84 protein-coding genes and 1 other RNA gene (1 of these 85 running past the window's edge) are annotated in these 97133 nt (G+C 42.2%); 35 read left to right on the forward strand and 50 right to left on the reverse strand.

The genetic code is table 11. From position 1 onward, the window contains the following. Window positions 1–3296, reverse strand: the 5' portion of a protein-coding gene (locus tag P1X15_RS12515; RefSeq protein WP_277338464.1) for a sensor histidine kinase. 37 nt of this gene lie to the left of the window's left edge; the window shows 3296 of its 3333 coding nt (coding positions 1–3296); it begins with the start codon at window positions 3294–3296; its stop codon lies beyond the left edge, outside the window. 88 nt (window positions 3297–3384) lie between these two features. Beyond that, window positions 3385–4026, reverse strand: a complete 642-nt coding sequence (locus P1X15_RS12520) for a response regulator transcription factor (RefSeq protein WP_277338465.1) — start codon at window positions 4024–4026, stop codon at window positions 3385–3387. Between the two features lie 184 nt (window positions 4027–4210). Between P1X15_RS12520 and P1X15_RS12525 the strand changes: the two genes are divergently transcribed. From P1X15_RS12525 to P1X15_RS12535, 3 genes are all read left to right on the forward strand, one after another. After that, a complete protein-coding gene (locus P1X15_RS12525) occupies window positions 4211–5638 on the forward strand; it encodes a hypothetical protein (protein WP_277338466.1) in 1428 nt (475 codons plus the stop codon). Between the two features lie 156 nt (window positions 5639–5794). Continuing rightward, the gene (locus P1X15_RS12530; RefSeq protein WP_277338467.1) at window positions 5795–7165 is read left to right on the forward strand and encodes a TrpB-like pyridoxal phosphate-dependent enzyme; all 1371 of its coding nucleotides are present in this window, start codon (window positions 5795–5797) and stop codon (window positions 7163–7165) included. A gap of 395 nt (window positions 7166–7560) precedes the next feature. Continuing rightward, on the forward strand, window positions 7561–8853 hold the full coding sequence (locus P1X15_RS12535; RefSeq protein ID WP_277338468.1) for an ATP-binding protein: 1293 nt from the start codon (window positions 7561–7563) through the stop codon (window positions 8851–8853). 59 nt (window positions 8854–8912) lie between these two features. On the opposite strand, the gene P1X15_RS12540 is transcribed toward P1X15_RS12535, so the two are convergent. Beyond that, entirely contained in the window at window positions 8913–12317 is a 3405-nt protein-coding gene (locus P1X15_RS12540) for a PVC-type heme-binding CxxCH protein (protein ID WP_277338469.1), read from the reverse strand. Window positions 12318–12424: 107 nt separating this feature from the next. After that, entirely contained in the window at window positions 12425–12910 is a 486-nt protein-coding gene (locus P1X15_RS12545; RefSeq protein ID WP_277338470.1) for a cytidine deaminase, read from the reverse strand. Window positions 12911–13377: 467 nt separating this feature from the next. On the opposite strand from P1X15_RS12545, the gene P1X15_RS12550 reads away from it, so the two are divergent. From P1X15_RS12550 to P1X15_RS12560, 3 genes are all read left to right on the forward strand, one after another. Beyond that, window positions 13378–15309 carry a heparinase II/III family protein gene (locus tag P1X15_RS12550; RefSeq protein ID WP_277338471.1) on the forward strand — a complete coding sequence of 644 codons (1932 nt, stop codon included), beginning with the start codon at window positions 13378–13380 and terminating at the stop codon, window positions 15307–15309. 83 nt (window positions 15310–15392) lie between these two features. Beyond that, the gene (locus P1X15_RS12555) at window positions 15393–15647 is read left to right on the forward strand and encodes a type II toxin-antitoxin system Phd/YefM family antitoxin (RefSeq protein WP_277338472.1); all 255 of its coding nucleotides are present in this window, start codon (window positions 15393–15395) and stop codon (window positions 15645–15647) included. After that, the gene (locus P1X15_RS12560) at window positions 15644–16042 is read left to right on the forward strand and encodes a type II toxin-antitoxin system VapC family toxin (RefSeq protein ID WP_277338473.1); all 399 of its coding nucleotides are present in this window, start codon (window positions 15644–15646) and stop codon (window positions 16040–16042) included. The genes P1X15_RS12555 and P1X15_RS12560 overlap by 4 nt, the downstream gene beginning before the upstream one ends. 72 nt (window positions 16043–16114) lie before the next feature. On the opposite strand, the gene hemL is transcribed toward P1X15_RS12560, so the two are convergent. The 3 genes from hemL to P1X15_RS12575 all read right to left on the reverse strand — a co-directional run bounded on the left by hemL (window position 16115) and on the right by P1X15_RS12575 (window position 21252). Continuing rightward, window positions 16115–17404, reverse strand: a complete 1290-nt coding sequence (hemL, locus tag P1X15_RS12565) for a glutamate-1-semialdehyde 2,1-aminomutase (protein ID WP_277338544.1) — start codon at window positions 17402–17404, stop codon at window positions 16115–16117. 136 nt (window positions 17405–17540) lie between these two features. Continuing rightward, on the reverse strand, window positions 17541–19223 hold the full coding sequence (locus P1X15_RS12570; protein WP_277338474.1) for an ABC transporter substrate-binding protein: 1683 nt from the start codon (window positions 19221–19223) through the stop codon (window positions 17541–17543). Window positions 19224–19503: 280 nt separating this feature from the next. Further along, the gene (locus P1X15_RS12575) at window positions 19504–21252 is read right to left on the reverse strand and encodes a phospho-sugar mutase (RefSeq protein ID WP_277338475.1); all 1749 of its coding nucleotides are present in this window, start codon (window positions 21250–21252) and stop codon (window positions 19504–19506) included. Between the two features lie 413 nt (window positions 21253–21665). Here P1X15_RS12575 and P1X15_RS12580 point away from each other — a divergent pair, with 413 nt between their 5' ends. Further along, the gene (locus tag P1X15_RS12580) at window positions 21666–22511 is read left to right on the forward strand and encodes a cupin-like domain-containing protein (protein WP_277338476.1); all 846 of its coding nucleotides are present in this window, start codon (window positions 21666–21668) and stop codon (window positions 22509–22511) included. A 66-nt stretch (window positions 22512–22577) separates the two neighbouring features. On the opposite strand, the gene P1X15_RS12585 is transcribed toward P1X15_RS12580, so the two are convergent. The 3 genes from P1X15_RS12585 to P1X15_RS12595 all read right to left on the reverse strand — a co-directional run bounded on the left by P1X15_RS12585 (window position 22578) and on the right by P1X15_RS12595 (window position 24564). Continuing rightward, entirely contained in the window at window positions 22578–23030 is a 453-nt protein-coding gene (locus P1X15_RS12585) for a GyrI-like domain-containing protein (RefSeq protein ID WP_277338477.1), read from the reverse strand. 68 nt (window positions 23031–23098) lie between these two features. Continuing rightward, on the reverse strand, window positions 23099–23530 hold the full coding sequence (locus P1X15_RS12590; protein WP_277338478.1) for a VOC family protein: 432 nt from the start codon (window positions 23528–23530) through the stop codon (window positions 23099–23101). A gap of 83 nt (window positions 23531–23613) precedes the next feature. Continuing rightward, a complete protein-coding gene (locus P1X15_RS12595; protein ID WP_277338479.1) occupies window positions 23614–24564 on the reverse strand; it encodes a YafY family protein in 951 nt (316 codons plus the stop codon). An 86-nt stretch (window positions 24565–24650) separates the two neighbouring features. Here P1X15_RS12595 and P1X15_RS12600 point away from each other — a divergent pair, with 86 nt between their 5' ends. The 3 genes from P1X15_RS12600 to P1X15_RS12610 all read left to right on the forward strand — a co-directional run bounded on the left by P1X15_RS12600 (window position 24651) and on the right by P1X15_RS12610 (window position 27246). Continuing rightward, window positions 24651–25109 (forward strand): hypothetical protein, encoded by a 459-nt coding sequence (locus P1X15_RS12600; protein ID WP_277338480.1) that lies wholly within the window; start codon window positions 24651–24653, stop codon window positions 25107–25109. 201 nt (window positions 25110–25310) lie between these two features. Next, complete coding sequence (locus P1X15_RS12605; RefSeq protein WP_277338481.1) at window positions 25311–26666, forward strand: M28 family metallopeptidase; 1356 nt, start codon at window positions 25311–25313, stop codon at window positions 26664–26666. A gap of 31 nt (window positions 26667–26697) precedes the next feature. After that, on the forward strand, window positions 26698–27246 hold the full coding sequence (locus P1X15_RS12610) for a DUF2911 domain-containing protein (protein WP_277338482.1): 549 nt from the start codon (window positions 26698–26700) through the stop codon (window positions 27244–27246). Between the two features lie 41 nt (window positions 27247–27287). Here P1X15_RS12610 and P1X15_RS12615 read toward each other — a convergent pair whose 3' ends face one another. From P1X15_RS12615 to P1X15_RS12625, 3 genes are all read right to left on the reverse strand, one after another. After that, window positions 27288–28220 carry an SGNH/GDSL hydrolase family protein gene (locus P1X15_RS12615; protein ID WP_277338483.1) on the reverse strand — a complete coding sequence of 311 codons (933 nt, stop codon included), beginning with the start codon at window positions 28218–28220 and terminating at the stop codon, window positions 27288–27290. 95 nt (window positions 28221–28315) lie between these two features. Next, window positions 28316–28498, reverse strand: coding sequence for a hypothetical protein (locus P1X15_RS12620; RefSeq protein ID WP_028668688.1), 183 nt, complete (start codon window positions 28496–28498; stop codon window positions 28316–28318). A gap of 24 nt (window positions 28499–28522) precedes the next feature. Beyond that, window positions 28523–29029, reverse strand: a complete 507-nt coding sequence (locus P1X15_RS12625) for a histidine phosphatase family protein (RefSeq protein WP_277338484.1) — start codon at window positions 29027–29029, stop codon at window positions 28523–28525. A gap of 56 nt (window positions 29030–29085) precedes the next feature. Here P1X15_RS12625 and P1X15_RS12630 point away from each other — a divergent pair, with 56 nt between their 5' ends. Both P1X15_RS12630 and P1X15_RS12635 read left to right on the forward strand, forming a co-directional pair. Then, window positions 29086–30795, forward strand: coding sequence for a hypothetical protein (locus P1X15_RS12630; RefSeq protein ID WP_277338485.1), 1710 nt, complete (start codon window positions 29086–29088; stop codon window positions 30793–30795). 64 nt (window positions 30796–30859) lie between these two features. After that, window positions 30860–32455, forward strand: a complete 1596-nt coding sequence (locus P1X15_RS12635) for a peptide chain release factor 3 (RefSeq protein WP_277338486.1) — start codon at window positions 30860–30862, stop codon at window positions 32453–32455. A 203-nt stretch (window positions 32456–32658) separates the two neighbouring features. Here the strand turns inward: P1X15_RS12635 and pgmB are convergent, their stop codons facing one another. The 4 genes from pgmB to murC form a co-directional block, all read right to left on the reverse strand. Beyond that, window positions 32659–33309, reverse strand: a complete 651-nt coding sequence (gene pgmB / locus P1X15_RS12640; RefSeq protein ID WP_277338487.1) for a beta-phosphoglucomutase — start codon at window positions 33307–33309, stop codon at window positions 32659–32661. 54 nt (window positions 33310–33363) lie between these two features. Further along, entirely contained in the window at window positions 33364–34218 is an 855-nt protein-coding gene (locus P1X15_RS12645) for a TIGR01459 family HAD-type hydrolase (protein WP_277338488.1), read from the reverse strand. Between the two features lie 30 nt (window positions 34219–34248). Beyond that, the gene (locus tag P1X15_RS12650) at window positions 34249–35289 is read right to left on the reverse strand and encodes a hypothetical protein (protein ID WP_277338489.1); all 1041 of its coding nucleotides are present in this window, start codon (window positions 35287–35289) and stop codon (window positions 34249–34251) included. 120 nt (window positions 35290–35409) lie between these two features. Continuing rightward, entirely contained in the window at window positions 35410–36774 is a 1365-nt protein-coding gene (gene murC, locus P1X15_RS12655; RefSeq protein ID WP_277338490.1) for a UDP-N-acetylmuramate--L-alanine ligase, read from the reverse strand. 146 nt (window positions 36775–36920) lie between these two features. Here murC and tsaB point away from each other — a divergent pair, with 146 nt between their 5' ends. The 3 genes from tsaB to ssrA all read left to right on the forward strand — a co-directional run bounded on the left by tsaB (window position 36921) and on the right by ssrA (window position 39275). Further along, window positions 36921–37604: a tRNA (adenosine(37)-N6)-threonylcarbamoyltransferase complex dimerization subunit type 1 TsaB gene (tsaB, locus tag P1X15_RS12660; protein WP_277338491.1), complete on the forward strand. Its 684-nt coding sequence runs from the start codon at window positions 36921–36923 to the stop codon at window positions 37602–37604. Between the two features lie 62 nt (window positions 37605–37666). Further along, entirely contained in the window at window positions 37667–38776 is a 1110-nt protein-coding gene (locus P1X15_RS12665; RefSeq protein ID WP_277338492.1) for a PQQ-binding-like beta-propeller repeat protein, read from the forward strand. Between the two features lie 124 nt (window positions 38777–38900). Next, window positions 38901–39275: a transfer-messenger RNA gene (ssrA, locus tag P1X15_RS12670) on the forward strand. A gap of 467 nt (window positions 39276–39742) precedes the next feature. Here the strand turns inward: ssrA and P1X15_RS12675 are convergent. The 10 genes from P1X15_RS12675 to P1X15_RS12720 all read right to left on the reverse strand — a co-directional run bounded on the left by P1X15_RS12675 (window position 39743) and on the right by P1X15_RS12720 (window position 51687). After that, window positions 39743–39961: a hypothetical protein gene (locus P1X15_RS12675; protein WP_277338493.1), complete on the reverse strand. Its 219-nt coding sequence runs from the start codon at window positions 39959–39961 to the stop codon at window positions 39743–39745. Window positions 39962–40841: 880 nt separating this feature from the next. Continuing rightward, complete coding sequence (gene pth / locus P1X15_RS12680; RefSeq protein WP_277338494.1) at window positions 40842–41402, reverse strand: aminoacyl-tRNA hydrolase; 561 nt, start codon at window positions 41400–41402, stop codon at window positions 40842–40844. Window positions 41403–41481: 79 nt separating this feature from the next. After that, window positions 41482–42276: a LytTR family DNA-binding domain-containing protein gene (locus tag P1X15_RS12685; protein ID WP_277338495.1), complete on the reverse strand. Its 795-nt coding sequence runs from the start codon at window positions 42274–42276 to the stop codon at window positions 41482–41484. Between the two features lie 2 nt (window positions 42277–42278). After that, complete coding sequence (locus tag P1X15_RS12690) at window positions 42279–43325, reverse strand: sensor histidine kinase (RefSeq protein ID WP_277338496.1); 1047 nt, start codon at window positions 43323–43325, stop codon at window positions 42279–42281. A gap of 329 nt (window positions 43326–43654) precedes the next feature. Then, window positions 43655–44197, reverse strand: coding sequence for an ATP-dependent protease subunit HslV (gene hslV / locus P1X15_RS12695; RefSeq protein WP_028668671.1), 543 nt, complete (start codon window positions 44195–44197; stop codon window positions 43655–43657). A gap of 131 nt (window positions 44198–44328) precedes the next feature. Beyond that, window positions 44329–45960 (reverse strand): pyruvate dehydrogenase complex dihydrolipoamide acetyltransferase, encoded by a 1632-nt coding sequence (locus tag P1X15_RS12700; RefSeq protein WP_277338497.1) that lies wholly within the window; start codon window positions 45958–45960, stop codon window positions 44329–44331. A gap of 107 nt (window positions 45961–46067) precedes the next feature. After that, on the reverse strand, window positions 46068–47855 hold the full coding sequence (gene lepA, locus P1X15_RS12705) for a translation elongation factor 4 (protein WP_277338498.1): 1788 nt from the start codon (window positions 47853–47855) through the stop codon (window positions 46068–46070). Window positions 47856–48065: 210 nt separating this feature from the next. Next, window positions 48066–49028, reverse strand: coding sequence for an aldo/keto reductase (locus P1X15_RS12710; protein ID WP_277338499.1), 963 nt, complete (start codon window positions 49026–49028; stop codon window positions 48066–48068). A gap of 7 nt (window positions 49029–49035) precedes the next feature. Beyond that, the gene (locus P1X15_RS12715; RefSeq protein ID WP_277338500.1) at window positions 49036–51270 is read right to left on the reverse strand and encodes a DUF5916 domain-containing protein; all 2235 of its coding nucleotides are present in this window, start codon (window positions 51268–51270) and stop codon (window positions 49036–49038) included. An 81-nt stretch (window positions 51271–51351) separates the two neighbouring features. Then, on the reverse strand, window positions 51352–51687 hold the full coding sequence (locus P1X15_RS12720) for a hypothetical protein (protein WP_277338501.1): 336 nt from the start codon (window positions 51685–51687) through the stop codon (window positions 51352–51354). A gap of 147 nt (window positions 51688–51834) precedes the next feature. Here P1X15_RS12720 and ade point away from each other — a divergent pair, with 147 nt between their 5' ends. From ade to P1X15_RS12740, 4 genes are all read left to right on the forward strand, one after another. Continuing rightward, window positions 51835–53481 (forward strand): adenine deaminase, encoded by a 1647-nt coding sequence (ade, locus tag P1X15_RS12725; RefSeq protein ID WP_277338545.1) that lies wholly within the window; start codon window positions 51835–51837, stop codon window positions 53479–53481. A gap of 96 nt (window positions 53482–53577) precedes the next feature. Continuing rightward, entirely contained in the window at window positions 53578–54159 is a 582-nt protein-coding gene (locus P1X15_RS12730; RefSeq protein WP_028668663.1) for an RNA polymerase sigma factor, read from the forward strand. A gap of 91 nt (window positions 54160–54250) precedes the next feature. Beyond that, window positions 54251–55513 (forward strand): replication-associated recombination protein A, encoded by a 1263-nt coding sequence (locus tag P1X15_RS12735; RefSeq protein ID WP_277338502.1) that lies wholly within the window; start codon window positions 54251–54253, stop codon window positions 55511–55513. Continuing rightward, complete coding sequence (locus P1X15_RS12740) at window positions 55498–56451, forward strand: endonuclease/exonuclease/phosphatase family protein (protein WP_277338503.1); 954 nt, start codon at window positions 55498–55500, stop codon at window positions 56449–56451. Before P1X15_RS12735 ends, P1X15_RS12740 begins: the two co-directional genes overlap by 16 nt. A gap of 7 nt (window positions 56452–56458) precedes the next feature. Here P1X15_RS12740 and P1X15_RS12745 read toward each other — a convergent pair whose 3' ends face one another. Continuing rightward, window positions 56459–57214 carry an enoyl-CoA hydratase/isomerase family protein gene (locus tag P1X15_RS12745; protein WP_277338504.1) on the reverse strand — a complete coding sequence of 252 codons (756 nt, stop codon included), beginning with the start codon at window positions 57212–57214 and terminating at the stop codon, window positions 56459–56461. Continuing rightward, window positions 57214–58758 carry a DUF5723 family protein gene (locus P1X15_RS12750; RefSeq protein ID WP_277338505.1) on the reverse strand — a complete coding sequence of 515 codons (1545 nt, stop codon included), beginning with the start codon at window positions 58756–58758 and terminating at the stop codon, window positions 57214–57216. Before P1X15_RS12750 ends, P1X15_RS12745 begins: the two co-directional genes overlap by 1 nt. Window positions 58759–58960: 202 nt before the next feature. On the opposite strand from P1X15_RS12750, the gene P1X15_RS12755 reads away from it, so the two are divergent. The 6 genes from P1X15_RS12755 (at window position 58961) to P1X15_RS12780 (ending at window position 65566) form a co-directional block, all read left to right on the forward strand. Then, entirely contained in the window at window positions 58961–60391 is a 1431-nt protein-coding gene (locus P1X15_RS12755) for a circularly permuted type 2 ATP-grasp protein (protein ID WP_277338546.1), read from the forward strand. 413 nt (window positions 60392–60804) lie between these two features. After that, window positions 60805–61641, forward strand: coding sequence for a glycoside hydrolase family 16 protein (locus P1X15_RS12760; protein WP_277338506.1), 837 nt, complete (start codon window positions 60805–60807; stop codon window positions 61639–61641). A gap of 170 nt (window positions 61642–61811) precedes the next feature. Continuing rightward, on the forward strand, window positions 61812–62651 hold the full coding sequence (locus P1X15_RS12765; RefSeq protein WP_277338507.1) for an SMP-30/gluconolactonase/LRE family protein: 840 nt from the start codon (window positions 61812–61814) through the stop codon (window positions 62649–62651). 16 nt (window positions 62652–62667) lie between these two features. Then, window positions 62668–64242, forward strand: a complete 1575-nt coding sequence (locus P1X15_RS12770) for an arylsulfatase (RefSeq protein WP_277338508.1) — start codon at window positions 62668–62670, stop codon at window positions 64240–64242. Between the two features lie 48 nt (window positions 64243–64290). Continuing rightward, entirely contained in the window at window positions 64291–65115 is an 825-nt protein-coding gene (locus P1X15_RS12775; protein WP_277338509.1) for a ZIP family metal transporter, read from the forward strand. Window positions 65116–65245: 130 nt separating this feature from the next. Next, the gene (locus P1X15_RS12780; RefSeq protein WP_277338510.1) at window positions 65246–65566 is read left to right on the forward strand and encodes a hypothetical protein; all 321 of its coding nucleotides are present in this window, start codon (window positions 65246–65248) and stop codon (window positions 65564–65566) included. Window positions 65567–65752: 186 nt separating this feature from the next. On the opposite strand, the gene P1X15_RS12785 is transcribed toward P1X15_RS12780, so the two are convergent. Next, window positions 65753–65944 carry a cold-shock protein gene (locus tag P1X15_RS12785; protein ID WP_277338511.1) on the reverse strand — a complete coding sequence of 64 codons (192 nt, stop codon included), beginning with the start codon at window positions 65942–65944 and terminating at the stop codon, window positions 65753–65755. Window positions 65945–66179: 235 nt separating this feature from the next. On the opposite strand from P1X15_RS12785, the gene P1X15_RS12790 reads away from it, so the two are divergent. After that, window positions 66180–68639, forward strand: a complete 2460-nt coding sequence (locus P1X15_RS12790) for an alpha/beta hydrolase-fold protein (protein WP_277338512.1) — start codon at window positions 66180–66182, stop codon at window positions 68637–68639. An 86-nt stretch (window positions 68640–68725) separates the two neighbouring features. Here the strand turns inward: P1X15_RS12790 and P1X15_RS12795 are convergent, their stop codons facing one another. The 17 genes from P1X15_RS12795 to P1X15_RS12875 all read right to left on the reverse strand — a co-directional run bounded on the left by P1X15_RS12795 (window position 68726) and on the right by P1X15_RS12875 (window position 84400). Further along, on the reverse strand, window positions 68726–69079 hold the full coding sequence (locus P1X15_RS12795; protein WP_277338513.1) for a heavy-metal-associated domain-containing protein: 354 nt from the start codon (window positions 69077–69079) through the stop codon (window positions 68726–68728). A 153-nt stretch (window positions 69080–69232) separates the two neighbouring features. Then, on the reverse strand, window positions 69233–71479 hold the full coding sequence (locus P1X15_RS12800; RefSeq protein ID WP_277338514.1) for a TonB-dependent receptor: 2247 nt from the start codon (window positions 71477–71479) through the stop codon (window positions 69233–69235). A gap of 12 nt (window positions 71480–71491) precedes the next feature. After that, window positions 71492–72277 (reverse strand): heavy-metal-associated domain-containing protein, encoded by a 786-nt coding sequence (locus P1X15_RS12805; RefSeq protein WP_277338515.1) that lies wholly within the window; start codon window positions 72275–72277, stop codon window positions 71492–71494. Window positions 72278–72352: 75 nt separating this feature from the next. Then, window positions 72353–72934: an AraC family transcriptional regulator gene (locus P1X15_RS12810; protein ID WP_277338516.1), complete on the reverse strand. Its 582-nt coding sequence runs from the start codon at window positions 72932–72934 to the stop codon at window positions 72353–72355. A gap of 81 nt (window positions 72935–73015) precedes the next feature. Continuing rightward, window positions 73016–73459, reverse strand: coding sequence for an HYC_CC_PP family protein (locus tag P1X15_RS12815; protein ID WP_277338517.1), 444 nt, complete (start codon window positions 73457–73459; stop codon window positions 73016–73018). Window positions 73460–73563: 104 nt separating this feature from the next. After that, complete coding sequence (gene rplT, locus P1X15_RS12820; protein WP_028668645.1) at window positions 73564–73908, reverse strand: 50S ribosomal protein L20; 345 nt, start codon at window positions 73906–73908, stop codon at window positions 73564–73566. Window positions 73909–74061: 153 nt separating this feature from the next. Further along, a complete protein-coding gene (gene rpmI, locus P1X15_RS12825; protein ID WP_028668644.1) occupies window positions 74062–74256 on the reverse strand; it encodes a 50S ribosomal protein L35 in 195 nt (64 codons plus the stop codon). A 112-nt stretch (window positions 74257–74368) separates the two neighbouring features. Further along, window positions 74369–74902: a DUF6702 family protein gene (locus tag P1X15_RS12830; RefSeq protein WP_277338518.1), complete on the reverse strand. Its 534-nt coding sequence runs from the start codon at window positions 74900–74902 to the stop codon at window positions 74369–74371. A gap of 12 nt (window positions 74903–74914) precedes the next feature. Continuing rightward, window positions 74915–76225, reverse strand: a complete 1311-nt coding sequence (gene rseP / locus P1X15_RS12835) for an RIP metalloprotease RseP (RefSeq protein WP_277338519.1) — start codon at window positions 76223–76225, stop codon at window positions 74915–74917. 43 nt (window positions 76226–76268) lie between these two features. Further along, on the reverse strand, window positions 76269–76859 hold the full coding sequence (locus P1X15_RS12840; protein WP_277338520.1) for a Uma2 family endonuclease: 591 nt from the start codon (window positions 76857–76859) through the stop codon (window positions 76269–76271). A gap of 5 nt (window positions 76860–76864) precedes the next feature. Beyond that, window positions 76865–77446 (reverse strand): Uma2 family endonuclease, encoded by a 582-nt coding sequence (locus tag P1X15_RS12845; protein WP_277338521.1) that lies wholly within the window; start codon window positions 77444–77446, stop codon window positions 76865–76867. A gap of 4 nt (window positions 77447–77450) precedes the next feature. After that, window positions 77451–78620 (reverse strand): 1-deoxy-D-xylulose-5-phosphate reductoisomerase, encoded by a 1170-nt coding sequence (locus P1X15_RS12850; RefSeq protein ID WP_277338522.1) that lies wholly within the window; start codon window positions 78618–78620, stop codon window positions 77451–77453. Between the two features lie 257 nt (window positions 78621–78877). Beyond that, window positions 78878–81211 (reverse strand): TonB-dependent siderophore receptor, encoded by a 2334-nt coding sequence (locus P1X15_RS12855; protein ID WP_277338523.1) that lies wholly within the window; start codon window positions 81209–81211, stop codon window positions 78878–78880. Beyond that, a complete protein-coding gene (locus tag P1X15_RS12860; RefSeq protein WP_277338524.1) occupies window positions 81208–82065 on the reverse strand; it encodes a DUF4249 domain-containing protein in 858 nt (285 codons plus the stop codon). The genes P1X15_RS12855 and P1X15_RS12860 overlap by 4 nt, the downstream gene beginning before the upstream one ends. Further along, window positions 82065–82574 carry a hypothetical protein gene (locus P1X15_RS12865; RefSeq protein WP_277338525.1) on the reverse strand — a complete coding sequence of 170 codons (510 nt, stop codon included), beginning with the start codon at window positions 82572–82574 and terminating at the stop codon, window positions 82065–82067. Before P1X15_RS12865 ends, P1X15_RS12860 begins: the two co-directional genes overlap by 1 nt. Window positions 82575–82657: 83 nt before the next feature. Next, window positions 82658–83644 (reverse strand): hypothetical protein, encoded by a 987-nt coding sequence (locus P1X15_RS12870; RefSeq protein WP_277338526.1) that lies wholly within the window; start codon window positions 83642–83644, stop codon window positions 82658–82660. 168 nt (window positions 83645–83812) lie between these two features. Then, the gene (locus P1X15_RS12875; protein WP_277338527.1) at window positions 83813–84400 is read right to left on the reverse strand and encodes a Crp/Fnr family transcriptional regulator; all 588 of its coding nucleotides are present in this window, start codon (window positions 84398–84400) and stop codon (window positions 83813–83815) included. Window positions 84401–85144: 744 nt separating this feature from the next. Here P1X15_RS12875 and P1X15_RS12880 point away from each other — a divergent pair. After that, window positions 85145–85405, forward strand: a complete 261-nt coding sequence (locus tag P1X15_RS12880; RefSeq protein ID WP_277338528.1) for a helix-turn-helix domain-containing protein — start codon at window positions 85145–85147, stop codon at window positions 85403–85405. Between the two features lie 40 nt (window positions 85406–85445). Further along, window positions 85446–86366 (forward strand): sugar phosphate isomerase/epimerase, encoded by a 921-nt coding sequence (locus P1X15_RS12885; protein ID WP_277338529.1) that lies wholly within the window; start codon window positions 85446–85448, stop codon window positions 86364–86366. Here the strand turns inward: P1X15_RS12885 and P1X15_RS12890 are convergent. Further along, complete coding sequence (locus P1X15_RS12890) at window positions 86363–86917, reverse strand: GNAT family N-acetyltransferase (RefSeq protein WP_277338530.1); 555 nt, start codon at window positions 86915–86917, stop codon at window positions 86363–86365. The two genes, P1X15_RS12885 and P1X15_RS12890, sit on opposite strands and share 4 nt — an antisense overlap. A 274-nt stretch (window positions 86918–87191) precedes the next feature. On the opposite strand from P1X15_RS12890, the gene P1X15_RS12895 reads away from it, so the two are divergent. The 4 genes from P1X15_RS12895 to P1X15_RS12910 all read left to right on the forward strand — a co-directional run bounded on the left by P1X15_RS12895 (window position 87192) and on the right by P1X15_RS12910 (window position 94607). Continuing rightward, the gene (locus tag P1X15_RS12895) at window positions 87192–89144 is read left to right on the forward strand and encodes a caspase family protein (RefSeq protein WP_277338531.1); all 1953 of its coding nucleotides are present in this window, start codon (window positions 87192–87194) and stop codon (window positions 89142–89144) included. 318 nt (window positions 89145–89462) lie between these two features. Continuing rightward, window positions 89463–92342: a tetratricopeptide repeat protein gene (locus P1X15_RS12900; RefSeq protein WP_277338532.1), complete on the forward strand. Its 2880-nt coding sequence runs from the start codon at window positions 89463–89465 to the stop codon at window positions 92340–92342. A 1-nt stretch (window position 92343) separates the two neighbouring features. Then, window positions 92344–93645, forward strand: a complete 1302-nt coding sequence (locus tag P1X15_RS12905) for a CHASE2 domain-containing protein (RefSeq protein WP_277338533.1) — start codon at window positions 92344–92346, stop codon at window positions 93643–93645. Next, entirely contained in the window at window positions 93642–94607 is a 966-nt protein-coding gene (locus tag P1X15_RS12910; protein WP_277338534.1) for a M48 family metallopeptidase, read from the forward strand. The genes P1X15_RS12905 and P1X15_RS12910 overlap by 4 nt, the downstream gene beginning before the upstream one ends. 13 nt (window positions 94608–94620) lie before the next feature. On the opposite strand, the gene P1X15_RS12915 is transcribed toward P1X15_RS12910, so the two are convergent. Then, entirely contained in the window at window positions 94621–94848 is a 228-nt protein-coding gene (locus tag P1X15_RS12915; RefSeq protein ID WP_277338535.1) for a hypothetical protein, read from the reverse strand. Then, entirely contained in the window at window positions 94845–95261 is a 417-nt protein-coding gene (locus tag P1X15_RS12920) for an alpha/beta hydrolase (protein WP_277338536.1), read from the reverse strand. The genes P1X15_RS12915 and P1X15_RS12920 overlap by 4 nt, the downstream gene beginning before the upstream one ends. A 111-nt stretch (window positions 95262–95372) precedes the next feature. On the opposite strand from P1X15_RS12920, the gene P1X15_RS12925 reads away from it, so the two are divergent. From P1X15_RS12925 to P1X15_RS12935, 3 genes are all read left to right on the forward strand, one after another. Further along, window positions 95373–95792, forward strand: a complete 420-nt coding sequence (locus P1X15_RS12925) for a hypothetical protein (RefSeq protein ID WP_277338537.1) — start codon at window positions 95373–95375, stop codon at window positions 95790–95792. Window positions 95793–95898: 106 nt separating this feature from the next. Then, window positions 95899–96639, forward strand: coding sequence for a hypothetical protein (locus P1X15_RS12930; RefSeq protein WP_277338538.1), 741 nt, complete (start codon window positions 95899–95901; stop codon window positions 96637–96639). Between the two features lie 73 nt (window positions 96640–96712). Continuing rightward, the gene (locus P1X15_RS12935; protein ID WP_277338539.1) at window positions 96713–97009 is read left to right on the forward strand and encodes a hypothetical protein; all 297 of its coding nucleotides are present in this window, start codon (window positions 96713–96715) and stop codon (window positions 97007–97009) included. Window positions 97010–97133 lie beyond the last annotated feature (124 nt).

Here is a 97133-nt window from a genome sequence, read left to right on the forward strand (position 1 = left end):
TAGTGGGTCTTTAGCTTACCGCCAATCTGAGAAGCCCGCATTTGCATGTTGGCTAAGCCAAGGCCATCCGATACCGCAGTGGATACCACCAGAGCACCGTTGTCATGAATATGCAAGAGGAGTTGTTTTTGCTCCTCCACAAAACGAATCTCGACATGAGTGGCGCTAGAGTGTTTGCAGATATTGGTGATGGCTTCTTTAAAAATAAGGTAAATATTTTGGCGTTTTTGAGGGTCGATAAATTTCCTTGTGTCTTCTATTTCTATGGAGAAATGATGTCCAATTTGTTTTCTATTGAGGTTTTTTTCGGCAAAAGCCCGCATTCGGTCAATGAGGTTTTCGTATTTGTCTTTGCGAGAGTCAATCGCCCATACTGTGTCGCGCATGCGTTCCATAGCGTCGTGGCTCATGTTGCTTATTTCGTTGAGTGATTCTTTTTGAGATTCATTGGCCGAAAAAGCCATCATTTGAGATTGCATCGCCAATCCCGACAAGATAGAGCCTACATCATCGTGGAGGTCGCTAGAGATTTTGACCCGAATGGCTTCCATTGCCTTAATTTGGCCAATACGTTGTGCCACTCGATACTGAATAAAAAGATACACAATCCCTCCAATAATCAACGAATAAAGCAAATAACACCACCAAGTTTTCCACCAAGGTGGGCGGATTGTGAATGAATATGACAATTCTTTGCTCCATATTCCTTCTTCGTTCATGGCTTTGACTTTAAACGTATAGTGACCTGGTGATAAGTTGCCGTAAGTAGCTTCTGAGCGTTGAGTGATGGCACTTGGGCTGCTTTCTAGCCCTTGTAGCTGATACTGATAACTGAGGGCTTGAGGCGAATTTGTATTGATACTTGCAAACTCAAAAGTGAGAAAATTGTTGTTGAAAGCCAAACTCAAGTCTTCAGGTAACATTTGCCATTGCGACAATTGTTTGAAATGAAAATCATGAACAGTGAATCCATTTTTTAATACGAAAGAGGTGTCTTTTTTCCACGGAATTTTTTCATTATAAAGTTTTATATTGGTGAGGAGCACGGTGTGGACTTCGCGATTGAGCACATCTTGAGGAGGATGATAAATCGTTAGGCGATCCATTTTGGGCATCCATAAGTCACCGTTTGTAGTTTCAAGAAGATAATACCGACCTTCCGCAAAACCCGTGTTTCCATTTTCGGAGGTATATTTTTTGAAAAATGGAATAACGGGGACTTCGGGAGTGGCGGCGATTTTTTCCAATTCTTTTTTTGACAACTTATTCAACCCTGTTCGGCTGGCAATCCAAAGATTTCCAGCTTTGTCTTCACGGAGGCCAAATACGGTGTTGTGACTCAGGCCATCCGATTCGGTAAAATGCCTTAGTGTATGGTGGCGTAAATCCAAGCGCGTAATTCCACCACCTAGCGTGCCAAACCACAAATCGCCTCGTTGGTCTTCTATCATACTTTCAAAAATACCGAAATTCATGCCTTCTTTTTCGGTAAAATTTGTAAACGTACGACCGTCTTTGTCCAATCTGGATACACCCCCAAACGTGCAAAACCACATATTTTCAGCTTTGTCCTGAAAAATCTGAACGACTTGGTCGTGGCAAAGCCCTTGTTGTACCCTAAAATGAGTTCTGGTTTGGGTATCTGCGTTGATCCTAAAAACGCCCCCCTCTTCACGCGAGCTGTACCATACATTGCCCGCCTTATCTTCAAAAATACAAACAATAAAACTGCCACTTTCAGTGAAGTGGGTAAAGGTTTTGTGGTCGGCATTGAGCCGCACCATGTGGTTATATAAGGAGCCTACCCAAATATTGCCTTTTTTATCTTCCAACAAACTAATGGCACTATCATGGCTAAGACCTTCTTTGGGGGTATAGTTGGTAATTGTTTTTTGATTGAAGTCGAAGTGAGCTAGCCCTCCGCCTGCTTCGGATCCCACCCAAATGTTGTGATACTGGTCTTCAATGATACTTCTGACGGTGTTGTTCACCAATCCATCTTGTTGCGTAAGGGTGCTAAATCGACGGCTGTATTTGACCACGCCTTTGTAGCTTCCAAACCACAGGTTGCCGGCGGGGTCTTCTACAATAGAAGAAACTTCATCGTCTGCCAATCCTTCTTTGGTGGTGATATGGGTGATGGTACGGCCTGTTTTATCCAAACTAAATACGCCGCCGGGTAAGGCTCCAAACCATATAGTTCCCTGTCGATCTTCTAGCACATTGCTGATCCAACCGTTGGTGAGCCCTATGGTATGGTGAAAATTTTTGCCGTCAAACTTGGTTACGCCACTCCAAGTGGCCAGCCAAAGATTCCCGACTCGATCTCTTATAAGATGCATGATAGAATTATCGCTCAGTCCTTGTTTTTTGGTGTAATGAGAGAAACTTTTTCCGTCATATTTAATCAGCCCTTCTGATTCTGTTCCAAACCAAATATTGCCAGCGCGGTCTTCGGTTATGCTGAAAACTTTTACCGCCAATCCTTGTTTTTTGGTAAAGTGAGTGAAAGTTTTGCCCGATTTATCTAATTTAGACACTCCGTTGCTTTGAGTAGAAAACCAGATATTGCCTTGGCTATCCTCAAAAATCCCCAAGATATGATTGTCACTTAGACCTTCTCTTGTGGTGTAGTTGGTGAAGGTCTGCCCGTCGAACTTTGAAATGCCCTCCCGACATCCAAACCACATATTTCCGAGATGGTCTTCGATGATACATTCTATGAAATTGTCAATCAAGCCTTGGCGGGTTGTGTAGTTTTCGAAGGTTTTGCCGTTGTATTTGGAGATGCCATTAAAGGTTCCGAACCAAATATTGCCGGTCTTATCGCGGCACATGGTATGAATTTGGGTTTCGACCAAGCCCTGAAATAGTCCATAAAGATTAAAATTATAAGGATTGTAATCTTTGGCGTAAGCAGGTTGTGCCAGTGCTACCTGAGGAAGAAGAGCAACCACACTCTTAGGAGTAGCCGAAACTACTTTCAGCAAAAGGAATGAGTCTTTTCCTGGCGTTTTGGTAATAGGTATTTCAGCTGCTACTACAGTGGTACGGGCAGGTTGGTTACGATTTTTGATGGGCAATACGGCTGGGTTGCCTACGGGTACTATTTTTTTGGGTCCCAATGTCCTCACCTGAGGTGGTGGCATAGTATCGATACTAATGACTTGACCGTTGGTTTTTATCACTTTCGAAGTGAAAGCAAGTTTAGGCTGATGGGCTGACTGAGTACAATAACACAGCAGCACAATCATTGCAACATACACAAGGCCGGCGAGGAGTTTGTGAAGTTTCAAAATAGAATATAGATAAGGGCTAATACAGCATATATATATCAAATATAGAAATATTTTATCTGTTTAGGATACTATTTGTCGGCTTTAATTATCCAATTTGCCCCTTCATATATTTTGTGATAGCTTCGGTTTTGTTGTTGACTTGCAGTACTTTGTACATTTTTTTAATGTGAGACCGTACTGTTTCAACCGAAATAAATAAGTTTTCGGAGATGGTTGCGTAGCTTTTGCCATCTACGAGCATCTCCAAGATTTCTTTTTGGCGATCGGTTAAGATGCTTGCCTTGCTTACTCGGCCACCCATGAGGTGGTTCACTATTTCTCGAGCGATAGAAGGCGACATATACGACCCCCCGTTTACCACAATCCGTAGTGCATCTACGATTTCGGTCAGACTAGCTTTTTTGGAGATATATGAGCAGGCTCCCGAGCAGAGAGCTTTCAAGATAATGTCTTCTTCTTCGTAGGTCGTCAGCATCACAACGTTGACATCGGGCAGGCGTTCGAAGATATACGGCAATGCCTCAATCCCAGACATCCCCGGCAAGCCAATGTCTAGCAAGAGGATGTCGGTATGTAAACGATGATCAAGGTCAAAAGCCCGAAAGAACGATTCAATAGAAGGCTGTACCGTCGTGATTTCGAATTCTTCATGAAAGCTGATAAACTTGGATACATTGTCTCTGATGACCTTATTGTCTTCTATGATACTGATTTTAGCGGGTGCCATATGTTAGGAAATTTGTACAAAAGTAGAAGCAAAATGCTAAGAAAACTATCACCCTAGCAGGTGATTTTACATGAAAAATTTCACTTTTTTTCACCTTTCGGGGTGATTGAAGCACGTGTAGATTTTACTCAATTTTGTGATGTTACTTTTAAATGATATTGTTTACTAACACTCTCAAAATCAAATGGAAAACTTGGTAATGCCTTCGCGTTTTGTTATTCTAAATTTGTATTTTACAAACATTGACAGAATAAAAACAATCTCTATCTTCTTGTGGCTTTGGGTGTTTGCAATGTTTGCTAATGCGCAGACCAAAACCATCTCCAATTTTTATCGCCCCGGAAAAATAGGCTTAGAAGATGGTAAGGTGGTCAGTAATAATACTGCTACTAACGCAACTTGGATAATTGAACCCTTTGGTGGGCCCAATTATGCTCCGCTAGTACGCATCAAAAATGCCGCTACGGGCGAGTACCTTCACAACGAAACAAGAACACTCTCTTGTGGAAAAATCCAACCCGGCTGGCATAGTGCCCTTTGGCTGCTCAGGCCTCTCAATCAAGGATTGACGCTGATTATCAATTACTGGACCAAAGAATATTTGCACGTGGAGCGCGGGCCACTCGAAATCAGTTCGATAGGATCAGAAGCATGGAATAGTGCTTACTGGAAAATCGAAGCCGTAGAACCGCGCAAGTTTCCTGAAACTTATAAACCTCCCCTCACGCTTCAAGCCAAAAGTGGGGCTACGAGTTTGTTAATCAACGGTGCTGTGTATAATGGAAATGCGCCCACGCTTACATCGAGTATGGTGGCACTGACTAATCAAGGAAAGTATCTGGAATATACTTTTAACAATATTCCAGACAAATATCTGAATCCTCAGCTCGCGATTGCCAACATCAAGTTTCGTCCCAAAGCCAGTATCAAAGACGGCGTTTTGTATGTTCACCTTACCACAGAGGGCAGCTCTATCAATATCAATCCTCAAACTTATGTCAACAAAAAACTAGAGCGGGGTTTTTATACCAATCGCGTAGAAACCAGTATTGCAATATCTGATGATTTTGAGAAAGATGCTTGGGGACCCCTCAACCTCAACTCAGAAGGTACACTGACAGATATGAGTCAATTTACGGTAGGAGTCTCTAAAGATGGTCCCAATATTTCATACAGCTTAGGCTCTCAATACTCTAAACAAATCAAGGATTTTAGTTTTGAAGACAAAACTTACAGCAATACCATCTCGGGGATTTGGAAAATGGGGAAAGACATTATCGAAAAAACAGCCGGACAGTATTCGGGATTAGCGGAGCTTCCCGCTTTGGCAAGTGGCAATTTCCCCATCTATGCCCAAGCGATTTTTAAAGCCCGACAGGCCAATTATATTCCCAATAGTGTCACCATCAATTTTAAGCTCAAAACCCAATTTAAGGAAATGGTGTTGGTTTCAAATCAAGGCTCAGATGTGCAGGCTTTCTTTGAAGGCTTTGTATTCTACGCCAATCCCAAAACCTACCAAGGTACACTAGCCTACAGATTAGGAGAAAAAGTGATTGATGATGAAGTGCTTTATACCATTATCCTAGACCTAACACCTCTGAAACAATAAAAGCTAGAGATGTAAACTAATACTTAAGCTACTTGAAAGATTTGCTCCATAAGATTTTCTTGTGGAGCATTTTGTTTTTTAAGAATCTGTTGCGATAGGAGTAAATAGTTTCTAAGTTTAAAGCCTATTTCTTAATCATCCTTAATTCCACTAATCATGGCAGAAAAACAGTATAAAATCCTTCTCAGCGAAGACGAAATTCCGAGACAGTGGTACAACATTCAGGCCGATATGCCCAACAAGCCCCTGCCGCCCCTTCACCCTGCTACCAAGCAGCCCGTAGGGCCGGGCGATTTGGCACCGCTGTTTCCGATGGAGCTTATCAAGCAGGAAGTATCGCAGGAGCGCTATATCGAAATCCCCGAGGAAGTACGCGAAATCTACAAACTATGGCGGCCTACGCCGATGTTTCGGGCGCACCGCTTAGAAAAAATGCTTGATACCCCTGCCAAAATTTATTACAAATACGAAGGTGTAAGTCCCTCAGGAAGCCACAAAACCAATACCGCCGTGGCGCAGGCGTATTACAACAAAATGGAAGGGGTAAAACGCATCACCACCGAAACAGGAGCAGGGCAGTGGGGAACGGCCTTGGCGATTGCGTGTCAGATGTTTGACATCGAGTGTGAAGTGTTTCAAGTAAGGATTAGCTACAACCAAAAACCCTACCGCAAAGCCTTGATTGAGTCTTTTGGGGCCAAAATTTACCCTTCTCCCTCGGAGCTTACGGCATCAGGACGGAAGATTTTGGAACAATATCCTGACACACCGGGTAGCTTGGGTATTGCGATTTCGGAAGCCATCGAATGTGCTGTGCAGGATGAAAATTGCAAATATGCCCTTGGGAGCGTACTCAATCACGTATTGATGCATCAGACCATCATCGGGCAAGAGTGTTTGGTTCAGATGGAAAAAGCAGGCGATTTCCCTGACGTAGTGATTGCACCGTTAGGGGGAGGTTCCAACTTCGCAGGGATTTCGTTCCCTTTCCTTCACCAAAATCTCACCCAAGGCAAAAAAGTACGGGCCATTGCGGTAGAGCCTGCTTCTTGCCCTAAACTGACTAAGGGCGAATTTCGTTATGATTTTGGCGATTCGGCGGGTTTTACGCCTTTGTTGCCGATGTACACCCTTGGGCACAATTTCCGTCCGGCGGCGATTCATGCGGGTGGTTTGCGCTATCACGGCGCGTCGGTGCTGTGTTCGCAGTTGCTCAAAGACGGCCTCATCGAAGCCAATGCTATTCAGCAATTGGAGTGTTTTGAGGCGGGAGTGGCGTTTGCCAAAGCGGAGGGAATCATCCCCGCACCCGAGGCTACGCACGGCATTGCGCAGGTATTTCGCGAAGCACAGCGTTGCAAAGAGGAAGGCAAATCCGAAACCATTCTTTTTAATCTTTGCGGACACGGTTTCTTAGATATGCAGGCCTACATGGATTATTTCGACGGCAAACTCGCCGACCACTACCTAACCGACGAAGAGCTCAAATCGGGCTTGAAGGAGTTGGAAGGGTATCCTGTGGCCTAAATACCACCCCAGGCGATGCCTTTAGTGTCGCCTGGGGTAGTTGTATTTAATGAATAGTATAAGTGTGATTAAGCAATTGAAAATCAGGGTATTTTATTTGTTTTGACGGTCTTTGGCTTCTACCATAACTTTTCCTAATGCTTCTTTAAGTAATTGATTCTCTAGTTCCAGCTTGCTTAGGTTATGATGTAGCTTGACCACGAACGAAAAATTTTAGACTTTCTTTCAAAAGGTTATTGTAGCTGACATCCTCTTCCAGATAAATGCGATAAGTTAAACTTCCTAAGGTAATTTTGGGGGAGAAATTTAGATTTATCCTCATTATTTTAAAGTATAGATTTAATTTTATGGTATTTATTTTAAATTTATGCTTTAAAATAAAGATATGTTAAGCTATGTTTAGAGAAAAAATAAACGATTTACAAAAGTGGAAAGATAAACCAAATCGCAAGCCTCTTATTGTAAACGGAGCAAGGCAAGTTGGGAAATCATGGTTGATCAAACATTTTGGCGAAACCTATTTTCAAGGTAAAGTCATTGTCGTTAATCTTGAAAAAAGTAAAAATCTTCATACCATTTTCAAGCCTGATTTGGATGCTAAAAGGATTCTTTTCGAACTGGGGTTGGCACTCAATACTACAATCGAAAAGGGGGAAGATTTGCTTTTTATTGACGAAATTCAAGCTTGTCCTGAAGCCTTAGGGAGCTTACGGTACTTTTATGAAGAGATACCAGAGCTGCATGTCATTGCAGCAGGGTCGCTACTAGATTTTGAATTTAGAAACCAGCCTTTTCCTGTTGGACGTGTTGAAACCCTCAATATGTATCCGATGACTTTTTACGAATTTTTGAAAGCTCGGGGTAAAGAGCAATTGTGCCAATTGTTGAAAACACCTCTTGTAGATATACCAGAAGGTACAGAGCGTTATTTTGACGAAGATTTCAACCTTTATCTCGTCGTGGGAGGTATGCCCGAATGTGTTCGTTATTTTGTAGAAACCAATGATTTGCAGGGTATTAGAAGTATTCAAGAGGACCTTCTTTATACCTACGAGCAAGATTTTAAAAAATACACCCCTACCGTAAATCCTGATTGCCTGACTGATATTCTTGAAAACGCAACGAAATTGATGGGGCATCAAGTCATTTATACCAAACTTTCGGAGCGCTTTTCAAGCCCGACCATCAAAAAAGGGGTGGAGGTACTGCGAACTGCTCGATTGCTGCACAGTGTACAGAATGTTTCGGTCAATGCTTTACCTCTAACTGCTGCGGGAAAGCAATTCAAATTATTTTTTTTGGACGTCGGGTTGTTGCTCCGGAAAAGCAACCTTGACTATCAAAGTTTTTATATCAAACGAGAACTTTCCTCAGCCTTTCAGGGTATGTTGGCAGAGCAATTTGTAGCCCAACAATTTATCGCTTACACAGATCAAAAAACTTTTTATTGGGCACGTACCGAAGCTGGGGCAAGCTCGGAAGTAGATTTTGTGATGGTCAAAGATGGCAAAATTCTTCCAATTGAAGTGAAATCAGGTAAGAGTGGCTCACTCAAAAGCCTCCATTATCTTTTGGAACATCACCCCACAATCGGAAAAGCCATTGTTTTCTCTCACGCTAGACAAGGAACACTCGACAAAATTCAATTTGTCCCTCTTGTCTTTGCAGGGAATTTAGGGAATGAATAACAAAAAAAACGCCGCAAAGCTCAAACTCTGCGGCGGTTTTTTTTGTAGAAGAGTTTAGCCTACTTCTTCAAATTTGCCAAAAACTCAATTACGTCGCGTATTTCGCGTTTAGAAAGCAACGAGCCCATTGGTGGCATACCTGAAGGCATATTTTCACGTTTGGCAATACGTCCTACTGGAATTACCAAAGGTTCGGCATCGGAAGTCGTAAGGGTTAATTCTTCGGCGGTTTCTTTGGCTAATGTACCATTCACTACATTTCCGTCTTTGAGGGTTAGCATTACGGAGCCAAAACCCGGCGCAATTCGCGCACTTGGTTCGACGAGGGCTTGGAGAAGTTGCTCACGGGTAAGCACGTCGCCAATGTGCGTAAGAGCAGGCCCCACCGCGCCGCCCGTGTTGCCAATCGCATGGCAGCGTACACATTGAGCGGTAGAGTTGGAGTTGAAGATATTGCGTCCTGCAAAGCGATTTCCTCCAAAAAGCGTTTCGGCATATTCCTCCAAAGCCGAAGCGTTGGGCTTTAAGGTTGCCATTTTGGTTTTGAGCGCCGCTACACCCGATGCCTCTACTGCTTCTTTGAGTTCGAGGGAAAGATTGGGCGAAAGCTTTTTGTCTTTGAGTTGGTCAATCAAGCCATCCAAAATCACTTGTGTTTTGTCGGCATCCATTTTGCCAAGTACTTCGAGCATTTTTTGCTGTTCGCGTACCGAGCCTTTGCTAAATATAGAATTGACGATGGTCGGGAGACTGGCTTTGGTTACGTTGTTATTGTTTAGAAGTCCCAATGCCACCGTGCGTACGCTTTCTTCTTTATCGTCCATTCCTTTTTTGATGATAGCATCCATTTGAGCATAGCCCAGTTGGTTGAGGGCGGGCAAGATAGCTGCTTTCACTTTGGCTTCTTCAGTAGCATCATAGATAGCGGCAAGTTGGGCGTTGGCTTCGGGCATTTTGAGGTCGGCCAAAAGACCCGCTACGGCGATGAGGGTTTCGGGGTTTTTCTCTTTCAAAAAGCCCGAAACAAAAGGAGCTACTTTGGACTTGACCGATGCCAAATCACGCTCGATTTTACCACGGTGGCGGCCATCTACGCGGTCCATGACCGAAGGGTTGGCCCAAGTACCAATCGTGGCTAGCGCCTCGGCCTTGATGTCGTCTTTGATATCGGTACGACGCGCAAAATCAATCACCATCTGTAATTCTTGGTCACCGCCTACGCGCAATGCGGCGTTGATAGCACGGCGCAAAATCACCTCAGAAGTAAATCGTGTATCTTTTAAGGTAGCAGCTAAGGCAGGCAATGCCGTTGGGATAGAAAGGTCGTCGTTGATAGCACGAGCGGCTTCGGCTACAATATATTCGTCTTTGTCTTGCAAAAAGACCGCGATTTTGTCGCTGCGTAATCTTCTAAGTACCAATACAGCAGCGGTGCGAAGGGCTTTGCTAGGATTGTTGGCTAAGGCCGCCATTGGTTCTGCTTTGCCAATGCGCGACAGTGCCAACACACCAGCGTGGCGGATATAAACATCCTCGTCGTTGTTGGCAGCGAGCATTTCGATGAGCGGTGTTATGGCATCACCATAAGAGATACGTCCCAAGGCTTCGGCCGCATAAAAACGGACACGTGGATTGGAATTTTTGAGTAAAGGAATGAGGTCATTACCAGCGGTTGTGATGCGGGCATCACCCAGCATTTTGGCGGCTTGGGTCACGATTTCATTGTCTTTGTCTTTGAGCAAAGGCATCAAGGTGGAGGCGTAAGCTTTATCTTGACGTGCCAATTGACCTACCCCCCAAATGCCGTGGATGCGTGCCAGTTGGCTTTGGGTTTGGTCAATGGCTTTCGACAAACTTGGTAAGCCTTTTTTACCACGATTGACGAGTTCAAACTGCGCTTTTTGGCGGACTCTCATATCCGCATTTGAAAGCAAAGAATACAACATCTCTTCGTTTTGAGAAGCATAATCCAGCTGAATCAATCGCTTGGTTTCTTGACGGATAGCGGCGAGGTCGTTTTTATTGGACGTTACATCCATTTTCCAGACCCGACCATAATTTTTGGTATCCCAACCATTGATCCAGTCGGCTACGTAGAGCGCACCGTCGGGACCAAATTTGATACCCGTAGGCAAGATGCCACTCACTACGTCTTTTTCACCGTCGAGTTCAAAAGAAGCACCTTTGGGTTTGAGACCAAACGACCAGATATGGGAGCGGGTAGGTGTACCGACAAATTCGACCAAGAAAAATTTGTTTTTCCAGTCTGACCCCAATGCTGTGCCGGGGTTGTAGGCCATACCCGTAGGGCCGTTGTGGTAATTCATGATAGGCGGAATGATATAAGCCGCCTGACCGTCCCAGCGTGGTTTGAAGAGTTTTTCGTCCATCCACACTTTGTATTTGTTGTTTTTGGGGTCGGTGTATTTGCCGTATTGCCAATTGGAACGCCAGCCAGCGTCGGAGCCTTGCACTACGTGAACTAGGCGCTCACTTTCGCCGGGGTGGTCGCCGTCGTTGTCGGAAGAAATAAGGTTGCCATATTCGTCAAACACAAACTCGTGGGTATTACGGAGACCGTGGGCAAAAATTTCAAAATCGCTACCGTCGGGATTGGAGCGGGCAATGATACCCGAGTTGGGGTGCTCAAACTTCTTGCCGTCGGCGGTGGTGATATTGGCTCCAATGTCGCCGATATTCCAGTAAATACGTCCGTCGGGACCTTCTGTCACGCCCGACATGCCGTGGCCACTAAAACCGATGTGTACACCGTAGCCGTGGCTAATTGAGGTTTTTTTATCGATGATTCCGTCTCCGTTTTTGTCTTCCAGACGCCACAAGTCAGGGGCAATCCCCACAAAAATATCCTTGGCACGCACGAGCATACCGCCGGCCACGTCGGTGACTTCTTCATAAAAATCCTCTAAAATGCGGAGTGAAACATCGGCGATGCCGTCGTTGTTGGTATCTTCTAGTCGCCAGATTTCATCTTTCTCAACTGCTAAGTCCTTCCAGTCGTGAGAACCGTCTTCGTTCAAGTCTGCCAACCATTCATTTTCTTTGCTGCGCTCGGGAGAGAATGTTTTCCGCAAAAAAGCGCGGCGGTCTTCAACCGTTTGAAGGCCAATGGATTCGGTCATCCAGTCGCGATGCCCGCGAATGTCAAACTCGGAGTTTTTTTGGCGATTGGTACGATTGAGATAGACCCGACCTTGGTCGTCGATAGCCATTGCCACAGGGTCGGGAGCGAGAGAATCGGAGGCCCAAAGGGTCATTTGCAAGCCCTCAGCCAACTTAATGGGTGTTTTGTCACGGATTTCTTTGGCGTTTGCGAGGGCCTTGCTAGGGTCTTCTTTGACCATAACAGGCTGACTGCTACGGGGCATTTTCATGCACGAAACCACCAAAAAAGCTATTCCTAGCGATGCGGACAGCTTTATTTTAGCGTGCCTTTCTAAAATCATGGGTTAATGTGTTTATGAGTATCAAAAGTGAACGAACCTAACCTAAAGAAGACGGTTAAGTAGTGGTTTTTACTTATGGGTAGTTTTTTTTTTAGATTAATCTTGTATTATAAATGCAATGAAGAAAATGCCAAGGGAAGTAAATGTGCTGCACGCTCAAGATAAATGATTTGCCCCGCAGGACTGCTCAAAATAACCCCAATGTCACTTTGTTGGCGTTGGGTGGTTTCCAATAAGCTTTGCCGACAAATACCACAGGGAGAGAGAATGGTATCAAACGAAACCGTTTCGGCACCATTCCGATAGGCAATCGCCACAGTGATTATCTTCTCAGTAGGAAAAAGCGAAGAGGCTACCGATAGTGCCACTCGCTCCGCACAGATACCTGCTGGAAATGATGCATTTTCTTGATTACTACCTTTGATAATCTCTCCGTTGGACAACAACAAGGCGGCCCCCACATGAAATCTTGAATAAGGCGCATACGAAAGATTGACGGCGTCGTTGGCTGCTTTTAACAGTTGTTGCAAACTAGAGTTTAGTGAGCTGTCGTCTTCAAATAGTTGATAATCAAAGGAAATGGTCTTGTGCATACTTAAAGTCAGGGAAAAGGATTGGTATCCAAAATGAATAAACCTAACTTAAAGATATTGTTTTTTGGATTAAATGCGTAGAAAATACCAGGAACTTTCACCTTTGTGGCAAAGATGCTATGTCTTTTATAGGGTCTTGAAATGGCTACAATGAAAAAACTTCAATGATTACAGACCAATCCCCAGTGAAACCCTAAGTTTAAAACCCAAAACAATATATCTTTTAATTATCCTTTCTTTACTTAAATAGGGCCTTTCTAAATCATAATTTTTCATATAAATCTATGGCTTTTAGTGTGGACGTAGGATAGGAGCATAAGTAACAGGAAGGTTTGATAAAGAGTAGATTTGTGGTTTGAAAGAGTTTAAAAGTCAAGTAACTGCTACATTTTTTTCTGCATTCAAGTATCTGCTGTTGTTTTTTGCCATCTATACCCAAACCGATTCTTAAACCCTTTTCTAATACCATGTTCAAATCTTTTGTTTTTTTGTTTGCTGTGCTTCTCTTGGGGGAGTTCAGGAGTGAGGCACAGGTCACTCAACGCAATATCCTGGGGAATAAATATTCGATAGAGGCCGTCAAACAGGCACTGATTTCTCAAAATCAATTTAAGCCATATCCCAAAACACCTGCTGAATGGAATGCGGCAGTACCAGACTCAGTCATTGCGCGTACGATTCGCACGGGCGAAGGACTTCTCAATTATAAGTTTGAGCCTATTTCAGCGACTATCTCTTTGGATTTTGTGCGTTCAGGCGACCGCGAACGGCACAGAGAAATTTCTTTCACCAAGCGCAATGCCTTGATAGACTTGGTATTGGCTGAGAGCATGGAAGACAAAGGGCGCTTCACGGAGGCTATCCTCAATGGCGTATGGTCGATGTGTGAAGAAAGTTTCTGGGGTGTTCCGGCGCATATCAGCGGTACAGGTTTGCCCAATGTCGAAGACCACATCGTTGATTTGTTTGCTGCCGAAACAGCTTCTGTTTTGGCTCTAACGGATTATTTTGTAGGCGATAAACTTGATAAAATCAACAAGCTTATTCGGAAGCGTATATACCACGAAACCAATCAACGGATTTTTATCCCTATGCTCAAAAACCCTGATCGCTATGGCTGGATGAGCAAAAAAAACGCGGTCAACAACTGGAATCCGTGGATTATGTCTAATTGGATGACAGCCACTCTGCTACTCGAAAAAGACGAGCCGCGTCGGGCGCAGTCGTTGTATGGGGCTATGTTGGGCCTAGATTTGTACCTCAATGGCTTGGGCGAAGATGGCGGCTGCGACGAAGGGCCGAGCTATTGGTTTGCGGCAGGGGCGTGTGTGTTTGATTGTTTGGAGCTGCTTGATGGTGCCACTCAGGGCAAGGTGAATATTTATAGCGAGCCTTTGATTCAAAAAATGGCCTCCTATGTCTATAAAACCCACATTGCAAACGATTATTTTGTCAATTTTGCGGATGCCGATCCTAAACTCAAGCCCGACGGAATTATGCTGTATCGTTTTGGTAAAAAAATCAATGATGCACAATTGACGCAATTTGGTAAATGGGCGGTTGAGAAATATCCTTCGGCAATCTCAAACAATGGTTTTCATCGGATGCGTAAAGTCCAAAACTTGCTGACAGTGAAAGAAATAGGGGGCGATAAAAATACTTTTGAGCCTGTTAAAGATGCTTGGTTTGGCGATATTCAGGTATTGACGGCGCGGGCAGGCAATGGCATTTTTATGGCGACGCACGGCGGACACAACGCCGAAAGTCATAATCACAACGACGTGGGAGATTTTCTGTTGTATGCCAATGGCGAGCCTATCATCATCGATGCAGGTAGGGGCAATTATACAGCTCGTACATTTTCGTCAAAGCGCTATGAACTTTGGTTTACGCAGTCGCAATACCACAACCTGCCCATTATCAATGGGCTAGGGCAATTGGCGGGACGCAGCTATGAAGCAAAAAATGTAAAACCAACGGTGTCGGACAAAGAAGCCACTTTGAGCATGGACATTGCCCCGTCGTATGCCAAAGAGGCAGGTATTCAGACTTGGAATCGTACGGTGAAGCTCAATCGAGTTAAGAACTCGGTAGAAATCAACGATGATTATGTATTGACCCAAAAGCCGACGTCGTTGCAGCAGGTATTTATGACGGTCAATGAAGTAGATACCGCCACTCCCGGAAAAGTGTTGTTGAAAACGCCTAAAGGTCAAAGTTTTACATTACAATACGATCCCAAACTATGGGCTATTTCGACCGATTTCCCTTCTACAGATGGTATGGAATATGTAAGTTTCAAAACCAAATGGGATAACCTGCCCGTGCAGCGAATTGTGTTGACTCACAAAACTTTACCCCAAAAAGGGAAGGCCGGATTTGTGATTGTAGGGAATTAATCAAAACAACCCCAGCAACGTTCAAAACGTTGCCTGGGTTAAATGTAGGTTTTTCTTGACAAGTTGTCAAGAAAAACCTACATTTGAATAAAAAAGGTAAAATGAAGATAATGACTGTAGGAGAGCTGAAAACGCGATTTTCAGAAATACTTCAAGAAGTGCAAGCAGGAGAAGAAGTGGCCGTTGCTTTTGGGAAAAAAAAGGAAATCGTGGCTTATCTAGTTCCAAAATCAGCCCGTAAGTCTACAAAACGTACTTTAGGAATTTTGGCTAATAAAGGGAAAGTTACGTTTGCGAGTGATTTTGGAATGACGGAAGAAGATTTTTTAAATGTATGAGTTATTTGCTGGATACTCATACCCTTATTTGGGCTATAACAGAGCCTCAGAAGTTGTCTTCTATCGCAAAAAAAGTGCTTACAAATACTGACAACGAGGTTTCGGTAAGTGCAGTCAGTTTTTGGGAAATTTCCTTAAAATACTCAATTGGAAAGTTAATGTTAGAAGGCTATGGACCCGAAGATTTTCCGCAAGTGGCCCTAGCAACGGGCTTTAAGATTATTCCTTTAACGGCAGAGACCACAAGTAGTTATCATCAACTCAAGGCAGCTTATCACCGTGACCCCTTTGATAAAATGCTTATTTGGCAAGCCATTCAACTTAACCTTACGCTTATCAGTTGCGATGAAAATGTGCATAAGTACGAGAGCGAAGGATTAAAAGTTATTTGGTAAAAATCAACCCCGGCAACGCTTAAACCAACCCTGGCAACGTTTTGAACGTTGCCGGGGTTAACGAGCTAACTATTAAATCACCTCTTTCAATGCCTCTTCATTAGCCTGAATCAACTGTTCAATGTGATTATCTTCAAGTGCATAAGAGAAGAAAAGACTTTCGAATTGAGAAGGCGCTAAATAGATTCCTCTTTTGAGCATGGCTTGGAAATAACGCCCAAACAGTGGTAAATCAGAAGATTTAGCCGTTTCAAAATTAGTGACTTTTTCGGGAGTCATAAAAAGCGTAAACATCGAGCCTATCTGATTGATAGTGAAGTTTAAACCTAGTTTTTGTAAAGAATCCTGAAATCCAGCGGTGATTTTCAGACCTACCTCATCAAGACGCGTATATACTTCGGGGTGATTGTCCAAATATTCCAACATCGCCAAACCTGCCGACATTGCAATGGGATTTCCTGAGAGGGTGCCAGCTTGATAAACAGGTCCCGCAGGCGATACGCAATCCATGATGTCGCGCTTACCGCCATACGCCCCGACGGGCATTCCACCACCGATGATTTTGCCCATCGTAGTCATGTCGGGCATAATCCCAAAACGCTCCTGTGCTCCCCCTTTGGCAAGTCGAAAGCCAGTCATCACTTCATCAAAAATGAGGACAATTCCTTCTTTGGTACATAGTTCCCGAATGGCTTCTAAATACCCTTGTTCGGGCAATACGCAGCCCATATTGCCTACGACAGGCTCTAGAATCAAAGCGGCGATTTGTCCTTTGTTGCTATCAATAAGTTGTTGTAGTGCCGTTAAATCATTGAAGGGGGCAGTAAGGGTATCGTTGGCTACACCCTTGGTGACACCGGGGCTATCGGGTACTCCCATCGTAACGGCTCCACTACCTGCGGCAATCAAAAAACTATCGCCATGCCCGTGGTAGCATCCCTCAAATTTGATGATTTTGTCGCGACCTGTGTAGCCTCTTGCCACCCTAATCGCCGACATCGTGGCTTCCGTCCCTGAATTAACCATCCGAACTTTTTCGACCGAAGGAACCATATTTACAATCCGTTCGGCCATTTCTACTTCTTTGCGGGTAGGTGCACCAAAAGAAAAGGAATTTTGGATAGCGTCTGATACGGCTTTTTCAATAAGCTCGTGGGCGTGCCCCAAAATCATAGGCCCCCAAGAATTGATAAATTCCAAATATTGGTTACCGTCTTCGTCGTAGATATAGGGTCCTTTGGCTGATTTAATAAAAATAGGTGAGCCGCCTACGGCTCTAAATGCTCTTACGGGTGAATTGACTCCCCCTGGAATGTACTGTTTAGCCTTTTGAAAAAGTTCTTGACTTTGATTGTGTTGCATCATTACTTAAATGGATTTCAACTTGGCAAGTTTGTAAGCGACTATCATCAGAAACATGCCAAGTTCTGTATTTGTTTTTGAACAAACTTGGCATGTTTGCAATAGGTTGTTTCAGAAACATGCCAAGTTTACTTTATTATTTAGCTGGTACCCAGTGCATATCATCTAGGGTGAGAATTGGTACTACTTGATTATCACTGGAATTTCGGTAGTTGAAGCCCGACAGCAAGTAGTCATCTTCATAAGTGCGAGTTTCTAAGCCGTTGCGGAGTTGGTTACGATATTTGTGGAGCATTCGTCCAAAAAACAATAACGCATCATAGCCCTGCATAGCATAAATTGACGGAATCGTATTTCTTTTGTTGAAATATAAAGTTTGAAACTCTCGTACTTGGGGTTTAGTAATATCCACAAACTCAGTATCTAGCCAATAGACCGTATGCCCTTCTATGAGAGCGGGTTGGAAAGTTTGGAGGTTAAAAGAGGTAGATGTGGTGAGTACTGGAGGTTTGAGTCGTTTTTTTGTAAGCATGGCCAATACTTTAGTACCATCTCCTTCTGAGCTACTAAATACGGCCACGTGGCTAGGTTTGTTTGCTTCTGAAATAGTAGCCGCAGAGTCAATTTTTTCGCGGGTTTTTCTAAAATCAACAGTTTGGTACCCCGCCGCATCTACTTTGGATTTGTAAGCTGCTGCCAATACCGAATCACGGCGAGCAGAGCCATAATAAATAGCGACTTTTCGTCCCATAGAAGCAGGCAGCGATCTCATGAATTCAAAGCTCTTATCGGCTTGGCGCTCAAAAGAAGGCTGTAACAATAAAGTATTGGGGTGATTAGTAAGAATATCGGTAGTAAGAGTAGTGGGGTGTATAAAAAAGATATTGTTGTTGTCGGCATAGTCGGCGGCTAGCTTAGCAGGCTCGCTATAAACAGGTCCAAATAAGAGGTCGGTTTGGGCAAAGTTGGTATTATTTACCACGTCAAGCATTTCTTCAGGTTCGCTACCTACATCATACGAAAAAAGACTGACTAAAATGCCTTCTTGTTGTAGTTTGGCCTTGGCCATTTTCATGCCTTCGTACATATCATAGGCAAACTGATTGTTACGAAAACGTTGGCTAGGGCTAAATTCACGAAGCTTGAATGGTAAAGCAACCCCTATGTTGTAATACCCCTTTTGAAGATTGTTTTGTCCTTTTTTTATGGGGTTTACTGAAGAAGTAGTTTTGGCAGGAACAATCCCAAAACGATTGGTCAACTGATCAGATAATTCTAAGTCGGCCTTGTCGTTGGAAGTTTGTTGGATAAGGTCGATGATTTTTTGGGCTACTACTCGGTCAGAGGGATGCTGACGATATAGGTTTTTAAGGTATGCTAAATCTTGAACTTGATTGACATATACCTTTTTGAGGTTTTCGGCGTCTTTTTTTACAACCGCCGATGTGATGTCTTGCAAGTAGTCTAAGGCTTGACCGAATTGTTTATCCCGAAACGCTAAGTCGGCTTGTAAGTACAAGACATCATCCATTTTTTTCCAATCAGGAAAGCGCTCCCTGAGCTGGTGTAGCATCTGACGGCTTTCGCCGAAGCGGTTGGTTTTGAGCGAAGCTAATGCCCAATAGTAATGTGCAAAAGGTGTCAGCCCATTTTGGTATTTGGCTGCCGTAAGAGGAGTAAGACTTCGCAAAGCTGCGGTGTAGTCGCCTGATTTGTATAAACTAACGGCACTCTTATAGTCTCGCTCATAGTTAGCATCCGTACCTTGTGCTTGAAGAAGAAGGGGTGATAGAAAGAAAAACAAAATGAATTTTCTCATTATGAGTCTGTCCGGGGTTTAAAAGTTTGACATAACGAATGCTTCCTTTCTTCTTAGTGCACATTCATTAGTATGGTTCTTTGGGGAAACGAAAAGAAATGTAAAAATAGCTAAGAAGTACCAAAACAAAAAAGCCATTACGCTATATGCGTATGGCTTTTCTCACACTTAACCTATGATGAAAAGCCCCGATGATGAGTCGGAGCTCTAAACGTAGCGTGAATATACGTTATTTTCTTCTATTGAAGCAAATTTTTTGTTCAAAATAATACAAAATCCCCTATTTCAGGTTAAGTTCACTACCGATTGATTGTACTTTTTGCTTAAGTGCTTCATAGACGGCATCAAAATTTTCATTGCTGTCTAGTTCGCCGACTACGCCTACATAAAACTTGATTTTGGGCTCGGTTCCAGATGGGCGACAAGTAAATTTGGTACCATCAGCCGTGAAAAACTGAAGCACATTAGAGGATTCAATTCCCATACTGCCGGAAGGGATGTCTACAGTTTGACCGTTTTCGGTACGTTTCAAAAACTTGTAGTCATCAATACGTACCACTGGAGAGCCAGCAATCGACTGAGGAGGGTTGGCGCGAAAATCCGCCATCATTTGTTGGATTTCTTCGGCACCAGATTTTCCTTTTTTAGTAAGAGAAATCAGACCCTCGTAGTAGAAACCAAATTGCTTATATACCTCCATGAGCATGTCGAATAAGCTCAGTCCTTTGTCTTTGGCATAGGCGGTAAGTTCGGCAATCATGCCACAGCTTGCGATAGCATCTTTGTCGCGAACGGCATCTCCGATAAGGTAGCCGTAGCTTTCTTCGCCACCGCCAATAAATTGCTGCTGACCTTCTAGCTCGCGAATCACTTGGGCTATGTATTTGAAGCCGGTAAGGGTGTTATAACAATGCACTCCATAACCTGCTGCCATTTTGTCGATAAGGTCAGTGGTCACGATAGTTTTACAAACAAACTCTTTTCCTGTCAACTTTCCAGCTTCTTTCCAAGCTTGCAATAGATAGTAGATAAGGAGAGTAGCGGTTTGATTTCCGTTGAGAAGTTGGATTTCGCCATGATGGTTTTTGACAGCAATACCTACGCGGTCGGCGTCAGGGTCGGTGCCAAGTACCAAATCTGCATCAATTTCTTTGGCTTTGTTTACAGCCAAAGCCATCGCTTCCGATTCTTCAGGATTGGGATATACTACCGTTGGGAAAAGTCCATTCCCTTTGGCTTCAGCTTGTTCGGCGATAACTGTTACGTTTTCAAAGCCCATTTTTGCCAAAAGCTTTGGAACAAGCGTCACGCCCGTACCGTGGATAGGAGTATATACGATTTTGAGGTCTTTTTGGCGAGCAATTGCATCCTTCGAAATCGAAAGAGAGATGATTTGCTCAATGTACTTGCTGTCAATTTCTTCGCCTATCGCGTGGATTTTGGAGGCATCACCCTCAAATTTGATATCATCGATTGATTGAATCGCATTTACTTCATCAATTACATTTTTATCGTGCGGAGCTACTACTTGGCTACCGTCAGTCCAGTAGGCTTTGTATCCATTATACTCTTTAGGATTGTGTGATGCCGTGACGACCACCCCACTCTGACAGCCTAATGCCCTAATAGCAAAGCTTAGCTCTGGAGTAGGACGAAGCCCGTCGAATAAATACACCTCTATGCCATTGGCAGAGAAGATGTTTGCAATAACTTGAGCAAACTCGTCTGATTTGATACGACTGTCGTGAGCGATTGCCACACTTATAGGTTGCCCTGAAAATGTTTTGTTGAGGTAGTTGGCCAATCCTTGGGTAGCTGCTCCTACAGTGTATTGATTCATTCGGTTGGAGCCAATCCCAATCAACCCCCGAAGCCCACCTGTTCCAAACTCCAAATCTTTATAGAACGAATCAGTTAGTTCTGTAAAATTTTGTTGGTCAAGGAGTTGTTGGATAGTGTTTTTGGTGTCAGCATCATAGTTGCCGCTGAGCCATTGTTCTATTTTGGTTTGTACTGCAGCTTCGAGCATAGAGGTTACAATTTTTGGATTTATACATTAAAAGACAAACATCCCCAAATTTACTAACTCACCCGAATGATGCAAGTTTATCTTTTAAAGAAATATTAGTGCTGGTTTATGACAAGATTCTATTTTTTGGATTTTGAAAATGCTCTATTAAAATGAGTTATGTCCAAGCAACAACCAAGTGAGAGATAAATTCTAGGTGTATTTTTATACTTTTTTATTTGTATGGGAACAAATTGAGAAGGTCTTAAAGTTTTATAAAAAATGCCCTATAGAGACCCTGTTTTGATAAATGTATTGAATGTGTACAAGTAGTTTTCACTAGCAAATGAATAACCAATCATTGAGATTTGTCTTGCTATGGTATGATTTTTTATAGTTTTTAAGTTAGTTACCACAATATTATTATCAGAAAAATGCAGCTACAGCCTATTGAAAAACGTTCTGGTCTCACTCCTGAAGAATTTAGAGACCAATATCTTTTACCAGGAAAACCTGTTGTGTTCCGGGATTTGGCTGCCGACTGGCCCGCTACCCAAAAATGGACTTTTGAGTATCTGAAAAATAACTACGGGCATCTGAAGGTTCCTCTCTTTGGAAATGATTTTCATGATGCAGGCAAAGGTTATATGGCACCTAAGTTACACATGCCATTTGGTGAGTACTTAGATTTAATTCAAGCTGGGCCTACCGAACTTCGGATGTTTTTGTATAATATTTTTCAGCATGCGCCAGAGTTAGTAAAAGACGTAAAGATACCTACTATTATGGATGGGTTTGTGAAAGAATATCCATTCATGTTTTTTGGTGGGCAAGATGCGGTCGTGAATTTACATTATGATATAGATTGCTCATCGGTGTTTTTGACTCAGTTTCAGACTCGCAAAAGAGTAGTGCTTTTTGCACCAGACCAAGGTCCCTACTTGTATCAGCATCCTTTTACGGTACAAAGCCACATGAATGTGCTAAAGCCTGATTATGAACGATATCCAGCTTTCAGAAAAGCCACTGGCTGGGATACCACTCTTGAACACGGCGAAACCATCTTTATCCCTTCTACTTTTTGGCACTTTATACATTATGTAGATGGTGGGTTTTCGATCGCGCTCCGTGCCAACGACAATGCCTTTACGCGCGTAAGAGGACTGTGGAATATCACGCGGCATTTTATTGTTGATAAAGGACTTAATAAAGTTTTGGGGCCACGCTGGAAACACTGGAAAGAAGAAAAAGCCGAAGAACGGGCTTTGAAATTGGTATAAAGTCATAAACAAAATGGGCATGTAGTTATTACATGCCCATTTTGTTTAGTAAGTAGTTTGCTATTTTTATTGAAGGCCTATCTGAATCTCTGTGACATTGTGAGAAGCTACTTCAAAATCCATATGCTGATAGATTTCTCTACATTCAGAGGTCATCGTTAACTGATGGGCTGCCACATAATCCATCGCTTTTTGATAGGCTTCGGGCATTCGTTCCCAGTCTCCTTCGTGTATCAAAGATAAGCACTTGAAAGAAGGAATATGTTTCCATTCAAATCCTTCCGCTACTACATTTCGTTCTTGGATAGGTAGCAAAATTTCGAGCTTAAAAACCGTAGAAGGGTCTCCGTCAATTCCGGTATATTTCCAATGAATGGCTCCCGTAGGCATCACTGACAAACGAGCCGCTTCTTGGTACATCGCTTTGGCTACATGGCCTACGTGGTCAGCGAGTTGGGGGAGAGTCGTCATCGTTGTAAAAACGAGCGCATTGAAGGGAAAAGTTTCTTTGATAGTCATGGCTGTATGGGGAATGGTCTGGTAGCTTTACGCTACCAAACCACTTTTATGGGGTATTGAAGATTGGATTAGTTGTGAGTAGGGTAGTGATAGTTAATCATCCATTTAATGCCAAATTTGTCAGTAAAAAGCCCGTAATAAGCACCCCAAAACGCATCTTCAAGTGGCATTTCAATTGCTCCTCCTTCAGAGAGCCCGTTGAAAAGCTGCGTAGCTTCTTCTTTAGAAGTGGGATGAAGAGAGATGTAAAAATTGTTGCCTTGTGTGAGGGTGTGGCCAAGAGATTCTAAAGCGTCGCTTGCCATCAGGATGGTGCCGTTGCTGATAGGCAAGCCAATGTGAATGATTTTTTCTTGGACTTCGGCAGGCATATCAGCGGCCATAGGGGTATCTTTAAAACGCTGTAAGCTGCTAAATTCTCCACCAAACACTGATTTGTAAAAATTAAAAACTTCTTCGGTGTTGCCAGCAAAGTTTAAATAAGGGTTGACTGTTAACATGGTTGTTGTTGGTTTAAAAATGAATTAATAAATGAGGAAGGTTTGTGGATACAAAGGTAAATCCTCATAGTGACAACCCTATGTCAGTAGGAATTGAGATAATGTTCTTGGATTTCGAGGGCCAATGTTTTCATCAAATTTTTGAGTTTTTGGGGATGTTCAACTTGAACGTATTTACCATAGCTAAGTAACCACCTCGCTAATCCCTCAAAAGCCTGCGTCATAAATTTCATTTGGACATGTTTGCCATTTACATCTTCGGAGATAAAACCAAAAGAATAACGTTGCTCTTGCATAAAAATCGCCGCTCCCAAATGCACCGATACACTGACTTCTTGGAGGTCTTCTTGTACGCGTAGTTGGTCGAGGTAAGCTTGTAGGGTCAGGAGGTTTTGTTTTGGAAAAAAACGTTCGGTGTTTGTAAGGGTCTGAATGCGGTCAACTCTAAAATCTCGATAATCTTCCCTGAGCCGACAAAAAGCAATCAAATGCCAATGCGAACCATAGTAAACTAACCCAATGGGCTCGATTTCGCGCTGAGAAGTTTGGTTTCTGAGATTGGTAACATAGTCAATCAAAAGTACCTGCTGACGTACAATGGCTTGTTGGATTTGGTTCAACAAATTTACCGAAAATGGGGGTGATTGCTGACGTGCCAATACGGCCACGCGTGATTCCAAATCTTCCAGATGCTCTTTTTCGTGGCGTTTGAGTACCGATTTTATTTTGTATAAAGCCGAGTCATAGCTTTCACTGAGCGATTCATCTGCCATTTTTTTGATGAGTTTAGCCCCAAAAAGCAAAGCGCTTGCTTCTTCGTTTGAAAACATCACTGGCGGAAGATGATAGTCTTCCAAAAAATACCCAACTCCAGCTTCGGCGCCAATCGGTACTCCTGCCTCTTCCAAAGCACGGATGTCACGATATACGGTGCGTAAGCTTATTCCAAAACGGTCGGCTATCTCTTGGGCTTTGACTACACGTTTGGATTGAAGCTGAATCAGAATAGCCGTAAGGCGATCGATACGATTCATAAAAAAGGTGATTTTTACAACAAGAATTTTGTAAACTCTGGGATAGGTGATAGTATTGGATACAATTTCAAAATTGGTAAAAAAGTATGAAACCTCCATTGATTTTAGTTTTACTGTACATATTTGTGTCGGCTTGTAATCGCCCCGCCGAAGATATAAAAGAAGCCCAAACTCGACTTACGGGTGCGCCTAAGTGGTATATTCAAGAGATTTTGATGGACGATGCTCCCGTTTTTAAGGAAGGCAAGCATATCCCACATATTAGTGGTGTACAATTTGATACTTACATGGATTGGGTAAGGTTTGACCCAAATGGGGCATTTGAAGGACATTTTAAAGGAGCTTCCGAAACCAAAATGTTTCAGTGGGAAGTATACCCCAAACAAAACGTCATCGCGCTTCGCGATACCGTAGCCAAAACAGGTGGTTGGAATATCTACCCAAGAAATGTATATGAAGACCATTTTGAAATGGAAACGCGCAGTACTATATACGACCCTCCACGCATGACCAAACTGACACTAAAGTTTAAGAAAAATGAGTAAAAAGAGGGGGTTGGGGAGTTATCATATATATAAAATATAGCCTTATGCACTAAGCTTTAAGCCTTAGGCATTTATAGCGAACCCTAGCGTAGACTCGTTGATTATGGAAAACCATTTTTAATAAAAAGCTTATGGCTTACAGCTTAAAGCGTATTGCTAAGTAGTGACAAAATTTCTTCATCAATTTAACTAATAACGTATATGAGAAAAATCTCCACACTTTTGGGAATGTACTTTGGCTTTGCACTAGGAAGTCAGGCCCAACAAATCGTTCAGCGTGACCCACTTATTGCGACTATGATTAGTGAAATATCGCCAGATAGTTTGCGGAGTCATATTGATAAGCTGGTGAGTTTCGGTACGCGTCACACCCTAAGCTCAGTTTCTGACCCCAAAAAAGGAATAGGAGCAGCAAGACGCTGGGTTTTGAGTCGTTTCAACGAATTTGCCAAACAATCAGGAGGACGCATGACCGCTACGATTGATTCGTGGATGCTCCAACCCGACGGCAGAAGGGTAGACAAAGAACATGAAATCGGAAACGTAATGGCCACTCTCAAAGGAACGGATCCCAACGACGACCGTATTTTTATGGTAAGTGGGCATATTGATAGTAGGGTGAGCAATGTCAGCAATCGCGAATCTGATGCTCCCGGTGCCAACGATGACGGCAGTGGCACGGCGGCGGTCATCGAACTAGCGCGGGTGATGAGCAAATATTCCTTTCCAGCTACCATCATATTTGTAGCCGTAAGCGGCGAAGAACAAGGATTGCTGGGTGCTAATCATCTAGCCGAACGAGCAACCAACGAAAAATGGAATTTGGAAGCGCTGCTCAACAACGATATCATGGGCTCTAATCATAGCCCAGATACCCGCCTCATTGACAATACCAAATTGAGGGTTTTTAGTGAAGGACTTTCAGGTTTTGAGACCGATAAACGGGCCAACGGAATTCGTCAATATGGTACAGAAAACGACGGAAAAGCACGTACTTTGGCACGCTATGTCAAAGAAATAGGGGAGAGGTACGTTGATAATCTGGAAATCAAACTCATTTATCGCAACGACCGTTATCTGCGCGGGGGAGACCATACTCCTTTTGTCAATCGTGATTTTGCGGCAGTGCGTATCACCGAAATGAATGAAAATTTTAATAACCAACATCAAGACTTACGCACCGAAAATGGAACAGAATACGGAGATTATGCCAAAAACATGGATTTTGAATATTTAAGAAAAAATACTTGTGTCAACTTGGCGACTCTTGCCAATCTTGCGAAAGCTCCTTCTATGCCCCAAAACGTAACTCTTGAAGCACGAAATTTGACCAATACCACTACCCTTTTTTGGCAAGCCCCCAAAGCTGGAAAAGTAAAAGGGTATTATGTATTGATGCGCGAAACGCATTGGCCGTTTTGGCAAAAAAAGTTTTTTACGGATAAAAACGGCCTCACTTTACCTTATTCAAAAGACAATTACTTTTTTGCGGTACAGGCAGTCGGAGAAGAAGGGCACGAAAGCCTGCCTGTATTGCCTCGGCCAAGTATGAGATAGTGATATTTATTAATTTTTAAATTCCCTTATCATGTTCAAAACAACTCTATTTATTTGTGCTTTGGGTTTATTGGGTATCGCAGCTCAGGCCCAAGGTTTTCGCAATGTTGATAAAAGCCCAATGGATGCGGCTTATTTCCCCGACAATTTTGCCCATGACCGTAAAGGTACCGAACAAGCATTGGTACGGGTGCTTTACAGTCGCCCTGCCAAAAATGGCCGTGAAGTATTTGGCAAATTGGTGCCTTATGGCAAGGTATGGCGTACAGGTGCCAACGAAAATACCGAAATTAAGTTTTATAAGGATGTGACTATCCAAGGCAAAAAAGTAAAAGCGGGCACTTATTCGTTGTTTTCTATTCCGGGCGAAACCGAGTGGACAATTATCCTCAATAGCGATTTGGATTATTGGGGTGCTTACCAATACAAGCAAGAACATGACGTACTGAGAGTGAATGTTCCTGCCAAAAAATCGGAGGCTCCTATCGAAAATTTTGCTATTCAATTCCCCAAAGGTGCCGAAGCCGTAATGCGACTTGGATGGGACGATACGGTAGTAGAATTGCCGATGAGCTTTTAATTATAACCCCGGCAACGTTTTGAACGTTGCCGGGGTTGTGGCTACTTTTTCAGCAATTCTCTAATTTCTTTTTCTATTTCGGCGGCTTTCTTCTTAGCTTCTTCGAGCGGGAGGCCAACCGCCATTTCGGGGCGTTTGTGACCTGTAGAAGTGAGCCAAGCATCTTTCATAAACTGCTGACGCTGAGATATTAATTTGTGCACTTCTTTGCTTTTAGGATGAAAAGCAATCGCGCCTTCTAAAGTTTCTGCTTCTTGGACGTCTTTTTGGCCTAAATACGCCAATACAGGCTTTGCCATCAGCCAATGCCCAAGGGCGTCGGGATGAACACCGTCTTTGGCAAAAGTAAATTCAGGATTGGTTTTGCGCCGCTGAGTCAGGTAGTTTTGCATTTCTGAATGAATGTCCACCACTTGCCATTTTTGGATTTTACGTTGTTGAAGAAGCCAATCAGCATAATGGTCAAGTACCGCAGCATAGCCTTTGTCTTTGCCTCTTAATTCATCATAAACGGGCGGAGTGAGGTGGACAATCGGCACTCCAAGCTGCGTGATTTCGTCGTGAAGCCACGTGATACCATCTTTGAATTTTTGAAAACGACCTTCTTCCAAGGGTAGATAGATTCCGTCGTTCATACCGTAGCACGCAAATACAAAGTCGGGCTGGGTTTGGGCTAAAACTCGGGTCAATCGCTCGTGGAGATCAGGTCTTGGAAAGCGTCCCCCGGCGTGATTTTCTTCCGAAAGGCCAGATACTGTCTCGCTTGGGAGGCCTACATTGATAAATTCAAAGTTTTTTTTGGGGTATTTGAGGGTCAGGTATGTTTCGATGTCGGTGATATAATGACCTCCATAAGTAATGCTATTGCCGAGGAAGAGGATACGATGCACATTTTTGGGAAAGGGCTTGGGGCCGTTGCACCATACTGATAGTGGAACCAAGCACACCAAACACAACAATCGTATCGGGTGCATAAAAGAGCTTTTAGGAGTCATTTTGGGGATAATCGTTGCTTTAGGATAAAAAAGTAACCAAACGATAATTTCTCCCTATTTCATCGTAGGTGCTCTTATCTACGAGTAGTATCTATGGCAATAGAATCAGCCTCAGGGGAGACCTCAAAAGCCCTGATAATTTGTTTTTTTTTATTCCAAGGGGCGGTAGTTCGACTAGCCATGTCGATAGCTACGAAAACTACAATCGCCACAAAAATAAGGCTACCAAAGAGAAATATTTTTCGGTTACGATTCATACAAAAGAAGACAGCGATTGGATTTTAGAGATTGGGTCTAAGCTGCTTAGGAGTATCGTAGCTCACAAAAGTACCTGTACGAGCCGAGACTTCCGCCCATTCGAGATCGTCAAACTCAATTGTGACAACGCTTCCTTTGGACATAGAATCAATATTGGCATTGGAAAGATACTCAGCAAAATAGGTAACGTCGGGATTGTGGCCAAAAAGCAGCAGATGTTGGCAGCTCTGAGGTGCGGTATTGACAGCCGCTAAATAAGCTTTAGGGCCTTCATCGTATAGTTGGCGGGTTGTTTGTATTTTCTCTACTTCATACCCGAGTTGTTCGGCCATGATTTGAGCAGTTTGATACGCGCGAGCGGCAGAGCTACTTACCAGCAAATCAGGTTTGAGACCATTGTCGGCTAGAAATTTACCCATGCGAGCGGCGTCGATTTGGCCGGCGGTGGTTAATTCTCTACTAAAATCGCCGAAAAAAGAAGAACCATCTTCGGCTTTGGCGTGGCGAACTATATATAGGTGTCTTTTCATCGAAGTCATTTTTACAAAAATAGCCTATCTTTGCAGGCTCGTCAAGTATTGTCTGCATGAAAATTTTAAACTACATAGTTGCGGCTTTATTGCTTATTGTTGCATTCTTTTTTTACCGATTCGTTTTTCAAAATGCTGTAAATATTCCTTTTTTCGATGATTACGCTTATTTGGAATACATTATTAAGTTTGAAGATGCTCCTAATCTTTGGCACTTTTTGCGAGAATTGGAGTACAAACACAATGGTCATGGGGTCATTACGGCCAAGTTAGTGTTTTGGCTAGACTACCTGCTCACCGGCGAAGTCAACTATCGTACTCTTATTGTGGCAGGCAGTGGCTTGGCAATATTGCTATTTGGTTATTTTTGGAAAGTGCTATCTGTCAATAAGATACCCTTTTACTGTGTGCTGCCGGTGGGATTATTGTTGTTTACGCCTGCTTATCACGAAAATATTTTTTGGGCGGCGGCGCTTTGGCAGTATACTGCTTCCTTCGTGCTAGGGATTGCTACTTATTATTTATTGGCAATGCCTCAGCGTTGGGCTTTGATAGGAGCCATAATAGCGGGATTTTTGACCACTTATACCAATGGTAACGGCTTGTTTGGAATGTATGTAGGAGTAGTGATTCCTTTGTTACAGTCTCGTTATCCCAAGGCCATTATATGGATTGTGGCCTGCGCTATTACGACGGTAGTATTTTATTGGTACTATCCGTTTGGATTTGGTTCGTTGGGACAGGAAAAAAGTTTTAGAAATTCTTTTTTGACGCTGCTTTCTTTTTTTGGTGCTTCGGCCTCTTACTTGCGTGGACGTCTTACGGAGGTGGCTATTTTGGGGACCGCTGTTTCGTTGGCTTTGATTAGTTTGGCCTTGCGTCTGGCTATCTCTTATCTCCGAATGGTGTTTTTGAAAAATGCATCGCCAGCGCCTCTATTAAGTTTATTTCTCAAAAATTCGGCTAATTTATCACTTATCGGTTTGTTGGCATGGCTACTTTTGACAGGCTTAGGCGTAGCAACCGCTAGAGCAGGACAGGCGCTTGAAACTCCCGCGCGCTATATGATATACTCAGTAATGGCAGTGGTGTCGTTGTACGTTACTTTTTTGCTGATTTTTCCTAGGCGTTTTCAGAGTACTTTGGCGGTAGTTATGACCGCCTTTGGGATCGTATTTGCGTTGGGGACTTATTTGTTTGCGGCCCCTGATGTCATTAATTTTAGGAATACATTAGTTGCTGATACTTACAATCTCCCGCATCATCGTAGGGTAAGTGGCAAGCTAGAAACGATGACTAATCTTGTAGTGAAACAGTATTTTGATGAAGCTATAAAAAGAGGTATTTATCATTTGCCAACTCCTATTGTTTCGTCCAAAGACCTCATGACTTATGACTCGACGCAGTTAGTCAAGATACCATTTAGCTTTGACCTTGATACATTACCAGCATACGGAGGGGTAATAATCAATAAAATACAAAATGAAACCGTAGTGTTGGATGAAAGCTCACCCGAAAATGCGGTATTTTTAGTATTACGCAATGATTCCACGGCTTATTTGGCTTCTGTGCGTCAGCATCCAAACCATGGACGAAAATCATTTATTCAGACTGGGCATCATTTTGGGAAAGGCTTTGCGGCTCAGATATACCAAGACAATATCCCCGAAGGAGACTATCAGTTGGGATTGATGTATTATGAAGGTCCCAAAACGCGTGTAGTTTATACTACTCAACGATTTAAAATTCAGGATTTTCGGAAATAAGCTACTAACTTTGCGGACTTTTTCAGATTCGAAAAATCCTAGATTTTGCAATTCTACTTTTACAATGAGTAATCTTCAACAAGAAATCGCCAAAAGGCGTACATTCGCCATTATCAGTCACCCTGATGCTGGAAAAACCACACTTACCGAAAAATTGCTGCTTTTTGGAGGGGCTATTCAAACCGCAGGAGCCGTAAAATCCAATAAAATCAAAAAAACAGCTACTTCTGATTTTATGGAGATTGAAAAGCAACGTGGTATCTCCGTGGCTACTTCCGTCATGACATTTGAATACAATGATTTGCTTATCAATATATTAGATACTCCTGGTCACAAAGACTTTGCCGAAGATACCTATCGTACCCTTACAGCCGTCGATTCGGTGATTTTGGTGATTGATTGTGTAAAGGGCGTTGAAGAGCAAACCGAGCGCCTCATGGAGGTGTGCCGTATGCGCGATACCCCAGTGATTATCTTTATCAATAAAATGGATAGAGAAGGCCAAAATCCGTTTGACTTACTGGATGAATTGGAACAAAAACTCAACATCAAAGTCCGCCCCTTGACATGGCCTGTCAATGGGGGAGCTACCTTCAAAGGAGTGTATCACTTGTTGGAAAAACAAATGTATTTTTTCAAAGTGAACAAAACCAAGGTAGAGGATGAAGTAGCGCTTTTGGAGTTGGAGTCGGATGAGCTAGACCAAAAAGTAGGAGAGCGTGATGCCAATCAGCTGCGTGAGGATGTAGAGTTGATAGAAGGAGTGTATGATGAGTTTGACCGAGACGCGTATTTGGCCGGAAAAGTAGCACCCGTGTTTTTTGGAAGTGCCGTCAACAACTTTGGAGTAAGAGAATTGTTAGAGGCTTTTTGTCAAATTTCTCCCTTGCCCGTGGGGCGTGTCACCAATGTGCGGGTTGTGGAGCCACTTGAGAAGAAATTTACGGGATTTGTGTTTAAAATTCATGCTAATATTGACCCACGTCACCGCGACCGAATTGCGTTTTTACGGGTCTGCTCAGGAGTGTTTGAAAGGGGCAAGTTTTATCATCATACACGTCTTGACAAAGGCGTACGTTTTTCCAATCCTTATAGTTTTATGGCATCTTCCAAGGAAGTCATTGATGAAGGCTTTCCGGGAGATGTGATTGGCTTGTATGATACTGGTACTTTTAAGATAGGGGATACACTTACCGAAGGCGAAAATTTGCAGTATGCAGGTATTCCAAGTTTTTCACCCGAAATCTTCAAGGAGCTTATCAATCTTGATCCTATGAAATCGAAGCAATTGGAGAAAGGAGTACAGCAATTGACCGACGAAGGGGTGGCTCAGTTGTTTACGGTACAGCCCGGCAACCGGAAGGTAGTGGGAACGGTAGGAGAGCTGCAATTTGAGGTGATTCAGTACCGCCTCGAACACGAGTATGGAGCCAAATGTAAGTGGGTTTCGATGAGTACTTCGAGGGCTTGCTGGATCACTAGCGAAGACCCCAAAAAGCTCCAAGAATTTATCCGTTTGAAGGGCACTCAGATCGGGTACGATAAAGACGATAATCCAGTATTTTTGGCGGACTCAGAATGGATGCTCCGTATGAACCGCGACAACAACCCCGACATACAGTTTCATACGACTTCCGAATTTAAAGTGACTGAAAATTAAAACAGTAGAGAATTTTGGGTTGTAATGTCTCAAAATGAGACATTTAGCAGATTTCAATAAAATGAAAAAAGCTGCCCGAAATTCTCGAACAGCTTTCCGACTATATCCACACCATTATTAGTTGTGCAAATATAGATAGAAAACAATTTATTCCAAAAAAAATCCTGTCTTTTTTTGGCTTTGAAAATCCCCTAAAACTAGGTCTAAAATAACGCCTGGAGTAGTTCAAAAATCTCCACATTTACAAGATTGGGAAAGACAATATCAGCTTCTTTCAATACCTCTGCTTGACCGATTCCGACAGTCTTCATGCCGGCTCTTTTGCCTGCTTCTATACCTGCCACAGCGTCTTCAAAAACCACGCATTCGTGAGGAGCTATATTGAGTTCTTGGGCACCTTTCAAAAAGACTTCAGGGTCGGGTTTTCCTTTTGAAATTTTGGTGCCGTCGATGATGACGTCAAAATCTTCCACAATGCCAATTTTTTCTAAAATCGGCTTGGCATTTTTACTAACTGATCCTAGCCCAATCTTGATACCGCTTTGGCGGGTTTTTTCCAAAAAAACTTTCACGCCTGGCAAAATATCGTCGGGTGTCATTTTATTGATTAATTCTACGTACCATTCATTTTTGAGGGTCGCGTAGGCGGCTTTGGTACCCTCGTCGAGGGTGGTATTGCCGTGAGCTAAAATCCGCTCTAACGATTCGGTACGACTTACTCCTTTGAGGTTTTCGTTGAATTCTTCCGAAATGTCGAAGCCAAGTTTTTCATTGGCAAGGCGTCGCCAAGCTTGGTAGTGAAAATGGGCGGTATCTACGATTACGCCGTCTAAATCAAATAGGAATGCTTTCATTGTTATAGAATCATAGGTGAAAGAAGTACATGACCAATGCGAGGATTTTTGGAATTAAGATACAACTGCCGACTCGCACACATAAGTAGGAATGATACCTGTACTTCGAATTCTGATTTCGGCGTCTTCGGCCGGAATATTTCCAGTTAGTACCAATACTGTATCGAGACCAAATTTGTTTCCTCCCGCGATATCAGTCCGAAGTGTATCGCCTACCATTACGATGTCTTTCTTGCCTACTTCAGGGTTTTGGGTAATGACTCGGTCGTAGGCAAACATAAACATTTGAGCGTCGGGTTTTCCAAAACGAATAAATTGCTTTCCGACGATGCTTTCGAGCATGTCGGCTACGGCACCTATGGCAATAGCCACGTGGGTTTTGGAGGTGGGATAAGTATTGTCAGTATTGGCTACAATGACGGGGATGTTACGGCGGCGGAGGAGGTTGATTGCTTTGTTAAGGTCTTCATTCCAGTCAAAGCCTTCGTCGTCGAGTAGTACGAGTGCGCTTATCTCGGAGGCTTTGTCGAGATTTAGATTCGTAATCGAAAGGGTCTTTAAGTCGGCTGTTTCGATATAATGAGCCGAATCTTCGGTACCCAGGTAAGCCACTACTCCGTGCTTTACTTTGAGCTGTAAATACTCCCGTGCAAGCATCCCAGAAGAGATGATATTGTCAGGTGTAATGTCTTGCAAACCTAGTCTCCAATACGACTCCGCAAGCTGCTGCGGGCTACGCGAGGCGTCGTTGGTAAGGATATAAAATTGTTTTTGCTGTGCCTGCAAATAAGCAAACGTATCCACAATATTGGGGATAAGCCCATTAGAGTTTTTGAGGACTCCAAAGGCATCAAAGAAAAACACTTGATAACGGTCGGCAATATCTGTAAAGTTTTCTAAAGCTAACATGCAGGCACAATGGTCTTTTAATGGATATGATTATAGATTTAAGTTTTTCAAAATAGGGTCTACCGAAAAGGTCTCAATAGAAGGGAAATAAATTTCGTAAGCTTCTCTTTGGAGTTTGGTAGCATAAGTACGGTGGAAAAAATACCGCCCATATTTGATGACATAATTGAGAATAAAGAAGCGGTATGCTTCGGGCAAGAAACGTACCTCGCGCTCAGTAAGAGGATATACTTTGTGGTATTCTTCCAAAAACCACCCAAAACGCTCTTCTGCCAAAGGACTAATAAGATAAGAAAACACAGTTCGGTCGCCGGCATCTGAACATACGCGACTGAAAAAGTAAAAATCCATGACACGGTAGCTGATCCGAAACCAGTCATAATCCCAGCGCGAAAAAAGCTCTAATTTTTCGGTAACTGAAAAATTGCCGATGTTCCAATCTAAAAAAACGGGCATGGTTTCTACCGAGCTTGCGACCATCTTTTTACGATTTTCTAAGAAGAGGTTACATTGTTGGCGTAGGGCGTCGATGTTCATACGGTGTTCATAGCGACCCGTATCCGTATCAAGCATATCTAGTAAATCTTGGATATCCGAACGCAATGTTTTGGAAGACTTTGGCATGACTGAGCTTACACTAGCGCAAGCTTTGTGGAAGCGGGCTATTTCGTTGCCAAGTTTTCGGATGTGATGTTCTTCTAGCCTTCGTGGAAGCTTTTCAGCGACGCGGATAGGGTTGTAAAACACCACCCAAACATCAATGTTTTCTTCTTGGTGGCGATAGACATACACTTGGTTGTTTTTGACCAGAGATTTTGCTAGTACGTTTTCAAAAGGATAGAGAAGATTGTTGGCTAAGGTATGAATGAGCCGATGGTCTTCTTTGAAATGCTCATATTTGCCAAAATAAGAAAGCTTGGCAATAACTCGGTCGCCTCCTTCAAGGTTTACTCTAAAAACGTGATTGGTCGAAACGCGGGCACTTATGTCTTCAATGTTTTCGATGGGGCGGCTTGCATCGAAGTCGGCCCACGCAAATCTGATGATGGAAGGATAATCTACAAAACGCATATTAAAAATTTTTGCAAAGATAGCGTAATGCGTCATTTTGTAGCCAAAAAATAAACCTCAGAGAATTCTCTGAGGTTGGCAAGGTTTGGTTTGGAGTAGCAGATAAAAAATAGTTGGCGTTTAGCTTTTTAGAATATCATTCGTTAATGTTTTTAAATCTAATCCGCCAAAAGTGCCCGAACTCATCATGAGTAGATTGGCATTTTGCCACGACTGAGACAATAAAAATTGCTGAAGCGCTTCGACGTCGGTAAATACCTCCAAACGCTCCAACTTAAAAGCGGCCTTTACATCAGCGGGTTCGATAGGGGCAAGTCGCTTATGAGTGAGCGTATGTGGGTTGTAATAGACAATAGCGGTATCTGCGGCGTCGAGTTTATGAGCATACTGTCCAATAAAATCTTTGTTGAGGCTACTAAAAGTATGAAGCTCTACGCAGGCTATAAGTTTTCTTTCAGGAAACTGCGATTTGGCGGCTTTGGTAGTGGCTTCTACTTTGGATGGAGCATGGGCAAAATCTTTAAAAACAGCTGTATGCTCATTTTTGCCTAATGTTTCCATGCGATTGCTTGCTCCTTTGAAGGTCTGAATCGCTCGATAAAACTGCTCAGTCGTGAGTCCGAGTTCTTCGCAGACAGCTAGGGCACCACTGATATTTTTCATGTTGTGCTCCCCAAATACCAATAAAGGCACATCGCCATAGTTTGTAGTAATCAGGAAGGTCTGCCCGTTAACGATTTTGTGGGCGTGTACTTCATAGGGCACGGGTCTTATGTCTACCCTTTCATTTTTGCCAATGACATCGAGCATGTCGTCGGTTTCGTCAAAAATCAGCACACCTGATTTGGGCAGAGAGTCAGCGAGCTGTTCAAATTGCTTCACGTAGCTTTCCCAAGTAGGAAATACATTGTAGTGATCCCACGCAATGCCACTGATAAGGGCGATGTGAGGATGATAATGTAAAAACTTGGGGGCTAGGTCGGTAGGCGAGGCGGGGTATTCATCGCCTTCTACCACAATAAGCGGGGCTTCATCTGATAGCTTTACCATAGTCTCAAAGCCATCAAGCTGCGCCCCTACAAGGTAATCAAACTGACGTTGATTGACCCGCAATGCGTGCAACACCATCGACGTGATAGTGGTTTTGCCATGACTCCCCGCAATCACCACACGCTGTTTATCGAGGCTTTGCTGATAAATATATTCTGGATAAGAGTAAATAGCCAACCCTAATTCTTGGGCGCGAGCAAGCTCAGGGTTATCTTTACGAGCGTGCATCCCTAAAATCACCGCGTCGAGATTGGAATGTATTTTTTCAGGAAACCATCCTATTTCGGCTGGTAATAAACCTAGTTTTTGGAGCTTTGTGCGAGCTGGATCGTAGATTTCGTCATCGGAGCCGGTTACTTGGTAACCTTTGCGATGCAAGGCAATCGCCAAGTTGTGCATCACACTTCCACCAATGGCAATAAAATGAACTTGCATTTGTGTTGGTATCTGAGTTTGAAAAAACTTCCAATGATTCTACCTCCGAACTTGGAAAGTTTGATGAATAGAGTTGTTATTTGCAAAAGCAAATTAACAGCCAATCATTTAAACTATCAAACTTTTCAAATAATACCCCCACAAACGTGTCACTTTTATTAAGTATTGATACCTCTACTCGTGGCTGTTCTGTCGCCTTACATCAAGATGCAGCGCTTTTGGTGAGTTATGATTTATTGGCCGAGAAGTCGTCATCTGGGATGTTAACGACCCTGATTCAGAATGCCGTAACTCACTCAGGATTTACACTTTCGGACCTAGACGCCATTGCCGTGGCCAAAGGCCCCGGCTCATATACTGGACTAAGAATTGCGGTTTCTACGGCCAAAGGGCTTTGTTTTGCACTAGATAGACCGCTTATCAGTGTAAACACACTAGCAGCGATGACTGCTCAAGTGGTAGATTTTTTTGATGAAACGACGCTTTTCTGTCCTATGCTTGATGCCCGCCGGATGGAGGTCTACTGTGCCATATATGATAGTAAGCTGCAAGAATTAGAACCTACCCAAGCTAAAATCATTGATTTGAATTCTTTTGAAAATTTACTTCAAAAATCACGGGTTGTGTTTTTGGGGGATGGTGCAACCAAGTGCCGACAAGTTTTAGAACATCATTCTAATGCACATTTTCGACTTCCTGTAGTATATCCTTCGGCCAAAACGGTAGGACAATTGGCAACGGATTTGTGGAAGCAACAACGTTTTGAAAATGTAGCCGAATTTGAGCCTTACTATCTAAAGGAATTTATGACTACCACTCCTAAAAAATAAAGAGTCATACTTTTTTCTCCTAAACTTCGTTCAAAGTCATAATTACATTTTACATGTATCGCATGAAAAAAATACTCAATTATTCTCTTGGCCTGTTAATCATATTGGTAAGTGCCTGTTCAAAAAAAAGTGACCCTCTTCCCAAAGGCATTGATGCGGTTTTTGTGGGAAGTAGCGACAACAAACTCTACGCTGTAGATGCAAAAACTGGAACAAAAATGTGGGAGTTTGAGGCAAAAGGAGCCGTACATTCGTCGCCAGCATTGGGAGTAGGACTTGTAATTGTGGGGAGTTCGGATGAAAAAGTATATGCATTAGATATCAAAACAGGGGCCAAAGCGTGGGAGTTTGCCGCAGGAATGGGTATTTCGTCGGCTCCATTGGTGCAAGATGCCACTGTGTTTGTTGGTATGGGAAGTACTTCCAACTTTACGAGCAAGTTGTACGCTTTAGATATTGCATCAGGAAATAAAAAATGGGAATTTTCGGTCGATGGTATTAGTATTTCTTCCCCAACTCTTGCTAATGGAAAAATATATGTAGGAGGTTTTACGAATGTGTATGCGCTTGACGCCAAAACGGGTGTCCAAAAATGGGAATTTAAAACAGGCTCCGGGGTAGATTCATCGCCAGCGGTGGCCGATGGAGTCGTATATGTAGGAAGCAATGATTATAATGTGTATGCTTTGGATGCAGAAACTGGTACCCAAAAATGGAAATTTGCGACAAGTGGAGAGGTAAGCTCTTCGCCTACTGTATCTGAGGGCGTGGTGTTTATTGGTAGTTTTGATCGCAAGTTTTATGCACTCAATGCCCAAACTGGCGCCAAACAGTGGGAATATAGAGCCGAGGGTCCTATTTTTTCGTCGCCCGTAGTAGTGAATGGAGTTGTTTATACAGGAAGTATCGATTCAAGAACATACGCACTTGACGTCAAAACGGGGGCTAAGAAGTGGGAGTCAGTAAGCGCCAATCGTATCCAGTCCTCGCCCACTGTGACAGATAGTACAGTGTATATCGGTGGTATCGACGATCGTCTTTATGCTTTAGATAGTCGTACAGGGGCGAAAAAATGGGAGTTTAGAACAGGAGGGAGTATTTATTCCTCTCCTGCGGTGCTCACAAGTGCTGCTAAGGTGTACTATTCGGGGGTGAGTGGAGCACAGCAATAAGGCAGATCAATCTTGACATCTGGGAAGAATAATTTTGAGTACAAATTAATTTTACTTATTAATGAACTTTTATCAAATAAAATCTTGTTCCTCAAAAGCCTAATTGGCAAACACGTAATGCTCTGGGGTCGCCATGGTTTTGACAGCGAGTTGAGGCAATACGTATAAGCACGTCGGGACGTGAGCGCGAGTCCTGTTAAAAACACGCTTAAACAATAGCTGGCGAATATAGCTACGCTATGGCTGCTTAATCCGGAGTGATTAAGCATTAGCCATCGTCTCTCCAACCTCCGTCTTGCTGGTTGGGTCAAGGGGCGTCGAAACGCGAGACTGGCCGCGCTAACGTTGCTAACACGCGGTGAGACACTAGCAAATAAGGCGATTGCTTAGGTCTGTTTTGAACCTTACTTTTGCTCGAAAACCTAATCAAAACTAAGCGTGTAGAAGGCGTACGGTTTCCTTGTTCTGGACGCGGGTTCGACTCCCGCCGACTCCACAACTACAATAAAAGACCCCTCAAAATTATCGTTTTGAGGGGTCTTTTGTGTTTATATGCTGCGTTTTTAGTCAAATTTGCTCCCTTTAATGAAAGGTATTTATTACATTGTTAGCTAAGTTTCTTTAAACTTTACCCGCGGATTGGCGCAGATTGAAATCGCGGACAAACGCAGATGATTGGCTATATGCCCCCTTTTTCGGCGAAAATTTGCGTTTGTATTATTCAGCGGACTTCTGCGGGTAAAAAATAAAACTATTTACTTAACAGTGTATTTATTCCCCTATCTGAGTCATATCAAATTCAATAAAGAGCTTACGAACTATGATATTGCCCTCTTCCTCGGTATCATAATCAAATACTAACGGGTCGAAACCGAACAAAATTACTTTGTGAGTCAACAACATATTGATATTGTCTGACAGCATCATAAGTCGAAACCGAACAAAATTACTTTGTGAGAGACTGAATTAGGCGGCGTTGTTGAATGTCAAGTGAATCTTTAGTTTGGGCGCGTCTAACAATTGGCTCAACTTTTCAAGGTTTGTGTTTCTTATCTCAATGTACTGTCGTAGGTGGGTATCCTTGATACCGTTGGCGCGGTATTGGTCGATGATTTCGGTGTCCATTTCAATCAACTGAAATAGTTTAGCAACGGCGGCGGCTCTTTGTTCGTGGCTCAGTATCAACTCTTGTATTTGTTCCGTAGTTCTAAAAATTAAGTTGGATAATGCCCTTTGAACGTTTGGTAAAAGAATCTGTCGTAAAATCAAACAACCAACGTTTACACTCTACTACGTAAATTTGGTGTAGTTTTAGGGGATACGTTTTTACAAAGTATCCGTCTATTCCTGTCTTTCGCTGATAACGTTGTTTACGTAGGTGTTCAATTCCTTTTTCGTGTAGTTCTGTCCTGTAATCTTTCGGATAGATGCCCAAAAGAGGCTTAATTTGCAAATAAAAAGCAAGAAAAACATTAAAAAGATAAAGCCCCGCTATCGTGAGCGGGGCTTTATACTGACTATTCCTAAACCCTTAACCTTTTCTACATGAAAAAACTAATTCTATCTTTTTCTCAAATTCTTTTCCTCTATCTCAAAAACCGTTCAGCTGCCTGATTGGTTCCACTTTGAGAAGCTCTGTAGCGTGTATTTTAAATCTAAATGACACTTAATACTGAGCTTTGAAACTTACTAGTTTAGACGAGCTTTGATTCTAAAAAGTCACTGTTTTTTAAAAAAACTTTTTGCTTTTTTAATTTAGCTTAGCTTTAAAGAATCCAAAACCTAGTCTCTATACAAATATATTAAACTTAACTAGTGTTTTCATCTTAAAGTTCAATTTGCTTGCGCTGATTGAACGATACAAAGGTCGGAATAAATTTTATAAATCCAAATTTTGAATTTTGACGAATCGAAAGATTGTTCTAAATAAACTTCTTAAAGTCAGTAGTTTATAGAACTTATTTGGAAGTTGTTTTGATATTAAAAGAATTTTATTCTGCTTAGAATAATACAACTTATATAAAATTTTTATTTTCAAAAAAACAAAATTCTTTAAAAAGTACAATCATTGATTGAAATTATTCATAGCGTTCTGTAATCCTAAAGTACAAAAACTGAGTATTGCATCTCCAGCGCGGTCTAAATCGATGAGTAATTCTTCGAAAGAATCTTCTGGAAAATTACTTAAAACAAATTTTACCTGCTGTCCTTTGGGAAAATCGTTGCCGACTCCAAATCTCAAACGGGCGTATTCTTGCGTACCCAACAATTCTTCAATATTGCGAAGACCATTGTGACCGCCGTTGGAGCCTTTAGGTTTAATTCTAATTTTTCCTTGTGGCAGTTGGATTTCGTCCGTAATGACCAAAATATTTTCAAGGGGGATTTTCCACGCTTCCATATAATACCTAATGGCCTTACCACTGAGGTTCATATAAGTAGTAGGTTTGATAAGATATATCTGCCGACCTTTATGCTTAAATTCGGCGGTGTAGGCTAGTTTTTGCATCGAAAACTTGACATCGTGCTGCGCAGCGAGTCTGTCCAAAACCATAAAGCCAATGTTATGACGAGTAAAAGCATATTCTGGGCCAATATTGCCCAAGCCTACGATAAGATACTTCATATTGTTAATTGAATGAATGACGGAAAAGTCGTTTTGAGGATGCAAAACAACAATTCTTTTCCTAAAAATGGAAGATGAATTATTTCTTAGAAGAAACGATTTTTTCTTGTAAGGTAGCAAAAAACAACTCTCGGTAAGTGTCTCCCAAAGGAATGTGACCTTCCGAAACTAGGATTTGGTTGCCGTCTATACCTTGAATTTTGGCAGTAGCCACAATATAAGATTTGTGAACTCGCAAAAAGTAAGGCTTGGGTAATCTTTCCTCCAATTCCTTGATAGTGAGTAGAGTTATAATGCGCTTGTCGTCGGTAAATATGGATACATAATTGCCCAACCCCTCGATATAACGAATAGCTCCCAGATTGACTTTTAAGAGTTTTCCTTTGGTTTCGGTTTTGACAAAAATATAATCATCCAACAACGTCGTAGTATCAGGTGCAGTGTCGGGTTTGGAGTCGCTGTGTTCTGCTTCAATGAGGGTTTGCGCTTTTTGGACGGCTTTCAGAAAACGGTCAAAACGAAAGGGTTTGAGCAAATAATCGACAATATCAAGCTCATATCCTTCTAAGGCATACTGGGGATATGCCGTACACAAAATGACTTTGGTTTGGCTTCCCAAGAGTTTTAAGAACTGAATCCCCGTAAGCTCGGGCATGTGGATATCCAAAAAAATAAGGTCGATTTTACTCTTTTGAATCAGTTGAAATGCTTCAATGGCATTGGTAGTGGCAGCAATAAGCTCTAACGAAGGGATTTTGGCGGTATAATCAATCAAAATATCGAGGGCGTGTTGTTCGTCATCGATGGCAAGGCAGCGGAGGCTTGGCATACTTTCTAGGTTATCTGAACCGTAAAGGTAGGGATTGTTGGCCATAATCAGACTTTTTTGATAGAGAGGCTTACTTCAAAAAGGGCATTTGTATTGGAGATGTGAAGTTGATGCTGATTGGGATAAACTAGTTCTAGGCGTCGTCGCACATTTTGTAAGCCAATCCCACTCGAATGTTCTTTAGGCCCTTCAGATTTGCGATTTTTAATGCTAAACCATAGCGAAGAATCTTCCCCTACACGAAGTTCGATAGTAATAGGATGATGGGGATCGCCTGTTTTTCCATGTTTGAAAGCATTTTCAACAAACGAAATCAGTACCAAAGGCAAGATGCGTTTGCGAGCCAAATTGCCTTCTGTAGAAAAATTGACAGCTAGTTTGTTATCAAAACGAAGTTGATGGATTTGAATATAATTGTTGATATGTTCTATTTCTTTTTCGAGCAATACAAGGCCTTGTTCGTCGGTTTGGTGAAGGCTATATCGCATCATGTCTGACAGAATCAGAATAGATTCGCTGAGCTGAGGAGACAAGGGGCGTGCTTGTGCGTATAAATAACTGAGTGTATTGTACAAAAAGTGAGGATTAATCTGGTTTTTAAGGGAATCTAATTCGGCCGAAAGAGCCGTTTTCTCAAAAAGCTGTTTTTGTCGTTGAGAATTCAGATAATCGTTGTAAAAAGCTATTACAAAACCTAGACCTACAAATGCCCAACCTCGCGTAATAGAAGTAAAAAAAATAAAAGAAAAATGAGTTAGTTGGCTAATCGAAGGGGTAGAATTATCGAAAAATAAGGTGGCAAGGTAAGAACGCCAGATACCTTGCCATAACGGAAATACGAATATGAATGCCAACGTAACCGCTATAAAAGGAAAGACATGTTTTCGCCAGTTGAATAAAGACAAAAGGTAGCCATAACCATACACCGAAACGATTCCGCCACTTACCACAATTCCAATCCAGAAAAACTCCTGTCCCCATCCAATATCATTGATGAGACTGCTGTAGGCAACATAATCTTGGATTAGTTGGGCTATGACCAAGCTTATCCATAGGGCACAATGCCACCAATATTTTTTCCACCATCGATTCATGTCAGCGGGAATTTTCCATTATTTATTGGTAAAGTTTGACAAATATCTGGGCTTTTGGAGGGATTCGCCAATTCAGAAAAAGGATTTTGTATGACTTGGTTTTTTAGGAATGCCAACCCCTTTTTTGTAAGTACCAACTCTTTTGAGGAGTTTAGATAGATTAACCCCTAGAATAAGGTAGTTTATCACTTTTTTTACCAACCCACTTATCATTTCACCATTTTTGAGAATGTATTAACAGCCATGAAATATTTGACCCTTACAGCTATTTTCAAACAAAAAGGGAAGACACCGATGCGTCTTCCCTTTTTGTTTGAAGTCTTGTGATATTATTCTTTGACTTTTTCTACTACCAAGTTGTGGTTAGTATAAATACAAATATCCGCCGCAATATGAAGACTTTCTCTTACCATTTCTTCGGCCGAAAGGTGAGTGGCGTGTTTTTTGAGTGCCAAGGCCGCTGATTGAGCATACATCGCTCCCGAGCCGATAGCAGCTACTTGATTGTCGGGTTCTAAAACATCGCCCGTACCTGAAATGACAAGCATTTCCCCTTTGGCAGCTACAATCATCATGGCCTCGAGTTTGCGTAAAAAACGGTCGGTGCGCCAGTCTTTGGCAAGTTCGATGGCGGCGCGTTTAAGATTCCCACCATAGGCGTTGAGTTTTTCTTCGAAACGCTCCATGAGGGTAAAAGCATCGGCAGTAGAGCCTGCAAAGCCCGCGACTACTTTTCCACCGGCCAAGCTTCTGACTTTGCGAACATTACTTTTGGCGACGGTATTGCCCATAGTGGCTTGCCCGTCGGCACCTAGTACGACCTCTCCATTATGAAGGATTCCTACGACGGTGGTAGCATGAATTTTTTGCATATTTTTTAATCGTAACTGTTCAGTGGACTACTAAATGTAATCGAGTTTGTTTGGAGTGAAACAATCTGATAGTCATAAAAAATCCCTCTCCTAGCAAATCGACTAGGAGAGGGATAGTATATCAAACAAGATTATACTAACATGCCTAGCGGATTCTCTAACAATTTCTTGAAAGTTTGTAAAAACGCCGATCCTGTAGCCCCATCCACTACGCGGTGGTCGCATGAGAGGGTTACTTTCATGATATTGGTAGGATAAATCGTGCCGTCTTCTTTGAAAGCGGCTACTTTTTTGATTCCTCCTACTGCCATGATACAAGAGTCTGGGGGATTGATGATAGCCGTAAATTCGTCAATGCCAAACATCCCTAAGTTGGAGATAGAGAACGTATTGCCTTCCCAATCTTTCGGTTGGAGTTTTTTATCTTTGGCTTTGGCGGCCATATCTTTTACTTCTCCTGCAATAAGCGAAAGTACTTTTTTGTCAGCATCACGTACGACAGGTACAAGCAGACCTTCATCTACGGCTACTGCTACACCGATATTGACGTAATGATAGCGGCGGATTTTGTCGCCCAACCACGCTGAGTTGACGGCGGGGTGTTGTTTGAGGGCTAGAGCCGCTGCTTTGATTACCATGTCGTTGAATGAAATTTTGACAGGGCTTACCTCATTGATTTTACCGCGCAATTCCATCGCCTTATCCATGGTGATTTCCATAGTAAGGTAAAAATGCGGCGCTGTGAAGAGACTTTCGCTGAGACGACGAGCGATAGTCTTGCGCATTTGAGATACTGGGATATCTTCATAGTCGCCGACAGGGGCCGGTGCTGGAGCAGGAGCTGCTTTTTCGGCAGCCGGTGCTGGTGCCGATGTGGCTGCGGTTGGCGCAGGAGCTGCTTGAGCAGCATCAATGTCTTTTTTGACAATCCGACCACCTTCTCCACTACCCGTGATTTTGGTTAAATCTACTCCTTTATCTTTGGCTAGTGCTTTGGCCAATGGCGAAGCTTTGACACGAGCATCAGAGCCATTGTCAGAGGTTTGTGGAGCCGCCGCAGGAGCTGAGGGAGTCGCGGGTGCTGGTGCTGCTTCGGGAGTCGCAGCAGGTGCACTACCTCCATTGAGCAACGCTTGATAATCAGCCCCTTCTTCGCCAATGATAGCAATGACTCCGTCTACTGGAACCGCCTCACCTTCTTTTGCACCTATGTAGAGGAGTATACCGTCTTCATAGTTTTCAAGTTCCATGGTAGCTTTGTCGGTTTCAACTTCGGCCAATATGTCGCCAGATTTTACTTTATCTCCTACTTTTTTAAGCCATGCTACCAATACTCCTTCGGTCATTGTGTCCGACATTTTGGGCATGCGTACTACTGTAGCATTTACATTGGCGGCTGGTGCTGGAGCAGCAGTAGGTGCTGGTGTAGCTTCGGCTGCTGGAGCGGGTTGTTCGGCGGGAGCCGCCGCAGGTGTGGATTGAGTTTCGGAAGCTCCCCCGTCGAGAAGGGCTTTATAATCTTCGCCGGGTGCTCCTACAATCGCCATAATACCATCTACGGGTACAGCGGCGCCTTTTTCGACACCAATGTACAGAAGAGTACCTTCTTGGTATGACTCTAAGTCCATGGTGGCTTTGTCGGTTTCGACTTCGGCGATAATATCACCTGATTTGATTACATCTCCTACTTTTTTGTGCCAAGCTGCAATGACCCCTTCGGTCATGGTATCAGACATCTTGGGCATTCGGATTACTTCTGCCATATGAGTGAGATATGAATATGGATGGGTTCCTTTATGTTTTGAGTTTCAAAATTAGCAGAAACACTAAAAATACCTCTGTAAAGTCACAAAACTTTACATAAGTTATCTTAATTAATTTTCAACACTGCCATAAATGCCTCTTGGGGAATTTCTACACTACCTACTTGGCGCATACGTTTTTTCCCTTTTTTCTGTTTTTCCAAAAGCTTGCGTTTACGCGAAATATCTCCTCCATAACACTTCGCCAATACGTCTTTACGCATGGCTTTGACGGTTTCGCGGGCGATGATTTTTTGGCCAATAGCGGCCTGAATCGCAATCTCAAACATCTGACGAGGAATCAATTCGCGCAATTTTTCGCAAAGTTTTTTGCCCCATTCGTAGGCTTTGGTGCGGTGTACAATCGCCGATAGCGCATCTACTCCGTCGCCGTTGAGCATGATGTCGAGTTTGATCATATCAGATTCTCGATAGTCGAGAAGTTCGTAGTCGAGTGAGGCGTACCCACGTGAGATGGTTTTGAGTTTGTCAAAAAAGTCAAACACAACTTCGGCTAGAGGCATTTCGAACACCAATTCGACGCGGTCGGCAGTGAGATAGTTTTGACTTTTGAGCAAGCCCCGCTTGTCCATACAAAGTTTGAGAATAGGGCCGATGTATTCCGACTTTGTGATGATTTGCGCTTTGATGAAAGGCTCCTCAATCCACTCTATATAATTAGGCTCGGGCATTTCGGAAGGCGCACTTACTTCCAAAATCGCCCCCTTAGTGGTAATGACGTTGAATTTTACGGAAGGGACCGTGGTAATAACCGTCATGTCAAACTCACGTTCGAGACGCTCCTGTACGATTTCCATGTGTAGCATTCCGAGGAAACCACAGCGGAAACCAAACCCAAGCGCCGCCGAGGTTTCGGGTTCCCATACGAGCGAGGCATCGTTGAGCTGTAGCTTTTCCATGGCTTCGCGCATTTCCTCAAACTCACTGGTTTCGACCGGATACAGCCCCGCAAATACCATTGGTTTTACTTCTTCAAAACCTTTGATAGGTTCTTTAGAAGGTTTTTCTACGTGCGTAATCGTATCTCCAACTTTTACTTCGCGGGCCACTTTGATTCCCGAAATCAAATAACCCACGTCGCCGCATTCGACCACATCTTTGGGTTGTTTGTCGAGGCGCAAGGTGCCGATTTCATCGGCGATGTATTCTTTACCTGTCGCCACAAATTTTACTTTATCTCCTTTTCGGATACTTCCATTCTTAACGCGGAAGATTACTTCAATCCCGCGATATGAATTAAATACAGAATCGAAGATAAGGGCTTGAAGCTCGGTGTCGGGATTGCCTTTGGGAGCGGGGATACGTTCAACAATAGCATTCAAAATGTCTTCGATACCAATACCCGCCTTGCCCGAAGCAGGGATGATGTCGTCGCGGTCGCAGCCAAGGAGGTCTTCCATTTCGTCTTTGACTTCTTCGGGCATGGCACCGGGCAGGTCGATTTTGTTTAAGACAGGAATAATCACCAACCCTTGGTTCATCGCCAAGTAGAGGTTAGAAATGGTTTGTGCTTCTACGCCTTGTGAGGCATCTACCAGCAGCAACGCGCCTTCACAAGCGGCAATAGACCGCGAAACTTCGTAGCTAAAGTCAACGTGGCCGGGTGTGTCAATCAGATTGAGGGTGTATTTTTCTCCCTTATAGAGGTAATCCATCTGAATCGCATGACTCTTGATGGTAATCCCCCGCTCGCGCTCCAAGTCCATGTCGTCGAGGAGTTGGGCTTGCATCTGACGGTCGGTGACGGTCTTTGTAAACTCCAACAAGCGGTCGGCCAAGGTACTTTTGCCGTGGTCAATATGCGCAATAATGCAGAAATTACGGATGTGTTTCATCAAAAAATTAATATTGAATATAGCATATTGAGCAGTAAAAAGTAGGGTGCCAACATGAGGTCCATACGTTTTCCCAACTACTCAATACTCAATTGGTTTGCAAAATTACGTTAGATTAGTCGAATAACAGCGACTTCGTCAGGATTGTTTGTATGGACGGGCTTGTGTGCTTTGTTTTAGAGGCTAAAAGGCGATTTATGAAAGGCCGTTTTAGTTCCATTGAAGGGATTTCCTTTCTTGCCAATAAGGCCCAGGAGAAACGGCAAATGTTTTAAGAATTTCTAACTCATTTTGAGTAAAACTAAAATCAAGGGCTTGGAGATTTTCGTCAATTTGCCGAGGCGTATATCCGCCACTCAATACGATACAGGGAGCCAACATCTCAAAACTAAACCGCAAAGCTATGGCATCTACGCCTACGCCATAAGAGGTGGCTAAATGATTGAGAATTTGGTACAAAGATTTATAATGTGGATAGCGAGTAGTGGGAAAAAGACGCCCGTTGGCTAATCCTTCTTTTACGATAATTCGTTTGTTTTTTTGATGAAGTTCAGGGATGATTTCAGCCACACTTTGGTCAAGAATATTATAAGTCATTTGAAAAGCATCAAACAAATCCAGACCGTTGATTTGTATGGCAAGCGCTTTTTGTAGAATGGCAAGCTGCTCTTCTCCACTTACCGAAAGCCCGATTTTTAAGTGATGTTGTTCTTTCAATTCAGCCAGTCGATGTAAAACTTCTTGGTTTTCCAAGACACCACTTTCGAGCGTAGCCGAGTGTATTTGATGAGTACTAAGGTAAGGTAGAAGGGCTTGCGACTGTTGCCATTGTTGGTTGAGTTTGCTTAAAGTATGCTCTTTAAGTTCATGAAGGGGGGCATTGATATCAAAGTTTGCAGTATAAGTATATCCCCATTTGGTTGCCACTTCTAGATCTTGGTGCTGGTTTTGCCGAAGCCAATCAATAAGGAGTTTTTCGGCAAATCCATATCCCGGAGCAGTATCAAAATAGCGGATTCCAGCGGCGTAAGCATGGTCAAGTGCGTGCCAGCCTTGTTGCCAGAAAGCATCCAAATCTTTACTGACAACTTTCTCTTGTTTGATGTTGATATAATGCGGCCGTCCGATAGACGCCATTCCTAAACCTATGGTTGATAAAGTGCTGTGATTCATTTATTTCTTATAAATTAAACCAATAGGTGACTTTTGCCTGAATGGAGCGGTTGCGCGATTGGCCATTTGTAGTATTGTAGTTGTCGATATATACCAAAAAGAAATCCGAAACCGGAGCAAAACGCCACTGAAAACGCGTGTTGATGTTCATGTTTTCAAACTGACTGTTGTACTGTAAAAAGGTAGTTAAAAAAACGGATTTAGAAAAAGTCCAATCAAGGCGAGGCCCCACCAAAAATACATTGTTTTTCCCAATCGGAAGATCGATTCGATTGTAGGTGAAATTCATAGCCAAGGCGATATAGGGCTGATAACGATAGTTGAGCGACCCCGCCAAGCTCATAATGGTGCCGTTATAATACTGTCCGATGAGGGGTTGGGCAAAAAGCCACCACTTTTTGCGTTGGTCTGAGAAGTAGTTGAGCGAGGCGTTGTAGTAAGTATAGCCTTCTCCTTTTTTAAGCGAAGGGAGCTTTCCATTGCTACGAAGGGCGTCAAAATCGGAGAAAAGATAGGTGTAATTTTGATTGACCGAAAATAGCATTCGAGCCGAACTATTGAAAAACATCGATAGAAAAGGACCCGCAGTACGGTCTGTCACTCCTACATTGGGCATGGTGTATTGTTCGAGCGCGACTCCCACACTGTAGCGGTTGACGAGCTTTGTGCGCGGATAAAAAGAAAAACCAAGGGTAGGGTTGATACGGAAGTAATCTTTGCGAGGTACAAAACCAACTTCGGCATCGTATCCTTTTCCGACCCAATCGTGCGCCCATCGAAAAGTATACTTGAGTACACTGTACATCAACGAAAACCCATTGGCAAAGGCATCTTTTGGCTTGCTTTCGCTGAAAGATTGGTGGTAAAAAGCCTTGCCTTGCCAACGGCTATCGCGGGAGGTGAAGTTATATTCCAAACCGCCTACCCGATTGAAGGGCGTGAGATTGGGGCTAATATCGGGATGAAGGGTCTGTTTGTTGACAAAAATTCCTGCAATATTTGACCTACTAAATACTTTTCGTTGGATAGAAGCTACCGTAAAATTGACCCCCGAAATCCCCTTAAAAGCATCGTCGGCGGTTTGGGTATTGAGAAGGCCAATGCGCCAATTATCATCTATTTTTCCGCTCAGTCGTGCTCCATATAAAATGCGGTTTGGAACGCCCAAGCCTGTCGTTGAATCTTTGGCAATTCCGATTTGACGCGAAAAAAAGGGGCTGATAATCTGATTTCCAGCTCCACCCAAATTGCTCTGAGGTGGCAAGAAAGGATTGATAACATAGCTCCCAAAGCCCGAAAATAAATCGGAGTTTTCGAGAAAAAACTGCCTTTGTTCGGGAAGGTTGATGTCAAAACGCGTAAGGTTGATGATTTGGCGGTCGGCTTCGACATTCGAAAAATCAGGGTTAATAGTCAGGTCAAGATTCAACCCAGAAGTAACGCCGATTTTGGCATCACCTCCAAAATTAAGCCTACTGCCGTTGTTGGGATTGTCGGGGTTGACAAAGTCACGACCTGTACCCGCGGCAATGTACGGAATCAAAGAAATATTAGCACCGGGTTTTTTGAGAGGTTTTTCAAAAACGACAGGAATTGAATACCCCAAGTTCATGATGATTTGATTTTGGGGAATGCGTATTAGCGTACTGTTTTCGTTGATTTGGGTATCAAACCGATAACTTTTAAAAAGCCATTGTTGGGTGGCGTCCTTGAAGCGAAGGGTAGTAAAAGGAATAGCTACCTCAGTGGTCCAGTAATCATCATAGATTTTGGATTCTCCGACCCATTTATTATCCCAAAACTCACTAAAGAAAGAGTTGTCGGTAGCGCCATTGTACAGCAGTGCTTCGCGCATGACTCCTAAGGGATTCATCCCAAAAAGAAAGGCATTGGTGCGGTCGTTGAAGGTATCGAAGATAAACGTAACATTGTCGTTGCCGCCTGCCCGATAATCGCGGCGATAAGAAAGGATGACAAATTTTTTGTTGCGGGTATAGCATTTGGCACTGACGTAGACGTACTTGTTATCATAAGTCATTTTGACTTCTGTACGGTGTTGAGCTTTGAGGGTATCAGAAGGGAAGTATTGCCAAAATTCACCCATTGGTTCAATATTTTGCCAAACTGCCTCGTCCAAAATACCATCAATCTTTATTTTTTCATTTGTAAAACTGACTTTATAAGGAGAATCAGCTTGCGAAAATGCCAAAAAAGGGCATAAAAAAAGAAGTAAAAATTTCATCAAATACGTTGAGTGGTTTAGGTAGGTAAAACAAGATAGGTTGAGACAAATTTAGGGATTTGTTTGCTTTTATAAATTCGGTCAAAAATATTTTAGCATAGCCCAAGGGCGTCGTGTTGAGAGATAATGAGGGTTTTTATCATTTGTATAAGCTTCACGCTCAAAACTGATATTGCGATAAGCACGATACCGATGCCGATACTGAATGAGTCGAACAAGGTATTCAAGTATATACCAAATATAAAAAAGTAAAATCCCTGTTTCGAGTTGTTGGCGTAAGTGGATTCGCTCATGATTGAGAAGCCATCGGGGGGGATTGTTGTCGCGACAAAATACCCAAGGAAAAAAAGTGAGACCTTCTACCCACAAAAAAGGAGTATGGACGATAATCATAGGTAAGCGAAATTTAGAAAACATGATTTATTTTTGATTGTCGAGCTAATAAGTAGGGAAACTTTGACGGAAATTACCTTATGAGTATCAGCAAAACAAATCATAATTTGTACCGCAATACATAAAATTATATTTTTAGATTATCGTAGACCCTTAACACCCCATTGAATGATGTTTCTAACGGCCAATTTACTCAATCTCTTTGATCATACCATTAATTTGGCCGAAATACAGGTCGTAGATAAGCGAATCGTAAGTGTAAAAATAATAGGAGAGGAGCAGGAGGATTTTTCTTATATCATGCCAGGTTTTGTGGATGCGCACGTACACATCGAAAGCTCCATGCTCACTCCTGCGCAATTTGCGCGCTTAGCCGTGGTACACGGTACCGTTGCTACGGTATCAGACCCCCATGAGATTGGCAATGTATTAGGAGTGGCAGGAGTGGAGTATATGATAGAAGATGCGCGTCAAGTGCCGTTTAAGTTTTGTTTTGGGGCCCCTTCTTGTGTTCCGGCTACTACTTTCGAAACTGCGGGGGCGGTTATTTCTCCCAAAGATGTCCGTAAATTACTTTCGATGAAGGAAATTGGCTATCTAGCCGAAATGATGAATTTTCCGGGAGTGCTTTATGAACAAGAAGATGTAATGATGAAAATAAGGTTGGCACAAGCATTCAATAAACCTATCGATGGTCATGCGCCAGGCTTACGTGGACAAGACGCTAAAAAATACATAGAAGCAGGCATCACTACCGACCATGAGTGTTTTACCTACGACGAAGCTCACGAAAAGCTTCAGCTAGGACTTAGCTATGTATTGATTAGAGAAGGGAGTGCGGCCAAAAACTTTGAAGCCTTGATTCCGCTCATGAGTCAATATCCCAATAGGCTCATGTTTTGTTCGGACGATAAGCATCCCGACAATCTTGTAGAAGGGCATATCAATCAGCTCGTAAAGCGTGCTTTAGCCAAGGGCTTTGCGTTGTTTGATGTACTTAGGGCTGCTTGTCTCAATCCCGTATTGCATTATCGCCTCTCTGTAGGCTTGCTGAGAGAAGGCGATCCCGCTGATTTTATTTTGGTTGATAATTTACAAGATTTCAATGTTTTATCGACCTACATCAACGGAGAGAAAGTGGCCGAAAATGGCATCACATTTTTACCTGATTTGCGTAGCCCTATCGTCAATCAGTTTGATTGTCGCCGTATTTCTCCTCTTGATTTAAGACTAGAAGCACCGGCGGCGTCAGTGACAATACAAGTAATAGAAGCTCTCGAAGGGCAGCTCATTACAAACGCTCTAGAGATAGCTGCTCTGATTGAAGACGGGTGTATAGTGTCTGATACTGAGCGCGATATTTTGAAAATAGCGGTGGTCAATCGTTATCAAGCTGCCCCCGTGGCAGTAGGGTTTATCAAAAACTTTGGTTTGAAACAGGGAGCTATTGCGTCGTCGGTAGCGCATGATTCTCACAATATCATTGCAGTGGGCTGCGATGATGAAAGCCTTGCGCGTGCTATCAACCTAGTGATTGATTCGCAAGGCGGTATCAGTGCGGTAGAAAGTATATTCCAAAAAGCGCTTGAATTGCCTTTGCCGATTGCAGGGTTAATGTCGGATAAAGACGGATATGAAGTCGCAGAAAAATATACCATAATAGATAATTTTGTTAAGCAACAACTTTCTTCTTCTTTGGCATCTCCTTTTATGACCCTTTCTTTTATGGGGCTTTTAGTGATTCCTTCGTTGAAAATGAGTGATTTAGGGCTTTTTGATGGGCAAAAGTTTAGTTTTACCAAATTATATTTTCTTTAATTAATTGTAAAAAAAACACTTTTTATTTTGCAACTTATTATAAAGAAAATTACATTTGGGCTGTGATTGTTTCTAAACCCCAAACCCCTCCACCCAATGCCCCGGTTTCATCTAACTACACACGAAGAGGTGACTCTCTGGAATCAGTTCCGCCAAGACGACGAAGCCTCTTTTGCAAGACTCTATCAATGCTATGTTCAACTACTGTACAACTACTGTACTCAGTTTAGCGCTGATAAAGCCCTGATTAAAGATTGTATCCACGATTTGTTTGTGGAACTTTGGCAACATCGCCACACGCTTGGCGATACCACGTCGGTGCGTTATTATTTGATGGCGTCTATCAAACGTAAATTGGTAAGACATCTCAACGCTCAACAAAAAAATACGAGTAGTGAAGAAATCCCCTTGGAGTATCATCATCTTTATACGGCATCATCGGAGTCGTATGTGATTGCACAAGAGGAGTACCTCCAAACAAACCGTAACTTAAACGAAGCAATGGAAAAATTGCCTCGTCGTCAACGGGAAGCTATTTTCTTGAAGTTTTATGTGAATATGACAAACGAAGAAATTTCTAACTTCATGAAAATCAACATTCAATCGGTTTACAACCTTGTTTTTGGTGCTTTAACTAGCATGAAAAAACAACTCAGCATGGAGCGCGTGACAGTATAAAAAGTAGTATAGTTAAAAGATTTACACCAACGCCCGTAGAAAATCTCTACGGGCGTTGGTATTTTTGTGCCACTATTAACCGCCTTGCTCTATGATTGCTCCTCTTCCGGAAAGAATGCGTCCCCGGTCGCTTGATGATTTCATTGGTCAGTCAAAACTCCTTGGTTCACAGGGAGCATTACGACGAGCCATTCAACACAATTTGGTGCCTTCCATGATTTTGTGGGGGCCGCCTGGTGTTGGCAAAACAACCCTAGCACTTTTAATTGCCGAATCTACCAAGCGCCCTTTCTATCCTTTAAGTGCCATTAGCTCTGGGGTGAAAGAACTACGTGAGGTTTTGGGACGCTCGTCGGGCTTGTTTTCGCCGATTGTTTTTATTGACGAAATCCATCGCTATAACAAAAGTCAACAAGATGCTTTGCTAGCGGCTGTTGAGAAAGGCCAAATCACGCTCATTGGGGCTACTACCGAAAACCCCTCTTTTGAGCTGAACTCAGCTTTGTTGTCGAGATGCCAAGTGTATATCCTAGATACGCTTTCCAAAGATGACCTGATTAGAATGCTACATCAGGCCGCCGAAAGAGACGAAGTGCTAAAAAAGAAGCAAATCCAATTTGAGTCTTATGATGCTTTGTTGCGTCTTTCGGGGGGAGATGGGCGCAAACTTCTTAATCTATTTGAGCTAGTGGTCAATGCGCATTTTAGTGAAGAAACGATAATAGTCACCGACGAATCGGTGACGGAAGTTGCTCAACAAAACTTGGCCCGCTATGACAAGTCGGGCGAACAGCATTATGATATTGCGTCGGCTTTTATCAAATCAATGCGAGGCAGTGATCCCAATGCGGCACTTTATTGGATGGCAAGGATGATTCATGCTGGTGAAGACCCCGAATTTATTGCTCGACGAATGTTGATTTTGGCTTCGGAAGACATTGGCAATGCCAACCCCACCGCCATCATCATGGCCAATGCTTGCTTGCAAGCAGTGAAAGCGATTGGGTTTCCTGAAAGTAGAATCATTTTGTCGCAAGTAGTGATTTATTTAGCGACCTCTCCCAAAAGTAATGCCAGTTATTTGGCCATTGATGAAGCGTTGGCGTTGGCCGAAAAAACGGCTCATTTGCCCGTCCCGCTGCACTTACGCAATGCTCCCACCAAACTTATGAAAGAGATTGGCTATGGTAAAAATTACCAATATTCGCACAATTATGAAGGTAATTTTGCTGAACAGAATTTTTTGCCTGATGAATTGAAAGGAACACAAGTCTATCAGCCAGGTCAAAACCCTCGTGAAAATGAAATCCGTAAACAATTGCAAAAATGGTGGGGTGAATGGTACGGATACTAAACAAAGCGCTTTTTCTTGTAGTTTGGATGGTGGTCGTGGCTTCGCTTTTAGGCTTTTTGGGATGGTATAGTCGGTGGCTTGACCATTTTGCTAGCTTTCGAGTTCAGTACTTTTTATTGAGTTTGGGAGTTAGTTTATGGTTTTTAGGGCGATACTTATATCAAAAAAAACGTAGAGACGCATTTTATTTATTACCCGCTTTATTTTCATTGGGTCTTAATGGATGGTTTGTGATGCCTTGGTTAGATTATGCGAAAGCAAATAGCACTACGACGGCAGATTTTAGGATTTATCATGCCAACATACTTTATAAAAACAAGGATTATGCTTTGATCACCAATCGTATCCTGAGCAATAAGCCTTTGTTTATTTCTATTAACGAAGCTACTCCTACATTTATCCGGCATTTAGATAGTACTTTAGGAAAGCAATACCCTTATGGATTTGATGTATTGGCCAAAGCAAATACTAGAGTCGTCATCAGAAGTCAAGTTCCAGTTGTATTGGATACGGTGGTAGCCTTCAGTACCAAAGGTATGATGCGTCTTACAACCCAAGTACGGGGAAAGCCGTTGACTATTATTGCTTGTCATGCCTACAATCCTCTTTGGAAGGAAGATTTTTTGATACGTAATCAGCAGTTAAAACAAATGGCAGAAATCATAAAACGAGAGAAAAATCCAACTATGATAATCGGGGATTTGAATGTCACACCTTGGTCGGTTTTTTATGAATCTTTTATTGCAGACACACGCCTAATGAACAGTCGTCAGGGATTTGGAGTACAGCCTACGTGGCCTACTAGTTTTTTACCATTGAGAATCCCAATTGACCATTGTTTGACCAATTCTTTGTTGGAGACCACTAGTTTTAGGATAGAAAAGCCGACCAAATCGGACCACTTACCTTTGGAGATAGGGCTGCGGTTTCGCCCTTAAAAAGGTGTTATTTTTTGAAATTTGCGATTGCTTGTTGAGTATGACTAGAGAGCACCAAGGTTCCGCTCATTGCAGCCCTTTCTTTCAGGAGACTATCCCAATGCTCTGTGGTTTCCCAAAATACCTTTTTAAGCGTTTTTAAAGCTTCGGGATTGTATTGAATAAGTTGATGAGCGAAGTTCCTTATGCCTTCGTCGAGTGTTGGGATATCATCATATACTTCGGCAAAAAGCCCTTTTTCTTTTGCCCAAGATGCCGAGTAAAAAGTAGAAGGATTGAGGGTAAGTTGAGTAAATGCTGCGATACCTATTTTGCGTTCAATGGCAGGCCCTACCACAAAAGGCCCAATGCCGATGAGTAATTCGCTCAAACGAATAGAGGCATGTTGCGTGGCAAAACAATAATCGGTAGCAGCGGCTAGTCCTACACCACCACCCACGGCTTTTCCCTGGACTCTTCCCAAAATCAAAATAGGGCTTTTACGGCAAGCGTTGATAACATTCGCAAAACCCGAAAAAAAATGAGTACCTTCTTCGGGCGTTTGGATTGATGCTAATTCTTCAAAACTCGCACCCGCGCAAAAAGTACGTTCGCCGCCACTTTGAAGAATGATGATTTTCGTAATTGGATTTTGACTAAGCTGTATAATGGTCTCTGCCAATAGCGACAAGATATGACTAGGCAGGGAGTTTTGGGAGGGGTGAAAAAATGTAATGGTGGCGATTCCCTCCGACGAAATATCCGTAGTGACGTAAGCTTCCATTATTTTCTTCTTTTGAATAAACCTTTCTCATGGGGTTGATACCAGCATTTATTGGGGTCTTTAGGTTTGCGGTGAAAAAATGGTGCATAGAGACCAAAATAAAAGTCTAAACCTTGAGGCTTGCCAATATCTAACATACCCCCTAAATGATCGGTACCTAATATAAGAGGACCAATCCGGGCTGCAAGACCCACCGTAAAAACACGATAATTGTCAATCAACGCTACGGGTGTGGCTACTTCAAACCACCGGGTTTCGTAGCGGGGAGTCACGGCCACTAAAGACTGAGTTTTGATATCAATATTATTTTTACCTCTAAGGCTCTGGATTACCAATCCGTTGATATACCAGTTGCCTTTATGATGATAGTCAAAGCTTACATTAGCGGCAGTGGGCAGCCCTATCGTAAAAGCGCGAGGATTGTCGGCAGGGCGAACATTGAGTGCTCGGTTTACGGCAGTAATGGCCGAATTACTACCCTGCAAATTACTAAAATCACGATAGGAGAAAGTAACATTAGTTTGATCGACGTCGAGTTGCCGTACATAGTTTAGGTTTTTATAGCGAATAGCCCCTATGTCATTTAAGGCTGCTGAAATGCGAAATTTATACTTGTTTTTGTTGGGGTCAGGTTCGCGGCCACCTGTGGGTTTTCCTCTTTTAAATTTATGAAAATCTGGCCGATATTCATACACCGCTCCTATGTCAAATCCCCAGCCTCCTCCTGCCGATTTATTGCCAAACAAAAAGCTAGGACTTGGACTGATATTAGAAAAAGCTTCCTCGGTAGTATAACCATAGGTAGCCTGCACACGGGGCGCTAAAATAAATTCGCGGTTGGGGGTTAGACTTTCTACTAGTATTTCATAGTTGGTATTTTTCATGTCGGCATGAACATTATAAACACCGACGAGGCGTTTAATAGAAGTGCCAACTTTCAAAAAATGCTCATCATAATCGGCTATAACTGCTCCAAAAGTGGCACCTAATTCGATAAAGCCGTTGGTCGTAAGCGTCGCAGTTTGATTATTGAAAGGCTTTTTTTGTAATTCTTCTAAATCTGTCCCAAATCGAATCACGCGAGCGGTTTCTTCCGAAACATTGGTCATATTGAGATAATAACGCCCTCTGGATGTAAGCCCAATTGCAAAACGATTGTTCTTAAAAGAATATAAAAAAGAAGGCCCCCGGAGGTCGCCTCCCGTATGCAGGTGTTTGGGTTTGCCATTGAGGCGTTCGGCATAGTAAGATTCACGCCATATAATCAGTCCCCGTTCGCTTCGGTATTTTTTGGGAACGGTGTTTGTAACAAGGCCTAAAAAAGAATAGGGAGCATCAAATCGCAGGTAATTGTTTATCAAAAAAAAATCGTTCCCAATAAGATTGATATAAAGCTTATGTCGAGAATCAGCCGCGTGGGCAGGGTTAAGATAAAGAGCATTGGTGCCCGCATAGTTGCTAGAAGAAAGCCCTAACCAATGTTGACTATGGCTAGATACGCCTACCAACAATCCCATAATAACCAAAACCAAATGTCGCGCCATTCTCACAAAAGTGATATGATTTATTATCAAAACTGAAAACGTAAAAAGTTGATGCAAAGTACGATATAATCCAATAATTTATGAAACCAAAACAATATATAAAGCAATTCTGTAAATATGTTATAGAAAATTTGGCAAAATTATTAATTTGTCCATATCTTGTTCGGTGAAACAAATAACTCACCTACGATATTTTGCCATTATGCAATTTTCATTTAAGAATTACGACACCGAAAATTTCTACGACGAGATGTTTACTCCTGACGGGAAGATGCGTCCGGGGTATGAAGTCTTCAAGCAGCGCGTCGAACAGTTGAACCAAACTGAATTGATGAACCGACAACATACCGCCGAGCGCGCCTTAATGTCCATGGGGATTACTTTCAACGTATATTCAGAAGGCGAAGGAACGGAACGTATCATGCCTTTAGATATTATTCCGAGGGTGGTAGCAGGAGAAGATTGGAACCGCCTTGAAGAAGGTCTTATTCAGCGTATTACGGCGCTCAATCTGTTTATTGATGACATTTATAATGACCAAAAAATCCTGAAAGACGGAGTCGTACCACGCGATTTGATAGAAACTTCTAAGTGCTATTTGGAAGCTTGTCGAGGTTTAAAACCCCCTAAAGGTATTTGGTGTCATATCACAGGTACGGATTTGATAAGGGGAGACGACGGTACGTTTATGGTCTTGGAAGACAACCTTCGCTGCCCTTCTGGAGTATCTTATATGCTCGAAAATAGAGAATTGTCAAAGCAGATTTTCCCAGAGGTATTGGCCCGCACTGGCGTGAGACCCGTATCTGATTACCCCGCTCGCTTGTACGATATGCTTAAGTTTATTGCAGACCGCCCCGATCCCAATATTGTCGTACTGACGCCTGGAATCTATAATTCGGCTTATTTTGAACATTCGTATTTGGCTCAGCAAATGGGTGTAGAATTGGTAGATGCGCGCGATTTGGTGGTGTCGGGCGGGTATGTCAAAATGCGTACCACTCGTGGGTTTGAGATTGTGGATGTGATTTATCGTCGTTTGGACGATACCTTCCTTGACCCTCAGGTTTTTAATCCGCATTCGCTCATTGGGATTCCGGGGATTTTTGATGTCTATAAAAAAGGACGGGTAGCCCTTGCCAATGCTCCCGGAACAGGCGTGGCCGACGATAAAGTAATCTATGCCTACGTACCACGCATTATTAAGTATTATCTCGACCAAGAAGCCATCATTCCAAATGTAAGGACCTACATTTGTAGAGAAGACGACGACTTGAAATATGTTTTAGAAAATGTCGAAAATCTGGTAATCAAAGAAGCCAACGAAGCTGGAGGGTATGGGATGCTAATTGGGCCCAAAGCTACCAAAGAAGAACACGAAATTTTCCGTACCAAAATCAAAGAAAATCCGCGCAATTATATCGCACAGCCCGTAATTTCTCTTTCTAGGGTACCGTGTATTGTGGATGACCATGCTGAGGGACGTCATGTTGATTTGCGACCTTATATCCTTTATGGAGACAATATCAACGTGATTCCGGGGGGGCTGACGCGAGTAGCTTTACGCAAAGGCTCACTAGTCGTAAACTCTTCGCAAGGAGGAGGGGGCAAAGATACTTGGGTAACTTATTAGTAAGTACTTTTTACTCAAAACGACATATTGTCAAAATGTGCACCAAAGCCTCCTATTTAAACAGGCTTTGGTGTTTTTTTATAAAATGTTTCAAAAAAATGACATACACCCGCGATATTACCAGTGCTGCTACAAAGCATCTATTAGCATTGGATTTTAGTGGGTATTCGGTGGTATTTGTAGGTGACTATACCATGAATGAAGCTACGGCTTGAGTGAGGCTATAAGCCATTCCACGATGTGGAGATTTCGGCTACGGCTGCTAAAGGGGGAATGTTAGCTTCAGGCCTACCAGAGATCCTATTTTTTGAAGAGTATAAAAAAGAGTACAAGCGGGGCAACTATTTGTTTGATTAAAGAAATGTCTATTTTTGCTTTAATCATATCATGTATATTACAACCCGTTTATTCTGATGCCTCTTAAAACCTACCTTATCTTCGCGTGTTTGTTGTTTACTTTTTCGCTTCATGCTCAGCGCAAACGCGAATATTTAGGATGGTCATTGGTATGGTCAGACGAATTTAATGTGGAAGGAAAACCCAATCCCGACAATTGGAAATTTGAAAAGGGATTTGTACGTAATCACGAACTTCAGTGGTATCAGCCTGACAATGCTTACTGCAAAAAAGGAAAACTCATCATAGAAGGCCGCCGCGAGACTCGGTCTAATCCTAATTACGATCCCAATAGCCAAGACTGGAAAAAAAATCGGAAAGACATCGAATACACTGCTTCAAGTCTCAAAACCCAAGGTTTGCATAGTTGGAAATATGGGCGTTTTGAAATGCGCGCACGCATTGATACAAGAGCAGGTCTTTGGCCTGCTTTTTGGACTTTAGGGGTAGAGGGGGAGTGGCCACGCAATGGCGAAATCGACATCATGGAGTTTTATCGAGGAATGCTCCTTGCCAACATCGCTTGGGGTAGCGAGACCCGTTTCAAAGGAGTGTGGCAAGACCTCAAAAAGCCAATCGAAACTTTTGAAGACCGTCGATGGGGTAAAAAATTTCATGTATGGCGCATGGATTGGGACGAAAAAGCGATTCGATTGTATGTAGACGATGAATTACTCAATTTTGTAGAACTTGCTCAGACCGTCAATCGTGATGGTACCAATATCAATCCTTTTATGCAGCCTCATTATATACTGCTCAACCTTGCTATTGGAGGTGACAATGGAGGCGATCCCTCAGCTACTAAGTTTCCCGCTAAGTACGAGATTGATTATGTAAGGGTTTATCAGCGTTAGGATGCCATTTTGAAGTTTGATTGAAAGCCAATCTCTTTTGAATTGGGCAACATCGTTTTTATTAGTAAATTGAGGCGAGTCTGTTCTTATATGCCCAAAAAACACCGGCTATGCGCTATTCAATCAAAACTTCAATTTTTTTGTATTTTACTTTACTATCTTCTCACGTTATGTTTTCGCAAACAAGCAAACTGATTGCAGAAGGAGCCACCTTGAAGCAGGTTTCTAAGCAATTTAAGTTTACGGAAGGCCCCGCCGTTGACAAAAAAGGTAACATCTATTTTACTGACCAACCCAACGATAAAATCTGGAAGTACGATACAGAGGGTGAATTGTCGCTTTTTATGGATAAAACGGGTCGTTCCAATGGTCTTTATATTGACAAAAAAGGAAATATTATTTCTTGTGCCGACCAAAACAACGAGCTGTGGTCGATTTCGCCAAAGAAAAAAATCACAGTGTTATTGAGCGATTATCAGGGCAAAAAACACAACGGTCCCAATGATTTGTGGATTGATGCCAAAGGGGGGATTTATTTTACCGATCCTTATTATCAGCGCGATTATTGGGAACGTAAAAAGCCTGAAATGGACAAACAAAATGTGTATTACTTGCCAAAAGGTAAAAAAGAAGCTATCGTAATGGACGACAACCTCAAGCAACCCAACGGTATTGTAGGGACGCCCGATGGTAAATACTTATATGTAGCGGATATTCGTGACAATAAAACCTATAAGTACGAAATCACGGCGGATGGAAGTCTTGCCAATCGACAACTCTTTGTATCTCAAGGCTCTGATGGTATGACCCTCGACAATCAGGGGAATCTCTATATCACGGGCAAAGGTGTAACTGTATATGACCCAAGCGGCCAAAAAATTGAACAAATTCCAGTGCCTTCAGGTTGGGTAGGCAATGTTTGCTTTGGCGGCAAAGACCGTAAGATGCTTTTTATCACCGCTTCCGAATCAATTTATACCCTCGACATGCAAGTAAAAGGGGTTGAATAACCTCAAACCTTACGCTATGAAAAAAACAATAGCAGGGCTATGGTGTGGGCTAATGATAACAATCTTAGCGCAAGCGCAAAAAAAAGAAAGTCGTCCCAATTTTGTTATTATCATGGTAGACGACATGGGTTTTAGCGATATAGGATGCTATGGCTCCGAAATCCAAACGCCTAACCTCGACCGTTTGGCAGCGAATGGAGTCAAGTTTACGCAGTTTTACAATGCTGCTCGCTGCTGCCCAAGTCGAGCTTCTTTGCTTACGGGAGTATATCCGCACCAGGCGGGTATGGGACGTATGGTGGTCAATACCGTCAAAGACCGCAGTCATGAAGAGGCCAATCAAGGCTGGCTGAGTAGACAAACGGTCACTATCGCTGAGGTTTTGAAAACGGCAGGTTATCAGACTTTTATGTCAGGTAAATGGCATGTAGGAGAAGAACGCCCCGATTGGCCATTACAACGCGGTTTTGACCACTATTTTGGTCTCATTAGCGGAGCCAATAGCTATTATAAATTATTGCCTAATCGCCTTATTTTAGAAAATAATGAGCCTTATTCTATTCCCAAAAACTTTTATTTGACAGATGCGATTACGGATAAAGCCGTAGGATATATCGAACAGGCGCAGCGGGGCCAACAGCCTTTCTTGTTGTATGTAGCCTATACCGCCCCGCATTGGCCCTTGCATGCACCCACCGAAGAAATCTCAAAATACCGTGGTAAATATTTAAAAGGGTGGGATAAATTAAGAGAAGAGCGCCACGCTAAGCAACGTGCTTTGGGACTTTTTCCCCAAGATTTTGGATTGTCGCCCAAAGAGCCTCAAATTCCTGATTGGGATAAAGCTCCCAATCAGGCCGAATGGGATTTGAAAATGGCTACTTATGCTGCTATGGTAAGCAAAATGGATGCAGGAGTGGGCAAAATCGTAGAGAAATTGAAAGCAAATGGTCAGTTTGATAATACCATGATTGTATTTCTGTCAGACAATGGCGCTTGCGCAGAAGTGCTAGATGGGAGAGCCAAAAAAGACTTGGGAGAAACAGCCTATGAAGTCTCCCTTCATACTCCAACCGGCGATAAAGGCTCTTACACTGCATACGGAAAAGAATGGGCCGCTTTGGGCAATACTCCCTTTCGGCTTTATAAGCAATTTACGCATGAGGGAGGTATTGCTACGCCGATGATTGTACATTTTCCTAAGCTCATACCTAAATCTCTACAGACCAATCAAGTGGGGCATATTATGGATATTATGCCTACATGTTTGGAGTTGGCAAAAGCCCAATATCCGACCATGTATCAACAAAATATCATCAAACCATTAGAAGGGAAAAGTTTGGTTCCTATTTTGCAAGGTAAAAAGCGAACGCCTCATGAGTTTGTGGCGTGGGAGCATTTTGATTGTAGAGCAATCAGACAAGATAAATGGAAATTGGTTTGGTCGAAAGATGTCAAAAAATGGGAACTTTATGACATGGAAAAAGACCGCTCAGAGCTGCATGATTTGGCCTCTGCAATGCCGCAAAAAGTGCAAGAGTTGGAACAATTGTACGAAAATTGGAGCCAAAAGATAGGCGTGCGTCCCTAAAATAGGGAGAAAGTAAAGAATAGATTCTCAGGCAAATACAATATTAGGATGCAAGAATTAGAAAATACATTTAGAGAAATAGGCCCCGTATATTCGGCTCTTATTGCTACTACGTTTACGTGGCTTGTGACCGCACTTGGGGCGTCTTTGGTTTTTTTCTTTAAAAATATGCCTAGGAGCATATTAGATGCCATGTTAGGGTTTACGGGCGGTGTAATGGTCGCCGCTAGTTTTTGGTCTCTTTTAGCACCCAGCATAGAGCAAGCCGAAAAACTATTTCCGACCATGCCTTGGATGCCAGCTGCGGTGGGTTTTTTGTTGGGTTCGTTGTTCATTTATTTCCTCGACAAATTTACCCCGCACTTACACATCAACTTCGGAGATAATGAGAGAGAAGGCATGAAGACTCAATGGCATCGAACTACATTGTTGCTTTTGGCGATTACATTGCACAACATCCCCGAAGGTCTTGCAGTAGGAGTATTGTTTGGAGCGGCAGCTATTGGAGCAGGTGACGAAATGATGCCAGCAGCTATTACTCTAGCGATTGGTATTGGTATTCAAAATTTTCCTGAAGGTTTTGCAGTGGCTATGCCACTTAGACGTAATGGCGTAAGCCGCTGGAAGAGTTTTTGGTATGGCCAGTTGTCGGCGATTGTAGAGCCGATAGCCGGTGTATTGGGAGCCATAGCAGTGATTTATATGCAGCCTGTGCTGCCGTTTGCGTTGGCATTTGCGGCAGGCGCAATGATATACGTAGTAGTAGAAGAAGTAATCCCCGAAACCCAACGAGACAAATACACCGATGTAGCAGTGCTTGGATTTATTGGCGGGTTTGTAGTCATGATGATTTTAGATGTAGCTTTGGGTTAGGGAAGAAAGAATACGGGTATGATACTCTAAAACTTAACATTTACATAATACGATATTTTTGTTTTTTCATTTTTTTAGTTATGTATTTGTAGATTTTTTTATTCTAACAATTACCAAGTACATAATCACAATGAAATCAGAGAAAAACAAAAACCTAGAGGAAGTAGCTCAGAAAATTGTAGCTGCGGTAGCGAGTGAAAATACCTCTAAGAAAACCGCTAAAGCTATCCATAAAGCATCCTTAAAATTGGCAAAGAAGATTGCTAAAATCAAAAAGAAAGAGACCAAAGCCCAAGAGGAAGAAGCAAAAGCTGCGGCTAAAAAAGCGCTGAAAGAAGCTGAGAAAGCAAAAAAAGCAACCTCCAAGGTAAAAAAAGACAAAGAGGATTCAAAACCTAAAAAAGAGAAAAAAGACAATGAGACTAAAGTCCAAGCTTTAGTGACTGAGTAACTCTTAATGGATGATAGAGCACTTCTAGGTAGTTAATAAATACTAAACATTTTTATCAAAGCCGCTTTTAAGCGGCTTTGATGTTTTGCTCAAGGCGTTTTGCGACATCTAATAGGCTTCAAAAGCAAAGAGTCATTTCCAACATTGGAAATGACTCTTTGCACAAAATGACTTTTATGGGTAAAATTAGATAACTTTCACGTTAACAGCATTTAAACCTTTTTTTCCATTTTCAACGTCAAAAGACACATTGTCGTTTTCACGAATATCTTCTGTAAGACCAGTGACGTGAACGAAAATGTCCTGACCACCATTTGATGGTGTAATAAAACCAAATCCTTTGGTGTCATTAAAAAACTTTACTGTACCTTCTTGCATTATGCTTTCTTTAAAATATTAGATTCTAAAGGTAGGGGTATTTATCGATAATACCTAATTATATTTTAAAGTAATACTTCAAATACGGTAAATAGTGACAAAAAGGCAGAGGATTTTGAAAAAATGCTCTGCCTTTTTCGACTTAGTCTAAGATAAAAAGTGAGAAATAGGGTTTATATCAACAAAAATCTTATATTTGTTGATATTTTAAAAAAAATTAATAATTCCACTCCTTATGAAAAAAAATCTTTATATCTGCTGCTTTCTGTGGCTTGTATTTGTGACAAATAGCCTTGCTCAGGACAATTATGCCTTCACTGAGGGGCTAGTAGTGGGGCCATGTCATCAATACGGACGAGAAGCGATATACACTGACCAAATTACGTATCAAATTATTCAAAAAACTTTTGTAACTCCTGCCGAGGGAAAAACCGCCTTGACTGATGCCAAAGGACAAGAACTCAAATGGCAAAAAGTGGTGGCAGATACTTCTAAAAGATTTAGAAGCTCCGCAATGAGCAATGGTTATCTTTATCTGACTTACAACTCCCCCAAAGAAAAAGTAGCATTGCTGCATGTAGCCGGACAAGCAGGGTTGTATCTCAATGGTGTACCACGCGGAGGCGATGCCAATCGCTATGGATATATGTATAGCCCTGTAAAACTCAAAAAAGGACTCAACGAAATCTTAGTGCGTGTAGGAATGGGCGGGCGCTTTCAAGGTGTAACGGCAGAATTGATTTTTCCTGAAAAAAATATCCTTTTGAGTACCCCTGATATTACGCTGCCTTATATAGTATTGCAAGAAAAGACTCAGCCGCTTTTGGGGGGCATTGTGCTATTTAATTTTACCGACAAGCCCCTTACCAATCTCCAAATCAAGGCTACGATTCAGGGCAAAGAGGTAATTACTAATGTGCCTTCTATTAGTGCTTTCAATTCCCGCAAAGTAGGGTTTCAGATGGATGCCAGTGCCGTTTCTCAAAAAGGAGAAATTGCCTGTGAGCTTACATTGCTACAAAATGGTAAAAACGTAGATCAAAAAATAATCACGCTGCAAGCCGTAAACAACAGCGATCATTATAGTGGGACTTTTGTGAGTGCTATCGATGGAAGTGTACAGTACTATGGGGTAGCTCCACAAAAAGGCGGTCATACCGATACTGCGTCTTTATTTTTGTCGGTGCATGGGGCGGGTGTAGAGGCGATTGGCCAAGCTAGAGCATACAAGCCCAAAGATTGGGGGACTCTGATTGCGCCTACCAACCGCCGCCCACGGGGATTCAATTGGGAAGATTGGGGACGTTTGGATGCGTTGGAAGTGCTCGAAATTGGTAAAAATAAATTCAAACCTCATCCCCAGAAGATATATCTTACAGGACACTCAATGGGGGGGCATGGAACTTGGTATTTGGGGGCAACTTATCCAGGCAAATGGGCAGGTATTGCTCCTTGTGCGGGTTATCCTACCTTGATGGGCTATGGCTCTGCCGATGGCAAAATCCCCGAAAATAGTACCAACAAAATAGAACAAATGTTGCTCCGTGCTAGCAATCAAAGCAATGTGATGGAACTAGCCCGTAACTATAAAGCCAGTGGAGTGTACATTTTACACGGAGATGCTGACCGCACAGTATCGGTCGAATATGCCCGCACGATGAGAAATACGCTCGGTGCTTTTCACAATGATTTCTCTTATTATGAATACCCCAACGGGTCGCATTGGTACGGAGACCATAGCGTAGACTGGGATCCTTTGTTTGATTTCTTTAAGTGGCATCGCAGCCCTAAAGTGGAGGATTTGGATGTGATAGATTTTACTACTGCCAATCCCGCTATTTCGTCGAATTATCATTGGGCAGGGATTGAGCAACAACAAAAACCGCTCAATTATAGTCGTATCCAAGCTAAGCGAAATGTCGCCACTAAAAGTATTGTAGTCACTACCGAAAACGTCCAGACTTTTATGGTACTTCCCGGTGCGTTTCCCAAAGGAACGGCATTTAGACTAAGTTTGGATGGTACCGAAGTATGCAGCGGTTGTGTGTTAGGAGATACTCCTTTGTATTTTACCAAAACAGAAAAATGGACTTCTTCTGAAAAACCGTCAGTTGCGCATAAAGGCTCACATCGTAATGGTACATTCAAAGCGGCTTTCAACCACCGAATGGTATTTGTGTACGGAACTACGGGTACCAAAGAAGAAAACGAATGGGCCTACAACAAGGCGCGTTATGATGCCGAGACGTGGTATTATCGCGGCAACGGCGCGGTAGATGTTGTTTCCGATAAAGAATTTTCGGCTGCGGCCTATGCCGACCGTGGGGTAGTAATCTTTGGGAATGCGACTACCAACAGCGCTTGGGCGTCTTTGTTAAGCCAAAGCCCTATTCAAGTACAAAGAGGTAGTCTCAAAGTAGGAACCGAAACACTTACAGGAGATAACATAGGAGCGTATTTTACCTATCCTCGTCCCGATAGCCCTGTGGCTTCAGTGGCCGTAATTACAGGCTCTGGATTGGCGGGTATGTTGGCCACCGAATCAAATCAATACTTTACGGGTGGAAGTGGGTTCCCTGACTATTTTATATTTGGAACAAGTATGTTAAAAGAAGGAACAGCGGGTGTAAAGATGGCTGGCTTTTTTAATAACAACTGGCAATTAGACCAAGCCGATATTGTGAAAGCACAGTAAAAATGCCTTTTTGAAATAAAAATTCCTCCAAGTTGTAAAATCTTGGAGGAATTTTTATTTATATCTAAGTGCTTCTATTTCAAGCCTTAGTGAGCATGAGACTCATTGCCTTTTTGGCAACATTCAGGTAATTTGTCGTGAGCAGTTTGATTGCATTGGAGATTATCAGCATCATAGCCTGTATCCGTAATCACCTTACGGATTGCAGCTTCGTTTGTTTTGCTTGGGTTATATTTAACTGTCACGATTTTATCGTCCAAATTCAAGATAGCTTCGTTGATACCTTTGCTCAAAGTTAGGTTCTTCTCAATGCGTTCTTTACACATCTCACATACCGCCGATGTTTTGATTTTTACCTCCTTTTCTTTACCAGGTTTATTGGCAACAGTGCTAAATACTACTCCGAGTATTAAGGCAAAAATGAATGTCAATTGTTTCATTGTGTTGAATGGTTTGTTGGTTAATAAATAAAAAGTGTTGATTATTAAAGTTTAAAATTTTAGACTTTCCAAGTTTTTAATCCATTGATTTTCAAATTTTTATAGGTATAAACTTGGAAAGTCTATTTTTGCTCAATTACTTAAAGTTTTGAATTAATCTTTTACTTTGATGCGGATACCTGCATAAATGACACGTCCTACCACGGGGCCCCATGTTTGTCCTGCATCAAAATACTTGCCAAAAGGGTCTTGTGCGTTGATGATAGGGTTAGGTTGTTTAAAATTGGCTAAATTTTCTCCTCCCAAATACACTTCAAACTTCTTGAAAGCGCGGGAAGCTTGTGCGTTAATGTTCATAAATGATTGTGAAAACAAAGTAGGCATATTATGCTTACCATCAAGGGTAGCTTCTAGTGATTGTAGGGGATTGGTGATACGAGCTTTGCCGTTCCATTGTACTGTCAGGTCCAGTTTCCATTTATCATAGGGAAGCGCATAGCCGATATTAAACAACACTCGGTCGCGTGGAACCATCATCCGTTGTTGGAGGGTGACATGCCCAAAAGGCTGTCCCATTGTTTGCCATACATCAAACAGACGATAGGCAAGTTTGACTTCCGTACGTTTTGAAAGTAAGGTGTTGAGTTCAATCTGAAAACTATTTGAATAGGACTTCCCTTGTAGGTTATAAAAATACAAATACGAGGCTAGTTGAGTAGCATAATCTGTATCTGCAATGAGTTGATTTCGGAAATCTGTGCGGTAATAATCTATTACCAAATCCCAGTGTTTTTCAAACCAATGAAAAGTTTGGGTAAGGCTGACACCATAGTTCCAAGAAACTTCCGGCTGAATGCGATTCCCCCAAAAGCTCACTTTGCGCCCACTTACTAGATAGCCATAATATTCGGCAAAAGCGTTGGGGGTACGTTGGCCTCTCCCTGCCGAGAGTCGCAAAGTAGTATGTTCGAGAGGTTGCCAACGTAAATGCAAGCGCGGTGTTACAAATGCTCCGAACAAATTGTGATAATCAGCGCGTAGTCCCGCTACTAGGGTAAGCTTATCAAGGTGATTGTAAGTGTATTCAAAAAATGCACCTGGCACTGATTCGGTACGCGTCATCAAACTATCTTTGTACGTTTCGCGGTAATCATCAAGGAGATAACTAATCCCCGTTTTGAACTGATGATTGGTATTGTTGATGATAGATTGATAAATCAAATTGCCGTATAATGTTCGCTGACGACCATAATAGTTAGTAAAACCAAAATACGAATCTGTATTGTGCATCGAGGCATTGAGCACTAATCCTAGACCTTTATAAGGCTTGTCTTGGTAGAGTTTGGCGGTTTTTGAAAAAAGCTCAATACGATTGGTTTGATTCCCAAAACCATACAATTTGGTTGTTGCTCGATGTTCAGAAGGGTTAAAGCTCGTCTGTCCTCCAATGCGATTTTCGGTCAAAGCTTTGATGCCAAACTGAGCCATGATTTTATCACTTTTGTATTGCCAACGATTCACGCCGTTGAACTGCGTATAAAGTGGCAAATCCATAAATCCATCCCCGTTGTTGTCAACGCGGTTTTGAAGGGTGCTGGCGTGGGTCAAAAAGCCCGTTGACCATTTGTCGGAGAGTTTTTGATTAAGATTGAAATTGATTTCTCCCCTTCCTAAATGGTTGACATACGCATTAAAATAGAGTTTTTCGCGGGCATCAGGTTTCACAAGTTCCACATTTATGGCACCCGTTAGGCTTTCATAACCATTTACCACTGAGCCTGCGCCTTTGGCCACATCAATCGACTGAATCCACGTACCAGGGATGTAATTAAGCCCAAAAGTAGAAGCCAAGCCCCGAATCGTTGGGACATTTTCGACGTTGGTTTGAACGTACTGCCCTCCCAATCCCAAAAACTGAATTTGTTTGGCTCCCGTTACGGCATCGCTATAGCTAACCGATACAGAGGCATTGGTTTCAAAACTCTCCGACAAATTACAACAAGCGGCTTTGGCGAGGGCTTTGGTGGTGATGATTTCGGTATGGATAGGATTCAAACGGTCTATTTGGGAAGAGGAACCCCGTACAACTACTTCGCCGAGGTGTCCTTCGGCTTTCATCACAATCTCAAAATTGCTTTCTGACGATACTTTTAAAGTGTCTGTTTTGAAACCAATATAACTTATTACCAAACGGTTGGATTTGGCCGAACGTGGAATATCAAATTTCCCTAAACTATCAGTAGCTGTTCCTAAGGAAGTCTCAGCCCAAAAAACATTGACGCCTACTAAAGGAGATTTTACACCTGCCTCAGTGCGCTCATATACCGTTCCTGTTACTCGCTGTGCTAGGAGCAAAAAAGGTCCAGTAAAAAAAACAAATATCAACAATAACGTTTTCATGGCTGTAGGTATCTAGTTTAAAATCAGCAAAATAGCTCCTATGGCAACCATGATTGAATTTTCGATAATAGTAACTGTACTCATAGGTAGATTGAATACAGCCCCCAAACAAGCACACCGAATCTTACGTTTGTCTAAAACACTTTTGACCACTCCTAGCGCACCAAAACCCATGATAGCAATGTCGGCGATGTAGGTAAGTTGAGGCTGAAAATGTACCAAACACGCAATACCTAGCCCTAATTCAATAAAGGGATAAGCCAAAGCATAAAAGCGTGAGCGGGCTGCCAGCAAATCATACATCGCAAAACTATCCGCAAAGTCTTTGAGATTGAGTAGTTTAAAGAAGCTAAATACCAAAAAGAAGCCCGTCATGAAATTGTGTAAAAAGGCATTCAGGCGAAACGAATCAAGCGTAAAGGTGTGATTGTCGAAAGCCGTGAGGAAAGCAACCAATGTAATAAACGACGCAATCAAGAAAAGAGGGTAATAAGTACTCCAAATAGAAGGCGCAGCTTCTTCCACGACAGGAGTCTGAACTACTGGAGTAGGAGCATTGGGTGCTTGCGTGAGTGGAAAGCTACGCTCAATCTGGTATTTTGAATGGGGCTTTAGAGCTGTTTTTAGCTCGGTAATGGGAATTTTACGCTCTGACTCAATCGTTGTTTCTCCCGTTTTAAGGTCAATATCCACGTTTTGTACACCTTCTATTCCCGCCAACACGGTTTTTACTTTATATTCACAGGCTTCGCAAGTCATGCCTGATACTTGGTATTTATTTTTGATTAATGTTTCCATTGCGTGAGTTGTTTTTGTTCGATACAAAGGTATCGGGGTGCTAAGTCAAAACTCTTATACAATTTTGGATGGTTTTTATATGTTTTTTGAAACCAAATCCAACGATTGACGTTGATTCACAGCCGATTGTTTATATTGACTAGGGGTAAGCCCCGTCACTTTCTTAAACTGAGTCGATAGATGCGCCGCACTGCTGTATTGGAGAGTATCGGCGATTTGGCTCAGACTTTGCTCGTCGTACATGAGTAGTTCTTTGACTCGCTCGATTTTTTGGCGAATGATGTACTGCTCAATCGTTATTCCTTCTTGAGATGAAAACAAACTGCTCAATCCGCTATAATCGCGGTGGAGTGCCTCAGAAAGGTAATCGGAGTAGTTGATTTTGGGAGATACAATCGACTGATTTTGAAAAAGTTGGAGAAGGAGCGTTTTGATTTTTTCTACGGTACGGCTTGCTTTATCGTCAAGTATCTCAAAGCCAAATGACTCTAAAGTCTCATTTACACTATTGAGTTGACTGGTAGAAAGGGGCAAACTTGTTTCGATTTCGCCGAGTGCTACACGGGTAACTTGTGCACCCACTTTCTCAAAGGAGGTTTTGACCACGTGTTTGCAGCGGTCGCAGACCATGTTTTTTATATGAAATAAGGTAGACATTGTTACGTCATTGTTAGTGAGATAGATAAACACCAAAAGCCCCTAAGTCGTGCACTTAGGAGAAATAGCTCAATGTTGTTTCTAAATCAGAAATGACTGTACGAACACAAGTAAACTTCGTCCGTGAAAAATAGAAGAGAAAGAAGAGGCTAAAGTGGAACTAGCCGAAGGAAATAGCACCTCTGTAAGGGCTTGGAATACCGCTACAAGCGCACCAATGACTGCATCTGTCACAATTTGCAGGAATTTGGCTATCCATTGTATAATCGAGGAAGTGACTTCTACATTTTCGTAGCTTCGAACCTCGTCGCAACAATCTTGCTTTTGAATTGCTGCCTTGGCAGATACTGGCGCTTTCTTAGTATCGTGTTGACATGAATCACTAGGATGCTGATTGACCGCGGCCAAATGCAAAGACTTTCCACGCATCAGGCAGTGATGCTCTATTACACCAAAGCCTGTACTAGCCGTAAGCAGTACGAGGGCCATGAAAATGGTGAAATATTTGCGAAAAGTGTGCTTCATGTTTACAAAACTCCAAAAAAATCAGGAATGTTCCAAATTTTTGGATAAAGCTATTCAAAATATAAAGCAAAAAAAAGCGAGACTTGCGCCTCGCTTTTTCCAAATTATTTTACTTTTTCGACAACCGCCTTAAATGCCTCAGGGTGATTCATTGCAAGGTCGGCGAGCACTTTACGGTTCAATTCGATACCAGCTGCGTGTACTTTGCCCATCAATGCCGAATAAGACAATCCTTCTTGGCGAGCAGCAGCGTTGATACGTTGAATCCACAATGCGCGGAAATTTCTTTTCTTTTGTTTACGGCCAGTATATGCGTAAGCGAGACCACGCTCAACGGCATTTTTTGCTACTGTCCAAACGTTTTTACGACGGCCATAATAACCTTTGGCCAACTTTAAGATTTTTTTGCGGCGAGCCCGCGAAGCTACGTGATTTACTGAACGTGGCATAGTTTTGTTAGTTTTTTGACAGTTGGTGGCTTAAAAGCACTTGTATTACCAACAATCGGGTGAAACAATGTAACCTGTGCTTGCGCACTGTTGTTAGTAGTTATGAGTTAGTGGCTATCGGTCGTAAGACTCAGATAACGATTAACAAACAACTTAGATTTTGAGCATCAATTTGATGCGGTCCATATTCGTATCGTCAACTACTGTAAAGCCAACGAGGTTGCGCTTACGTTTAGTTGATTTTTTGGTAAGAATATGGCTGTGAAAAGCGTGTTTACGCTTGATTTTACCAGTGCCAGTCATTTTAAAACGCTTTTTGGCACCTGAATTGGTTTTAACCTTTGGCATGATACTGAACTTTTAAGTAATTGAAAAAGTAAAAAATTTGGGGTGCAAAGGTAGGAGTTTTTTACATAAAATCCTAAACTATAATCGTTTTACAAACGTACCTTTGGTATGATTAAATCCCTAAGGCCAATGTTGCTTGGTCTTTTTTGAAAATATAAGACTTCTTTTGGCCTTGGTAGTTGAGATTGACGAGGTTGATTTGATCGTCAAAGAGGTCGTGCATGATGGAGTTTTGAATTGCTAATCCCGAAATAGTTTCTTGCGTAGGAATCTCAATGTATATCCAGGTAGCATCAGCTTCTTGTTCTTTGCCTATATAATTATAGTTTTTTTTCTGCTTGTTAGCAGCCAGAAGTGCAAAGTGCTTGCGGATATACTTTTCGATGAAGGGGTCGTTTTTATCGTTGTTGATGACCACAAATTTTTGTCCACCATTGTCTTTTGAGAGGGCTTTTTCGAGGTCGTCCGTAAATACCCGAATACTTATTTCAAACGATTTTTCTTTGGCGTTATAATCTACTCGTGCAATACTCGTATGAAAATCATGAGCGTGAAAAGCAAACAAGCTCAATAAAACGAAAAATACCCCTCCAAGCTTGGAGAGGTTTGAAGGGATATTTTTCAAATTTAAGACTAACAGACGCATTATTGAAGATTGTTAACGGAAGAGTTTGAAAATATCGTTGCCAAAGGCAAATACCATCAATCCCAACAAAATCACCATACCTACTTTTTGAGCTCCTTCCAAAAAACTATCGGAAGGCTTGTGACCGGTCACCATTTCATAAATCAACAGTACCGAGTGGCCACCGTCGAGGGCTGGAATTGGTAAAATATTCATAAAAGCCAATACCATTGAAAGCAAGCCTGTCAGGAACCAGAAACGACCCCAATCCCAAATTCCCCCAAACATCTGTGCGATACCGATGGGCCCACTCAATGCTTTAGAAGCGGATACTTCGCCACGGAAGATTTTCCCAAATCCGCGAATATTGTCGGTTACTACACTAAAGGCGCGCTTGGTACCTACTGCGACCGACTCGCCCAATGAGTAGTCTATGTGAGTGACTTTGAGGTCTTTGTCGGCAACAAATCCGATAGTACCTTCGGGGGTAACATCTACAGGTAAAGTCAAGGTCTGACCCGCACGTTCTACGGTCAAGGTAGCCTTTTTGCCTTTGTTTTGGCTCAATGCTTCCTGAATATTATGATAAAAAACAATAGGAGTTTCATTGACTTTCACAATCTTGTCGCCCTTCTTCAATCCAGCTTTTTGAGCTGGCATCGCAGGAACGAGCTCTCCTACTTTAAAAGGAAAAATAGGGTCGATAAACTCACCCGCATTTTTCTTATCACTGATTTTTTCAATGAAGTTGTTGGGTACGTATATGTCTAGTCGTTGACCGTTACGCTCTACGGTATAGTAGCTGTTGGTTTCAAGAAATACTTTACGCACTTCGGCAAAATCGTCGAAAGGCTTCCCGTTGATAGCCACGATTTTGTCACCCGTACGAAGCCCCATTTCTTTGCCAAGCGAGTGTGCCACGATTCCGTATTTATTGACATCTTTGGTAGCAAAATAGTCGTATCCTTCTGAGTAAGTAATTGCTATAAAGATAATGACCCCCGTGATGACATTGACAATAATTCCCCCAAGCATTACGATAAGGCGTTGCCAAGCGGGTTTGGCACGAAACTCCCAGGGTTGAGGTTCAGCACTTAGGTTTTTGGTATCGAGTGATTCGTCCACCATGCCAGAGATTTTCACAAACCCCCCTAGTGGTATTGCTCCTACGCCATATTCGGTTTCGCCTTTTTGAATAGACCATATCTTGGGTGGAAAGCCAATAAAATATTTTTCGACCCTCATTCCAAACATCTTGGCGGTGATGAGGTGCCCCCATTCATGTAATCCTACTAAAATCGACAGCCCTAAAATCAACTGTCCTACCATTACTAAAATTTCCATTCTGCGTTTTTATGTGTTTATTAAATTCTTTGTTGGTTACTATTTAGCTAATATCTTCAAAAACAGTTCGTAAATCAATCTCTAATCCTTCTAACACATCACCGCCATTGATAATTCCAAACGGCATTTTGGAAGGATTGGTATCATCAGCCCTAAAAATCATATATGTTTTTTGGCTGGGGTCGATGAGCCACCCAAGTTTGCAGCCATTGACGAGCCATTCTTGCATTTTACGGATGTGTTCGTCCCAAGTATCTGATTCTGAAATAACCTCTATTACAAAATCAGGGCATATTGGGGCAAATTTCTTACGTAGTTCACTCGGTATTTGCTCCCACCGTTTGCGACTAACCCATGCTACATCAGGCGATTTAATCGAGCTATCGGGTAAGATAAAACCTGTTGAAGAAGGAAATACAACCCCAGATTTTTGTTGACGATTCCAAAGTTTTATTTCAACGAATATTTCACCGTCATTGTGGCCTCCAATACTTCCAGTGGGCGACATAAATATAATTTGTCCATTTTTATCCCGCTCAAAATTCATCCCATTGCCACGATTAGCCTCACAAAAAGCGAAAAACTCTTCGTCGTTTAGGGTATCCATTTGGGGGATATGAAGGACTTGTGGCATGCTAATTATTGAATCAATTTGAGATCAAACACAAACTCTGGCAAAATATCTTCCCCGCTCAATTGTTGGTCAAATGACTCCACTACGATTAGCTCTTTTTGGGGACGATAGATGTATACTTTTTCTTCCAAACGGTCGATGAGCCATCCCAATTGGCAACCATTGGCGATGTATTCGGCCATTTTTTCTTGCAAATATTTCAAAGAATCGGTTTTAGAACGTACTTCTACGACAAAATCAGGGCAAATCGGCGCGAATTTTTCTTTTTCTTCATTAGCGAGTGCTTCCCAGCGGTGTTTTTGAATCCAAGCCGCATCGGGTGACCTAACGGCGTCGTTGGGCATCAAAAATCCAGTCGATGAATCAAAGCAATAGCCAGGGAAGAGGTGGGTCTCATTCCAGCTAAAAAGTTTACTGCCAATAATGAGATTGACAATGCCGGTTTGTGAACCAGTAGGTGACATAAATATAATATTGCGATTGCTATCTCGTTCAAAATCAAGGGTATCATTCATCTGACAAAAAGTAAAAAACTCATCATCAGTCATCAAATCCCCCATTTTTATCAATACTGGCGTTTGCATCATTATTTTAGGAATGTACGTTGACCCATTCTTCGGCTACTTTGCGTGTCTCGGCATCGGTTTCAATATAGTCGTCGAGAGTTGGCTTCTCAATAAACGTTACCTTTTGCATACAAGTTTCGATAAGGTCCGACATTTCGAGGAAGCCTACTTCGTCGCGCAAAAAAGCGGCCACGGCTATTTCGTTGGCGGCGTTGACGATACAGGCCATATTGCCGCCTCGGTCAAGCGCATCAAAGGCAAATTGCAAGTTACGAAAAGTTTTTAAATCAGGTTGCTCAAAAGTCAACGAAGGATATTGCATAAAATCGAACCTTGGGAAGTCGGCTTTGAGACGATGCGGGTAAGTGAGGGCAAACTGAATCGGCAATCGCATATCGGGCAGGCCCATTTGCGCTTTGATGCTACCGTCTTCAAACTGCACCATCGAATGAATAATGCTTTGAGGATGTACCACCACTTCAATTTGCTCAGCCTTGAGTCCAAAAAGCCATTTGGCTTCGATTACTTCCAGCCCTTTGTTCATGAGCGAAGCCGAATCGATGGTGATTTTGGCACCCATGCTCCAGTTGGGGTGCTTGAGGGCTTGGGCTTTGGTGACGTGCAGAAGCTCGTCACGGGTTTTCCCACGGAAAGGTCCCCCTGAAGCCGTCAAGAGGATTTTCTCAATTGGGTTGTGAAATTCTCCCACAATACACTGAAAAATAGCCGAATGCTCCGAATCAACGGGATAAATACTTACGCCTTTTTGATGAGCTAGAGCCGTCACCAGTTCACCCGCTACGACCAGTGTTTCTTTGTTGGCAAGGGCAATCTGCTTGCCTGCTTCGATGGCTTTGACGGTCGGGATCAAGCCCGAATACCCCACCATAGAAGTCAAAACAGTATCGATGCTGTCCATCTGTACCACATCAGCAATGGCCTTATCTCCCGCATAGACTTGGATACCGAGTGGGTCGAGGGCATCGAAAACTTTATCATACAGACTTTCATTGGCAATCACGACTACATTGGGGCGAAACTGTGCGGCCTGTTGGATGAGCAAGTCGGCGTTGTTTTGGGCGGTGAGTATTTCTACCGCAAAAGAGTCTGGGTTGGCAGCGACTACGTCGAGGGCTTGGGTTCCAATCGAGCCTGTCGAGCCAAGAATGGCTAAATGTTTTTGAGGAAACTTCATGCAATGAGCGGCTAATCAAAAGCAAAATTACACATTCTTCTCGCTTTTAGATTTTTATTGAGGTGTTAATGATTCATCGGAGAGGTTTTTGCTGAAAGATGGCTTGATTTTTAGCGGGTTAACAAGCTCCTAAGTATCGCAGGCAGGTACGGATAATTTTGACTCGATACAAGTTTTGAAATGCGCCCTCGTGTTGCTATTTTTTGTATCAATAATAAGTGTGAGACAACTTTATGAATTCTCTTCGCTCATTTCTACTACTTTTTAAACTTGCCCCATTTCAGTGAATACGAAAACGAAGGCAAAAGTGGAAAGAGAGCTACTGACTGTAATGTAGGTTTTCCGCCCGATGAACTCAATTGGTAAAAGAAAGGATTGCGACGGTTGTAAACATTATAAATCCCTATTTCAAAAGTACTTTGTCCCCAACGATGTGTTTTGGTGCGTTGTAGCGACAAATCTAGTCGGTGATAGGGTAACATTCTATAGGCATTACGTTCACCTTGAGTAAACATTAACTGAGTTGAATTCGGAAGAGAAGGACTAGTAAAATTGAAATTAGGTACATCATAATAAAGTACAGGTAGTGTTACGGGCTGCCCTGTACCATATACCCAGTTTGTATTTACTCTCCATTTTGGGGTCAGTTGGTAGGACAATGAAATAGAAATGTCGTGGCGACGGTCATAAGTAGGATAAAACCAGCGATTCTGATTTAGATCGGAAAATTTTTGTTGTGTCCAAGCCAATGTATAACCCATCCAGCCCGAAAACCGTTTTCCTTTTTTCTCTATAAATACTTCTAACCCATAGGCGCGCCCCTTTCCTACGGTCAGAAAATCAGTGACGGAGGGGTTAGTATATTGTCCAAACTGAATAATATCTGTAGAACTATGCCCGTCTTGGTAGGAGACTACATGGCGTAAGTCTTTATAATACGTTTCAAGGCTTATTGTCAATGGATTTTTGGGGATGTTGATTTGTTTGAAATAACCTAGTGATACTTGATTTGCAATGGCAGGGGCAATACCGTTAGTAGCGGGTAGCCAAAGGTCAAGGGGCACACCAATACTTGGATTACTTAATAGATGAAGGGGTTGCTGCATTCGACTAAAACTCAATTTCATCGAAGAGGAAGATGAAAACTGCTGATGTAATGACAGACGAGGTTCGGGGGAGAAATAGGTATGATCTGCATTTTTGAATAAACTCAGCCGTAAGCCAGCATTTAATTTAAGGTGGGGTGTTAATGTCAACGTACCTTGGTCAAAAACCGATAACAGAAAAGTGGTCGCTAAAGGTCTATTGGAGAAGCCTTTGGTAGAATCAAGTTGGTACACCAAGGTGCCTGGATTGAATTTTTGAAGTGTATAATGAATTCCAAACTGATGGTAGATAGATGAGGTTTGGTGCTGAACTGTCATTTTTAATGAGTAATCTGTTAGACCTGTTCGGAAATCTCTGATTTGGGTAAAATCTGCTCCTTTTTTCTCAGAATTTACCCGCATTCGATAGACCGAAACACTTGCTTCGGCTTGTAGGGAAGTATTGGCATCCATGTGATAGTTCCAACTGAGTCCTCCAAGACGATTTTGCCACTGAAAATCAGTGCGAGAAGTCATTCCTGTCAAGTTTTGATGGTATTTCCAAAAATCTTGGTCAATGTGCAAAAAAGCATCAAAATGATGAGTACTATTGGGATGAAATGAAAGTTTGGAATCAACATCATAAAACCCAAATCGAGGCGTGGGAGATTCAGGATTGGGTAGCAGCAAAGCATCCAAAAAACTACGTCTTCCTGCCATTAATAACGATAGTTTGTTCTTGATGATAGGTTGACCTATCAAGGCTCGTGCTGAAAGTAAGCCTATACTTGCTTCTCTTTCAGGGGTTTGCATGTGAGCTGAGCGAGTGCTTACATCAAGGACTGACGAAAGCCGTCCTCCATACCATGCAGGGAAATCACCCTTATAAAGTGAGGCTTTTGCCAATATATCAGGATTGTAGGGAGTAAGCAACCCAAACAGATGACTCGTATAATAAAGCGGAGTGCCGTTGAGTAAAAATAAGTTTTGATCAGCACTGCCTCCTCGAACATACATCGCTGAACTACCCTCGGTTTGGGCTTTTACCCCTGGAGTGAGTTGTAACGCTTTGACTATATCTTTTTCACCCAATAATGCAGGTACTTTTTCTAATTGGTTATGCGTTATTTGTTGTAAACCAGTCCCTGGGTTATTCAGTTTTTCTTGCAAATCGGCTCTTATGATTACTTCATCTAAAATAGGAGCTTTGGAGACAAGTTTGACCGTAAGTACTGTGTCAAACCACATTGTATAAGTTCCAGTCCAAGGAATATAATCGGCATGAGTAATCCTAATGCGTTGGTTTCCAGGTTTTGTAGTGATAATCAATTGCCCTTTTTCATTGGTAAAATGCGTAGGTTTAGGCGTATTGATAGCTACTCCAACTTTAGGCAGAGCTTGTTGAGTAATACTATCGGATACAAAAATCGTGATTGGAATCCCCTGAGTGTACCCCCACAACGAACATACACACAGCAGCCAAGTATATTGCCATTTTTTTTTCATCGTAAATACACGTTGGAACTTTTAGTTGTGAGATAAGCTCCAAATACTCCCAAGCCATTTTCAATATTGGTGAAAGGAGGAATCAAACCTCTAAAGGCGAATAAGTAATCATCTTCTCCATACGATTGAGCATCTTTCATAATCCAACTCATACGCAAAAACTCGTGGGCATTTTTATCTAAAATGATGAGAGTGAAGCGCCAAGGTGTCACACTTGTATATTTATATTCACGATGTGAAAAGATAATAGTATCATCAAAATACAGAGAATTGGTATGTTTAATAGAACGTGGGTCGTATAATTGACTACGGGCAATAGGAACTTCTATAGGTACAACAGTTTCTGCTACCGCATAGCCGATGATTTCGTTGGAATTGGCTACATCTTGCCATTCCTTGGTGACTTGCCATTCCCCCTCATAAGTAATTTGCTTAACCGAAATTTTGGAAAAAACGGCCGCCTTAGAAGGCACTCGACAGGTGGCACGTATGGTAGGTTGCCCCTGTACTTTGACTACTAGGCGATATTCCTCCCCCGCTCTGATTTTGAAAGTAGTCTGTGAAACTCGGTAGCGACCCGCTTGCTTTAGTGGAGGTACTACCAAGCTATCTTGTCCATGATACATCACTACGCGTGCGTTAGCAATACCCGTTTGGGTGAGAGGAATTTGTGCTTGAATCGGATTTGCCCATTTGAGATGTACTTCGATGCTATCGGCAGGTGTAATCATCGAATAGACCATTACTTGTGGGGAAGCATCGGGTAAGTCGATAGTATCCACCAAAATCGGGCTTTGGCAGCTTAGCAAAAAGCTGCCGAGCAGTAAACCGTAATAGAACAGTTTTTTTTTCATCAAAACGAAAAACTAAGGCCTATCGTAAAGCGGAATTGATTTTGTAGATTGCCAAAGTCGGCTACTTTTGATTGCAGAGCGAGGGGTTTTTCGAGCAGTAACTCTACTCCAAAACGCTTGTTCAAACGCCCAAAACGAACCCCAACTCCTGGGTGGGTCACTAGGCCACTCATCGAAAGCCCCGCATCGCGTTTCTTGAAAGTTTCGTGGTTGAGGCTTAGATGTGGAAAAAACGTCACTTTTCCATTTCCTACATAATAACGTCCAAAAACGCCCATTGCTGAGGAGGTCAACGATGATGTGCGGTTAAGATCAAATCGCCCTTCTACTCCTAATAGCAGCTTCTTATTGACCCAATAACCTACTCGTGGGCTCAAAGGATATTCGGCGGTTTTTGCAAAGCTCGGGAAGGCATTGACCCCTATCCAAAAACGACGATGAGTGTTTTCTTGGGCCTGTACCAACAAACTTCCTAATACGAAAAACAAAATTTTTGAAGTAGTTTTCATGGGTATTGTATTGATGGATTAATAAAAATAAAAACGAGAAGCTATGCTGTGGCGGTCAGAAATAGCCTCTCGTTTAAAAAACGTTAATAACTATAATTTCGGTGGTAACCGGACCATGTTAAGCTATGAGATGCGTGGCATTCGGCTACTTGAGTCACGGCACCTATTCCTGCCGCATACCCCATTCTGAAAAATACGCTCCCCGTACCGCTTTCTGATATATTGTTGTGTTCAATCCAAGATTCACTTCCTGAAATCCAATAGTAAATACGAGCATAAGAAAGGTTGAAGGAAACATTTGCATCATAGGAAATTTTCCACTCGGTGGGTCTAAATAAATAGGTTTGCTTATACTCACATTGGGTAAGTACTACCGCAGTACTGTAAAAACCATAGTTTTCTTGTTTATATCCCCATACCATCCGATGGTTCGGTTCAAACTGGTCGATGTTTTCTTCAACTCTGGCGTTCTTTAGATTAGGTTCAAGTAGCTGGGTCTTCATTTTTGCTTCAATTTTAACCTCGTGTAGTTTTACCAAAGGGCTACTTGCCTGCGTATCTTTGAGTAGTGAAGCATTGCTCTCATGGACTTGTAATACCTTGTTTTTTGGAGTCATGCGATAAACTTGGTCCCTTACTTGAATATACCCCTCTTTATTGACTAAGTATCCTAATGATGGGTCTTCTATTACCACCATAGTTTCCTTTTTCTTAAGCAACAAATCTACATCTTTTTGATTAGAAGCATTTTCTAATGCTGTTTCTAGAGTTTTCATTTCTGTTTGGGCAGATGTAAAAGAGGCAATCCTTGCCAGTTGTTTTAGAGCAGATGCGCTACTATTAGGTTTACGAATAGCATCGTCAACAACAACTACGGCAGCATTTAGATCTTCCTGATTTGCAAAAACTAATCGTCCGTCCTTTATCTCTATATTGATTTTTCCTAGTAATATGGACTCTTTACTTGAACCGGGATTAGGAGTTACGTCAGATTGTGGTTCACAAGATAAAAGTAAGGTAAATGCCATAGCAATAATACCAACGCTTAATAATTTTGGAGAAAAATTCATACCTTTGTACTGGTTTAATTAGTGAAATGATTAGACTCATAAGCCCTCCGCTGTCCGCCAAGATTGTTGGGGGGCTTATTCGTTTGTAAACATAAAGGGAGGAGTTGAGGAAAAAAATCGACATTTATCAAGAAATAATTCAATAAATGTTGATAAGTGTTACTACATTTATTTTGATTGAGAGGTAAGTTTACGCCTGATACGGCTCAGATGAGTAGGGGTAATATTAAGATAAGAAGCTACGTATTTTTGGGGTATTCGGTTAGCTAATTGAGGTTGATTCCTATAAAACCATTCTAAACGTTCTTCTGCGGGCTTTCTTAACACAGCTATATAACTTTCATATTTCTTTAAAACCCTTTCCATCATAAGTTTACTAAGAATATGTAAAGAAGGATAGGAGTCATAGAGGGCTTCAAGGTCTTGTTTTTTAATGCTCCATATTTTGGCTTTTTCAAGTACTTCTATTCCTGACGCAGAAGGTAAATGGTCTAAAAAGCTATGCACTACATGGTGAAAATTCCCTTCGCTGATAAACCAACGTGTAATCATTGTGTCTTCTTGAGCAAGTGTTGAAAACTCCTGTACTAAGCCATATTCAACAAAGATAAGTTGGGTACTAATATCACCAATCGAAAGTAGAAGTGTATTCTTTTCATAGATTTTTACGTCAAATGCAGCTAAGACGGCATTTACTTCGCAACTTGACAATACCCCAAAAGATGCTATAAATTGAGAAAAGTCTATTCTACACATTGTGGCTTTTGATTAAATGGGCTGTGCACTCTTGCCACAAAATAAACACATTCTAAAACTAGACCCTATACCTTTTAGTTCTAATTCAGAAGAAATTTTTAATTAATATACTATATAGTTGTTAAGCTTATTTGTGTGTTGATTATCAGCGGTTTGGTTTTTTTTTAAGTCTAATTTGAAGTTCCAATAACCAACGTATAATTCAATACTTTTATCAAATTTCCCTTTAAACTTGCTTCTATATTTAGTAATTAAAATATGATAACGCTTCATTCCTAGTATCGTTTTCTATAATAACGCTTGTTTTACTAATATATTGGTTATGATTTTTTTGTTTTAATTTTTGAGTTGGATTAGGGTTGTTTTTGCTTTTTCTTATTTTTTATAAGGAATTTTGGTGACAAAAATTCGTACCACTTGTGAATATCAATAACTCGTGATAATTTCCTAATAACTCTTAAAAAATAAAATAATCGTTAATGTGGTGTAAGGCTCTGATAGTCAACTTATAAGTATGTTTATTGTATGTAAAGTTTTTTTAAAAAACATACCAAAATAAACATAATTGCCTTGCGAAAAAGCAAGCGAAACCCTTATTTCAGGAAGTGTTATGTTGATTTCACGGATAAATAGGTTGATTTCACGGTCAAAAATCGTCATTTCAGCCGTTGTGGAAAAGTGGTATATTGATATTTTGGGTTAATATATCGACCTTTGTACAGCATAACAAAAAGACCTTACAGCATGAAAAAGGACCCTGTTTTAACCACCGAATACATCCGCATACACATCCAAGAATTGAGAAAAAACAAAAAAATGAGTCAGGAATATATGGCTTATTGTTTGGGGATTTCTCAAAAAGCCTACAGTAAAATAGAATCAGGAAAAACGCAACTATCAGTAGAAAGATTGATTCAAATCGCTCGATTGCTGGAAGTAAATCCTTCTCAATTATTATTCATAAAGAATAAAAATACGGTAGAAAACAGTAGTCATTTTAGATAAAAGACTTAGAGAGATATCATACTTCATTAATCTTATCTCTATGAATCGTCGCGACTTTTTCCAACAAACTACCGCTTTAGGCGCAACCACTTTGGCTCCATCTTCGTTGATTGCTACGCCGCCTGTAGCTTCACCTTTTAAACTAGGATTGTCTACGTATTCGTATTGGCATTTCAAAACGCCCAAAGTGCCTATCGAAAATGTAATAGATGAGGCGGCGCGTCTTGGGATTGAGGGGGTCGACATCTTGCATCGCCAAATGGACAATGAAGACAATGCTTATTTACAAAAACTCAAACGCCATGCTTTTGTGAATGGTGTCGATTTGATATGCCTTTCGATCCACCAAAGTTTTGTATCGCCTGATGCGGCCGAGCGACAAAAAAACATCGACCATACCCTGCACTGTATCGAACTTGCCTATAAACTTGGTATCCCAAGTATTCGCCTCAATTCGGGTCGCTGGAATACTATCAAATCTTTTGACGAACTCATGGCCAAACGCGGTGTAGAACCGATTTTGCCCGGTTATACCGAAGACGATGGCTTCAAATGGTGCATTGATAGTATCGAAAAATGCCTCTCCAAAGCCGCCGAATGTGGGGTCATGCTTGCCCTCGAAAATCACTGGGGCCTCACTTCCACACCTGAGGGACTTTTGCGGATTCGCAAAGCCATCGATTCGCCTTGGTTGGGCGTGCTACTCGATACTGGCAATTTTTTGGAAGATCCTTATACCAAACTCGAAAAAGTAGCCCCTGTGGCCAATTTTGTACAAGCCAAAACCTACTACGGAGGTGGCGAATGGTACACGCTTGATTTGGACTACAAACGCATCATCAACATCTTACGTCAAGCCAATTACAAAGGCTATATCGCGCTAGAATTTGAAGGCAAAGAAGCGCCAGAGTCGGGTGTTCGTAAAAGCATAGCGATGCTTCAGGAGGCGATGAAAGCCTAACGCCAATCCCATACCACTACATTCCAAAGGTCGGTATGGTCTTGATAAGTATGAATTTGCTGGAATCCTACCCGCTCATGCGCCCGCGCTGAGCGGGTATTTCTTACGGCGATTTCGGTAACACACAAATCAAAATCCGTCGAAAATTGCTGACGATGCTGGGCATACAATCCATCAAAAATGCCTTGCCCACGGTGTGATTGAGCCACGCATATCTGTCCCATTACATAAAACCGCTGTTGATGAATCGGGATATTTTTCCATAACAACTCTCCCACAATATCAAACATGGGTGTAAGCTCTGGCACAAGTGCTCCAAACGTACGTGGCATCACTAAAGCATACCCTACTACTTCGTCTCCGTCTTTGGCGATGACTTGCGGCAAGGCATCATTCATGGTTTTCAATACCTCAAAAGTATGTTCTACCGTCGTAAAACCTTGGTCTTTTTGGTACTCTTGGGGGGTGTTTTTATAGAGATTTTGTTGCTGAAGTGCTAGGATTTGATGCAATTCGGCATCGGTAGTTGCGGTAGTGAATAAAAGAGCCATTGTGTGATTCCTCCCAAAGAGGATTTATTTCTGAAGTTTAACATCACAAAAGTAATGTCTCATCTTGTGGTAAGCAATGGTTTACTCTTACAAAAGCCAATCTAGCTTAAGTATGTTTTATGATTTTTATGAGAAGATTTTTGTAGCTATTTGAAAGATAGCTAGAATTGTATAAATTCGGCAGTAATTACTCACGTTATTCAAAGATTATTCTTGCTTTTTGCTCATGTTGTTGCTCCGGTGTGTGTATTTATGGGCATTTCTCCTTCAATTTATGACGGGTATTGCACAGCCTACCAAGCGTGCACTCATTATTGCCATAGGCAACTATGACCCTGCTACCACGGGCTGGCCCAAATTAGCCTCTCTCAACGACGTACCGCTTATCCAAACTGCACTCCAACAGCAAGGATTTTTGCCTCAGTATACATCAGTGATACAAGATGCCAATGCTGAAGAAGTATTGAAGGCGCTACAAGCTCTTATCGAAAGTGTGCAAAGCGGGGATATTGTGGTTGTTCATTATTCTGGACATGGCGTACAGCTACAAGATGATAACGGCGACGAACCCGACCAATTAGACGAAGCACTTGTGCCACTCGGCGCGGCTTATAAACCCGAGGAGTTGAACACCAATCACTATATTCGTGATGATGTATTGGGTAAGCAAATTGCTTTGCTACGTCACAAATTAGGTTCCAAAGGTCACTTGCTGTTGTTTTTGGATTCATGTCATTCAGGCGCCGGAACACGCGGCAATGGCACCGCTCGTGGCGGATTTCCTCCCTTAGTTAAATCTAATTATTCGCCTACGATTCCGCCCGCCAATCCTTCTCAAAGCTTGATAGACAGCCCCGTGGCTTCACGAGGAGCAGGCGATGAAGAATTGGCAAAGTTTGTGGTATTTGCGGGGGCAAGTTCCAACGAAAATAATTTTGAAACTACTGCCAATGGCAAACCTGTCGGTTCTTTGTCGTTTAGTATCAGCAATGCCCTCTCTCAGCTTCGCCCCAATGATACCTATCGCCAAGTTTTTGCCCGTATTCGTTCTGAAATGGCGGTGATTGCCCCTCGCCAAAGTCCTATTTTGGAAGGGGATGCAGACTATCTTTTTTTTAGTGGACAACTCGTCAAACAAGAGCCTTATGTAGAAATCAAAAAAGTCTTAAATAGCAGTACCCTTCAGCTCAGTGCAGGCTTGGTGGCAGGGATAAACAAAGGGGATGTATTTGCGATCTATCCAGCAGGTACGGTTTCGATTAAAGAGGAGCGCCCTGTTTTTGAAGGAGAAATCACCGCTATCGATTATTTTACGGCCTCATTATCTCTCAAAAACCCCATTTCTGCCGATTTTAAGGCTCCGCAGTATTGGGCTTTTCGGACTCAACAATCGTTTTCTGAATCTCTCCTAAAAGTAGCCTTCGATTTTAAAGGGCTATCACCAGAGTCCACTAAAATACTCTCTGATTCGCTGTCTCGTTGGTCTTTTTTAAGTATAGTACCTTCATCAGAAGCACCAGACGTTTTACTTAAAAACACTGCAAATACCTCCAATGTAGGAGTGTTTGTGGGAGAGATGCCTTATTTAAGTAGTAAGCCAGTCAACATGGATGTAAAAGAAGGATTAGAGTTGCTCAAAAAAACGCTGCTTTCGGCGGCCCAAGTAAAGTTTATGAAGTCGGTAAAATTGAGTACTGACGAAATTGTCGTAGAAATGTCGTTGGTAAGAGCTAAAATCGACCAAAACAACGCCGTCGTAGAAGTTTTTGATACGCCCGTTGATACCCTCACTAGAAGGTTTTCGGAAAAAGACAATGTAGTTATCAAACTTGTCAATAAAGGCAAACGTACCGCGTACTACAATATCGTAGCGATTCAGCCTGATCATCGGATTGTGCCAGTAGCGCCAGGGCTAGAAGACCACAATGATCCCAATTCGTATAAAATTGCGGCTGGGGAAACTGTATTTCTTAAAAATCGTCCTATTTATGGTTTTTGGCCCCCTTATGGAACCGAGATGATGAAAGTTTTTGCCACACCTCAACCTATCAATCTCTTGCCCGCTATTGAAACTCAGGGAACATTGACTTCCAGCACAAGAGGTCAAGAAAATCCGTTGGTGTTTATTATGAAGAATTATCATACCCGTGGAGTTAGTAACAATATTGGTTCTACCTTCGAATATGTTTATACCATTACTCCTCTTAATTCATCCATTACTAAATAAAAACAGACAATAAACACTAATTTAGAAATATCTCATAGGGGCTACAGATCGGTAGCAAAAAATGGTAATTGCATACACAAAACTGCCCCGTAGGGGCTTTATATCGGTAGCAAAAAAATGGTGATTGAATAGATACGAAACTGCCCCGTAGGGGCTTTATATCGGTAGCAAAAAATGGTAATTGCATACACAAAACTGCCCCGTAGGGGCTTTATATCGGTAGCAAAAAAATGGTGATTGAATAGATACAAAACTGCCCCGTAGGGGCTATACATTGATGAAAAAGCTTTTTAAAGACCCGTACGACTTAAGTTCGTTATGAAATACTTTCTTTTTTGTTTATTTTCTTTTGTATTCCTAGCGCATCACTATAGAGCTTATACCCAAGAAGCACGAGGGCCAAAAGTAGGCAATGTCGCTCCCCAAAATATGGGTCAAACGTGGGCTTTGATTGTGGGTGTTTCCAAATATCAGCATATTGATTCTTTACGATTTGCTGATGACGACGCATTGGCTTTTTACAACTATTTACTTTCTCCTGCTGGTGGAGCGGTGCCTCAGTCCAACATCCAGCTTTTATTGAACGAAAAAGCTACCTTCGGCCAACTAGACCGTGCTCTTGGCAATCTTCTGGACTTTGTAAAACCCAACGACCGCGTTTTTATTTATTTTTCTGGACACGGAGATCAAGAATCTAAAACCATCGCCCAACGCGGTTTTTTACTTACCTACGATTCTTTCAGTAGCAATTACAACTCCACAGCCTTTGCAGTACTTTTTTTGCAAGATTATATCGCAACACTTTCTACCAAAAATCAAGCGCAAGTAGTGATGTTTTTGGATGCTTGTCGAGCGGGAAAATTGGCAGGTAGCGAAATAGGCGGCGTGCAACTTACTGGCCAACAACTCACCAAACAGGTAGCCAACGAAGTGAAATTTATGGCTTGCCAAGCCAACGAAGTATCGCTTGAAGGCAATCAATGGGGAGGAGGACGTGGATTGTTTAGTTATCATCTAATTCGGGGACTACAGGGCATGGCCGATGCCGACAATGATAAAAAAGTGACGCTTCGCGAGTTGGAACGCTACCTCGAAGACCGTGTCACTTCCGAAGCCGCCCCTAGTCGCCAAAACCCCATCCTCATGGCCGCAGATAAATCGGTAGCTTTAGCCCAAATTGATACCCTGACGCTGCTTGCCGTTAAAGACAATAAGCCTCTTCCGCTTTTTGCTGCTGTACAAGGGCGTGGCTTTGCCGAGAATATCATCGAAGTGGCTGATAGCACTTTACAAAAATGGTACCTTGATTTTCAGCAAGCTCTTACTCACAAAGCCCTCATTGATACCACCAATTCGGCCGAAGAGCTTTTTGATAAACTCACAGCCGCGCCTTCGATTGAGAAGATGCATCCTTTTATCAAACGCGAGTTTACCGCCGCTCTTTTAGAGGCTTCTTCTCAGTTTTTTGGAGGATATTTAGAAAACAAAGATTTAACCAAATCTTATCCCAAAAATATCCGTTATCTCGAAAAAGCCTCTCAGATTTTAGGCAAGTCTCATTTCTTATACCCTAATTTAAGCGCCCAAGTTTTTTATTATAAAGGTGTTATGGCTGAGGCTACCAATCCAGCTGAAGCTCTACACTATTATCAGCAAGCGGTGCTAGCAGATAGTTCGTTTTCACCTGCTTACAATGATTTAGGGCGTCTTCTGTATCTCAAACAGGCTTATAAAGAAGCCAAAGCAGCTTTTGAAACTGGGCTTAAATATGCTCCACATTGGAGCTTTTTGCACCTAAATTATGGTATGGTGCTGAGCCATGAAGACCAGTTTGTGGAGGCTGAAGCTGCCTACAAAAAAGCCATTGAGCTCAAACCTGACGATGCCTTTGCTTACAAAAATTATGGAAACCTACTGGCTCGACTCAACCGCGTTAGTGAAAGCGAAAAAGCCTATCTCAAGGCTATTCAACTCAAAGCCGATGACCCTGAAGTGTACAATAATTACGGAATTTTGCTCAATGCCCAACAACGCTACAGCGAAGCAGAAACCGCCTACAAAAAGGCACTTATCCTTCAACCCAATGACGCCCAAGTATATAACAACTATGGAATTGTACTGACTGTTCAGAGCCGATTTGGCGAAGCTGAAAATATGTTTCAGAAAGCGATTGAACTTAATCCTAAAGATGCCCAAGTTTATTTTAACTACGGAGTATTGCTTACTACCCAAAATCGACAAGCTGAGGCAGAAACAGCTTACAAAAAATCCATCGAACTGAATCCCAACAATGCCGTTGTTTATAATAGTTATGGGGTACTACTAGCCGCTCAAAATCGCTTGCAAGAAGCCGAAACTGCTTACAAAAAATACATCGAATTGTCCCCTAATAATGCCCTTGTTTATGGAAATTATGGCAATTTGCTGTATCGTCAAAGCCGACAAAAAGAAGCTGAAACAGCTTATCGTAAATCTATAGAACTCAATCCCAACGATGCCAATGTTCAGAAAAGCTATGCGATATTGCTCAAAAATCAGAATCGTTTTGTAGAGGCGGAAGCGGCTTATCAAAAGGCTATTTTGCTCAAAACTGACGATGCCGAAGTTTATAAAAGCTACGGTATGCTGCTGGCGGCTCGCAATCGCCGCGATGAGGCCGAAATTGCCTACAAACGTGCCATTGAACTCAATCCTAAAGACCCCTTTGTGTACAATAGCTATGGGATTTTGCTCGCCGTGCTGGGGCGGTTTGAAGAAGCTGAAAACGCTTATAAGCAGTCGCTTGAACTGAGTGCCTCCAATGGGCTGGTGTATAGCAACTATGGCAATTTGCTGGCTCGTCAAAATAGACTAGCCGAAGCTGAGTCTGCCTACAAAAAAGCCTTAGAGATAATCCCTAATGACGCCAACTTGTACAACAACTATGGAAATCTTTTGGAAGGGCTTACACGCTGGACGGAGGCGGAGGCTGCCTATCAAAAAGTAATTGAACTCAATCCTAACTACACCCGCGCTTACTACTACATGGCTGGCATCAAAGCCAAACAAAACCTTCTCCCTGATGCGCTTCAATGGTTAGAAAAAGCCTTTCAAAAAGGCTACAACAATTTTGACAGTATAGACCGTAATGCCGCCTTAGACCCACTTCGTGCATTGCCCGAATTCAAGACTTTGCTCGACAAATACAAGAAAAATTGACATGAATAAAAGCCTACTACGCGATGCCTTTATCGCTACTGTTTTGGTATTTCTGCTTTATAGTATGCCTTCGCTTTTGGTGGCTCATGTCAACTTTTTTGACCCCGTTCATGCAGGTATTGACCGTATCAAGAAAGAGTACGAGAATGTATTTGTAGATATTACCAAAGGCAAACTCACCAGCAAGCCCACCCAAGCCGATTCGGTGATTTATTTGGTCAATATCGATACCCTCGACCGCACGGGCATCGCCCAGCTTATCGAAAACATCAACCGATTTGACCCCAAAGTGATTGGGATTGATGTAGTTTTTAGTGAAAACATCAACCAACCCAATCCCCGCTTGGCAGCGGCCTTAAAATCCGTCTCTGATAAGCTGGTATTAGGCTCCTACTTATTGACCAATCAACTTGGTGAAATCCAAGAAAAGCCCGAAAGCACCGATACTCCCTATCTCTTTGGGGTAGAAGGTTTTGCCAATTTCGTAACACTCGAAGCCAACAGTACGGTGCGGCTCTTTTTGCCACAATTTTTTCCTAAAAACAAAACAGGCTCTGGTCCTAAATACAAACCTCCGCTCGAATCGTTTTCGACCCAAATCGTCAAGAAATTTGATGAAAAGAGCTATCAAAAATTTATTAAACATCGCAAATACACCAACGTACACGCACCAGAAGTGATTGTGTATCAACACCAAGAAATCGATTATCATAAACTACAACCAGAAGAATTTTATGAGGGAAATCCCGAACTCGACGAACTCAAAGGGAAAATTGTGCTGATTGGACTTTTGGGAGATTCGACGGTGGCAGAAGATAAGCATTATTCTCCTTTTAATCTCAATGCCCTTCAGCCCGATATGAACGGCTTAGTAATTCATGCCAATATCATTGAGATGATTTTGCGGGAAGATTATGTGCGCTATGCTGAAGGCTGGGTATTGAGTATTGCTTCTTTTTTAGTGTGTCTGGCTTTGATGATATTTTTTATTTATGAATTTGTCAAACACAATCTTTGGTTTCACCTCATATTCAAGCTAGTACAATTGATGTTGGGGGCGTTGTCGTTTGGGGTAGGATTATGGATTTTTTATAAATGGCAAATCAAAATCGATACCCTCAAGCTCATTGTTCCGATAGCTCTTACGGTCGATGTGCTGTATTTCTACAATACTTTTGCGCAGTGGCTTCATCGCCAAACTGGGTTTGTGACATATTTTGATTCTGATACCAAAGTGGCAAAAAAGACCATGCGTCAGTTATTTATTTATATGTTTAAAAAACACCTAAAAATACAAAAATGAAAACTTTATTTCTTTGGGGAACTAGCCTATGTCTAGTGCTGACGCTCGTGTCGTTTTTCCCAGCACCTCTAATTGAGTACGAAATAGCGTGGATAGAAGGTGACTTCTGGCACCAACCGACGGGTCAGGTCAAATGGCAAAAGTTAGAAAACAAAACCAAGCACGTAGCGATCAACCCTGCCGATAAAATCAAAATTGGCAAAGGAGCACAAATCATCGTGACGGGAAAAGACGGCTCGGGCTATTTGCTCAACAAAGCCGGAGTGTGGCGTTTGCAACAGCTTATCGACCAACCACAAATCAAGTCGCCTTCGATGGTAAAACAATATTTAGGTTTTTTGATGCAGCATATCAATCATGCCGAAAAATCAATCGACGAATACGCCGAGGGGTATATGCGCAAAAAAGGCTTAGTCAACCGTGGGCCAGGATTGACAGCGCCACTTATGGTTTCGCCCCAATTTGAATCTAATCTTGAAAATGAAACCATAACTTTTATGTGGAAGTCTAAGCCTCATACTACTTCTTATACTTTTGCTATTTATGATGATTGGAACGCCAATGCCGACCCCGTTTTTGTAAAAGAAATCCCTGATACTTCTCTCCAAGTGAGCATGGACAAAGCACTGCTTGAAAGCGACCGACTGTACTATTGGAGTGTAGCACCCCAAAATACTTCTCAGAGCATCAGGTACGCTTTCAAACGTCTCAAAAATGATGATTTAAAGAAATTTGAAGAAAAACTCACTGCACTTCAAACCGATTTGAAATTCAATAAGGCGATGAATGCCTTTTTGAAAGCGGGTTTATACGAAGAAAATTATTTTTATCCCGAAGCTAATCGGCAATTTTTGAACGCGCTAGAGCTTGAACCTAAAAACCAACTTTTTCGGCAAAGTTATGCGTTGTTTTTGGCTCGCCACGGTCAGCTCGACGATGCCAAAAAGTACTTAAATATGTGATAGTATTTGTTGATTATACAAGTTGTAAGAGAGTGTTTTTATCGACGGTATGCTTTCCTTCAAAAGTAATTACTTTTAAGTGAGGAATCGCATATTGAATATCTGTTACGTATTGATGCAAATCAATCTTGTTTAGAAACTCATCTTGAGTACCATACACAAGCGTAGTAGGAATCGAAGAAAGCTTGTTTGGGTCAATGACATCAGCAACGCCATTACCAAAAAAGCCCGCCCAAATCACGAATCTGTCGCAGCGAATGTGCCCATCATTGAGCCATCGCAGAGCGGTCGCATTCCTTGCGAAAACCCCAAAATATTGATTTGAAGTTGGCTGGTATCGTAGCCCGTCAGCACGGAGTCATATAGGTGATTGAGATAAAATACATAGTCATTTATTTCTTGGGGGCGTTCTTCTTTGGTCATCCAAGTGGCGCCAACGCGCCCACTTACACCTTCTAAATAAAACCGAGACAGTGCTTCGGGGGCTACCACAAAAGTATTTTCTTGGCCAATTGCCTCAAATTTTTTGATGAAAAACTGCGCTAATTGCCCATATCCATGAAGTACAAACCAAACTTGCTTGGTAGCTTCACTAAGCGAACCAAGCGTGTAATAGCGCGCCGTGCGTTTTACTTCGAGATGATGTTGTTGCATAAAATAAATTATATTTGTAGCCCTAATAAAAGACAAAGCAAAGGAACATAATCCTGGCGTTTTATTTGAACAAATCCTCAAAAAATACCCTTAGTGGTCAAGTTAAATCTGATGAAAAACAATCTTCCTTTTTATGTTCTTTTGGTTCTTTTGGTCGTGGTGGATGCTTGGCTTTTAGCGCATCCCAATTTCATTGGAAGGCTGGGGATTTTGTTTTTCAAATACGATATGATTCGAACCTTTCCTAAAGCATTGGCTACGGTAGCCCTCACGACGGCAGTGTGTGTAGGGGTGACTTTATTTGTGAAAAGGCTCGCCAAGCAAACGGCGTTGCTTGCTACTGGCTTGCTTACGTTAGTGGCAGTGGGGATTTTGGTCAATACCGTTCTTAAATTTTCTTCTGGCTCCTATGCCATGACAGGGGCAGGCTTCAAAACAGGGGCTATTCTGATGCCTATTATTTTGGTATTGGTTTTTGCCAATGGTTTTTATGAAGCTTCTAAAATGAGAAAACCCGACCAAACGGTTTAAGTACATCTCTTTTCGGTTCATTGTTGATTTTCGACGCTTTAGAAATCATTTGTCTTAAATGATGGCTAAAGGGGTGCATCTTTGTGCTATCATTTTACATACAGCTATGAAAAACATAAAGTATACCTTGGCTTCGCTCTTAGTCGCGATAGGACTAAAGGCTTGCTGGGTCGATGAAGAATCCAAAAAAATAGAATTGAAGGGTACATTTGTCAACGAATCGTACCTACGGCGTTCCTCTGATAGCCTTTTGGCGGTGATTCCATTTTATGCGACAGAGTTGGTTTTTGAGCGCCCTGATAGCGTGCTTATTCGTAATGGGGTAGAAGAGTATTCACTCGCTTATACGATTAGGCGTGATACTTGCTACGTTCATCAAGCTTATCAAAACCACGGACGTTTGGAAGATTTGAGATTGGTGATTTTATCAGATACTACTTTCGAGGCCTTAGAACAGGAATTTACGGGGACTAAAGAAGCCGCACGTTTTGTGAAAACGTCTGTTTTTGAGGGTTTTGAGTATCAACTTCGTTCCCAAATTGCGGGACAATATGATTTGAAAGGCAAAGAAAAGCAACGAGTCATTCTTCATGCCAATGGAAAAATAGAGGGTTTGGGTGAGTATGAAACCTTTGAGCTTTGCTACGCTGGCGATTGTCTCTCCGAACCAGCCAAAATAGCTAACGTGATGCAGCTTTCAAATCCCAAAAAACAGGAATTTGTGGTGTGGGAGTACGACCAAGATACGGGTATACTGCGGATTTATCAACTTCAAGAGGCTGTTCCGGATATAAAAGGGGAGCGAGAGATTATATCAAAACTCTTTGAACTTAAAAAACGCTCCTAATCGGTCTGTTGTGATGAACTCTAAATTTAAAATTGTTATGTCTTTTGATCGAAAATCTTTTGTAAACAGGATTATGCACCTTATAAAAAGTAAAGCTATTGATGAAATAACCCTGCTAATGCTGGTTTTGATAATGGTAAAATGTACAACCCAAACGCAAGAAACGGCTACTAACCTGCCCGCAGCACCGCAGCCTTCCACAACGCACGAAAATGTATCGCAGCCTCAGTTAGAAGGTTTTTCTTTGAGCTATAAACAACTAATGGAAGAAGGGAAGTTGAGTAAAGCGCGTTTGTTGGAAGGCAATCAAATCAAGAAATATTCGATTGATACGGGAGTTGACGAAAATTTTTTGCGAAATTATAAATGAGGGGTGGGCATAAATAGGAACCAACGAATGTTAAAGAGTTGATGACCAAATCAATCCAATTACACACGCGGTTCCATGCAAGCCAAATTACTGTATTTATCTGACTTTTTGAATACCTGTTGGC

This window comes from Runella sp. MFBS21 (genome assembly GCF_029433105.1).
Classification (GTDB): Bacteria; Bacteroidota; Bacteroidia; order Cytophagales; family Spirosomataceae; genus Runella.

Coding starts and splice junctions, on each gene's coding strand:
- P1X15_RS12520 (WP_277338465.1), bottom strand. CDS start 4,026: ATGGCACCCGCTAAAATCAGTATCATAGAAGACAATAAGGTCATCAGA.
- P1X15_RS12525 (WP_277338466.1), top strand. CDS start 4,211: ATGGAAAACTTGGTAATGCCTTCGCGTTTTGTTATTCTAAATTTGTAT.
- P1X15_RS12530 (WP_277338467.1), top strand. CDS start 5,795: ATGGCAGAAAAACAGTATAAAATCCTTCTCAGCGAAGACGAAATTCCG.
- P1X15_RS12535 (WP_277338468.1), top strand. CDS start 7,561: ATGTTTAGAGAAAAAATAAACGATTTACAAAAGTGGAAAGATAAACCA.
- P1X15_RS12540 (WP_277338469.1), bottom strand. CDS start 12,317: ATGATTTTAGAAAGGCACGCTAAAATAAAGCTGTCCGCATCGCTAGGA.
- P1X15_RS12545 (WP_277338470.1), bottom strand. CDS start 12,910: ATGCACAAGACCATTTCCTTTGATTATCAACTATTTGAAGACGACAGC.
- P1X15_RS12550 (WP_277338471.1), top strand. CDS start 13,378: ATGTTCAAATCTTTTGTTTTTTTGTTTGCTGTGCTTCTCTTGGGGGAG.
- P1X15_RS12560 (WP_277338473.1), top strand. CDS start 15,644: ATGAGTTATTTGCTGGATACTCATACCCTTATTTGGGCTATAACAGAG.
- hemL (WP_277338544.1), bottom strand. CDS start 17,404: ATGCAACACAATCAAAGTCAAGAACTTTTTCAAAAGGCTAAACAGTAC.
- P1X15_RS12570 (WP_277338474.1), bottom strand. CDS start 19,223: ATGAGAAAATTCATTTTGTTTTTCTTTCTATCACCCCTTCTTCTTCAA.
- P1X15_RS12575 (WP_277338475.1), bottom strand. CDS start 21,252: ATGCTCGAAGCTGCAGTACAAACCAAAATAGAACAATGGCTCAGCGGC.
- P1X15_RS12580 (WP_277338476.1), top strand. CDS start 21,666: ATGCAGCTACAGCCTATTGAAAAACGTTCTGGTCTCACTCCTGAAGAA.
- P1X15_RS12585 (WP_277338477.1), bottom strand. CDS start 23,030: ATGACTATCAAAGAAACTTTTCCCTTCAATGCGCTCGTTTTTACAACG.
- P1X15_RS12590 (WP_277338478.1), bottom strand. CDS start 23,530: ATGTTAACAGTCAACCCTTATTTAAACTTTGCTGGCAACACCGAAGAA.
- P1X15_RS12595 (WP_277338479.1), bottom strand. CDS start 24,564: ATGAATCGTATCGATCGCCTTACGGCTATTCTGATTCAGCTTCAATCC.
- P1X15_RS12600 (WP_277338480.1), top strand. CDS start 24,651: ATGAAACCTCCATTGATTTTAGTTTTACTGTACATATTTGTGTCGGCT.
- P1X15_RS12605 (WP_277338481.1), top strand. CDS start 25,311: ATGAGAAAAATCTCCACACTTTTGGGAATGTACTTTGGCTTTGCACTA.
- P1X15_RS12610 (WP_277338482.1), top strand. CDS start 26,698: ATGTTCAAAACAACTCTATTTATTTGTGCTTTGGGTTTATTGGGTATC.
- P1X15_RS12615 (WP_277338483.1), bottom strand. CDS start 28,220: ATGCACCCGATACGATTGTTGTGTTTGGTGTGCTTGGTTCCACTATCA.
- P1X15_RS12620 (WP_028668688.1), bottom strand. CDS start 28,498: ATGAATCGTAACCGAAAAATATTTCTCTTTGGTAGCCTTATTTTTGTG.
- P1X15_RS12625 (WP_277338484.1), bottom strand. CDS start 29,029: ATGAAAAGACACCTATATATAGTTCGCCACGCCAAAGCCGAAGATGGT.
- P1X15_RS12630 (WP_277338485.1), top strand. CDS start 29,086: ATGAAAATTTTAAACTACATAGTTGCGGCTTTATTGCTTATTGTTGCA.
- P1X15_RS12635 (WP_277338486.1), top strand. CDS start 30,860: ATGAGTAATCTTCAACAAGAAATCGCCAAAAGGCGTACATTCGCCATT.
- pgmB (WP_277338487.1), bottom strand. CDS start 33,309: ATGAAAGCATTCCTATTTGATTTAGACGGCGTAATCGTAGATACCGCC.
- P1X15_RS12645 (WP_277338488.1), bottom strand. CDS start 34,218: ATGTTAGCTTTAGAAAACTTTACAGATATTGCCGACCGTTATCAAGTG.
- P1X15_RS12650 (WP_277338489.1), bottom strand. CDS start 35,289: ATGCGTTTTGTAGATTATCCTTCCATCATCAGATTTGCGTGGGCCGAC.
- murC (WP_277338490.1), bottom strand. CDS start 36,774: ATGCAAGTTCATTTTATTGCCATTGGTGGAAGTGTGATGCACAACTTG.
- P1X15_RS12665 (WP_277338492.1), top strand. CDS start 37,667: ATGAAAAAAATACTCAATTATTCTCTTGGCCTGTTAATCATATTGGTA.
- pth (WP_277338494.1), bottom strand. CDS start 41,402: ATGAAGTATCTTATCGTAGGCTTGGGCAATATTGGCCCAGAATATGCT.
- P1X15_RS12685 (WP_277338495.1), bottom strand. CDS start 42,276: ATGGCCAACAATCCCTACCTTTACGGTTCAGATAACCTAGAAAGTATG.
- P1X15_RS12690 (WP_277338496.1), bottom strand. CDS start 43,325: ATGAATCGATGGTGGAAAAAATATTGGTGGCATTGTGCCCTATGGATA.
- hslV (WP_028668671.1), bottom strand. CDS start 44,197: ATGCAAAAAATTCATGCTACCACCGTCGTAGGAATCCTTCATAATGGA.
- P1X15_RS12700 (WP_277338497.1), bottom strand. CDS start 45,960: ATGGCAGAAGTAATCCGAATGCCCAAGATGTCTGATACCATGACCGAA.
- lepA (WP_277338498.1), bottom strand. CDS start 47,855: ATGAAACACATCCGTAATTTCTGCATTATTGCGCATATTGACCACGGC.
- P1X15_RS12710 (WP_277338499.1), bottom strand. CDS start 49,028: ATGAATCACAGCACTTTATCAACCATAGGTTTAGGAATGGCGTCTATC.
- P1X15_RS12715 (WP_277338500.1), bottom strand. CDS start 51,270: ATGAAATTTTTACTTCTTTTTTTATGCCCTTTTTTGGCATTTTCGCAA.
- P1X15_RS12720 (WP_277338501.1), bottom strand. CDS start 51,687: ATGTTTTCTAAATTTCGCTTACCTATGATTATCGTCCATACTCCTTTT.
- ade (WP_277338545.1), top strand. CDS start 51,835: ATGTTTCTAACGGCCAATTTACTCAATCTCTTTGATCATACCATTAAT.
- P1X15_RS12730 (WP_028668663.1), top strand. CDS start 53,578: ATGCCCCGGTTTCATCTAACTACACACGAAGAGGTGACTCTCTGGAAT.
- P1X15_RS12735 (WP_277338502.1), top strand. CDS start 54,251: ATGATTGCTCCTCTTCCGGAAAGAATGCGTCCCCGGTCGCTTGATGAT.
- P1X15_RS12740 (WP_277338503.1), top strand. CDS start 55,498: ATGGTACGGATACTAAACAAAGCGCTTTTTCTTGTAGTTTGGATGGTG.
- P1X15_RS12745 (WP_277338504.1), bottom strand. CDS start 57,214: ATGGAAGCTTACGTCACTACGGATATTTCGTCGGAGGGAATCGCCACC.
- P1X15_RS12750 (WP_277338505.1), bottom strand. CDS start 58,758: ATGGCGCGACATTTGGTTTTGGTTATTATGGGATTGTTGGTAGGCGTA.
- P1X15_RS12755 (WP_277338546.1), top strand. CDS start 58,961: ATGCAATTTTCATTTAAGAATTACGACACCGAAAATTTCTACGACGAG.
- P1X15_RS12760 (WP_277338506.1), top strand. CDS start 60,805: ATGCCTCTTAAAACCTACCTTATCTTCGCGTGTTTGTTGTTTACTTTT.
- P1X15_RS12765 (WP_277338507.1), top strand. CDS start 61,812: ATGTTTTCGCAAACAAGCAAACTGATTGCAGAAGGAGCCACCTTGAAG.
- P1X15_RS12770 (WP_277338508.1), top strand. CDS start 62,668: ATGAAAAAAACAATAGCAGGGCTATGGTGTGGGCTAATGATAACAATC.
- P1X15_RS12775 (WP_277338509.1), top strand. CDS start 64,291: ATGCAAGAATTAGAAAATACATTTAGAGAAATAGGCCCCGTATATTCG.
- P1X15_RS12780 (WP_277338510.1), top strand. CDS start 65,246: ATGAAATCAGAGAAAAACAAAAACCTAGAGGAAGTAGCTCAGAAAATT.
- P1X15_RS12785 (WP_277338511.1), bottom strand. CDS start 65,944: ATGCAAGAAGGTACAGTAAAGTTTTTTAATGACACCAAAGGATTTGGT.
- P1X15_RS12790 (WP_277338512.1), top strand. CDS start 66,180: ATGAAAAAAAATCTTTATATCTGCTGCTTTCTGTGGCTTGTATTTGTG.
- P1X15_RS12795 (WP_277338513.1), bottom strand. CDS start 69,079: ATGAAACAATTGACATTCATTTTTGCCTTAATACTCGGAGTAGTATTT.
- P1X15_RS12800 (WP_277338514.1), bottom strand. CDS start 71,479: ATGAAAACGTTATTGTTGATATTTGTTTTTTTTACTGGACCTTTTTTG.
- P1X15_RS12805 (WP_277338515.1), bottom strand. CDS start 72,277: ATGGAAACATTAATCAAAAATAAATACCAAGTATCAGGCATGACTTGC.
- P1X15_RS12810 (WP_277338516.1), bottom strand. CDS start 72,934: ATGTCTACCTTATTTCATATAAAAAACATGGTCTGCGACCGCTGCAAA.
- P1X15_RS12815 (WP_277338517.1), bottom strand. CDS start 73,459: ATGAAGCACACTTTTCGCAAATATTTCACCATTTTCATGGCCCTCGTA.
- rplT (WP_028668645.1), bottom strand. CDS start 73,908: ATGCCACGTTCAGTAAATCACGTAGCTTCGCGGGCTCGCCGCAAAAAA.
- rpmI (WP_028668644.1), bottom strand. CDS start 74,256: ATGCCAAAGGTTAAAACCAATTCAGGTGCCAAAAAGCGTTTTAAAATG.
- P1X15_RS12830 (WP_277338518.1), bottom strand. CDS start 74,902: ATGCGTCTGTTAGTCTTAAATTTGAAAAATATCCCTTCAAACCTCTCC.
- rseP (WP_277338519.1), bottom strand. CDS start 76,225: ATGGAAATTTTAGTAATGGTAGGACAGTTGATTTTAGGGCTGTCGATT.
- P1X15_RS12840 (WP_277338520.1), bottom strand. CDS start 76,859: ATGCCACAAGTCCTTCATATCCCCCAAATGGATACCCTAAACGACGAA.
- P1X15_RS12845 (WP_277338521.1), bottom strand. CDS start 77,446: ATGATGCAAACGCCAGTATTGATAAAAATGGGGGATTTGATGACTGAT.
- P1X15_RS12850 (WP_277338522.1), bottom strand. CDS start 78,620: ATGAAGTTTCCTCAAAAACATTTAGCCATTCTTGGCTCGACAGGCTCG.
- P1X15_RS12855 (WP_277338523.1), bottom strand. CDS start 81,211: ATGAAAAAAAAATGGCAATATACTTGGCTGCTGTGTGTATGTTCGTTG.
- P1X15_RS12860 (WP_277338524.1), bottom strand. CDS start 82,065: ATGAAAAAAAAACTGTTCTATTACGGTTTACTGCTCGGCAGCTTTTTG.
- P1X15_RS12865 (WP_277338525.1), bottom strand. CDS start 82,574: ATGAAAACTACTTCAAAAATTTTGTTTTTCGTATTAGGAAGTTTGTTG.
- P1X15_RS12870 (WP_277338526.1), bottom strand. CDS start 83,644: ATGAATTTTTCTCCAAAATTATTAAGCGTTGGTATTATTGCTATGGCA.
- P1X15_RS12875 (WP_277338527.1), bottom strand. CDS start 84,400: ATGTGTAGAATAGACTTTTCTCAATTTATAGCATCTTTTGGGGTATTG.
- P1X15_RS12880 (WP_277338528.1), top strand. CDS start 85,145: ATGAAAAAGGACCCTGTTTTAACCACCGAATACATCCGCATACACATC.
- P1X15_RS12885 (WP_277338529.1), top strand. CDS start 85,446: ATGAATCGTCGCGACTTTTTCCAACAAACTACCGCTTTAGGCGCAACC.
- P1X15_RS12890 (WP_277338530.1), bottom strand. CDS start 86,917: ATGGCTCTTTTATTCACTACCGCAACTACCGATGCCGAATTGCATCAA.
- P1X15_RS12895 (WP_277338531.1), top strand. CDS start 87,192: ATGACGGGTATTGCACAGCCTACCAAGCGTGCACTCATTATTGCCATA.
- P1X15_RS12900 (WP_277338532.1), top strand. CDS start 89,463: ATGAAATACTTTCTTTTTTGTTTATTTTCTTTTGTATTCCTAGCGCAT.
- P1X15_RS12905 (WP_277338533.1), top strand. CDS start 92,344: ATGAATAAAAGCCTACTACGCGATGCCTTTATCGCTACTGTTTTGGTA.
- P1X15_RS12910 (WP_277338534.1), top strand. CDS start 93,642: ATGAAAACTTTATTTCTTTGGGGAACTAGCCTATGTCTAGTGCTGACG.
- P1X15_RS12920 (WP_277338536.1), bottom strand. CDS start 95,261: ATGCAACAACATCATCTCGAAGTAAAACGCACGGCGCGCTATTACACG.
- P1X15_RS12925 (WP_277338537.1), top strand. CDS start 95,373: ATGAAAAACAATCTTCCTTTTTATGTTCTTTTGGTTCTTTTGGTCGTG.
- P1X15_RS12930 (WP_277338538.1), top strand. CDS start 95,899: ATGAAAAACATAAAGTATACCTTGGCTTCGCTCTTAGTCGCGATAGGA.
- P1X15_RS12935 (WP_277338539.1), top strand. CDS start 96,713: ATGCACCTTATAAAAAGTAAAGCTATTGATGAAATAACCCTGCTAATG.